The following is a 113,452-nucleotide window of genomic DNA, read 5'->3' as shown; positions in this document are numbered from 1 at the left end:
TGTATTGTTATAACTGGTAAGGGCACAAAGGCTTTTGCTGGCGGAGCAGACATTAAAGAGATGGCTGGCCGCGATTATGCGCAAAACTTAAAAGAAAATTTTATTACGTCTCATTGGGAACGCGTTGCGCAATGCCGTAAACCAACAATAGCTGCCGTTATGGGGTATGCATTGGGTGGTGGATGTGAGCTTGCGATGATGTGCGACATTATCGTGGCTGCGAGCAATGCGAAATTTGGACAACCTGAAATAAATCTTGCGCTATTGCCAGGAATTGGTGGGACGCAGCGCCTGACACGGTTTGTTGGTAAGTCGACAGCAATGGATATGTGTCTGACTGGCCGTATGTTGAATGCAGAGGAAGCACTCGCATCTGGATTGGTGGCTAGAGTAGCGCCTACGGATGAGCTTCAGGATTTAGCACAAGAAATGGCTAAGAATATTGCAAGCAAGTCTCGCATGGCTTCAATGTTGGTAAAAGAAGCAGTTAACACAGCATATGAATCGACGCTTTCTCAAGGGATTTCGTTTGAGCGTAAGTCGTTTCATGCGATTTTTGCCTTGGAAGACGCTGACGAAGGCATGGCTGCATTCATTGAAAACCGTCCTGCACGGTGGCATAACAAGTAAAATGGCGTTTGAACTGAAGGAATTTCGAGATTCTGAAGATTCATCGTTGACGAAAATATCTCCTGTTGGTATCTACCCCGCTTCTGAGTGGCCGTCCCATGTGTGAGATAGACTGCTCTAACCTAATTTTATGTTCGGAGACTGCACTATATGGCCAACACTAGTTCCGCCAAAAAGATGGTACGTAAGATCGAGCGGAAGACGGCTGTTAACAAGAATCGCCGTTCACGTATGCGTACTTTTATTCGTCGCGTAGAAGAAGCTATTGCGGGTGGCGATCAAGCTGCTGCACAAGCTGCGCTAAAAGCGGCACAGCCAGAAATCATGCGTGCTGTAGGTAAAGGTATCCTTCACCGCAACACAGGTTCACGTAAAGTGTCTCGTTTATCATCTCGCGTTAAGGCGATGGCATAAACATAAAGCCTTCGGGTTTAAGAATAAGAGGCAGGCTCATGTAGCTTGCCTTTATTTTTGCCCATTATATTGCTATTAGCAATATCCAGAGAATAAAGTGATTGTTTCTGTTGAAATGCGGAGAAATGGTCTTGTCAAAACATGGTAAATGAAGCAGCCGACTCGCAATGGAAGTCATCCGTGTGCTGTGTGTTTTTTTTCGTAAAAAAAGAGTCTTTTTTCGCTTGCGTTTTTCTCATTTTTTCTAGGTCTCTGGAATCACTTGTCTTTTTAAAATTAGTGCTGATTTGACAAAAAAAATGTTTTGGCGGGTGTGACCTAACCTGTGAATATCCGTTGACTAACAGGGTTAATTTTGATGATTATCTCCTCCTCAGAGAAAGTTTCTCCTTGCACTGCAGAAGGACGCCACACACCGCTTGTTCATGGGTGTGAACGAGAGTGGCGTATCTAAAATAACTGTGGGTAAGGAGGGCTATTTATAAAATAAGAATTTGGGGCTGTGGGTAAGATGGACAACCAAACACATAAAGAATCCATGTCGCTATTTGGTGACTTGGACATGCAAGCTGAAATACTTTCCGAAGGAGGACGTGGTCCTGTCATTTGGAGTGAAGTGCGCGCAAAATTGCGTGACTTATATGGTGCGAGTTCATTCGATAAATGGATGGCGTCTTTAGTCTTTGTGGCTGAAGTTGATGGCACTGTGACTTTGTCAACGGAATCAAGAATTGATCGCGAACGTATTGATCGTGATTATATGAGAAACATTACGGGTGTTTGGGCTGCGCTTGACCCTAAATCCCGTCCTGTAAATCTTATGGCAGATGCAGATCTGTGTGAAGATTTGAAAGCTTTAGCGAAAACTAATCGTGCAAATCAGAACAAAAAAGCGGTGTCTGTAAAGGCATCAGCAGAAAACACCAAAGTAGCAGACAAAAAAGAAAGTGTAGATTTTACGCAAGGCGTAGATCTAACACAGACTTTTGACACGCTTGTTGTCGGTGATAGCAATCAGCTTGCAGCAAATATTGCGCGTAAAGTCGCTTCTGGCATTGTTGGTCCTGTTTCTGTCGTGCTTTTTTATGGAGCGCATGGCGTTGGCAAGACGCATTTGTTGCGTGCGATCGAGCATGATTGCGCGGTGCAAACGAAAGCTAAATCAGCTGTATATATGAGTGCAGAAGATTTTATGCTGTCATTTGTTGAGGGTGTCCGTCAAAAAGATACAAGCGCTCAGCGTAATCGCATTAGAAATGCCGATATTGTTCTTTTGGATGATTTGCAGCTTATTACATCTCGTGCCGCGACCTTAAAAGAGTTCTTCCAACATCTTCGCGCGGTAACATCTAATGGTGGAAAAGTGGTTCTATCAGCAGATGCTGCACCGACACGTCTTGAGTGTTTAGATGATCGTATGCGTGACGATATTCAAGGCGGCGTGGTTGTTGAGGTTCATCGTCCTGAAATTGAGATGCGTGCTGAAATTATTCGTTCAAAAATTGCAATTATCAAAGAGGACTTCCCTGAGTTTTCTTTGGAAGATGCATGGATTGATATGATGGCGGAACGTTTAACCGCATCAGGGCGTGCACTTTACGGAGCAGTGCGAAATGTTTTTGCAGGAACTGTACTCGCGAATAAGCCTGTGACTGAAGCAGCTGTTGAAAATGCTATTCGTTTGATTGTTGGTGAGCGTCGCGCACCTAAGATTGATACGATTAAAGATGTTGTCGCAAAATACTATGGCGTGACAAAAGCTGATCTAGATTCTGCATCGCGTCGTCGTAATTTGGCGCAGCCGCGTCAGATTGCGATGTATTTTTGCCGTGAATTGACGACGTGTTCTTACCCGCTCATCGGATTCAATTTTGGGAAACGTGACCACACCACTGTGATATATGCTTGCCGTAAAGTGCAGGAGCGTATCGACCTTGAGAGTGAACTTGGGGATGAAATCGTGAAATTGCAGCGTCAAATTATGGATGACCCGCGCAATCAGCAATTCAATTAGAGTATTTTTTGGGCTGAATTGCATTTTAGGTGCGTATTTTTAAATCTTGACGCATCTAGAGGCTTCCCTCACACAAAAAACTAGATATGGTTTCGGCCCGTCCTTTCAAAGGCGGGCCGCATCCACATGAGTTCGCATATGATCGGAATTCTCTGATTATATAAAAGCCGTATCCAAAGCAGGTGACTGCATATGAAGCTGACAATCGACCGCGGTGCTTTGATGAAAGCACTTTCCCACGTTCAAAATGTTGTGGAGCGCCGCAACACAATTCCTATTTTGTCGAACGTGCTAATTGATGCAGAGGGCACGAGCCTGAGGTTGACTGCGACGGATTTGGATATGGAAGCATCCGATACGACGATCGCGCATATTGAAAAGCCAGGATCTGTGACTGCGCCAGCACAAACTTTGTTTGATGTTGTTCGCAAGCTGCCAGATGGATCGGATATTGGGTTGCTTTTGGACACTGAAACGCGTCGCTTGACGATCACATCTGGTCGCTCGCGTTTTGCGTTGCCGACTTTGCCAGCCGATGATTTTCAAACCATGTCTAAAGAAGAGGCTCCCAATTCTTTTGAGATTCCGGCCGCTGATTTTCGTCGTTTGATTGATAAAACTAAATTTGCAATCTCTACTGAAGAAACACGTTACTATCTGAATGGTGTATATATGCACGGAACAGAAGTTGGTGGCGCTGTGAAATTGCGTACAGTTGCAACCGATGGACACAGATTGGCGTTGGCTGAAGCAGATGCACCTAAAGGCGCTGAAACGCTTCCTGGCATTATTATCCCGCGCAAAGCAATTGCTGAAATTCGTCGTCTTTTAGATGATGCCGCGCAAGATAGTGATGTGAGTGTTTCGACATCTGAGTCCAAAATCGTCGTTAAAGTGGGTGATGCTGTTATCACGTCTAAATTGATTGATGGATCTTTCCCTGATTACTCTCGGGTTATTCCTCAATCCAACAGCAAGATTCTTGTTTTGAAGAATTCTGAGTTTAAAAGCGCTGTTGACCGTGTTGCGACTGTATCCGCTGAACGTTCGCGTTCTGTGAAGCTGACTTTAGAAAACGACAAGCTTGTTCTTCAGGTTTCAAATGCTGAAACAGGGCAGGGTGTTGAAGAGTTAGAAGCGCAATACAGTGATGAACCAATGGAAATTGGTTTCAACGCACGCTATTTGCTTGATGTGACGCAACAGATTGAAGGCGATGAAATTCGCTTTGAGCTAAATGACAGCGCATCTTCTGCGCGTGTGACTGATCTGGCTGATCAGGGTGCGCAATATGTGTTGATGCCATTGCGTGTTTGATTAGAACATACTGATGGTTGATGCCGTGTCAGATATTACCGATGAGGAGGCGTTTGTGTCTCCTCAAGGGCTGACGATACAGCGTCTGGCACTTCATAATTTCAGAAATCATGCTTCCACCGTCCTTGAGATGGATGCCAGACCTGTCTGTTTGTTTGGTGCAAATGGTGCTGGAAAAACAAACTTGCTTGAAGCGGTGTCTATGCTTGGCCCCGGTAAAGGGCTGAGAGCTGCATCTTTGCCTTCTCTTGTGCGCGTAGAGGCGGGGGAGAGTGTGGTTGGTGGTTGGGCTATATCGGCACGTATGGATGATGCGGGGCTGGATAGGCAGATATCTGTTGGTTTGGATGTTTCACCCGATGGGCGCACGAGACGTGTCGCAAAGCTAGATGATGCTCCTGTGAGCCAGACAAACTTAGCCGAACTTGTTCGTGTGGTATGGTTGACCCCGGCTATGGATCGCGTTTTCGCAGGACCAGCCGGCGACAGGCGTAAATTTTACGACCGGCAGGTGCTTGCACATGTCCCCGCGCATGGAAGTGCATCTGCCGCTTATGAGAAGGCCATGCGCGAACGAAATGCTCTTTTTGAGCAGGGGCGTATGGATGCATCTTGGTTGGATGCGCTGGAGGCGCGGTTAGCAGAGGCTGGAGCGGCAATTGCTGTTAATCGGGCAACGGCGCTCAAACGTATTCAGGCTGCAATAGATGCGCGTCCAGAGGGGCATTTCCCTAAGGCTGATTTATCAATTGCAGGTAAGTTTGAAGCAATGGCTTTGCAAGGTGATTCGCAAGCGGCTATTGAGGGGGCAATATCTGATTCGCTGAAGGTGGGTCGGGCGCGTGATTCTGTTGCTGGAAGGACACTTGCAGGTGTTCATCGCAGTGATTTGCAGGTTGTTCACCGTCCAAAACAACTTCCTGCGGCTCAGTGCTCGACAGGAGAGCAAAAAGCGCTCCTTATGGGAATGATACTAGCAAATGCAAAAGCACTTTTAGAGGGCGACTTTGCCCCCAATCCTTTGCTATTGTTAGATGAAGCTGCGGCACACCTTGATTCGGTTAGGCGGGCTGCTTTGTATGACGAATTGGCCGCGCTTGGCGGTCAGGCTTGGCTGACGGGAACAGACGCTGCCTTGTTTGATGCATTTGGTGATCGTGCGCAACGTTTTTGCGTCGAGAATGGCCAAGTGATCAAGGTTTGAACTGAGCGTCTAATTGCGTGCAGCTTTGCTGCGGAATGAATATTGATATGGGCGGAGGTCCTCGACATGACTGAACCAACACAGAACGCCGAATATGGTGCCGGATCGATTAAGGTCCTTAAAGGGCTTGAAGCTGTTCGTAAGCGTCCGGGTATGTATATCGGGGATACAGATGATGGGTCTGGTCTTCACCACATGATTTATGAGGTTGTGGATAATGCTATTGATGAAGCATTAGCTGGCCACGCTGATTATGTGACGGTGACACTTCATCCAGATGGATCTGCGTCAATTTCAGATAATGGTCGCGGTGTACCCGTTGATCTACACCCGACCGAAGGTATATCTGCCGCTGAGGTGATTATGACCCAGCTTCACGCGGGTGGTAAGTTTGACGATAACTCCTATAAAGTTTCTGGTGGATTGCACGGTGTGGGTGTGTCTGTTGTGAACGCTCTTTCTGAGTGGTTGCAATTGTCGATCAACCGTAATGGCAAACGATATTCTATGCGGTTTACGCATGGTGTCTCTGATGCGCCGCTTGAAATTGTTGGCGATGCTCCAATGCGTCCGGATGGCACGCGCCCTGAGACGGGAACAGAAGTGCGTTTCTTGCCATCAACAGACACGTTTACAATGGTGGAGTTTAAGCGGGAAACGCTTGAGCACCGTTTGCGTGAGCTTGCATTCTTGAACTCTGGCGTGAAAATCGTTTTCCGTGACGAGAGACCGGCAGAGCCTATTGAGACTATTCTTGAATATGAAGGCGGTGTTGTCGCATTTGTTGAGCACCTAGATAAATCACGCACGAAAATCTTACCGGAAGCTATTCAAGCGCGCGCTGAAAAAGACGGTATGACCGTTGATGCCGCGCTTCAGTGGAATGATGGATATCATGAGAATGTTCTGTGTTTTACAAATAATATCCCACAACGCGATGGTGGAACGCACCTAGCTGGTTTTCGAGCTGCTTTAACCCGTGTCATCAATAAATATGCGCAGGCGACGGGTGTGGCTAAAAAAGAGAAAGTCGACATTTCTGGTGATGATGCACGTGAGGGGCTGACTTGTGTGTTGTCGGTGAAGGTACCTGACCCGAAATTCTCCTCACAAACGAAAGACAAGCTTGTTTCTTCAGAAGTGCGGCCGATTGTTGATAATCTGATGACAGAGGCGCTTTCTACATGGTTTGAAGAAAACCCGAATGAAGCCAAAATCATCATGCAAAAAATTGTGCAAGCGGCCGCTGCGCGTGAGGCGATGCGTCGTGCGCGTGATTTGGCGCGTCGTAAGACTGCTTTGGATATTACATCCTTGCCGGGTAAGCTTGCTGACTGTCAGGAAAAAGACCCAGCTAAGTCTGAACTCTTCATCGTGGAGGGGGATTCAGCGGGTGGATCTGCAAAGCAGGGGCGTAACCGTGAAAACCAAGCTGTCTTACCTTTGCGTGGTAAGATTTTGAACGTTGAGCGTGCACGATTTGACCGTATGCTTGGGTCTGACCAAGTTGGGACACTTATCACGGCGCTTGGCGCGAGTATTGGTCGTCGTTCTGAAGAAAATCCCAATGAAGGTTTCCAGCCAGATAAGCTGCGTTATCATAAAATCATCATCATGACCGATGCGGATGTTGATGGTGCGCACATCAGGACGCTTTTGCTGACATTCTTCTACCGCCAAATGCCAGAACTCATTGAACGTGGTCATTTATTTATTGCCCAGCCGCCTTTGTATAAAGCAGAGAAAGGGCGGTCATCGCGTTATCTGAAAGATGATGCTGAGATGGATGCGTTCTTGATTGAAGAGGGGACATCCGGCGAGACGCTCATCTTGAGCACGGGTGAACAAATTGGTGGTGAGGATTTGCGTGAGCGTGTACGCGATGCCGCTGCATTTAAGCATACCTTATCAAGATTGGCACTTCGCGCGCCAGCCTTCATTCTTGAGCAAGCAGCTATCGCTGGCGCTATGGCTGAAGGTGCTGGAGATGCTGAGGCTAAATTGACGGCTGAACGTCTGAACATCCTTGCAGAAGAAGGTGAGAATACGTGGACAGCCAAATTTGAAAACGGTGGTTTGGTGCTTGAGCGTGAAGTGCGTAATGTCATGGAGCGCGCTGCATTGGATGCGACTTTACTGGCATTACCTGATGCAAAAAGACTTTCTGAGCGCGGGAAAGAAATGTCTTCTATATTCCGTGAATCCGGAAGACTTCGTCACGAGAAAGGTGGCGAAGTAGAAGTATTTGGCCCATTATCGCTTTTGAGCGCAGTATTGAAGTCGGGTGCTAAGGGTATTAAAATACAACGCTATAAAGGATTGGGGGAAATGAACCCCGATCAATTATGGGAAACAACACTCGATAGGAATGCGCGTTCTCTGCTTCAGGTTCGGGTTGAGCATGCTGATACAGCGGATGAAATGTTTACCAAACTAATGGGAGATGTGGTTGAGCCACGTCGTGAGTTTATCCAAGAAAATGCTCTAGAGGCTGAGGTGGACGTTTAGTTCAAGGGGTGTTGCTGCATTGTAGTGTGGCAACATTTGCACTTTGATGTATTTTTGAATATATTTTTGCACAAAAAGTGTTATTTTGCCCAAGGTAATTGGTTAAAGCCTACCCCGATTTGGCATATTGCCTGATTTGTAGCAAATTCAGTGTGCACAATATACAGTCACCTATCGGCTGGAATTGAGCAAAATTTGTTGCGTTACGGTGTAAACAAGGCCTGATTGTTGCAATTTTGTCTCATGCTGGGTGGAAAGGCCGTTATTTTGGCGTTGTTTCATCTAAATCAATTGACGATTTTGTGACAGTAGACTTGTTTAGTATGCAAGTTCGCGGGCCAGAGGTTTCAAATTGATTGGGCAAAATCATTATGGAAGGGCTCCGAACTGTTGTAATTCTCTAATTCGGGGGTCCGAATGAATATTAAGAACTTGAAGAGCAGCCTGGTTCGTACGACAATTTTGGCTGGTTTTGCGGGTCTAGTTGCTACTCCAGCTGTACTAGCTCAAGATGTCGTTGACGAAGCTGCAGAAGCTGGCGTGCAAGACACGATCGTCGTAACTGGTTCGCGTATTGCTAAGCAAGACTTCGTGTCCAACAGTCCTGTTGCTACGATTGGTGCTGAGCAATTTGACCTTACCGCGACAGTCAACACAGAAAGCTTGTTGAACACTCTTCCACAAGCTGTTCCTGGTTTTGACCGTTCATCAAACAACCCAGGTGGTGGTTATGCGACTGTGGACCTTCGTGGTCTTGGTTCAAACCGTTCATTGGTTCTAATCAATGGTAAGCGTGTTGTTCCAACAACAAGTACTGGTGTTGTTGACTTGAACACAATTCCTGCTGCTTTGATTGAGCAGGTTGAGGTTGTAACTGGTGGTGCTTCAGCTGTTTATGGTTCTGATGCGGTTGCTGGTGTTGTTAACTTTGTAATGAAAACTGACTTCGAAGGTATCGAAGTTGGTGCATCTGCTGAAATGACTGAAGAAGGTGATGCTGGAATTCAGACATTGTCTTTGACAGCAGGTACTGGTTTTGACGATGGCCGTGGTCACATTGTGACATCAATGAGCTACACAAACCGTGAGTCTCTTTTCCAAGGTGATCGTGACTTTGCACAGTTTGCAGCTTGGGATGATGGTGAAGGTGGATTTGTAAACGGTGGTTCTTCATACGTGCCACAAGGTTCAATCTTCGCAGACTTTTCTGACTCAGGTTTCCCAGGTGGAGTTTACTTCACTGAAGATGGTGGTCTTGCACCTTTCCGTACTGCACTAGACGGTTCTGGAAACGATTATTACAACTACGCACCTGTCAACTATATTCAACTTCCACAAGAACGTTTCACAGCTTATTCTGCTCTAGAATATGAAGTGAATGAGCATGCAACAGTTTATGGTAGTTTCAACTTTGCTTACAACAATGTTCCTCAACAACTTGCTGCTACGCCGGCATACCTTGGTGCGGAAATCTCTGTTGATGGTAACCCATTTTTGACAACTGAAGCTCAAGAAGCACTTTCTTTGGCTTTTGGTTATGACCGTGACGATGATGGAAATATCACAACTCCAAAAGATTCAGTTGTGGATACTGATGGAGACGGAATTTTTGATACTGTTAAAACGAACCTTCTTCGTCGCCGCATGCTGGAAGTTGGTGAGCGGTATTCAGATGATAAATTCTACTCAGCTCAGTTCCAAGTTGGTTTAAAAGGTGACATTAACGACAGTGTTTCCTATGATATCTTCCTTCAAGATGGTCGTGTTCTAAACTCAACATCTCAAATTGGTAACGTAAATCTTGACCGTTGGCAGAGTGCTCTTCTTCTGGCTGATGCAGATGGTGACGGTAATGTCGATGTTGGAGCTGATGGTCAGCCAACATGTGCTGATACATCTGATGGATGTGCGCCGATGAACCTATATGGTTTGGGCAACATTTCACCTGAAGCAGCTTCTTATGTTGCTACACGTGTAAACGCCGATGCGAACTACAACCAAACATTGTTCTCTGCGAACGTAACTGGTTCCAACATGGGTGCGCTTGCGCTTCCAGGTGGACCAATTGGTTGGTCTGTTGGTGCTGAATACCGTGAAGAAGAATTTAAATTCGATCCTTCACAAGACTTGGCAACTGGATCTATCTCTGGTTTCAATGGCGCGCCTCCTATCGAAGGTGGCTTTGATGTTTATGATTTCTATGGTGAGGTTTACTTACCATTTATTTCAGACATGCCGTTTGCTGAAATTGTAGCAATGGAACTTGCTTACCGTACATCAGACTACTCAACGAGTGGTAAAGTAGATTCCTACAAAATCTCTGGTGAGTGGGCTCCTGTTGAAGATTTCCGTTTCCGCGCATCTTTCAACACAGCTGTTCGTGCACCTAACATCTATGAATTGTTCGCCCCAGCGGGTGAAGGTTTCCCAGGTGCAAGTGACCCTTGTTCTTCGGATAACCCAAATGCAGCTTCTATCTCTGCATTATGTCAAGCAACAGGTGTTCCTGCAAACCAAGTTGGTTCAACTCTGATCCAACCGGCTTCAGGTCAGGTGCGCTCACTTTCTGGTGGTAATCCAGACTTGAAACCAGAAGAAGCTGAAACATTGACTGTAGGTTTTGTTTACGAGCCGTCCTTCATTGAAGGTCTTACAGTTTCTGTTGACTACTTCGACATTCAGATTGAAGACTCTATCGCTGCATTTGGTGGTGGAGCAAACAACATCATCAACACATGTTATAATGATGCAACTAAAGGTGGTTTGGGTTCAGTTTACTGTAATTCAATCGTACGTTATGAAGATGGTCTGATCGACTATGTTCTTGAACTCGCTGAGAACGTTGCGTCTGAGTCACTGAATGGTTTCGATATTCAAGCAAACTATGGTTTCGACATGCCGGGTACTTGGGGTGACATGAACCTTGCTTACCTTGGTACTGTGACACAAGAAGCTTCAACGCTTCCTGAGCCAGGTGGTACTGAAATCGAATGTGCAGGAGCTTTTGGTCTAACTTGTGGAAACCCACTTCCAGAATACAAGCACCGTTTCACTGCAACATGGGCAATTGATGCATTCACAACACAACTAATGTGGCGTCACATTGGTAGTGTTGAAGATGATGATGACACATCAGACTACTCTGTTGAAAAAATCGATGCATACAACTACTTCGATATTTCTACTTCTTGGTCAGTTAACGACTATCTGACTTTGACAGGTGGTATTGATAACTTGCTTGCTCAAGAGCCAGAGTACATTGGTGACAACCAAGAACAAGCAAACACTTACCCTGCAGTTTATGATGTGTACGGACGTACATTCTTCCTATCTGCAAAAGCTAGATTCTAAATTTAGAACTTAGTTTGAAGTAAAATAATTAAGGCCAGGGCTTATGCCTTGGCCTTTTTTTTGGCATTGCAATAGAGTTGCTGTGACTGAGAGGCTTGTGATTTAAGGTGATTTAGGATGAGTACAAAATTGAGTGTTCAGCAGCTACTTCATCAAGGAATGAGTTTATATAACCAAAAAGATTATCGGCGAGCATATGATGTTTTTAGCAAAGCGAAGAAACTAGCTCCGCAAAACTTTGACGCGGTTTACTTGTTGGCTGTGTGTCTAAATCAGTTGGGGCGGCTGGAAGATGCAAAAAAGCAATTTCTAAATGCAATTCAATTAAACCCAAGCCATGCTGAAGCAATAAATACACTTGGAAATGTATTGTCAAAACAGGGGAAACTGTTTTCAGCCATAAAAATGTATCGCAAGTCTGTAAAAGCAAATGTAAATTATCTCCCTGCTTTTTTGAACCTCGCGCAAAAACTCATAGTGGCGGGTCAGCATGCTGAAGCCCAGCAATATTTACGTCGTATATTGGAAGCGGAGCCGAATAACACATTAGCACTCATTGCTATGGCAGACGCTTATTTGGGATGTAATCAATTTGAAGATGCTTTAGAATATCTGTTAAGGGCTCAGGCAATTTCGCCTGAAAATGCATATATAGAATTTCGATTCATTCAAATATGTCTATCGCGTTGTGAGTTTGATGAAGTTGAGAAAAACCTGTCTGCTTACGAGAAAAAGCATGGTTTATCTGCGGAAGTCACACAGCTTAAAGCAAAGTATTATTTTGAAGCAGGCAAATATAATGAAGCACAAATATTCATTGGTAATTGTCTAAAAGCCTATGACGATCAGATTTTAATGGGGCTTCTTTTGAAGCTTGAAGGATTGAAATTACCAAGGCCAGAATTTATCAATTATGTATCAAAAGCGGTGGAAACTTATGAGAGCAAACCGGAGTATTTGCTTGTTGCTCTGGAGAGTTTGATAGATGTCGAAGCCTATGAACAAGCTAAAATGTTCTTTGAGAAACTTCCTAAAAGTATAACGCAGCAAGTTGAATTTTTGACTCTTGGGGCGGGTATTTATGAGAATTGGCCAGAGGGTTGGACTTTAGCATCTCGGCTTGCGCAACGTGCATTAGATCAACAACCCGAAAATGAAGTTATTGCTACCCGATTGGTTCGCGTGTTGCTGAAGACTGCTAAAGTGAAAAAAGCTTCTGAAATCGTCGATATTTGGCGAAAAAATTTGCCGAACAGTCAGTTTTGGCTGGCTTATGAAACGACTGTTTTGCGCGTTTTAGACACTGAAAAATATAAACAAATTTGCAACTACAATGAGATGGTTCAGGTATATGAACTTGAAACGCCAAAGGGGTATGCCTCTATGGAAAGTTTCAATGCTGATTTGGCGCAAGCTATCACGGATCTGCACACCTATGAGCAAACGCCGCTTGATCAATCGGTACGTTTGGGCACCCAGTCGCTTAGGTCTCTAGAATTTGAAAAAAGTCCAGTTATTCAAAAATATATTGAAGCACTGAAAGTGCCGATAATGGCTTATATCGAGCATTTAAAGCAATTTGATCATTTGCAATTAGGCGCGCGCATAACAGATGGTTTTAATATCCAAGGGTGTTGGTCTGTACGACTTTCTGCAGGAGGACGACATGTCAATCATATCCATCCTGATGGTTGGATCAGTTCTGCTTATTATGTGAAAACACCTAAAAAATCAGAAATTGAAAAAGATGGGTGGATTAAATTTGGAGAGCCGCCTTTCGTAATTGAGGGGGGAGACGGCGTAGAGAGGTGGATAAAACCAAAAGCAGGTCAACTTGTTTTGTTTCCGTCATATTTTTGGCATGGGGTGAGCCCTGTTATTTCTGATGAAATTCGCATAACAGCTCCTTTCGACTTAGTGCCGACTTTACCGGCGTGTAGCTTATAAATAGCTGATTTGAATTTCAGAACGGGTGTGATGTGACACAAATTTCAGTGACGACGTTTAATTGCGAAAATTTGATGATGCGGTGTGATTTTTCAGCGCAAACCATTCCCGACCTTGGAAACAAAATCACGTTGATTGATGATTCAGAAAAAGCCAATCAAATTGATGAGCTTTTTAATGTCTTATCTGAAGATGATCGCACTTTGACGGCGCAAGCCTTATCGGCTTCTCAGGCAGATATTTGCTGTTTGCAAGAAGTTGAAAACCTTGTCACTTTGACAGCATTTCACAATCGGTATCTACGGCGATGGCTTAAAAAAGGTTATTTTTACAGGGCGTTGGTAGAAGGCAATGATCAACGCGGTATTGATGTTGGGGTTTTGTCGCGCGTTAAAATCATACGCAAATTAAGCCATGCCGACAAAACCTACGCAGATTTAAACATTAAGCCGCCTTTGGGTTGCCATGAAAATGACCGCATTTTTCGCCGCGATTGTTTAGAGATAGAGGTTGAAAAAGAGGGTAAGTCACTCACGCTGTTTGTGTGTCATTTCAAATCCATGCATGGCGGTCGAACGGAGACGAAGCCTGTTCGAGAGGCTGAAGCGAAGGCGGTCCGTATACTCATCGAGCAGCGTTTTGCTGATCCTGAAGCAGAAAACTGGATCGCGCTGGGAGATTTCAATGATTATTTCGAGCTAGATGGTGCAACGCTTTTTGACCACGGATTAGGGCCTTTAATCAGAGATGGGTTTGCTATTGATGCAGGTGTCACTCTTGAGAAATCTCCGTTAAATCGCTGGACGCATTACTATAGTCATGGTGATGTTTATGGTGCACTGGACCATATATTTATGTCTCCTTCTCTTGCTGCACGTAACCAGGATGCAAGACTGAGGATTGTTAGGGCAGGGCAGCCATTGAGAGCAAATCGATATAAAGGGCACCGCTTTGGTGGTGTGGGGTGGATGCGTCCCAAATCTTCAGACCATTGCCCATTGTCCGTGACTCTTAGTATATAAACTGCCAAATTGATCCAAATGGGCGTGCAATGGATGTTATTTCAATTTAACTGATTGTTTTACATCTATTATTATAGTTCTTCATGAGCAGAAAATCTTTTTCTAAAGAGAATAAAATGACAAAAACCAAAGATGCAACAAAGTTTGAAATCCTGATAGAGCGCGCTGGTGAATATCAGGAGTTAGCCAAAGAAAACTATGATCGTGTGCGTCGTATTGCAAATGGAATACAGTCAGGTTTTTGCAAATATTTAGCTTCTACAGATGGGGTTTGTGTGCATTTAGTTCCTGCTCAAGGCCCGTTCCAACCGAAAGAATATGGGGATGCAGCATTTTCCATGCCTCCGCGCGGCTTCCGCCATATCGGACCAATTGCTTTTGGTTTGGCTGTGCGCGTGACACGGGGCACCGATTGGTTGAGGATGTCACTTATTTGTTCAAAAAAAGGTGACTTTTTCGAAGTTTCCATTGTAGATGGGGAATCTCACAAGTTTGATCTGCCGTTCACAGATGATGATCATCAAGAATTTTATCAAAAGCTGTTTGATCACATCGTGCATTGGTTAGATGAAAAGATAGAGCTTTATCGAGACGGTGATTATAGTTCGCGTAGTATCGGATTTGACTTTTCAGACGAGCATGTTGCGGGTGATGGATTAGCACCGGACATTATTGTCAACACTCCAGTTTCTTGATTTGCCGCCTGAGGGGCGTTTAATATATGCATGATAACTTAATCCTCGCCGTCGCCATTATCGGTGTGCTCGGTATTGGTGCGCAATGGCTAGCTTGGCGTCTTCAGGCACCTGCAATTGTCTTGATGAGTGTTGCCGGACTATTCGTCGGCCCGTTTTGGGCATGGATTTTCGGTGAACCCTTGCTAAATCCTTCCCAAGTCTTTGCATCGGGTGGAGAGGGAGCACATGGCGAGAAAACAAGTAGTCTTTTAGGTCCGATTGTTTCATTGGCCGTTGCAGTTATCTTGTTTGAAGGCGGATTGAATCTGCGTTTCCATGAATTGCGGGAAGCAGGTCGTGCGGTAATGCGATTGGTGTTTATCGGTACGCCTATTGCGTGGGGGCTAGGCACGCTTGCTGCCCACTATGCAGCAGGGCTTTCTTGGCCGGTGGCTATTTTGTTTGCCGGTATTCTGGTGGTGACTGGTCCCACAGTAATCATGCCATTATTGCGTCAGTCCAAATTGGGGGGGAAAGTTGGTTCCACCCTGAAATGGGAAGGTATCGTGAATGATCCTGTCGGTGCATTGCTGGCTGTGATTGTTTATGAAGCTCTGCGCGTTTTGAGCGCAGGTGAAAACCCCCTCTATGCTGCTGGGTGGATTTTCTTTACTGCAGTTATCGCTGGTGCTTTGGGGGTAGCTTTTGGATATGGTTTGGTCCACGCTTTCCGTCGCGGTTGGACGCCTGAATACCTTAAAGCCCCCATATTATTGTCGGCTGTTATTGCCTGTTATTCATTCGCTGAACTGATTGAACACGAAACCGGACTTGTCGCGGTCACAGTGTTTGGTATGGCGATGGCAAACGCCAAATTTGCAAGCTTACAAGAAGTTCGACGTTTCAAAGAGAATATCGCGGTATTGTTGATTTCAGGGGTGTTTGTCATCCTGACGGCAAATCTGAAACCAGAAGACATTGCTTCTGCGTTTAATTTCCCAACATTCGCTTTCTTATTCTGTATGCTATTTATTGTTCGCCCAATTTCAGCAGGTCTGACAACGCTTGGGGCATTGGAGCCCAAAGAATCAGCCTTGATCGGGTGGATAGCGCCTCGCGGTATTGTGGCTGTTGCTATCTCTGGCTTCTTTGCTGAAAGAATGGTGGCGGCAGGATACCCAGATGCAGAGCGTCTAACCACACTTGCTTTCGCGATGGCAATCACAACTGTTGTGTTACATGGGTTTACAATCAAACCGATTGCGAGCTGGTTGGGACTTATTCGAACAAAAAGACCGGGAACTTTGATTGTTGGTTCGACGCCTTGGAGTGTCGGGTTTGCCAAATGTTTGGGAGAAGCCGGTGCCGATGTGATATTGGCTGATTCCAATTATGGTCGATTGCGCGGTGCTCGTCAGGCGAATCTAGACCGGTATTATGGTGAAGTGATTTCTGAAGAAGCTGAATTGCAGCTAGACCACTCCAAATTTGACAGTGTCGTCGCAGTGTCTGCAATTGATCCTTATAACGCGCTAGTGTGTAGTCATTTCGGACCAGAGCTAGGGCGCAATCACGCCTTCCAATTGGCGACACAAGATATTGAGGACGACAACCCAAGAGCTATCAACCTATCTGCGCGTGGCCAGATTTTAGGTGGTAAGGGCCGTACATATGATGCGCTTATTCGTGATACCTATCGGGGCTGGACTTTCACCAAAACGACACTGACTGAAGGCTTTACGTTAGAAAACCTGAAAGCACGTCGGCCAGAGGCTGATTTGTTAGCTGAATTGCGTACAGATGGTAGTCTTGTTTTCCTTGGTCCTGATCGGTCCGCAAAAGGCGGCGCTGGTGTGACTATCATAAGCTTTGGCCCAGAGCGCACAGTGGAAGAGACTGAGAAAAAATCAGAGCCAGAAGAACAATCTAAAGAATCTGACGGAGATGCAGTGTTAGATGGTTCAAAGGCGCAATCTAAAAAGCGTAGTTTACTTGGTAAAGTAAAGAACCAAATCTCGCCTAATGATGGTCCGGCAGTTTAGTTAGCCAATAGCATGCAATGCGCGACCATGTGCGTTCAACCATTGTTTGGCTGGTTGAACGTCTGGAATGCATCGCGCCACATGTGCCCAGAATTTCGCCGAATGGTTCATCTCCAGAAGGTGTGCGCATTCATGGGCGGCGACATAATCTAGAACATACGGCGGCGCGCAAACGAGTCGCCATGAAAAATTGAGATTGTTTTTAGAAGAACAAGACCCCCATCTCGTGCGGGTGTCTTTTATTGAAATACTAGCAGGTTGAACGCCAAGTGTTTGCGCATGCACATTTACACGCCGTGTCAAATCTGCTCTTGCGGCTGCTTTGAGAAATCCAACCACTTTTGCCGGCGTAAGATCAGAGCGGCCGGGCACCATAAGTTTGGGTGGTGTGGTAGAATCATCAATGAAGACGGTACGGCCTTTTATGGCTGTTTGAATGAGGTGATTTTCTCCGCGCAGAGGCGCAAAATGCCCCACTTCCAATAATTGTTGATTTGGAAGTTCATTAAGGCGCTCACAAATCCAATCCACGCGTTCCTGTGCAAATTTTAATGTTGCTTTTTTGTATTTGGGGCCGGGTGAAATAGCGACTGCTTCTCGATTTTTAGAATCTATTTTCAATGAAATACGGCGCGCGCGGGAATTTATATCAAGACGAATCTCGATAGTTTGACCATTATTGGCCATAAGATTGACACGGTGTGTGGGCTTAGTATCCATGGTATGGGATTAACAGTCGTCCGTGGGTGGGCGCAAGCACGTATTGAGGAACAGATATGAGACATTTTATGATTGGTGCGAGTGCGATTGCGCTGTTGGCAGCCTGTGGTGCTGATGATGACCCAAAATCCAAATCCGTTGCAGCAGTTGAGAAATCTCTAGACTCTATGAAAATTGAAGAGGTCAAGCTGCCTAAGCTGGACTTTAAAGCCAAAGATTATGGTCAAACAGCCGAAGTTCTAGCGGCATTGAAACTCGATGGCGAAGCGAACAATCTGATCAGTTTTGCTGACAGTTCAACTGGCAAGGGTGGCGCTGTATTTAAAGACGTTTCCATCAAGCCCAAGGACGAAGATGGCCCTGCTTTGATTGCGAAGACAATGACTTTTGATGGCCTCAATATGACAGATGAAGGCCCGTCATTTGATCGTCTTGTCTTGGCGGATTTATCTCTTGCTGATGAAGAAGAGGGCGTGAACCTTTCTATTGGTGATATTTCTATCGTAGAGCCAAATGCAGCCGCATCGAAATTTTTCGCCGCTCTGATTCAAGGTGAAGAGCCTGAAGACATTGCGCCGTTCAGTGAATGGGCGTTTGATCGTCTCTCTTTAAGTAATCTTTCTGTTGTTGCGACCCCAGATGATGAAGAGGGGACTGTTTCAGCAACAATCGGCGAGCTTTCAATGGCATCCTTGGCTGATGCGATTGCCGGACAAACACTATTCTCAGATATCAAAATTGATTTTGACATTCCAGAAGCAGGCGATTTCCCGATTGTTGGTAGCTTAAACCTCGGCACAATGAGCCTTTCTAATTTGCAAACAGCTATTTTTGATGAATTTGCTGAAGCTGGCTCCGATCCAGAAAAATTAGCTGGTGTAAATTCAGCTATGATGAAGAATTACACCAGCCCGATTGATCAAGGCTTTGATCAAAGCATTGTAGAGGATCTTTCCTTAAGCGTATCTGGCCTAAGCTTTACTATGCCAAAATCAGCGACCAAAGTTGTGCGTAACAGCGATGGCGTGGCAACAGGTGTTGTGAGCCCTAAAACTGTTATGAAATTATCAGCTGATGCAGACGGTGGCCAACTTGGTGCGCAAGTGGCTCAGGCTTTGGCAATGATGGATTACTCTGATCTGGAAATGTCTATTGAAGCGAAAGCATCTTACGACCCTGAGACAGATGAAACACGCTACACTGACTATTCATTGGACTTTAAAGATGCCTTCGCTCTTTCTTTCAATGGTGGTGCTTATAATCTCTTAGAAGCCTTAAAAGGCATGGTGTCAGGTGATGGTGATAGCCCAGATATGGATGCTTTTAATAAAGTAAAATTATCTGATCTTGAAATCTCACTAGAAGATAAATCTATTCTGGATCGTGCATTTAAAGTTGCCGCAGACATGCAGGGCATGGAAGCTGCGCAAGTAAAAAGCATGGCAACAGGTATGTTGGCTATGGGCACTATGCAAGCAAGCCAGTCTGGTGCTGACATGGAATTGGTGAACCAAACAGTGAATGCTTTGACAGCCTTTATTGAAAATTCAGGAACTTTGACGATCAAGTTAGACCCTGAAGCACCTATTTCAGTTGGAGATTTTGAAGACCCAAGTAAGATGACTGTTGAAGCGCTTGGTTTCTCTGCTACAGCGAAATAAATCGCCTATATATAAATAGATAAGGGCCAGAAGCACATCATGCTTCTGGCCCTTTTTTTATATTTTCGTTTGGGTTTAATTTTAGTTGTCGGCTAGTTCAGTAATACATCCGGCCACATCTTTAGGTGCTGCTTCTGACGTAAAAAATGTCTTCAATTTCCAATCTTTATCCATGAGATAGAGAATAGAGAGATGGTCCATTGTATAGCCCATTGTGCTGTCGGGCGCGTCTATTCGTTTGTAACTGGTTTTAAATTCATCGGCTGCCGCTTTGATCGCTTCTGGCGTGCCAGTAAGTCCGATTAATTCGTCTGGAAACCCATTGCTTTCTACATATTGTGCCAGCGCTTCAGGTGTATCTTGTTCAGGGTCAACAGAAATAAGAAGAGTTCTAGGCTTTTCGACGTCTGCTGGCAGAAGGTCCATAGCGGCCCCAACTACGGATAATGTGAAGGGGCAAACATCGGGGCAATTTGTGAAGCCAAAATAGACTAGAGTTTCTTTGCCTTTGTAATCCTCTTGCGTCACTGGCGCGCCTGTATGATCAACCAGTGATATCGGACCACCAATATTTTCATAGGCTCGCGACGCGCAAGTGGATCCTCCACCTGACGAACCTGCGGAAGAACTATTATTGTTAGGCCCGCAAGCACTTACTAGCAAAGTGACCGCAAGGGCTGAAGTCAGAAGAGATTTTTTCATGGAGGCAATATGAAGCGTTTGCCTCCAGTAGCAATAGGCGTTTAAGTCACACTTGAGAAATTCGATTCTAAAACGACTGTGCATGCCATGACTCAAACAGATAATTCAGCAGCCAATGAACGTGCCAATGACATCACCCCATTAATTGACCTCGCGCCTGAGGGGCTAGCGGGGGTTGGATCTGTATTCGGGCGCACACGTGTCCGTACGCTTGTAAGCTTGCGTTGGATTGCTGTTGTCGGTCAGGTATTCGCTGTTTTATTTGTGTATTATGGCTTGGGATATGATCTGCCACTGTCAGGATGTCTAGCTGTTATTTCAGCATCAGCATGGGTGAATGTCGTTTTGACTGCGCTTCATCCTGCGCAACGTCTAGCCAGTCAAAAAGAAACGGCTCTTCAGTCCGCTTTTGATGTTGTCCAACTCACAACTTTGATTGGTCTAACCGGTGGATTGGATAATCCATTCTCTTTTATGATTGTTGCGCCGGTAACGGTTGCCGCTTCAAGGTTAAGGCCTGGATATGCTTTGCTGCTATTAGGTTTGGGGCTTGTGTGTCTGGGGATATTGTCTCTGATATCCGTGCCATTGCCATGGATAGAAGGGGAGACACTTAGTCTACCTTCAACCTATCGCTGGGGCTTGTTTGCAAGCGTGGCTATTGGGCTAACCTTTTTTGCTGTTTCATCTTGGCGAACAGGACGAGATGAGGCCCGCCTCGTGCGTGCGCTTGAAGCGGCGGAAGAAGTGTTGGCCAAAGAGCAGCGCTTGTCCGCGCTTGGTGCATTATCAGCTGCAACAGCGCATGAATTGGGAACACCATTAGCGACAATTCACTTAGTTGCCAAAGAGCTCCAACGTGCCACTGACGAGAAAAGCGAAACATATGAAGATGTTGCTTTGATTGCCGAGCAAGCAGAGCGTTGCCGCAATATCCTCCGCCAAATCTCAAGACGGGGAGAGGCGAGTGATGCGGCACATGCCAAACTACCGGTCTTAGCCCTGATCAAGGAAATATCCGATCCACATGCCGGCCTTGGCATTGATATTCAACTATCAAGTGAACCTCTTGAAGGCCATGTTGGTGAAACAATGTTTCCGCCAGAAATACGTAGGCGGCCTGAGATTATCCATGCGCTTGGTGCGTTTGTCGAAAATGCTGTCAGTTTTGCAGAAAAAGAAGTGCAAGTTGCCGCGCGTTGGTCAGAAGAAGAACTTCGCATTTATATTATTGATGATGGGCCGGGCTTTTCTTCAACAGTCTTACCAAAACTTGGTGAGCCATACTTGTCTCAGAGAGGCGAGAACCAGATTGGCGGCGGTATGGGACTTGGCTTCTTTATCGCGCGAACATTGCTGGAAAGAACGGGTGCACGCATGAAACCCTATAATCGCAGAGCACCTGCTAAAGGGGCGGTTGTCAGAATTTCATGGATGTTAAATACAATTCGAGCTGCACCTGGATGGTCAGAAGAATAAGATACGAAAATCAAGTGGTTGTCAGGGCTTGCATTGCTGTTCCAACGCTTTAGTTTAGAATCAAGTAAAATGCCCCTGATTGTATGGCTTGTGGAAAGTGCCTTAGCTCGGCAGGGGATACAGGAATGAACATAATGGACGCTGAATTCAAGCCAGATGAAGTAATTGCTGCTTTGGAAGATAAATCCCTATTGGTGCTGGATGATGATGCACCATTTCGAGGTCGGTTAGCGCGTGCTTTGACCCAACGTGGTTTTACGGTTTCTGCTTGCGGCACGGTGGCTGAGGCTAAAGACGTCGCGCGTTTAAATCCGCCAGCATTTGCTGTGTTGGATTTGCGGTTGGAAGATGGTTCTGGATTAGATGTTGTGCAGACACTTCATGAGCATAAAGAAGACGCCCGCGCTGTTATTCTGACGGGTTATGGCGCTATCGCAACGGCGGTCGCGGCGGTAAAAGCGGGTGCAGTGGATTATCTCTCAAAACCCGTTGATATTGATGATGTGATTAAAGCACTTCTGACAAAGGCTGGTAATAAACCTGAGCCGCCTGAAAACCCGATGTCAGCTGATCGTGTGCGCTGGGAACATATTCAACGCGTATATGAATTGTGTGATCACAACGTGTCTGAAACAGCTAGACGTCTGAATATGCATCGCAGGACTTTGCAGCGCATTTTAGCCAAGCGCGCACCGCGTTAAATTATCTTCATGAGACTGCCGTCGAATTGACATGATTTTAGGCCTATTTTTCTTTGTATCATTCAAAGGGAAGGGACTTATATCATGGGTAATATCAATCAAAACGACGGTAAAATATGCCTCTATAATTCGGCTGGCATAGACACTGGCGCGCTCAATTCAGAAACTGCAAATCTAGCCCTTGGCGGCGGGAATGCATCTGGAGACATTATTCTGCGCGACGAAGCTGGTCTTGATACAATTCACCTAGATGGTGGAGATGCAAATCTACGCCTTGGCGGTCATGGCCATAATGGTGATATCGGCATGTATTGCGATCAAGGCAATTTGCGTATGCATATTGATGGTGGTGCAGCTAACATTTTCATAGGTGGCAATGGCGCGGGAGGCGATATCGCTCTTAAAAGCCATGACAACCTAACGCGTCTCCATTTAGACGGTGCTCAAGGTAATATTACGTTGGGCGGTAATGGTTCCCAAGGGGATGTCATTGGTTTGAACGCGACAGGCGGTCAAACAGTTCATGTTGATGGCGGTAATGGCAATATCACATTGGGCGGAAACGGGTCTGAAGGAGATGTTACACTCCTTCACACTGAAGGTGGTCAGACAGTCCATATTGACGGTGGAAACGGAAATATCACTCTAGGTGGATCCGGTTCACAAGGTGATGTTGTTCTGCTTGGTGTTTCCGGTCTTCAGTCTGTCCATCTCGATGGTGGAAACGGGAATGGCGTATTTGGCGGCAATGGTGCCAGCGGTGATTTGGCTTTGCTTGATGCTGCAGGGAACACGATTATCCATCTTGACGCAAATGATGCGTGCATAAAAATCAATGGATCATATGTCGCGACCGCAGACCATGTTTTTCAGGCTGATTACGCGCTTCCAAATCTTGCTGATGTAGAAGGTTTCATCGCATCTCAAGGGCATTTGCCGGGTGTGCCATCCGCACAAGACATGCAAAGAGACGGCGTTGATTTAAACGCAATGAACGCAACTTTGCTTGCAAAGATCGAAGAGCTAACGCTTTACGTGATTGAGCAAGGTAAGCGCATTGAAGAGCTAGAAAGCAAGCTTGCAAATTAGTGCATATTAGCAGGGTTGAAAGGCGGCGAAATAGGTCGCCTTTCTAATCTTTAACGCGAGGCTTAGGTGGGTTTTCGGGAGTAGGGCGGCCCGGTTTTGGAAATAGATCCAATTGACGAGGATCAGGTTTACGCACACGCGGTTTTCGAACGCTCAAGCCAAAACGTTCGCGTCTTTTTTCTGGGCGCGTGAAATAGACATCATCTGTATTTTCTTCGGCTCGCGCCGCTTTTTCTGCGATGATCTTTTTATCTTCTGCCTCAGCCTCTTCGATGGAAATAACTTTCCAAAAAGTGATGGCAAAAACAGTGTTTTCATCTTTGTCTTCATAAACGTGCACAAAGCCCTGCGCACGCGCCTTATCTGCCTTATCAAGGGCGTCTTCTAATGCGTCTTTTTCTGGCTTCAACCATTCTGTGACAAGGCTAACACGGGCATTGGCAATGCTGTAAGCTTGCGCCTGCGTCGAGCAAAATTTATTGTCGTCTGAGAAGAGAGCAGAACGAGCGTCTTTAGCAAGCGGATAAGATAGTCCCATTTTGAACGGGATCTCCTGTGAATCGACATGGTGATGAGGTTCTATTTAGTCCCTCAGCGATTATTATGCCATAGGAGGAGTCAAACTCTGGTAAAGACGTTTTGCAGCAAGTCTTGCAAATTTCAACGTAATTGATTTTCGACGTGGTCCAGATAGCTTTTTACGAGCAGCTTCACGGATAATGGCACCTCCAAATGCATCTGCAATAATAAAACCTGTCTCGTCGGGTAGGCGCTGCGTTGGAAAATCCTGATCAACAGCAAAGAGAAAATAGTCACAATAGTCTTCATATTCAGGCCATTTCTCGTCAGAGGAGAAATCAGCTAGGCATGACTTCACCTCAATGATGAGAATTTCCCCTTTATGGTTAATGGCCAGAATATCTGCGCGTCTATTATTGGGCAAATTCACTTCGATTAAACCGTTCCAACCAAGATCATGAAGTAGTTTTAAAGTGCCGCTGAAAATAGCATCCGCGCGTTGCGTATTTCGATTGACATTAGGGCTGATTTCTCGGGTCATAAATGATTCTGATTCGTTCAATGTTAGTTCTGAAATTAACGGAACATTAACCATGACGCATTTTGAGGTCGTTGCCGGAACGTTCCGTAAACAAATATACTTATAATCGCGCTTTGGTCGATCCCGATTTCTATTTTTATGGTGGTCGTATATAGGTTACAGCTGCCGCAAGTAAAAAGTGGAGTGATTAATGTCGACAGTTGAAGAGAGTTGGGGATGCGCCCCCCATGGCGACACACTTTTAAAAATCGCGGATAAAGTACTGTCTCAAATGCGACCATTCTTTCCAGATGGTGTTGGACAGATAAATATTTTCATTGATGAATTACCAGATGAAGAAACTTTAGAGGCTCTATATCTGGATGACCCCTATGCGTTGTATGGGGCTTATTCGGGGATGACATCTGCACTAGAGCTACACGAAATTGAAGCCGATGCTCGGATATGGATTTACAGATTGCCTATTTTAAAACACTGGGTTGAGGCTGCTGATATTGCTTTAGAAACACTCATCGCCAACGTCTTTCTCAAAGAAATAGCATCACATTATCGCTGGGAAGATGTGATGTTTGAACATGTGATGGTATCGGCAAATATTCCTCAGATAATGTTCGAATAAGGGCTGCTTAATCGTCTTTTTTCAAATTGTTGATAACGGCGTCTACTAATCTATCAACATAGTTTTCGGGTAGGGGCGCACGCATCGCAACAACACGCTGCCAAACAGGCCCGAGAAGACTTTCAATCACAAAATCTATATCCCAATCTCGGCGAATTAGGTTTTTATTTGTGTGTTCGGCTAGAACAAATCTAACAGGTTTTCGGTAAGTCTCTGCGATCCAATTTCGAAAAATTTCATTGGCTTCATCACTATCGGCCGCTGCCAATATCACACCACGCCATTTGTGCGCACCATCGCCTAATCTAATGTCATTGATTAAGGGGGACATGAGTGCGGATAGGCGTTCTTTTAATGTTGTATTTGGGTCAGTGGATTTGGGTGTATTTTCTAAAGCTGATTGAACCACAAGACAGGCAGGTGTTGGCCACCACCGATATATTGTTTGCTTGGAAGCTTTTGCATTTTTGGCAACTCGGTCAACACTAAAATTGCGCCAACCATTGCTCGCGAGTTCTTCCAATGCGGCTGTTTGAACAGCTAATCTGGAAGCTTCGCTGCGTTTAGGCCCAGCACGGCGGGCAGTGGTTGTTTTTTTGCTTTTCGCAGTTGATTCAACCATTTTGGGTTTGACCTTTAAATCACTGATTCTTCTCGTGACCACATCTTCCAAGATTTTACAGGCAAAGGGAAGACAACAAGGGGATTTAATACTATTTGAATGAATTGAAGTCTGATTTATTGCTTGCGGCTGGTTGATAGAGATCTTCAAATGGATTGATGTTAGCTATGGTCTAAACCATCATTGTCGTTGATATTCAGACAAAGTGTAATCCTGTTTTATTATTAAATGGAGAAAACGACACGTGTGTGCTGCCCGTACTGCTGAACAAGACCGTCTACTGACGGGATATCGTCGCTTCCGTAATGGTCGCTATCAAGAAACTTCGCAAATATATAAGGATCTTGGCAGCTATCAGGATCCAGACATCATGATCATTTCATGTGCTGATAGTCGGGCTGATCCTGCTTTGATTTTTGATGCGGTTCCGGGTGAGTTTTTTATCGTCCGCAATGTGGCAGCGCTTGTTCCTCCCTATGATGATAGACCGGGTGGATATCACGGTGTTTCTGCCGCAGTAGAATTTGCGGTGACTGCGCTTAAGGTCAAACAGATTCTTGTGATGGGACATGCTGGATGTGGTGGTGTCAAAGCATCATTGTCTGCAGCAAAAGATAAACCAGTAGGAACATTTATCGCGCCTTGGGTAGAGATTGCCAATGAAGCGCGTGATAAAGTTCTGGCATGCGAACACAATGATACACCAGAAAAACGCGAGCTAGCGCTTGAGCATGGTGTGGTTGGTCAATCTATTAAAAACCTTCAAACCTTCCCTTTCGTGACTAAAGCAATGGAGGAGGGAGAGCTCGTTCTTGAAGGCGCATGGTTCTCAATTGCAGAAGGGAAACTGCTTTGGAGAAACTGGAGCACAGGTGAATTCTTTGAAGTCGATGCAAACGCATAAACTCTTCACTGACAACACAGATATGAGCCACTAATTACACACTGGCTTGAGAGAAAAGCGTTATATATAGCGCAAAACCTGCAGAGCTAAGCATGAGTAGCGCGGCAATTCGACTAAACCATTTTACAAATTCTTTGCTTTGAAAATTGCGAGAAAGCCGCTCTGCCGCCATTGCGTAAACCCCAAGTCCGAATAATTCAGTAATCGTAACTGTTGCGATGATTATGATGATTTGGGGCAGCAATGGCTTTTCTGCGCTAATATATGCTGGAAGTAATCCCCCAAAGAAGACCAGCGCACTTGGGTTGGCTAACTGCAATCCTATGCCTTTGACGTAAAGAACACGTCTGCGTGGGATGACCCGCGCAGCAAGCGTCATCGTCTCGCTATTTCTGATCATGTCCCACGCCAACCAAACGATGAATGCAACACCGGCAAGTTTGAGTACCAGGAAAAAATCAGGGAAGGTTTTTGCCAGTGCAGCAGCACCTGATACGGCCAAAGCAACCCATACAAGATTGGCTGTGGATACACCAATGCCGGCGATCATAGCAGGTGAAAAACCGTATTTTAGGGATGAAGATGTCACAAGCATAACGGCTGGACCGGGAGTTAATCCGCCAGAGAAAAAGAGTGCGACAAGAGCAAGCCAAATAGTAAAATCCATGGCGACATAGCCGCCATGGATTTCAAATAGTTTCAATAGCTTTTTGGAAAAAAATTATCCGATTAGACTAAAAAATCTTATTTTTTTGCGCGTTCGATCGCTTGAGTGATCAATTCTTCTGCTTTTTCACGATCGCCCCAACCTTTAATCTTAACCCATTTACCTGGCTCAAGGTCTTTATAGTGGGTGAAGAAGTGCTCAATACGTTGAGGTGTGATCTCAGGAAGGTCAGTATAATTATCTACATTGTTGTAGAAAGCTGTCATTTTTTGATGAGGAACAGCGAGAATCTTTTCGTCTTCTCCGCCATCATCTTCCATCATTAAAACACCCACTGGACGCACGCGAAGTACACAACCAGGAATAAGCGCACGTTGACCGATACACATCACGTCAATTGGGTCACCATCCAATGATAATGTGTGCGGTATGAAACCATAATTACATGGGTAACGCATTGGTGTGTAGAGATAACGGTCTACAAACATTGCTCCAGAGTCTTTGTCGATTTCATACTTAATAGGCTCACCACCTAAAGGTACTTCGATAACGACGTTGACATCTTTGGGAGCGTCTTTTCCTAAACTTACTTTATTCAGATTCATGATCCGAAATCCCCTATTTGTTTATTGTGGTATGCCCACCTTAGCCTATCTTGTATCAATAAGGCTATTCGACGAAAGGGAATGCAAGCTTTATGCTAACATTCCCCTTCTAAAATATGTAAATTCCGGAGTTTAGAGGTTTCTACCTGCTTTTTTATCCCGAGATGCCAATAAACGTAGACGAAGTGCATTCAATTTGATGAAGCCTTCCGCATCTTTTTGGTCATAGGCACCTGCATCATCTTCAAATGTCACATGTGCTTCGGAATACAATGAGTATGGGCTTGTACGCGCTAACAAGTGCACATGGCCTTTATAAAGCTTCAAGCGAACTTCACCTGTCACCATGCCTTGAGATGCATCGATTGCAGCTTGTAGCATTTCGCGCTCTGGTGACCACCAGAAACCATTATAGATCAGCTCGGCATAGCGGGGCATTAGCTCGTCTTTAAGGTGGGCTGCACCGCGATCTAGTGTGATTTGCTCAATACCACGGTGAGCGGCGAGAAGGATTGTTCCACCCGGTGTTTCATAGATACCGCGAGATTTCATACCCACGAAACGATTTTCCAAAAGGTCTAAACGGCCAATACCATGTTTGCGACCAAGCTCGTTAAGTTTGGTTAGCAAGCTAGCTGGTGAAAGTGTTTCGCCATTGATGGACACAGCGTCACCGCGTTCAAAACCAACTGTGATTTCTTCTGGCGTGTCAGGTGCTTCTTCTGGAGAAACTGTGCGTTGGAACACAAATTCAGGTGCCACTTCGCCCGGGTCTTCCAAAGCTTTACCTTCTGAAGATGTGTGCAACATGTTTGCATCAACAGAGAAGGGGGCTTCACCGCGTTTATCCATTGGTACAGGGATGCCATGCTTTTCAGCAAATTCTAGAAGGTGCGTACGTGATTTAAATTCCCAGTCACGCCAAGGTGCAATCACGCGGATATCTGGGTTTAGTGCGTAATATCCAAGTTCGAAACGAACCTGATCATTACCTTTACCTGTTGCTCCGTGACAAACAGCATCAGCACCGACCATTTCAGCGATTTCGATTTGACGCTTAGAAATCAATGGGCGCGCAATTGATGTTCCAAGCAGGTAGACACCTTCGTAAACAGTGTTTGCGCGAAACATTGGGAAAACATAATCGCGTACAAAATCTTCACGCAGATCATCAATGAAGATGTTTTCTTCTTTGATACCAAGTTGAAGTGCTTTGTCGCGTGCAGGTCCAAGTTCTTCGCCTTGTCCAAGGTCAGCTGTAAATGTCACAACTTCACAACCAAATTCAGTCTGAAGCCATTTCAGAATAATCGAAGTATCGAGTCCTCCCGAATATGCGAGGACGACTTTTTTCGGCGGATTAGTGACAAGGGACATGAAAGGTCAAACCTTTTGAGTATGTGGATAACTATTCTTTGGCGGCACAATAACGATGCGTGCAGCTTCTGCAACAGCGCTCTTAAGCTCTGTTGCGGCGAGCGCAAGGTTTAATTGTATTTTGCTATGGCTTTCATATCGAAACGGTTCAAAAAATCCATCGCTTGAGGAAAATTTTGTGTGTTTGGGAAACTTATGCGTCGTCCTTGGTAATATTTTGCGCCTGATTTTATCTTATAAGAAGTAAGTCTCGAACGTAGTCTTTTATGCTGCTTTTCAAAATAAGGTATGTGGCAGGCGTCTAAATCAATCCAGCTTTTAGACCCATATAAGGCGAAAGAAACACAATCACACCCTGAACCCAGCCTTATTTTCTATTCACCCTGAATTCATGGAAATGCACAAGAGCGATTAGCAGAGGCTAGTTGAAGCGGGATACGTCATGGCGAAGAATAACATAAATCCAGAAGACAATATTCATTTGCGTAAGATGAAACCTGCACTGATATTTGCGGTTTTATCAGTTTGCGCCGCAATCGCCATGTTTGCTTTTGGCCATATGTCGGCCCAGACTTCGAATTCGCAACGCAAACCATCTGCGGTCGATTATCCTACCTTTCAGGCAATGACAGATGAAGCACGGTCACATCGAGAACAGCGCCTAATTACCCTTGAAAACTTTCTAGAAATGGGTGCTGTTAGCGATACGATTATTTTAGATACGCGTTCAAAATCAGCGTTTGAAGACGGGCATATCAAAGGCGCTGTTCATTTAAATTTTTCCGATTTCACGGATGATAAGCTTGCGGAAATTATTCCTGATTTTGATACGAGAATACTTATCTACTGCAATAATAATTTCAGTGATGATGTAGCACCTGTGCCCAAAAAGATGGTGTCACTCGCACTTAATATTCCCACATTTATCAATCTGTACGGATATGGCTACACCAATATCTACGAGCTAGGGGAAGAGATCTCTTTAGATGATTTGGGTGATAATTGGATAACAAAATCAAACCACTAACGACACAGTATACATGAGGAGGCGGACGAATGATTACGAATACAAAGACTTCAAAAACACTATTTCAAAAATGTGTTTCCGGTTTTCTAGCAATCACAGCGATTTCTCTTTCAGCTTGTGCAAATGCAGAGATTGCGCCGGATCCAGATATTTCAAGAATTGAGGGGGATTCACCCATGCATGCTTATATATTACTCGACCGGACTGGTTCTATGTCGTCCATTTGGGATGAAGCGCTAAATTCGGTCAACACATATGCTGTCTCTCTTGGAACCAAGCAAGCGGGAGAGAAGGGCGATGTTGATGCCGATGTGACGCTCGCTGTATTTGATGCTCAAGATGGCTTGCAGTTTGATGTTTTGCGCAAAGGTGCATCCGCAAAAGAATGGAATGAAGTTAGCAATGATGAAGCATCGCCGCGTGGTATGACACCGCTCTTTGATGCCATCGGACGTATTGTAAGCATTGCTGAAACGGATAAACCTGAAAAAGCTGTTCTTGTGATCATGACAGATGGTCAGGAAAATTCGAGCCGTGAAATCACCAAACATGGCGCGAAAGCGGCATTGGACCGTGTACGCGAAAAAGGCTGGGAAGTTGTTTTTCTAGGGGCTGAGTTTGCCAATTTTGGAGACGCAGAAGCTGTTGGTCAAAGCTATAATAAAAGCATGGCTGTATCTAAAGGTAAGTTGGGCCAGACCATGGACCGTCTTGCTCAGAAATCACGTAGCTACGCCAAAGGTGAAGAAGCTGAGATTGAGTTTGATGCAGAAGATCGCGCCATTGCCGACGAAGAAGATGTGAAACAACGCAAAGGTCAATAATGTCTTTGTAGAATTCAATCTCCACGTTGATATGCCTGGGTGGTAGGCCATTTGGCAATCAGTGGGACGGGCCAACGTCGAGATTGGAGCCCCACCTCTTCATAACAGAAGAGGTGGGGTTTTTATTTAGTGTTTGAAGTGGCGCATACCTGTGAACACCATTGCAACGCCTGCTGCATCCGCTGCGGCGATCACTTCATCATCACGTACAGATCCACCCGGTTGGATGAATGATGTTGCACCAGCTTCAATCGCTAGAAGCAGACCATCTGCAAATGGGATAAAGGCCTCAGAGGCCGCGGCACAACCCTTTGTGCGTGGCTCATCCCATCCAGCTGCTTTTGCAGCATCTTGTGCTTTGATAGAAGCAAGACGAGCTGAATCAACACGGCTTACAAGCCCCATCCCAAGACCGGCTGTTGAGTCATCTTTTGCATAAACCATACAATTAGATTTGACGTGTTTTGCAACGCGCCATGCAAACAGCATGTCTTTCATCTCTTGTTCTGTTGGTGCACGTTTCGTGACAACTTTCAGATCAGACATTTCGATACGACCCGTGTCGCGCTCTTGCACAAGCATACCACCCGCAATACTGCGATAGTTGAGAGAAGCCTCTTTGGGGTCAGGCAAAGCATCAGTTATCAATAGGCGTAGGTTTTTCTTTTTAGAGAAAATTTCAACCGCCTCATCGCTTGCTCCCGGCGCAATGACAACTTCGGTGAAGACTTGTGTAATCGCCTCGGCCGTTTGCGCATCCAATGCACAATTTAGCGCAACAATACCGCCAAATGCCGATACTGGATCACAAGCAAGCGCGGCTTTATAGGCATCTAAAGCCGTATTCCCAACAGCTACACCGCATGGATTTGCGTGTTTTATTATCGCCACAGCAGGACGATCAGCAGGATCAAATTCAGCTACTAATTCATAGGCTGAATCAGTGTCATTCAAATTGTTGAAGGAAAGTTCCTTACCTTGAATTTGTTTGGCCGACAGAACACCGGGGCGTCCTTCTGGTGTGGCATATACAGCCGCTTTTTGGTGCGGGTTTTCACCATAGCGTAGTTTTTGTTTTAATTGGCCACCAAAGGCACGAATGGATGGTGCTTCAATTTCTTCGTCATTTGTCAGTGCTTCAGCTTCAATTTGTGCAACATACCAGTTTGAAATGGCTGCATCATAGGCGGCTGTGCGTGCATATGTTTTAGCAGAAAGGGCACGACGTGTTTTTAGTGTCGTTGCGCCTGCATTGGCTTCCATATCCAGAATAACTTTATCAACATCGGAGCCATCCGTACAAACAGCGACGAAATCTACGTTTTTTGCAGCAGCGCGCAGCATTGCTGGACCGCCAATGTCTATGTTTTCGATGCAATCTTCAAATGGCTTGCCCGCAGCAACAGTCGCTTCAAACGGGTAGAGGTTCACATAGAGAAGGTCGATCGCGCCTATATTGTGCTCTTTGGCTGCTTGCACGTGTGTGTCCAGATCTCTGCGGTATAACAGGCCGCCATGGACAACAGGATGGAGTGTTTTAACGCGGCCATCCATCATTTCAGGAAAGTTTGTTAGGTCGGAAACATCTTTAACCGGAAGACCTGCATCTGCAATCGCCTTGGACGTTCCGCCTGTAGAAACAAGTTCTACACCCAATTCAACCAATTTTTTAGCACGCTCAATTAGGCCTGTTTTGTCAGATACAGATATAAGGGCGCGACGAATGGGAGAAAGGTTTGCAGTCATATTTGGCTCCGGCCATGATGCCCTGCATAGATTGGTGAAAAGCTAAAACCCTAATGGGAATGCTGCTTGAATAGCACCAGAATTTATCGACAGGACTATTTAATTACGTGATAATTGGGGGCGATAGCACGTTGTGTGCGAACGGCCAACCATGAGTTATCTTTGATAGATAAAAATGGCTTTAGATATGTGAGTAGGCAGGTTTGAAATTATTCAGATCGTGAACGCTTTGCTGCACGTAAAGGCAATACATTACTTTGCTTTTCTTTGAGATAGTCCACGTTTTCTGTGCGGATGTAATCCACCGGATTTTGGGGTAGGTTTGCCGGTTTTGAGATAGCCAATTGCGGTGCTAAATCGGCGAGCAGGTTGAGCGAAATATTACGTTCCCGATTGCGAGCTGCTTCTATCATTGCGTCAAGTGTTGGTAAAATTGTATCTAGATTTTGATAGGAAGATTGCGCAGATAAAACGCCATCAACACCTGTTTCAGAAACTTCTTCTTTGGGATAAAAAACCGTTTCAGCAAGTTTCTCACCGGGCCGTAGTCCTGTGAAAACGATCTCTATATCTTTACCAGGGCGGTAACCTTTCAAGCGGATCATGCGTTCGGCAAGCTCAACGATTGAAACAGGTGGTCCCATATCTAATACATAAAGAAATGCTTCTTTGTGGGGTGATTTGCTAGATAATGCAGAAGCTTGAAGAACAAGGGAAGATGCTTCTTCCACACTCATGAAATAACGAGTCATTTCCGCATCTGTGATTGTGACAGGGCCACCTTCTTTGATTTGTCGCTCGAATAGGGGAGCCACCGATCCCGCCGATCCCAATACATTTCCAAATCTGACGATTGCGAAATTTGTTGTTGCTGCTTGTGGGGCTAGCGCCTGAATGAATAATTCGGCGGCCCGTTTAGAAGCGCCCATGACGTTTGAGGGTTGTACCGCTTTGTCTGTTGAAATGAATACAAAGTTTTTGACACCAAATTCAGCTGCATATGTTGCTGCTAATCGTGCGCCTTCTACATTCGTTAGAATGGCTTCATTTGGGTTGGTTTCCATTAAAGGAACATGTTTTAGCGCTGCTGCATGAAGAACAATGTCAGGTTTTGCCTTTTTCATGGCTGTTCTTAAGCGATTTGCTTCTTTAACATCACCAAGTAGGGCGCGTCTTTGTACATTTGGGAAGTGTTTTCCCATATACATGTCTATTTCATACAAATTGTATTCAGAATTATCGTAAAGGGTTATCTCTGACGGGCCGTAGCTTGCACATTGGCGCACTAATTCAGAACCAATTGTACCACCAGCACCTGTTACGAAAACACGCGCACCAGAAATCAACTTACTAACATTGATGCGATCTAGATTTTTTTCTGGGCGGGTTAAAAGGTCGGTTGGAGAAATTTCATCATGATTGAATTCTCCATCAGCTCTCAGACGTTGAACGGTTGCTTTGAATTTGGCGGAAACTTCCAAGACGGTGTCCATTGTTTCTCGCTCGAGCGTGCCTCCGATCATCGCAATCCAAGGTGGGGTGCCATATCGGGTTGTCATTATCGACATGCTTTCCTGTAATTTGGAAAGGTCTCCTAATACTTGAATACCGCAAATGGCCCGTCCCGTGTGATCCCCACTGGTTTCAATGATTGCAAGTGGGCGAATGGGTAAACCTTCGCTTGAATTATCTAAATCCCTGAGAGTAGAAGAAATTTTAGATGCTGTTCCAATGAGAATTGCAGCAGGTTTCTTTTCGTTCGGCGCACGAAATGCAGCCATGAACTGTCCTGTTGCTCTTGCGCGCGATGCAAGGCGTCCAGCAATCATAATTGTAATTAGAATAGGGACTTCAATAAAAATACTAGACCTGAAAAATCCTTCTAATCTGTTTGTGAGAAACATGATTGGAAGAAATATAAGGTTTGCCAGTAGAGCAGCTTGCACGATACGCCGAAGATCACTCGCGCTCGTATGGCGCCATACTTGGCGGTAAACGCCGGTGAATGTAAGCGACGCAACCATCGCAACAGCAAGTTCAACGGTGTAAAGTGCAGTTACAACGGGGTTTGGGGTCGTCCCTTGAAGGGCATTTCTAATATATATTGCCGAAATCATGGCAACAAATGCCGCTATGACATCATAGCATGTGCAAATAATGATGGCACGCCATGCTTGGCGCTGTCCGATGGTAAAGGCCCGAATAATGTCTTTGCGGGTCAAAAACTATACTCTCTTATGCAGTAACACTATTGATATCAGAGAACTCAATCACTTGAGGTGCGACTCAGTGCCCAACGTAACCTGTTTGGCGCAGTAGTGCCATCTCCAATTGGATTAACTTTACAATAAACGACCAGTTGTGCAGCTGGGAGGCGCACACCGCCCGCCGTGTAAACAGTTTTTTCAACATGCACTGTCTGCTCCGCTCTAAGTTTCCAAGTAATTCCGGTGTCTCCGATAAGTAGAAACACAGAATGTGTGTCTTCACCCTGTTCTACAGAAATTTGAGGGTGAAGCTGGAAACGCAATGCGCATGGGACATCTTCTTCCGGTGGTGTAGAAATTTCAGCTAGGGGTCGGTAGACAGAGTCTTCACCGGTTATTCGCGTCCCGTTTTTAGCTAAAAATAATCTGCGTCTATGCACGAGGCCGTGGCTTTGTCTCCAGCCTGAATGTTGTCCTTCCAGAAGAAATTGATCACCTTCTTCTAATCGTCGAGCAGATACATTTGGCGGGCCCAAAAGCTCCATTAGCCCGGTTGTTTCATTCTGTTTGAATATTCCTGAATTTTGATTATCCAAAACAAGTGTAGAAGAAGCAGCTGTCTGGCGGGCTGCAAATTTCCATGCAGGGTCAAGGTCGGAATATGCCCCCATGGAAGTGATGATTCGATGTGGACCATCGCAAACATGGATAGATAAACAAGATGCACTTGCTATTTCAGTGTTCTCACCGGTTTGAGAAGATCCTGTATCCATATACAGAGTCAGATCACCTGCTTGAATGCGTTGAAATCCAGTTTGTTGTGCAAAAGCAAATTTGCCGCCGCCTTCACCAAAAGGCGCAAGCGCGGTTGTCGCAAGTCCGTCCCATCCGTCTGAACTGGAGTTGGCAACAAGAAGACCTCCATCACCAAGCTGAAGAAATTTGAGCATGTTCTGCATGCGCATTTGTGCTTTTGAGAGAAAGGCGGGAGCTTCCTTGCCCATTCGCAGGAGGAAATCCTCAACAATGTTCAAATCAATGAGTGTTTCAGCAAGCCGAGAAGGGCTTCGCGTAACATGACCACCATCTTTTAGAAGTTGAAGACCTATTTCTTTTTCAAGATTTTCTAATCCAAGTTCCAGATAGGATTCGCTTTCGGGTAAGCAGATACCAGCCAATGTAAGGGCTAATGCGCAGCGAAAACGGCCTCGTAGAGAGTGTACATTTTCATAGCTCAAAGACAGATGGCGTGCTTGTCTGGCAAGACAGTCCAAAAGATTGGCTCTTGTTTCACTCGATACTGGTGCAATGACGACTGGCGCAGCAGACAGCCAGTTAATCACGCGATCAGCAGTCACATTTACGCGCCACGCCGTATCGTCCCATTTGCCAAACGCCTTAGCCCAGCTCACCGTTAAGCTACGGGCCAGTTTCTCGCCTGCTTCACCATTAGCTAAAAGATCACGTAGCCAGTGGAAGCGATGAATACGGTCTGCAAAATTGACACTCGGGAAAGGAGGGCCCCAAGGCGCGCGCGCTTCGGGAACCTCCAACTTTTCAGTCCCAAACCGCCATTGACCATTGATGATATTTTCACCGCGTTTAGCGCGCGCTGGATGGCCTGTTTTGGGGCTACCTAGCAGCGCGTTAAATGTCGCTGGATTTAATCGCATCCGATACATTGGCGATGATTTTATGGGAAGTCCGTCTTCGCCCGTAAACTCGGTCCATTCCGCCGCATCTTTCATATCTGCATATTGGCTAGGAATAGCGCGTGGCTTGGGAGTTTCAGTTGAATCTGTCGTGTGTTCGCTCACCTGTTCAGACTCTAACTGATCAGGATTAGAATCTTCCGCTGTTGTCTCGCTTGACAGCGCGTCGTGCGTTTGCGGGTCTTCCGACTGTTCGTTTTCTGGTGACATGTGTCGCCGGACTCCAATAATTTTGGTGCGGTTAGCCTCTTAAAGCTGAAATAGCATTTGCGTAATTTGCCGGCCCTTTTTTGAACACCGCTGATCCTGCGACGAGTGCGTTTGCACCAGCATTGATAACTTTTGAACAATTATCAGGCGTTACACCGCCATCAACTTCTAAAATAGTTTTTGTGCCCAATGCGTCAATGCGGTTGCGTATGTCTTCGATTTTACGCAATTGGTTGTCTATGAATGATTGCCCACCAAATCCGGGATTAACACTCATAATTAGCACAAGATCTAGTTCTTCAAGAACGTAATCAAGAGCGTTTGCAGGTGTTGAAGGGTTAAGAGCAGCACCGGCTTTTTTGCCAAGCTTGTGTATGGCTTGCACCGTGCGATGAAAATGCGGTCCTGCTTCTGGGTGGGCTGTAATGAGATCAGCGCCAGCATTCGCAAAAGCTTCCAAATAAGCATCAACCGGTGAAATCATCAGGTGCACATCAAATGGTTTGTCTGAGTGCGGCCTAAGTGCTTTTACGACATCAGGGCCAATTGTTATATTTGGAACAAAATGGCCATCCATCACATCAATATGAATCATATCGGCACCAGCAGTGTCGATTGCACGAACCTCTTCGCCGAGCTTAGCAAAGTCGGCTGCGAGAATGGAAGGGGATATCAAAATTTCAGACATAAATTCCGCCTATCAGCACCAGACAAAGGGCGCAAGCTCCTTGTCTGGATTAGGTTGCATTTATTATGTCGTTGGGCCTAGGTGAAAGTCTACTAAAAATAGATTTAGTATCCGATATTGGCGTGTTGAGGCACGACGCGCGCACGATTTCCGTATTCAATAAAGATTGGCGTTCCATTTGGCAGCGCCACATCACCGCCCTGCGTGATAGAAATGATCTCGTCATTTTTATCTAGGCGGATTTTATATTCAAAACCCAGCTGCTTGCCCGCTGATTTGTTGATTTGCTGACCAGCGATAGCGCCTCCAACGGCTCCAACAACACCGGCGATTGCTTTTTCATCATCACCGCCGCCAACTTGGCTTCCGGCAATTCCACCAATGACCGCACCAGTCGCTGCGCCAAGAAGGCCGTTATTGGATGCCGATATCTGCACAGCGCGAGAGGCGACGATCACGCCTTCATCTACACGAGAAATACGCCCAACTTCATCGCGGGAATAATCATTGGCACCTTGACTAGACGCACACCCTGTAATGGCTAGCGCCGTACCTGCCACCAAAGCAAACATCATGTTTTTTGCTGGATTGGTTTGTTTTAGGTTTTTCATAGACAGTGTCATGGCGGGCTCCAAACATGAAACAAGAATGCAAATCATATCGTCCTGTTTTACGGCAGATATGAGGCAAGCTGACAGTTTTATCTAAACAAAACTGTCATTCTATTCATGAATGGAAACTGAACTAAATTAGACCTTTTCAAGGCGCGCCATATAGAACACATCCGACGTGATGAGATCTTCGGGGTTTTCAATATCGAATTTGGGAAGGCTTAATAGTCCGCCAAAATCGTCAATCGCATGCTCATAGCCGGGCACTTCTTCAGGCGTAATGGGTTTACTTATCCATTTGCCACTATCAACGGCTTCTTTGACAACTTCAATCCCTTCAGCGGGAAGGGGCGTACATACACAATATAGCATTGTGCCGCCAGATTTCATCATGTCGTAGGCTGCTTGAACAAGTTTGATCTGAAGGCCGGAATATCTATCCAAACCTTTATCATTTCTTCTCCAAGCGCCTTCAGGGTGGCGCCTCAAAGTTCCCAATGCAGAACAAGGTGCATCCAAAAGCACAGCATCAAACGGTTCAGCAGGTCGCCAATGGCGTGCATCTGTCACTTGCGTTTTGGCTTTCAATCCTGTGCGTTCTAGGTTTTCGCGTACTTTTTCAATACGTTGTTCAGAAAGGTCTATGGCCGTAACCTTTGCACCCTTGCTAGCAAGTTGCATTGTTTTACCGCCGGGCGCAGCACATAAATCCCCAATTGATAATCCTTTGACATCGCCAAATAACTGCGCTGGCAGCGTTGCGGCAACATCTTGCACCCACCATTCGCCTTCAACATAACCTTCTAATTCTGTTAGGCTGGCACCTGTGGGTAGTCTAACTGAACCAGAGGGAAGGGCTGTGCCTTCTAGTTTTTGTGCCCAAGCTTCGGGATCTGATTTCACGGTCAGATCAATACGCGGCTCTAGCATTTGCATCATCGCGATGTTTTGCGTGGTTTCTTCGCCAAGCGCACTGGAAAAACGCTCTGATAGCCAATCTGGCCAGATGCGGCTGGCTGGTAGGCTTTCATAAGCTTCTGGTTCACGTCCGGCGCGGCGTAAAATAGCGTTCACCATACCGCCGCCTCGCGATGCTGGTTTCCATTGGCGTGCTGCTTCTACTGTCGCATCAACTGCCGCATAAGAAGGTGCTTTTAAAACCCATAATTGGGCACAACCAACGCGCAATAAAGACAATACAGCGGGGTCTATTTTCTCTAATGGTCGGTCCAGATAGGTTTCAAGAGCATCATCAATGCGGCCAAAAGCGCGTAAGGCGGCTGAGGCAATTGCGCGTGCAAAGCCGCGATCTGGTCCTTCTAATTCGTCGAAGAATTTTGAACTTGCTAGCGCCTCATCCATGTCTGCGCCTTCATGCACGATACGCATGAGAATATCCGCAGCAGCGCGTCGGCTCTGCCAACCGTTTTGAGGCAGCTTTCCACCTGTACGTTTGGTGGAATTGTCCTGAGGCTTTGAACGTGGGTTTTTACCAGAACGAGATCTGGTGCGTTCGCCTGAAGAGTTTTGGCTGTTTGGTCCAGAACGGCGATTAGGCCCACGTGGTGAACGCGGGCCTTTACCTGATGAAGTATCGTTCACTTAGTAACGCGTTTCAGGTTTAGCGGTTGAACTAATGTTATTATCTTCAGCCTGACGACGTAAACGCGCAATGCGTTTCTCTGTTGCCGGGTGGGATGAACGGTGTGTGCGTTTAGATGCGTGCAATGGATCGACCACGTAGATATGAGCTGTCGCAGGGTTCTTCTCAGCGATAGGGTTGAGAAGAGATACGGTATTGCGGTCTATCTTTTCCAGAGCGGCGGCAAGATCAAGGGGTTTTCCACAAATTTTTGCACCATCACGGTCTGCAGCGTGTTCGCGAGACTTAGAAGCAAAGATTAAAGCGACAGTTCTTGAGATGAATCGTGATGAAATGGCAGATAGGCCAATTGGCGCAAATATGATCCATGTGAGACGGTTTAACAGACCTGAAACAGCCGATGCTATGCCCATGGATAAGCTGTCGCCTCGTTTCACATGCGCGAGCTCGTGTGCGATTACTGCGCGTGTTTCGGCGCGGCTAAGGGTCATTAACAAACCATTTGTTACAGCGATGGACGCGTGAAGTGCATCACGGCCAACTGCAAAAGCATTTGGTTGGTGAGCGTCCATGATAAACAGACGCGGACATATCATGCCGGCGTTAAAAGATAGGTCACGACATTCTTTAACGAATGAACGCACCATTGGAGAGGGGTGGTTTTCATCTACTTCTTGAGCTTTGTGGGCACGCAAGACAAGACTGTCAGCTTTCCAAAAAACAGCAATGTGGAAAAGCAAAGCAATAGCCGTTGCTATAACTGCGCCCTGATTGCCATAGATTGCCCAGCCAATCCCCGCAAAAATAGCATGGATGAAGAACATAAATAAGGTTGCGCGCAAATAGCTCACGGGTCAGCTCCAAAGAGATGAAGGTACAGATATTCGTACCTTTGGGTTGAATTTGATTGGTCTTATTAAGTTGTCACTCATGAAGGTTAATGAATTCCAACTTTAAAAAGCGCTGGACTAAAAAAAAATAGAAATTATCTAGTTTGCATGACCCAAAATAACGAAAATGACTCAAATTCTGAAATTCAAGCCAATTCAGAGGATTTAAACCCGACAATTCCCGGCGCTGCACCGGGGAAAGTTTTGACCGATGCTGCCAAACGCGCATTGGAAGAGGCTGCCATTCGACGTGAAGCTGAAATGGCCGAAACAGCCAAGAAAAAATTGGTTGAAGAGTGGAATGGTCCTGCTGGTGAAGAACCAACGCGTTATGGCGATTGGGAGCGTAAAGGAATCACTTACGACTTCTAATTTGCTAACTTGAATAAAGGCGAATGCAGTTATGAATATTCCCGCCAGAGGCGCGAGTGATTGCGTCAGCTTGATAGTTCGAGTTAACCTCTCATTAATTGTTGAAATTAGTGAGCGTATTATGATGAAATCATTTCTCGGTTCAGGTGTTGTTTTGGTTGCTGCGTTTGCAGGACTAACACCCATAGCTTTCGCTGATGGAAGCAATACACCGACAATTCATACGCCGGCTCCAGCGCCTTTGAACGTGCAATCATATTCGTCGTCTTCACCGACTATTCACTACGCGAATCCAAGTGCGGCTGGAACTAAGATATATTCGTCATCATGTGCCAACTCAGATAATGAAGTTTGTTCAGGAACATTTGTTTCAACTGGGCGTGTTGTGTTGTCAGGTGAGGCTCCAGCTTATGTCGAATCTGTTGCGCCAATCATTCACCGCGGACAACACATGACTTCGACACCTGTGACACAAAAAGTCATCACACATTCGCAAAAACTTCAGCACCAAAACTGCAATTGTTGCGCAAATTGTCAGCACACATCACACGGTTCTCAGCAAATTTACATGGATGGAAATTTCACTGGCGGTGTCGGTGCAGGTGTTTCTAGTAATTGGGGCGGCGGACATGGCGGCTTTTTAAGTGTTCAAAGTCCTATGGTGCGCTCGCGTAATTCTGTGACGTATCACCCATATTCATCCTATATTCCACGCCACCGCACATATCGCGTCAACAAGCGTCGCGGCTAAAATTATCGCCTGAATTTAACGGTGACGCGCTTTCATTAGGTGCATGGTTAGTTGTTCGGGAAGTATTTTGTTTAATATATACAGTGTCTTATTGATGGACCCTGGAATGCAGACAGGATTGGATCTCTGTCCTGCTTTAAAGGTTGCCTTGGCGACATCTTCCGAAGATTGCCAGAGATATTTGGGCAGTGCTTCAAGTTTGCCTCTTTGGCCATTCACATCGTGAAATTCCGAATAGGTCAGACCCGGACATACCGCAACTATATGCAAGCCATACTTTTGGTTTTCCATGTACAAAGATTGCGAAAACTTGATCAAAGCAGCTTTACTTGCAGCATATAGAGTATGCCCCCGACCAGCTGGTGCAAAGCCTGCCATTGAGGCGATATTTATGATGCTCCCATGACCTCTTTTTCGCATTGCTGGAAGCAAAGCATGTGCTAATTCACAGGGTGTATTGAGCATTAATTGCAAGAAAGACGCTTGTTCCTGCCAGCTCGTATTTGTAAATTCTGGGGCTAATCCAAAGCCTGCATTATTCACTAATATTTCTATATCTCTTTGAATAGTTTGAAGATATTGTACAATTTGTTGCGTGCTGTCAGGTCGAGATAAGTCCACGCAATGAATGTATATTGAGATACCGTGTGCCGTTGAAAGTTCCTCAGCCAGTTGTTCTAACTTTTCTTTGCGGCGCGCAACGAGAATAACATCATAATTATTCGCAGCGTATTCCCGCGCAATTGCTTCGCCAATGCCCGCTGAAGCTCCTGTAATCAATGCAAGTGGTCGTTGCTGCTTCGCTAACATCTTATGAGTCCTGTGCATTTAAGGTATTGAATTTGGATCAGCCTTAGTGACAATGATCCCCTCAAAAGAAAAGGGGTAGGGCATTGAAAACTCTAAAGATAGCTGGGTTAATCCTTGGAACAATTTTGATCGCTTATTTGTCTGCATGGGCGCTTCAAGACGATAAGAGCAAGCCGCCAAGTTTCAAACCTAAAATGTCCGACCACAATGGAACGCCGCCCGGCAAACATTGAAGCTGACAAAAATGATAGTGTTTTATCTCAATTGAACACAGTATTCCTGTTAACGGATTACGGTAGTCAGGGTAAGACTATTTATCTTTATTTGGTTTTTGCGGTGAGGAGTGTCTCCATGGAACAGATTCTAGAAATGCTTAATAAGGTCTTTGGTGAAGGTGGAGACCTTGCAGGTATTGCTTCTGCTGCGGGATTGGGAGGCGGCGCGACTAGTGCTGCTGCCGTGGTTGCTTTTCGTGGCATGGTCATGAAATTCATCGTGCGAATTGTGACGACAGCTGCTTTCACTGGTATTGGCTTTTTGGTATTGCTCAATCAGTTAGGATTTGAAATCGTACCAAAGGAAGACCTGCAAATTTCTCAAAATGGAAATGCGAAATCTCCTTTGTACTCTGAATGGGTTGGTATTGAAGGCATGTCTACTCAAGTTGAAAATAGGCTGCAGAAAGCCGAACGCGAAGGTAAGCGTGTTATCGTGTTGGGGCGTCGTTCTAAAAATGACGAAAACGATAATTCCTAGGCGATATCAAAGCTCAGATTAAGCGTCGGTCGGGTCTAGTGGCCAAACCAAGCAGGATATAAGGACAAAACTAGCAGCACGGCTGCTGTAATGTTGAAAACACGCGTCTTGAGTGGGCTGTTTAAGAATTGACGAATTTTTGTACCTGCGATGGTCCAAATACTGATGCTGGGCAGGCTTACGATCCCAAATACAGCGCATATGACCAAGACGCTTAAGAATGGTGCATCCTGCACAGAGTAAGCCGCCATCGCCGTTGTGCCCATTGTCCAAGCCTTGGGATTAACCCATTGAAACAATGATGCTTGCATGAAGGTGAGGGGCGCTGAACCTAAAGCATTTTCATCTGATGCTGATTGTAGAGGCTTTGCGTTGGCAATTTTCCAAGCAAAAAACAAAAGATAGAGCGTGCTGACGATTTTTAGAATTGTAAATGATTGAGGAAATGCCTCAAATACACGCACTAATCCGATCCCGACTAGAAAAAGCATGAAGATGAAACCAAGTCCAACACCTAACATGTGCGGGATCGTGCGACGGAAACCGAAATTGGCTCCCGATGCCATGAGCATGAGATTGTTAGGACCAGGTGTTATGGATGCCACACCACCAAAGGCAAAAAGTGCAAGGATAATTTGATAAGTCATGAAGGTGCAATAATAATCACTTTTTAGAGCAATATGCGTTTACAATTAATGATAAAAAATGACCAGATGAATGGTTAAATATTGCAAGAACTATATCGTGATGGGAATGGTGAATGCTTTAAGTGGTCGAGAAAATATTCGTCCAGCTGATCTTTGAAACGATAATATGATGACCAGCTGGAGAAGATTATTTCATCGGTTTAGTGTTCATGTCCGTGGATTTTAAAATAAAGCGTCTTATAAGCTTCTATTTTGGTGCCCAGGATATCTGCTTTTTCCATGTCTGAACTTTGTTTTGTTTTCATGGCGGCAACGATGATTGAATGTGCTAGCTCTAAAGATTGAACATATTCCTCGTTTTTAGCTGCATCAGCCGGCGCTTTAATGCGTTGCGCTAAAAAATAAGTTGCAATTTCATTTTGAATTTTTTGTGCGTGGTTTTCTTTATTTATCACCCAGCGGACTGTGTCATGTGTGGTTTTTGATTCAGAAATACCCTCAATGGAACGTTTGATCGTCTTAACGTGAAGGGCGAGTTCATCAAATTTGGCTTCGTCATCATAAATTCCACAAGGAATTTCACAATGTGCCATTGCAGGGGCGGCCATGGAAAAAGTTGAAATTCCAAGAGCTAAAGCTGTGAATAGAGTGCGAGTCGGTTGTTTCATGGGGTGCCTCGTCGTGATGTGGATATGAAAAGTCTTGTCACATATTTGAGAGACATTCTCAACATGTTTAAATATGATCACTAAAATTGTGATCGTTTAGGCCGATATCGTCCTGTAATTGGCCAGTTAAATAGCACGCTTTCCAATTGCGGGCCTGCACCTATATTGTGAACAATAAGAGGTGTGCCATCGCGTGCCTTTTGGTCTGTGACGATGCCTATGTGTGGCATCCATCCACGGCCATGGCCACTTAAGTTCCACGCGACGATATCGCCTGCTTGATAATCAGATGGGTTTTCAGAAGGCGACAGGCGCATTCCATGGCGTGATAGATAGGCTTCTATGTTCGGCACGCGGCGATGGTCAATATTGCGATCTGTGCGCTTTAGCCCCCATCGTTGAGGGTAGGCATCAAAATTGGCTTTCATGTCTTCATGGATAAGCTTTTGCAGATCTATGTCGAGCGTTCTGAGGGCACGTATAACGACATCTGCGCAGACACCTTTATCTGGTGCTACGTCTCCATTGGGATAATCAAGCCGTGCATAAGCGGGATCATAAGTCACTGAATGGTGTGTGCGTTCTATAGCGGAGCTCGAAAGGCGTTTGCCAAATTCGATATCGCTTACTTGCGCAAAACTTGAAGACGCAAAAGCCAGCGGTAAAATTGTAGCGAAGAGGGGGGCTGGATATCTCATGTGTATATCAGATAACTAAAACTTGGCTGATATGGGGCGAGAATAGGCATGTGCTGTCACGAAAAAGCCCCACCAGAATGAACGGGTGGGGCTTAAAACTTCGTCGCTATTGTAAAGCTTATGCTTTGCCGCGGTTCCGTTTACGGTCGTTCGGGTCTAGCCAGACTTTACGAAGACGGATGCTTTCTGGTGTGACTTCAACCAATTCGTCATCTTGGATGTAAGCAAGTGATTTTTCTAAAGTCATTTGAAGAGGTGTGGTCAAACGAACAGCTTCATCTGTACCAGATGAACGCATGTTTGTGAGTTTCTTACCTTTAAGACAGTTCACTTCAAGGTCGTTATCGCGTGTGTGCTCACCGATGATCATACCTTCGTAAACTTTCACACCAGCACCGATCATCATCGGACCACGGTCTTCTAGGTTCCAAAGTGCGAATGCAACAGCTTCACCAGTACCGTTAGAGATCAACACACCTGTGTGACGACCAGTGATAGCACCTTTGTGAGGAGCGTAATCATGGAAAATACGGTTCATAGTTGCTGTACCGCGTGTGTCACCTAGCAATTCGCCTTGGTAACCAATCAAACCACGTGATGGTGCGTAGAATACCAAACGTGTACGGCCAACACCTGATGGGCGCATGTCGATCATCTCAGCTTTGCGCTCATTCATTTTTTGAACAACGATACCTGAGTGCTCTTCGTCCACATCGATCACAACTTCTTCGATAGGCTCAAGCTTGTTGCCGTTTTCGTCTTCTTTGAAAACAACTTTCGGACGAGAAACACCAAGCTCGAAGCCTTCGCGGCGCATTGTTTCAATCAATACAGAAAGTAGAAGCTCACCACGTCCTGATACTTCGAAAGCATCACCTTCAGCAGCGCGCGCTACTTGCAGAGCAACGTTACCTTCAGCTTCTTTTTCCAAGCGATCCCAAATCATACGGGAGGTTACTTTTGTACCCTCGGTTCCGGCAAATGGTGAGTCATTCACACGGAATGTCATTGTGATTGTTGGCGGGTCAATCGGTTGAGCTTGCATGGCTTCGGTCACTGCAGGGTCACACAAAGTGTCTGCAACAGTGGCTTTCGTCATTCCTGTTAGAGATACGATATCTCCGGCAACACCTTCATCAACAGGGGAACGCTCTAGTCCGCGGAAAGCGAGAACTTTGGAAACGCGGAATTGTTCGATCAAAGTACCATCGCGAGACAATGCTTTGAGCGTTTGGTTTGGTTTAACCGAACCTGAAGCAACACGTCCAGTTAGAACACGACCAAGGAAATTATCAGAAGAGATTGTTGTGGCTAGAAGGCGGAATGGGCCTTCTTCTGTAACTGGCTCAGGAACATGCTCGATGACCATGTCAAACAGAGCAGCCATATCTTCTGTTGGGTTGTTGTAGTCTGTGCCCATCCAGCCGGCTTTGGCAGATCCGTATAGCACTTTAAAGTCAAGTTGTTCGTCTGTTGCATCGAGGTTTGCGAATAGATCGAAAACTTCGTCAATCACTTCATCAGGGCGGCGCTCTGGTTTGTCGATTTTGTTGACAGCAACGATTGGTTTTAGACCAAGTTTAAGCGCTTTAGATACAACGAATTTAGTCTGAGGCATTGGGCCTTCAGCAGCATCAACAAGAACAATACATCCATCTACCATGTGAAGGATACGTTCCACTTCACCACCAAAGTCTGCGTGTCCTGGTGTGTCAACAATGTTGATGCGAGTGTTTTTCCAAACAACAGATGTGTTTTTTGCTAGAATTGTGATCCCACGTTCACGTTCTTGGTCGTTTGAGTCCATCATCCGTTCAGATGTGGCTTGGTTTTCACGGAAAACACCGGACTGTTTCAAAAGACAGTCAACAAGTGTTGTTTTACCGTGGTCAACGTGAGCGATAATAGCGATGTTGCGCATCGAAGTGGTTTGTTCGGCGGTCATGTGGCATCTTCCGGGGAGATATAAATACTTTGACGCTGCAGAGCCTTTCCGCAACATCGTTTGGGCGCGACATACAGCAAAGAAACACGTTTGGCGACCCCTGACTGTTTATCCTGTGTAAGACGGGCAGCAATTCATGTTTGAATTTGAAGCGAGTACACTGCTTTTAGACGATCAAATGTAATATACTTCATCTTTTGCAAGGCGTTTTACTTTTAACGTATTAGTAATTCAAATATAGTTAAATTAACCATGGTGCATTGTAGTCCTTTACATAAACTGAGTTGGTACTTCCATTGTTGATATCTATAAAAAGCAAAATACTGAGTGTTGTTGCACTTTCTCTTTGCGGTATGGCGGTTTGCGTTTTTTCACTAAGCTGGCGCAGCTATCACAAGAGTGAGCAGGGAATACATAATCAACTGGAGAGCATTGTTCAGGCTTCCAATACTATTATCCAGTCTGAATATGATTTGTTCCAGGACGGCTCAATCACTGAAGCCGTCGCCAAGGAAAATGCACTTAGAAGTATTGCGGCACTTAGATATGGTGGCAGTGAATATGTTTTCATCCTTGATGAAGATGTAAATATGTTGATGCATCCAATCAAACCCAAATTAAACAATACTTCGGTTAAAAACTCTCAGGATCCGACAGGTAAATTCTTGTTCCGTGAAATGGTTGAAGTCGCCATGAACGGTGGTGGAATTGTTGAGTATATGTGGCCGCGCCCGGGCGACGAAGAGCCCGTACAAAAGGCGTCTTACCTAGACGTGTTTGAGCCGTGGGGATTTGTCATCGGTACAGGTGTTTACATTGATGATTTGAAGTCGGTTCTAATGAACACATTGATTGAAGGCTTTATTATTCTTCTTGCTTTTGGTGGCATTACTGGTCTGGTCGCTATGCGAACCGCAAACTCTGTTGTTCGCCCCATGCTAAGGCTAGCGGATACTATGAAAGAATTAACGCTTGGAAATACGTCCATTGCTGTTGAGGGTACAGAACGCAAGGACGAGATAGGTCCGATGGCTGTCGCGGTTACAGCTTTTAGAGATGGGCTTGCGGAGCGTGCGGTATTGGAAAAAGCAAATAAAGAAGCTGAATCTTCTAATTTATTGCGTCAAAACAAAATAGAAAAATTAATTGAAGTCTTTAAGGGTAAATCTGCAGACGTTCTTTCACAAATGGAAGCCAATATCCATTCGTTGAAATCTTCTTCTGATGGACTTCAAGGGTATGCTCAGGAAACTGATGCGCAATCTGCGCGGGCTTCTGCCGTCTCGCACGAAACATCTTCTAATGTCCAAACTGTTGCTGCTGCAGCTGAAGAATTGTCTGCGTCTGTGTCTGAAATTATGCAGAATGTACACAATAATAATGGAACGATCTCCGAAACAGCAAACATGACTTCTAAAGCAAATGAAAAGGTGAAGGAGCTCGCAAATGCTGTGTCTAAGATCAGTGATGTTGTTAGTTTGATTGCTGATATTGCTGAACAAACGAACCTATTGGCCCTAAATGCGACGATCGAAGCTGCAAGAGCTGGGGATTCTGGAAAGGGTTTTGCCGTCGTTGCATCTGAAGTTAAACAATTGGCTGATCAAACAGCGCGGGCTACGGATGAAATTTCAAACCAGATTTCTATGGTTCAAGGTTCAACGAAAGAAACTGTCGTCTCCATTGAAAATATCACTCAATCAATGGAAGAGGTTTCAAACATTATGTCCGCTATCGCAGCCGCTGTTGAAGAGCAGGGCGCTGCTACGAATGAAATTAGTCGAAATGCGCAATTTGCAGCTACAGGTACATTAGAGGTTTCAGAAAACACTCAGAATGTGACAAAAACAGCCAAAGATACAACTTCGTCAGCACTTGAAGTTGGACATGCAGCCGATGATTTAGCAATGCGCGCTGAAGAAATGAAAGTGCAAGTTGAGCAATTTTTAAGCGGCGTCGCGGCGGCCTAATTCGCTCGATAGACTTAGATTAAGGAAAGCAGTTTTTCTTCCAGTTTTTTTGATTGTGTTTGAAGGTTGAAATTCTGCTCGGCGTGTACTTTCCCTTTCCGTCCCATCGCTAACGCGTTTTCTGGTGATGCCAGTAGGAGAGTCAGTTTCCTTGCAAATTCTACATGATCATTTTCATCAACCAAGAAACCGGTTTCATTGTCGATAATGCATTCTGGTATTCCAGCATGACGCGTCGCTATCACTGCGCAAGCGGCTAGCTGAGCTTCTATGCAAACCATTGGCAGTCCCTCGGCGTCTCCTGAGGCGGCCCGTTTAGATGGAATACAAACAATAGACGTTTCGGCAAAATGTTTTGGCATGTCATCTGCGGGAATCCAGCCGGGAAGTTCTGCATCGATATTAGCTGCTTTGAGTGTCTCGGCGAGGTGTGCTTTGAGCGCACCTTCTCCAAGCAACCGAACTGTCCAACCCTCCAACTGATCAGAAACCAAGGCGAGCGCTTTTATGAGGGTGTCTATGCCTTTTTTTTCAATCCAGCGGCCGGCAAATAGAATAATTTTCTTCTTGTCGCCTGCATAAAAACGATCTGGATCAGCTGTATTACGGTGAACATTCATTTTACTTGCCGGGCAGCCTTTTGCTTTTAATTCTCGGCCAATAAATTCGGAGCAAGGCAGTATAAGTGCGGCGTCATTCCATAATTGTTGTCGACGACGATTATAGACACGAAACAAACTATTCTTAGTATTTGAATGCTTAGTTGCATCTCCACCATGGTAGGTGACAACTAGCGGAATATCCAAAGCCTTGGCTAGAGGAAGTGCATAGGCACCAGATTTGCCAAAATGGGCATGAATTAGAACTGGTTTTTCTTTCTTAAGGCGCGCTAATAGTTTTTTAGAAATAATCCCAAATTGCTTGAAGCCGGTTTCACCTGCTAGGCCGTGATAGTCTCCAAGTGTAATGAAATCAGTATTTTCGGGTGCTGGGCCACGTAATTCATGGCCGATATAGACCGGTTTGAGGTTTGAAAAGCTTGTATAGGCACGATGAATGAAACTTTCTGAAGGAGAAAACAGCTTGTCTGCAAAGACCAGAAAGTTGGCTGGGGCGTCAGGCATCACAGTGTTCTATCCGCAAAAGTAATAGGGCAGCTTTAAAGGCGCATAAGTGGTAAAGCGCAAATTGAATATATATGTCCAGCGGGAGTTGCGCTAAAAATATAGAATGAAAGTGTGGTTTTGTTGCCATATTTTCAATTCAGCCTAATTAAGGCGGGTTGCTTTGAAAGGCGCTACGGCGTAGCGTCCGGCTCGATTTTCAGGAGTTATATAGATATGAGCGCGTCCTACCGTCTCTTTGGCGCGGAAACTTCCGCTTTCTCAATCAAGCTAAGAAGCTACATGCGCTATAAAGGCCTTGAGCATGAATGGCTTGTGCGTACATCTGAGAATGAAGAAACGCTCAAAGAAGTTGCAAGGTTTGCAACATTGCCCGTGCTTGTGACAGCGAATGGTTTTGCTGTACACGACACGACACCGACAATTGAAGCTCTTGAAGCTGATAGTCCTAACCCTGAAGCGATCCCAGAAGACTTATCATGCGCTTTTTTAGCGGCAGTCCTTGAAGATTATGCTGACCTTTGGCTTTCCAAAGCAGTGATGCAGTATCGCTGGGGACGAAAGAAAGATCAAAAGGAAGCTGCGATACGTGCTTTTGATGAGTATTTCGTTTCAGAGAAACCTGAAAACCGCAAAGAGATGCTTCAGGATTCAATCGAACGCATGATGGATATGTTTCCAAGCATGGGATTGAATAAGGAAATGGGCGGCGTTGTGGAGAAGAGTTTCAAACGTTTCGTGAAGCTTCTGAATGTGCACCTTGAGAAGCACTTGTTTATATTCGGCGGTCGGCCGTCCATTGCTGATTTTGGACTCGCTGCTCAATTGGGACAATTGTTGAAAGATCCAACACCTGCGAAAATTATTGAAAAAGAAGGTCCTTTCGTAAAAGCTTGGTGTGAGTTCATGGATGACCCAAAGCCAAATGGTCCATTTGAGCCATTGGCCGATTTGACTGAAACGCTAGCTCCTTTGTTTTCTAAAGAACTTGCCATTACGTTTCTGCCTTGGGCGGCGGCAAACCTTGAAGCATCTTTATCGCGTCAAGAAGAAGTGACTGTTGTTCTTGGCAAAGAAGCTGTGACACATGCACCATTGCGTTCAGCTGCACGCTCTTTCAAAGATGTGCGTCGTAAGTTTTCTACGCGTGACGATGAAGAAGCATTGATGTCATTTGTTGAAGCTGTGGGTGTTGGAGAGTTTTTGCGTCGTCCAGAACGACCAAAACGTGATGACGATGGTAAAGGGCGCAATCATCGCCGTGGACGCCGAAGAGGTGCACGCAATAAACGCGAGAATGATACGACAGAAAGTGAAGCAGTCGTAGCAGCTGGGATTGTTGCGGTTGAGAATGAAGCTGATATTTCGGCTAAATCCGTAACTGAAGCGGAAACTAGTCCCGATAATTCCAATCAGCAAGAAACACCTATAGTTTCGTCTGAAGAGGCCAAAGTACAGGAAGCTGCTGATCAAGTTGAAAAAGCTGAACCGGCTGATTCTGATATGACTGAAAAGACTGAGGCGAACGAAAACACCTCTGTTGAGGCATCTCCTTCCATTGATGCGGGTTTAGCAGAAAAATCGAGTTCTGCTGTTTCGCAAGAAGATGGCGTTGCGTCGGATGATAATGAAAATCAAGCCACAAAAGACTAGATATTTAAGCGCATAGGGTGGGGTGATTGATGTTCGAAGTTTTATTGGGGGCACCGATCACGTTGGCGCTAATTGCGGCGAATGTGGCATTTTCATTGATCGGTTTTTCAAACGAGAAATTTTTTCGTGCGAATTATTTATTGGTTGGTGACATTGTCCAGAAGCACCAATGGTATCGGGTTTTAACATCAGGCTTTCTGCATGTGTCGCCGGGGCATTTATTGCTTAATATGCTGACGCTCTTCTTTTTTGGCCCGTATTTAGAAATAAAACTGCTGGGGCCGACAGGATATTTGCTGGTTTATTTTGTATCGCTCATTGCTGGTGGAGCGTGGGCTGTATTGGAAAATTATAGACGGCTTGATTATTCTGCGGTTGGAGCATCTGGTGCAGTTTCGGGTGCATTGATCTCATTCTGCATGTTTGAACCATTCTCATTGATTTATTTGTTTATGATTATTCCCATTCCGGCCATCGTATTTGGAGTAGCATTCATCTCATATTCTGCTTTTGCTTCTGGGAATGAAGACTCTAAAATCGGACATGAAGCACATCTCGGTGGTGCTATTGCTGGACTTCTTGTTACGGTTTGTCTGCATCCGGGCATTCTCAATAGTTTGATTTCTCAGGTATTGAGTTTGGTATCCAGCGTTTAAAAGCCTTATTTAAAAACAAAAAGCGATACTGCTCTGATCTCGGGAGGGGAGAGAGATCGGCAGTATCGCTTACCTGAATCGGGGGATCATTCAGGGATTTAAAAGACGGACGAAATATCTAATCCATCTTTAAGTCTTGTTCTGGTGAGAGCGCTCTATTACGCGACACCGATTTTTGTTGTTTCAGCAGTGGCTTGACCGTCAATCGCTTCTGGTTGCGCCTTAGATGTCCCGCTGCCAATTGCTATCTTGCGGGGCTTCATAGCTTCTGGAAGCTCACGAATAAGGTCTATACGCAGCATACCGTGCTTCAAATCGGCTTGGGTCACGATAACGTGATCGGCAACCTGAAAGCGACGGACAAAGCCGCGTTCGGCGATTCCGCGATGGAGGAAGTTACGCTCATTTGCATCTGATGAACTGTCTGGCCCTGCCTTTTTGCCGACAACGGTCAGTTGGCCTTCTTTGATTTCTATTTCTAGATCATCTTCAGAAAAACCAGCGACAGCAATTTCAATTGCAAATGCATTTTCGTCTAATTGTTCAATGTTATAAGGGGGATAGCCCTGTGCACCATCTAGTCGCTGTGCGGTATTTATTAGGTTTGCCATGCGGTCAAATCCAACCATTGTGCGGTATAGTGGTGTTAAATCAATCGTGCTCATAATCTGTCCTTCTTCAGCAACAGGCGCGATCCGGGTGTCGATTGTTCCGGTTCACAGTTTCAAATTCCAAGCATCACGCAACAAATGTTCATCGCTTTGCTTGAGAGACCCGTCATCGGCGTCTCTGGATTAAAGTTAGGAATGAAGATTAGGGTGTTCAAGGGCAACAAAATAGATAATGTCCAAATTATTGATTTTAGGTGGAGGGAAATACCCATGAAAACAACTCAAATTTTGATGGCAGGAGCCGCAGTATTTGCACTCGTTGCATGTGAGCCAGAAACATCAACACCTACAAATGAGGATGTAAAATCAGCATCCGAAACTGTAGAAACAACTGAAGTTGAAGCCGAAAAAAGTGCAATTGAGCTTGCTTTGGAGGGTGACTGGCGCGTTGCTCCAGAGCGTGATGTTTGGCGCCATCCTGCTGAGACATTAGAGTTCTTTGGTGTTGAAAACAGTGACACTGTCGTTGAAATTTGGCCCGGCGGTGGCTGGTACACATCTGTTTTAGGGCCATACCTAAAATCAGGTGGCGGAAAATTGATTGCGGCTTCTTTTGATCCAGCATCTTCTGATTATGCAAAAAATGGTATCGAGAAATACACAGAAGCGTTCTTGTCAAAACCAGAAATTTACGGCGATATCGAGCTTACAGTTGCATCTAAAGAATCTGATGGGTTGGGTGTTGAAGGAACAGCCGATGTGGTTCTGACATTTAGAAATGTTCACAATTGGATGGGTGGATCTTATGCCGACAAAATGTTTGCAGATTCTTTTAGAGCTTTAAAGCCTGGTGGAATATTGGGTGTCGTTGAGCACCGTTTGCCAACAGCTGCAGAACAAGACCCTTCTGGTAGCGGTGGATATGTTCAGGAGTCTTTGGTGCGTCAAATGGCTGAAGAAGCAGGGTTTGAATTTGTGGCAAGTTCTGAAATCAATGCAAATCCTGCGGATACGGCTGACCACCCATTTGGTGTTTGGACTTTGCCGCCTGTAAATCGTTCTGCACCACGTGGAGAAGAGCCGGCGGCAGATTTCGATAGCGCAAAATACGCAGCGATTGGTGAATCTGACCGTATGACATTGAAATTTATGAAGCCAGAAGCTGAATAAAAACAAGTTAAAAAAACTAACGTGGCATCCCTTCTCACAATGCAGAAGGGGTGCCATTCTATTTTCATTGTCTGGTAATGCTATTAAGGTGGGACTTAGCTTTAAGTTATCTATGATAAAAGGGGTGTCGGAGATGAAACGTTTTATTGCTTTGAGTGCGCTTTTTCTAAGTGTATTTACGTTTGCCTGTAGTGCGCCACCTGAGGATTCCTACCCGAGTGAAACTCAAGAAGATTTTCCACCACCACCTCCGCCTCCTCCTCCTCCTGTTCTGCCTGAACCTGATGAAGATATGGGGATGGAAGCAAGTTCCGATGACGAGGTTGCATTGGATGAGGTTGCTTCCCTTGAGGTCGTTACTGATTTTTTAAGAGCAGACGAGGGCTTTTTGCCAAAAGAAGGCGAGCTTCCCGTTGGTTTGGTGTTGTTTGATAAAAGTGAAGAGCTGAAAAATGCTGTGTTGTGTGATGCTTACACGAAAGAGTTAAGGACACATGCCGAGGCTAAAGCAGATGCACCGGATCAGGATTTTTTTGTGACTTACTGGTTGCTCAAAGATGAACCAGGCAATTTTTCAAGCTGTGATGCACTGCGAGATGCTTATGATTATGAGCGAGCAGAAAAAATAAAGTCCGATTATGGATTGGAAGATACCAAAGGACCTGTTTTCCTAGCTGTGGATGCAAATGGGGATAGTGTGTTCTTGGACTTAAGTGATGCAGATATGGCAGCGACGAGGGCGGCTGTGGATCAGTGGCTAATTCTTGCGCTTGAGAGTTCAGACGATACTGAAGAGATGGTGAATGAAGAAGCGTTTGCCGAAGCTGAGGTTGGGCAGGTTACACAGTCTAGGTTTTCGTTGGCATCCTTTTCCGTAAAGGTGAAATCAAAATTGTTAACTATGGAAACGACAGATTTACTGGAAGAAACGCAAGTCAAAGACCGCAAATTGTTTGCTTACAATGATCCAGATACTGGTTATCGCTTAGGTTCTACCCTGCGATTTTAAAAATGGGGGTTTCCCTTTACCCAAGGAAATCAGCTAAAGAGAATATGGGGAGTCGCAATTGCTGTTTTATCGTGGCAATTGTAGCAAAACACTATCAATAGCCTCGATATGAGGAAGGATTTACGACATGGATTTGAACGAAATTACTGCGAAGATTGCCGGTGTTGTTTCTTCAGGAACAGATTTTGACAACACAGTGAAATTTGACTTTGGTGACATTGGAAAATTGTTCATCGATGGTGCTCAGAATGCTGTCACCAATGAAGATGGTGAGGCTGATGCCACTATTTCTGTTGATTTTGAAGATTTCAAAAAACTTGCTCAGGGTCAAATGGATCCAATGATGGCTTTCATGCAAGGTAAATTGAAAGTTGCTGGTGACATGAGTGTTGCTATGAAACTTCAAGGTCTATTTTCAAGCATGAGCTAGTCTACTGATTTTGATCAGAATTAGAGTGCATTCTTTTCGCCATATATGTTGAGAATGCACTCATATTATATGGGTTTTGCTTAAATTGCGCGTGGTTTTGATGGGGATAGTTTTTGATGAATGAATATGTCCTGATACCGGATAATCCTGCGCCAGAATCGATTGAGATTTTCTATTTTAGAGATGATCAAAACCGTCAAATGCGTGGAATGTTCGCGCATGCTAGTTCTAAATATGCTTCGCCGCGTGGAACAATTATTATCAGTCCTGGGCGTACTGAATTCATCGAAAAATATTTTGAACTTGCTAGGGACATGCAAGAGCGTGGGTTTTGCGTTGTTGCTTTTGATTGGCCTGGGCAAGGGTTATCTTATCGCATGCTCAAAGATCCCTTAGCGGGACATATCGATGATTTTAATACATATATTCAAGCTTTTCGCCGTGGTCTAAATGCGATTGATCACAAACTTTATGGAGCAAGAGTTGTATTGGCGCATTCTATGGGCGGAGCTATCGCCCTAGAAGCAATACGGCAACAAGTACTTGATGTTGAAGCTGCTGCTTTTTGTGCGCCAATGTGGGGGCTTAAAATAGCGAAAATTCTGCATCCGCTTGTGCCCATAATGTGCAAAATCGGGAGATCTGAAAAACTTGTCCATAAGCATGATCTCGATGAGAAATTTGAAGGCAATATCATTACCAATTATGAAAAACGTTGGAAGGTCCAACAAGACCTAATCAAAGCAAACTCAAAATTGGCATTGGGTGCAATTACTTGGGGCTGGGTGAATGAGGCGCTGAAGGTATCTAAGACTTTAGCTCAGCCCAAGGCATTAGATCATATCAATATCCCAATACTCATTGCATCGGCATTGGAAGAAGCACTCGTGGACAATCATTCTCACGCCTTACTGGCAAGTCGTTTGAAGAGCGCTCAGCATATCAAAGTTGCTGGGGCAAAGCATGAAATCCTAATGGAAACAGATAGTCGTCGGGATCAGTTTATGACCGCTTTTGATAAAATGCTGGATCGTGCTGGGATATAACTAGTTACAATCAAGTGCTTTTGCAGAACGGCGCAGTGAAATAAGTGCTTCGTCCAGAATATTTTGATTTGCAGCAGCTACAATCTGTCCGCCGAGCTGCGCTGGTCTTCCGCACCAGTCTGTGACAACACCGCCCGCGTTTTCGATGACGGGGATGAGAGCTGCAACATCATATGATTGTAGGCCAGCTTCTGCGACCATGTCCATTGTGCCGGCGGCAACACGCGCATATGCGTATGCATCTAGCCCATAGCGGGTGAGTTTTGCTGTTGCACGTAAATGTTCAAAGGCACCGCGTTCGGGATGAGTAAAAATGAAATAATCGGTCGTTGCGAGTATGGCGTCGGTCAATTTGGGACAGTTTCGTGTTTTTAAACTGTGTTTTTTACCTTCATTATCAATCATATATGATCCAGAAGGTGTGCCGACATAGCGCTCTTTCAGATAGGATTGATCGATAATGCCGATGACCGATTTTTCTTCTCTCACTAGTCCTATGAGCGTTGTCCAGACGGGAAGGCCAGACATGAATGCGCGTGTGCCATCAATGGGATCAAGATACCAAGTCCAGCCTGAAGTACCGGCTTTATAGCCATATTCTTCGCCCATAATGGCGTCATCAGGGCGTTCTTTATCTATGATGTCACGAATAGCTTGTTCGGCTGCTTTGTCAGCAATTGTTACCGGATCAAAACCAGATGTCGCTTTATTGTCAGCGACTGATCCTTCACCTCTAAAAAAAGGTAGAATGGTCTTGCCTGCAGCGTCGGCCAGTTTCTCGGCGAAAGCTGTGAGTTCTAGTAATTCTTGTGCATTGCTCATACGAGCAAGATGCCGAGAGCTGCTATATTTTGCAAGCGGAAAGTCGACCACTGTGTGAACAGTGTCGATAAATTGGCAGTGTTGTGATCAATGAATATCGACTCTGTGAAGGGGTAGTGTGTGTCTACCCCTTAGTCAGAGTGTGTTTCGTGACGCTTTTATGCGGCACCTTGATCTTTGTTGTCTTCTTCAAGTGCTTTTGCAAGATCAAGAAGGCGACGACGTGGGCGTTCGCTCAAACGATAATAGGCACGAACAAGTTCAAGTGTTTCTTTTTGAGAAAGAATGTCACCTGACAATGTGTCATTGCCGTCATTTGCTGGTGCTTGTTTTCCATCTGGCGCTAGTCCATCAAAGAAATAGCTGACATTAACTGTCAAAGCATTTGCAAGGTCGAAAAGACGACTGGCTGTTATGCGGTTTGCGCCACATTCGTATTTTTGAATTTGTTGGAAACGTACACCAATCTCAGAGGCTAGGTCTTGTTGGGTCATCCCTAGAAGACGGCGTCTGCGACGAAGGCGCTTTCCTACATAAATATCTACATCTGTTGCCATTGTTACACTCCGACCTTGTTGGCACGCTTGGCACCGTACCAATTGAATACCTGTCGGGGGGTACTGAGCAATCTATGGGCCAAATGCAGGAAATCGGCGAAGATTTTTTAAATGGGGCTTATTTTAACCATGCTTGATATGGATCGAGACCGAATCTGCTTAAACGGAGTGCAGTAAAATCTCGAATGCAAGCGAAACGGGCGGATGCTTAGAAAAATGTCATTACACGTTTTGAAAAATTGCGAAACACAATTGATTGGGGTTTAAAGGTCTTGCTGGCGTTCGCGCCGCATTCGTTCTGATTTTCAGAACGTTTCCTCCCTATTAAAACTTTCGGGCTGTGCGTTTGCATAGCCCTTTTTTTATTGCGTACCTCTATTGCGATTGCGGGATTGGTATATTTTTAGGGGTTTTGGGAGCGATTTGCTTTGCCCAAATATTTAATTCTTTAAAAATTGAATTTATGTCGGATTTCAGATTTTTAGCATTTTCTGACAATAAGACATTTTGTTCGTCCAAATAGAGCTTTCGATTTATTTCTATTTGCAAAGCATGGCGCTGCTTTTCAGGGCGGCCCTGTGATTGGGTGATAAATCCACCTGCATAGGGACGATTTCTGGCAACACTGTATCCGTGTGAAGTGAAAGCGTCTTCCACTTTTTGAGTCAGTTCAGCAGAGCATGATCCGCCAAAGCGATCGCCAAGAACGATATCCGGGAAATTTCCGCCTATTTCGCTTTGAGACGGCATTGAGTGGCAATCGATCAAGAATGACACACCAAAATGTTTGCGGGTGGTGTCTATCAGAGCATCAAGGGCTTTGTGATAAGGTAGGTATATTGTTCTAATACGCTTTTTTACCTCATCTGGGGTAAGTTTACGCCCATATATAGTTTTTCCTGAAAATGCTATTCGCGGAATACACCCTAAACCTGCTTGAACACGCGGTGTTCTATTGGGGCGGGGTGATTTCATGGGTGGATCTATAAGGTGAGCGTCCAATTCATTGGAGGCTCGGTTAAGGTCCAGACATGCACGACCTACAAGTGCGCGCAGCAGGGGAGCCCCTATTGCTGGAATATCATCAAATAATACATCGACATAGGCATCTTCCACGCGGCGGAGGTCCAGAGGGGTGGCAATACACGCACTAAAAAACGCACGCGGATAACATCTGCCCGAATGCGGTGAGGCAAAGACGAGCGGGCTTGTATGCGATTCTGGGTAAGATATGGAAAAACTCTCTTGCGAGTCGTCAAGAATGTGGCGGCAGGTTAGATCCTGAGCCTGTGTTGATTTATCTTCAGAAGAGGGAATGTGACCATGCATTCCAATGGTATAATCCGTGACGCAAGGTGAATGCAATCAATGAAATAAAGGAAGTTGCACTTGATTGTTCATTGGAACTTTACTCAATTATGGGAAGTTTGCTATTATTGCGAACAAGCGGTGTGGTGAGACAGGACATTATGGCTAAAATTATTCTTGCGGAAGACGACAACAGTCTGCGCGGTTTTCTTGTGAATGCGCTTAAAAAGGCAGGTCACACAGTTCGTGATTATGATGATGGTGAATCAGCGCTTGAAGCACTTCAGGAAGAAGTGTTTGATCTGCTTCTGACTGACATTGTTATGCCTGGTCTTGATGGGATCGAGCTGGCGCGCAAAGGTGCAGAACTTGATCCAGCAATGAAGATTGTTTTCATTACTGGCTTTGCGGCTGTTGCGCTTTCAAACGGTAGCCCGACACCAGCAGGGGCGAAAGTGCTTTCTAAACCTTTCCACTTAAGAGAATTGGTCGATGAAGTAGAACGCGTTATGGCTGCCTAAGCTTCGTCAATAGTGTTAAGATCGCCGCCGAGTGGGACTTGGCGGCTTTTTTGTATTTGCTTCTTGGCTTGGCTAAAGCCTTAAACCGTGTTCCAAGGTGGTTATGTCTTCAGAAAATTACGATATTATTGTCCTTGGCGCAGGTGCGGCGGGGCTTTTTAGTGCCATTGAGGCGGGAAAACGCGGTCGATCAGTCTGCGTGATTGATCATGCCAAGAAACCAGCTGAGAAAGTGCGTATCTCGGGTGGTGGACGTTGTAATTTTACAAATGTGAACACGCATCCCTCCCGCTTCATTTCGCAAAATCCGCATTTTTGTAAGTCAGCGCTGAAGCAATATACGCAACATGATTTTATTGCGCGCGTGGATCAGCAGGGCATCAAATATCACGAGAAAACTTTGGGCCAATTGTTTTGCGATGATAGTGCGACTGAAATTATTCAAATGTTGTTGGATGATTGTGCGGCTAATAATGTCGAGATCAGGTTGAGTACTGAAATTATAGGTGTTTCTAAACGTGATACCGAATTTTTGGTGCAGACAAGTATAGGCAATATGCATTGTGAGTCACTTATCGTGGCAACGGGCGGGCTTTCTATTCCTAAAATGGGAGCGACACCTTTTGCTTATGAATTAGCAAAACAATTTGGCCTCAACATTATTGATCCACGTCCGGGACTCGTGCCTTTTATGTTTGGCGGAGAATTATTGGCAGAAATGTCGGAATTGTCTGGTGTGTCTGTGCGTGCGCGCATTGATACTGGGGAGATTGCCTTTGATGAAGCCATGCTCTTCACGCATAGAGGTTTATCAGGACCGGCCGCACTGCAAGCGTCGTCTTATTGGCTTCCCGGCAATGAAATTGAAGTCAATCTGGCGCAACGTGTTGATGCTTTGGCTGCTTTGAAAAAAGGACGCGAAGAAGCACCGAAAAAGAAATTGGCAAGTGTGTTGGAAACATTTTTACCATCTCGTCTGGCCCAATCAATTGCTGAACAGACATATGCTAGCTTTCGGATGGCTGATCTTTCCAACGCGAAATTGGAAGAGATTGCAAAGCGTATTTCAGCTTGGCGGTTAAAACCTGTTGGCACGGAAGGTTATCGTACCGCTGAGGTGACGATTGGCGGTATTGATACCAATGATCTGTCGTCAAAAACGATGGAAGCTAAAAATGTAGCGGGATTATTCTTTATTGGTGAAGCCGTTGATGTCACAGGGTGGCTTGGTGGATATAATTTCCAATGGGCGTGGTCATCTGGCTATGTGGCAGGGCAAAATGCCTAAACCAGATTGAGATCAAACTGGTTTAGTGAGCGCGTTCTAAATGTGCAGATAATGATTCAATGCGACTGGCCGCATCAGATAATGCTTTTGCTGCGCGCGCTTCTATTGCTGTTATCCGTTCATCAAGTGATTTAACACCCGCATCCATTTCTGCATCGTCCAATTCATCAAGAAGAGATAGAGCGGCAGCTAGGAATAGTCTTTCTACGCCGATCTCTCCCATGACTTCAGCTAATCCGATGACACGTTTATCCAGACGTTCACCAAGTTTGGTTAAACGTGCTTCCTGTCCTTCTTCACAAGAAACGATGTAGCGCTTCTTATTGATTATTAATTCTGCTTTGCTCATCTTTTCACCCCAAAAAGACACGGGTTTTGATTAATGTCTGTACTTCCCACAATGTCAGACTTTGCCCAATGCCTCTCTTACTTCTTTTATTGCTGCTCCTAAAGCGCTAGAGGCTTCATCGGCGAGCTGTTGTAATTCTTTTTCTCTTGCGCGTGCGCTATCAAGATCCATGGCCAAACGTGCACGGTCGCGTCTCAAAGCTTCGGCTTCTCTTTCGGCGGGACGGGCAGCTTCTAGGCGTTCGAGCATACGGTCTACGCTTCCCGTCAAAGAGGTGACGGCATTGTTCAGGCGTAATTCAGCCTGTCCCAGAATATCTCGGACGGGTGCTTGCTCGCTTTTTTTATCGTTATCTTGCTGATCCATATTAACTATTTTGCTTCACTAAACACTTGGATGCAATCAATTTTTGCAATGGCCATTTGTCGAGGTCTGATCGGAAGGGTCTTGACGTAATTTATAATGCGTTTAACTCAGCTAAAAACAATTCAGGGAAGCCATTATGAGTTCATCAACAGTTGCAAATCGGGATATGGCGAATGCCATACGCGCACTCTCTACAGACGCTATTGAAAAAGCGGGAATTGGGCATCTTGGATTGCCTTTGGGGATGGCAGATGCTGCGACTGTATTGTTTGCTCAGTTTCTAAAATTTGACCCGACAGCACCTAAATGGGCCGACCGCGACCGCTTTGTTTTGTCTGCTGGTCACGGGTCTATGCTCATCTATTCTTTGTTGCATTTAACGGGTTACCCATCCGTATCAATGGAAGATATCAAGCAGTTCCGTCAATTAGGGTCTAAGACACCTGGGCACCCTGAAAATTTCATTACTGAAGGCGTTGAGACAACAACAGGTCCATTGGGGCAGGGGATTGCCACAGCTGTTGGGATGGCGATTGCCGAACGCAATATGAATGCGCGCTATGGTGATGAGCTTGTTGACCATTACACCTATGTGATTGCGGGTGATGGTTGCTTGATGGAAGGTATCTCTCAAGAAGCTTTGACACTTGCTGGCCATTTGGGGCTTGGCAAGTTGATTGTACTTTTCGATGACAATGCCGTGACGATTGATGGCGGTACTGATGTAGCTGATTCAACAAAACAAACAGCGCGTTTTGCCTCTTCTGGATGGCAGGTCGATGCCGTTGACGGTCATGACCCAGAGGCCGTTGCTGAAGCCATAGAGCGCGCAAAAGCAAACACAGACAAGCCAAGCTTGATTGCTTGTAAAACTACAATTGGTTTTGGTGCGCCAACATTTGCCGGACAAGGTAAAGCGCACGGTGGTCCATACCCAGCAGATGAAACTGCGGCACTGCGTGAAAACCTTGGTTTACCAAGTGAGCGTTTTACGGTTGTGCCTGAAGTGCTGGATGCATGGCGTGCTGCGGGTGCGCGTTCTGTGGATGTACGCAAGGCGTGGGAAGCACGTTTGAATGCATTAGATAATGCATCTGAATTTACACGCGCAATGGCAGGCAAGCTTCCTGAAGGCGTAGAAGCTGCGGCGAATGCTCACAAAAAAGAAGTTGCTGAAGGCCAAGCGACAAAAGCAACGCGCCAATGGTCTGGTGCTGCGCTTGAAGTGCTGACAGGTGCTATTCCTGAGATGATCGGTGGATCGGCAGACCTGACTGGTTCAAACAACACGAAAACATCTCACACAACGGCTTTGAACAGTGATGACTGGGCTGGGCGTTATATGCATTATGGTGTGCGTGAACACGCAATGGCGGCTGCGATGAATGGTATGGCACAGCATGGCGGTGTTATCCCTTATTCTGGGACATTCCTCGCATTTGCTGATTATTCTCGTGGTGCGATACGTTTGGGTGCTTTGATGGGTGCGCGCGTTATTCACGTCATGACGCATGATTCAATCGGTCTGGGTGAAGATGGACCAACACACCAACCAGTGGAGCACGTGGCTTCTTTGCGTGCGATGCCGAACATACACGTTATGCGCCCATGTGATGGTGTGGAAACGATGGAAGCGTGGCAAGTGGCATTGAGCCGTGAAAACGGACCTTCTGTTTTGGCTTTAACGCGTCAAGGTGTTGTGCCGGCACGTAAAGATCACACGGATGAAAACTTGGTGGCAAAAGGCGCTTACATTTTATCTGAAGCCAAGGGTGAAGCTCAAGTTGTTTTGATTGCGACTGGATCTGAAGTTGGTCTTGCACTGGAAGCTCAAGAGAAGCTCGCAGCTCAGGACATTGGCGCACGGGTTGTGTCCATGCCATGTATGGAATTATTCCTAGAGCAATCTGACGCATACCAAGCTGAAGTTCTTGGCAGTAACTTACCTAAAGTTGGCGTCGAGGCCGGCGTGCGTTTTGGTTGGGATAGCGTGATAGGATCAGATGGTGAGTTTGTTGGTATGAATGGATTTGGGGCGTCTGCGCCTGCAAAAGATCTGTTCAATCACTTTAACATCACGTCTGATGCCGTTGTGGATGCCGCATTAAAGCAAATCTAATTGACTGACTAATATTGATAAAACTTCGCTACGGGGCCATGTATTCCGTAGCGACACTCACAGGGACTAAAAAGGGAATATAAAGATGGCTGTACGTATAGCAATTAACGGCTTTGGCCGTATCGGACGTTTGGTATTGCGTTCTATTATTGAAAACAACCGCACTGATGTTGAAGTTGTGTCTATCAACGACCTCGGTCCGGTTGAAACAAACGCACACCTTCTAAAATATGACTCTGTTCACGGTACACTTCAGGCGGATGTGTCTGTTGATGGTGATAACATCATTGTAAACGGTAAAGCGATCAAAGTAACAGCTATTCGTGACCCTAAAGAACTTCCACACGCGGAAAACAAAGTTGATATCGCGATGGAATGTACTGGTTTCTTCGCCTCAAAAGAAAAAGCGTCTGCCCACCTTGAAGCAGGTGCAAAACGCGTTCTTGTGTCTGCACCAGCAACGAATGCTGATAAAACAATCGTTTATGGTGTGAACCACGGTACATTGACCGCTGATGACATGGTTGTTTCTAACGCGTCATGTACGACTAACTGTCTATCTCCAGTTGCTAAAGTGTTGAATGACACGATTGGTATCGAAAAAGGTATCATGACAACAATTCACTCATACACTGGTGACCAGCCGACACTCGACCGTATGCACAATGACCTTTATCGCGCACGTGCCGCGGCATTGTCTATGATCCCGACATCAACAGGTGCTGCTAAAGCCGTTGGTTTGGTTCTTCCTGAGTTGAACGGAAAGCTTGATGGTTTTTCTCTACGTGTTCCAACTCCAAACGTGTCTGTCGTTGATTTGAAATTCGTTGCAAAACGCGACACAACAATCGAAGAAATCAACGCTGCTGTTAAAGAAGCTGCTGAAGGTTCTTTGAAAGGTGTGCTAGGTTACACTGAAGTGAAACATGTATCTTCTGACTTTAACCACGACCCACACTCATCAATTTTCCACGCTGACCAAACTAAGGTTATGGATGGAAACTTTGTGTCTGTTCTAGCTTGGTATGACAATGAGTGGGGCTTCTCAACTCGTATGTCTGACACTGCAGTAGAGCTTGCAAAATTTATTTAATAACAACTGACTAAAGAGTATAGTATATGGATTGGGGATCGCTCTATCGAGATTTGATAACGCTGTTTGTGGTTATTGACCCTATTGGAACGATCCCCATTTTTATTGCAGTTACCGCAGGTATGGCACCTGAAAACCGCCCTAAAGTGGCGCTTATCGGTGTGTTGATCGCCGCAATCGTGCTCTACACGTTTTTGATACTTGGGCAGCTGGTTTTTGAAGCGCTTGGGTTGGCGTTAGGATCTTTTCAGATTGCAGGCGGGATAATTCTGTTTTTGTTTGCACTGCAAATGATATTTGGGCCTTCAAAACCCGAAGAAGAACTCAATCAAGCAAAATCAATAAGCCAAAGCGCGGTCTTTCCTTTGGCTATGCCATCTATTGCATCGCCGGGTGCAATTATGACTGTGATTATTCTTACCGATAATCATGGGCATTCCGTTTTGGAACAAACCGCTACCGCAGGGCTGTTGCTGGGTGTGCTTGTGTTCACTTTTGTGCTGCTTCTTCTTGCTAATCCAATACTAAAATTAATCGGGACTTCTGGAGCTAGTGTCATAAGTCGTGTAATGGGAATGATATTGTCCACTGTTGCAGTAGACGCCATTCTAAACGGTTTTGCTGTCCTGAATGTCATAGATTTAAACCATTAGGAGAAAGTCATGTCGAATTTTCGAACAATAGACACGATTGCCAATGAACTAGACGGCAAAACAGCCTTGGTTCGTGTTGATTTTAACGTACCTATGAATGATGCCGGCGAAGTGACAGATGACACACGTCTGCGCGCCGCAATGCCGACAATTAAATTTCTCATCGATAAAGGCGCAAAAGTAGCGCTCTTGGCACACTTTGGTCGCCCAAAAGGTAAAGTGGTTCCAGAGATGAGCCTTGGGCCAGTTGTTCCTGCTATTGAGGCTGTGTTGGGTAAGTCTATTACGTTTGCAACTGCATGCGTAGGCCCAGTTGCGCAACAAGCAATTGATCTTGCTGGTAAAGGCGATGTTATTCTTCTTGAAAATACACGTTTTGAAGCAGGCGAAGAGAAAAATGATACTTCTCTTGCAGAAGAAATGTCCAAGCTTGGTGATATATTCGTCAATGACGCATTTTCTGCGGCGCACCGTGCACATGTCACAACGGAGGGGATAACTAAATTTCTTCCTGCATATGCTGGACGGTCTATGGAAGCAGAGCTGAAATCACTTGATGCAGCGCTTGGGACACCTGTTCGTCCTGTTGTGGCTGTGGTTGGCGGCGCGAAAGTATCTTCTAAAATCGACTTGCTCAAAAACCTTGTGTCCAAAGTAGATACTTTGGCAATTGGCGGCGGTATGGCGAATACATTCCTGTTTGCAGATGGGATAAATGTAGGAAAATCTCTGTGTGAGTCAGAACTAACTGGCACTGTTGCAGAAATTAAAGCAGCTGCTGAAAAGTCCGGCTGTAAGATTTTGCTTCCAACAGATGTTGTGTGTGCCAAAGAATTTAAAGCATTTGCACCGTCGCGTATTTGTGACGCAAATGATGTGGCTGATGATGAGATGATCCTTGATGCAGGTCCTATCGCAGCAGCAGCACTTGTCGATGAAATGTCTAAATCTAAGACAGTTGTCTGGAATGGTCCGCTTGGTGCGTTTGAACTTGAGCCATTTGATGAAGCGACAGTGGCAGCTGCAAAAGGTGCTGGTGATCTCGCAAAATCTGGTAAGATTACTGCGGTTGCAGGCGGTGGAGACACTGTTGCAGCGCTTAATCATGCAGGTGCGGCTGAGGATTTCACCTTTATTTCTACAGCTGGCGGTGCCTTCCTAGAGTGGATGGAAGGTAAAATTTTGCCAGGTGTTGAAGCGCTACGTGCCTAAAAACGTAACAAAACTGACGTTATAGATGCATATAATGTTAGAAGATGAAATGGCGGCACGAAATCTGCTAGGGTTTCGTGCAACCGCAATAAAGCAATAATCGCGAAAACGCGAATGCAAATGGGACAAAATAGAATGACTAACAAAGAAATGGCGCACCAAGCGGCAACCAAAATTGGATTCGTAGCTGCTCTGGACCAATCAGGTGGTTCAACGCCTAAAGCTCTTAAAGCTTATGGTGTAGAAGAGAACGAATATTCCAATGATGATGAAATGTTTGCGCTTGTTCATGAAATGCGTACTCGCATCATTAAATCACCAGCTTTCAATGGCGAAAAAGTTATCGGTGCTATTTTGTTTGAGCGCACGATGGATGGCCAAATTGATGGCATGCCAACAGCAAAATATCTTTGGGAAAAGCGCGGCGTTGTTCCATTCTTGAAAATTGATAAAGGTCTTGCAGACGAAAAAGACGGTGTTCAGTTGATGAAGCCAAACCCAGGTTTGGATGCTTTGCTTGAGCGTGCTGTTGCCAATGGTGTTTATGGTACGAAAATGCGCTCTGTTGTGAATGCAGCTAATGAAGCTGGTATCGCGGCTGTTGTTGCTCAGCAGTTTGAAGTTGGTAAGCAGATTTTGTCACATGGTTTAATGCCGATCATTGAACCAGAAGTGACAATCACAATTGCTGACAAAGCCGAAGCTGAAGCTATTCTTCGCACTGAGATCACAAAACAGCTAGATGCGCTGCCAGACGATTTGCAGGTTATGTTGAAGCTGTCACTTCCAAGCGAAGCAAACTTCTACAAGCCATTGATCGATCACCCACGCGTGCAACGTGTTGTGGCGCTTTCTGGTGGTTATTCACGAGAAGACGCGAATGCAAAGCTTGCATCTAACACAGGCATGATTGCGAGTTTCTCGCGTGCGACGCTTGAAGGTCTTTCAGCCAAGCAAAGTGATGATGAGTTTGATGCAACGCTTTCAGCAACAATCGATTGCATTTGTGAAGCTTCTAAAGCTGGCTAAATCAGTCGCATTTCCATATTGATTGGACAATTTATTTTACCCGCTCCTTAGATATAGGGGCGGGTTTTTATTTTAAAGCGGGACAATATGCGGCTTGGTCAATTTTCTGATGCAAAAACCATAAAAGGCTGACATATAGATTTAGTTACCAAAGCTCTTTGCCTTAATAAGATTAAATGATGAACCAAGAATGCCGCCTATACTTGATCACGCCTCCTGTTATTGAGGATGTGGAAGCTTTTGCACGTGATTGTGAGCAAGCCTTGGATGGGGGAGATGTTGCGTGTCTTCAGATCCGCTTGAAAACGCGTGAAGGTGTTGCTGCAAGTGATGCACATATAGAAGCAGTTGCGAAACGTATACTTCCAATGGCGCAGGCCAAAGATGTGGCTGTATTGATCAATGACCGTCCAGATCTTGCGAAGAAGTTTGGCGCAGATGGTGTGCATATTGGGCAAGATGATGTGACTTTGAAAGACGCGCGTCAGATTGTTGGTGATGATGCTATTGTTGGGGTGACGTGTCATGATAGCCGTCACTTGGGGATGGAAGCAGGTGAGGCGGGGGCTGATTATGTTGCTTTTGGTGCATTCTATCCCACACAAACCAAAGACCCTAAAGCCAAGGCTGAATTGGAAACATTGACTTGGTGGCAACAATTTATTGAAGTTCCCTGCGTTGCGATTGGTGGTATTACGGTTGAAAATGCAAAACCTTTGATTGATGCGGGGGCTGATTTTCTTGCTGTTTCATCGGGCGTCTGGAACTATGCTGACGGACCTAAAGCAGCGGTTGAAGCTTTTAACGTTTTGATGCAGTCAAAGGGTTGAAAATGTCGGACATTTCCGGCAAATTCTGACCTAGATAGCTGATTTTTCTATAATTAACCAAATAATTTAAACGTCGAGCGAATTTTATTGGCTCGATTGGACCGCGTTTGAGAGGTAGCATGATGACTGAGATCGATGCACGACAACGGTTGAAGTTTTTAGTTGGTGGCGTAAGTCTTCTAGCGCTTGGAAGTTGTAGTGGTGGAGGGGGAGGTTCATCGCCTACGCCCACGCCAACATCCACCTCGACGCCAATTGATTATGAACCCACATCTGGATTGTTGCGCAACACATATAGGAATAATTTTAAAATCGGTTCGGCGGCACTAACGCCTCAGATTGATGCAAATGATCCGATAGTCGATCTGCTTAAAAGCCAATTCAATTCTATGATGGCGGAATATGAGATGAAGGCGGATGTCATCTCGCCCTCTGAAGGGGTTTACGATTTTTCAGCTGGTGACAAATTGGTTGCATTCGCTGAGGCCAATGGTTTTGAATTACATGGCCATACGCTTCTCTGGCATTCATCGACACCTGATTATTTCTTTTTAGGCTCCAAAGATGAAATCAAAACGAAACTTCAAAATTATGTGACTGAGGTCGTGACGCATTTTAAAGGTAAGGTGCATTCTTGGCATGTGGTCAATGAAGTAGTCTCAGACAGTGCAAGCGAAACAACTGCGCCATATAGAAATTCTGATTGGTATCAGGCTGTTGGTAGTGCTGAATATATTGATTGGGCATTTGAAGCTGCTCATGCTGCGGACCCAGATGCATTACTTTTTATCAATGAGTACAATACAGAATTTGAAGATAAAAGAGGCCGGTTGATTGAGATAGTCGAAGACCTGCTAGACCGGAACATACCGATTCATGGTGTCGGCCACCAGTGCCATTTAGATTATAGAGATGCCGCATCTTCGGTATTAAGTGCAATTGATGCAGTTGATGATCTTTTTGCTGGACTCGTCAATCACATTACGGAAATGGATATGTCGGTATATGGAGATCCTGGTTCTTGTTGGCAAAATGAAACGGGGTGTGATGCTGATTTTGGTGCGAATGTGCCCGCAGAGCGATTAAAGCTTCAGGCGCAAATCTTCAGAGACCTTTTCAATGGCCTAATATTGCGACCGAGCGTAGAAAACGTTTCATTTTGGGGAGTTTCCGATGCCCATTCATGGCTCAATGAGAGGCCGACTGAGCGCACCAATTACCCTTTATTGTTTGATCGTAATTACAAAGCTAAACCGGCCTTTAGAGCAATAACTGATAGCAATTACGTGATATAGTTTGTTCGTTCTTAGTTGCTCATTTGTGATGGAAATTTAAAAGGGGTGGGTTTGATTGTTGGGTGTAGAATTTGTAAAATCGCCTTGAAATTGAGCTACAATGGCTTGTTACCTTGATAATTTGCTCTGACTAGGATAGACGCCCCGTCTGGTATTTTACTTTGTGATCTCCACACACATCGCAAAGACTGCTCTTAGGAAATCAAAAATGTCGCGTCCTTCACCCACCGTATCGATAATGATTGAAGCTGCTCAGGCGGCTGGCCGTAAATTATTGCGTGATTTTGGCGAAGTGGAACAGCTTCAGATTTCTAAAAAAGGACCGGCAGATTTTGTTTCTGCTGCTGACAGAAAAGCCGAAGAGATATGTTTTGATCGCTTATCCAAGAAGCGTCCGGGCTATGGCTTTTTGATGGAAGAGGGCGGCATTGTAGAGGGATCTGATAAATCACACCGTTTTATTGTTGACCCGTTAGATGGCACAACAAATTTCCTTCATGGTATCCCGCATTTCGCCGTATCAATCGGGCTTGAGCGCGATGGTGAATTGCGTGCAGGTGTTGTGCATGATGTGATCCGCAATGAAATTTTCTGGGCAGAGACAGGTGAAGGTGCTTGGTTAGAAAATAGACGTCTACGTGTATCTAATCGCCGTAAACTTGGCGAAAGCGTTCTTGCCACAGGCATTCCCTTTATGGGGCGTGGTGATCACCCGGAGTTTTTGAAAGAACTTAACATCTTAATGGGTGAAGTTGCTGGTATTCGCCGTTTTGGTGCAGCTTCGCTTGATTTGGCTTATGTCGCTGCTGGTCGCTTTGATGGTTTCTGGGAAAGAGGGTTGGCACCATGGGATGTGGCGGCGGGAATTGTTCTAGTTCGCGAAGCTGGCGGTGTCGTCAATGGCCTTGGCGGTAAGGAACCGCTAAATGATGGGGATCTCGTTTGCGGGAATTCTACACTGGTTGCCAAAATGACAGATCGTATTGAAGGTCGCGTGAAGCCCAAGTCTTCTGATACATTTTAGTTTGATTTAAGGGCCAGATATTTTCTGGCCTTTTTGTTTCCATGCTCTTATTTCGGCATAAGCGGCAGATCAGTGTCGCCAACATCAATGCCGATTGGCTTGAGCATTTGTGTAATTTGGCCACGATGATGGGTTTGGTGATTGAACAAGTGTGTGATGCATAGCCAGAAGGGTTTAGTGATTAAATCACCACCCCATGCGGGTTTCCAACTCAGATCACCTGATACTTGGTTTTCTTCAAGTGTGTTGGACCATTTTATGATGTATGCTGCCATTTTGAAATGTTCATCACGCAGGGTTTGAAAATCGTCAAATAAGTCGACGCCCATTTGCCCGTCCTGGATTGGATAAGTTTTACCAGTAAACCTGTTCATCCAACGAATGTCAGCCCAGAGGAGATGGTTCAGAGTTGAATGAATGGATTTAAAAAAAGCACCACGATCCTTTTTCAGCTCTTCAATCGTTAGGTCTTTTATGGCGGTATAGATTTTGGTTGTCATCCATTGATTATAGAGGGCAAGTTGCTGGTAATTTCTGGTCAAATTCATGCGTGATATTCCATCTGGAGGACGAGTTGAATTTTGTTTCTCTCAACATAATTGATTAATGAGCTGTTCAGATTGAAGGTTCAGAATATAATCACATTCTGTGCGTTTTGCTAAATTGAATAAAAAGATGGTTTCACCTCAATTCTGACTCGATTGGTCGCAAAGTGCAGCTTGCAATATAGGTCTGTCAATTTGGCAAAGGTTCAAAATGTCGTCATTCTTAGGTCGTATGAATCAAGTCGTTTCTATATTTTTTGCGCTTGGAGTTTTCTTCTCAGGTATTCAAGCGCTCGCGCAGGAATCTAGTGCTTATCATTTCGATGAGGAACCAAATATAAGTGCGCCTTCTTTAGCGCCGCCAGCGCCCGCGCCGGTGCTTGACCTTGCCTATATTGATCAACGTGCTGAAAAATTAATGCAAGAAGACCAGATGATCGGTTTTGCCCTAGCTGTTGTTGAGAAGGGCGAAATTTCATTTGTAAAAGGATATGGGAAAACCTATCCGGGTGGTCCTGCAGTTGATAAAGACACGGTTTTTCGTTGGGCATCCTTGTCTAAAGGCATGGCAGGTACACTTGCTGGTGTTTTGAATAAAAATGGAGCGTTAGATTTAAAAGCGCCAATATCTGATTTTCATACGTCTTTGCGATTACCCAAAAACGGCCTCTCGACGTTAAAAGTAGAGGACATACTTTCGCATCAGTTGGGGATTGTTCCTAATGCCTATGATACGCGGCTAGAGGATGGCATTGATCCGAAAATCATACGCAAAGATCTAGGTAAACTGACCAATATTTGTACGCCAGGTGAGTGTCATTCATATCAGAATGTTGCCTTTGACACGATTTCAGAAGTGATGGCAGAAGCAACTGGTAAAGATTATAAGGACTTGGTGACAGAATATATTTTTGCACCCCTTAATATGCGTTCAGCTAGCCTAACGAAAGATGATCTAAAACGTACAGGTAACTGGGCGCGGCCATTTGGATATTCGTCTGGAATTTCTATGATGCGTCCGGTCGAGCTAAATGACAATTATTATAAAGTTCCTGCGGCAGGCGGTATGAACTCATCTATTGAAGATTTAGCGCAATATATGCGCGCCCAAATGGGTTTGGTGCCCGAAGTCCTGCCAGAAGATGTTTTGCAAGAGATACACACACCGCGTACACCAACGTGGAAAGAACGTAATCGCATGCGGCGCAAATCTTCGCATGTCACACATGCTGATTATGCTCTAGGGTGGCGTGTTTATGATTATGCGGGTCATAAATTGATTGGACATCGCGGAGCTGTGAGAGGTTATCGTGCCATGATCTTGTTTGATCCAGTATTGGATACAGGGATTGTTGCTATGTGGAATTCAACGTCTAGCAAACCTGTCGGTCTCCAATTTGAGTTGATGGATATGGCTTATGGTTTTGAGCGAACCAAATGGATGCAGCTCACTTCCGATGAAAGTGAGCCGATCAGACATGGTGGTGATTAGCTTCAGCTAGGTGCCTGAAAATTGAAGTTCGGCCAGATGGGCATAAATGCCGCCTTGCTTGACGAGACTTTCATGATCGCCTTCTTCCGCCACACTTCCTTGATCCATCACAATGATACGATCTGCTCTGCGCACTGTTGCCAAACGGTGTGCGATAACAAGCGTTGTACGGTCGTCTGATGCGCGATCTAGGGCAGACTGTACCAAGCGCTCGTTTTCGGCATCCAGCGCGCTTGTAGCTTCATCTAGCAGCATAACAGGAGCGTTTCGTACGAGTGCGCGTGCAATAGCGACCCGTTGGCGCTCTCCACCCGATAAATTCTTGCCGCGTCCGCCCAATTCAGCATCGAGTCCTTGTTTCGTCTGAAGGAATTGCCAAGCTTCTGACGCTTTAAGGGCGTTGATAATGTCTTCATCTGAAGCTTCTGGGAATGCAAAGCGCATATTGTCGGCTGCTGACCCTGAAAACAAAGCTGCTTCTTGTGGGACATATCCAAATTGAGCGCGCCATTCTTGTGGTGTGACGGCGCGTGCATCCATTCCATCAAGCAAGACTGCGCCGGCATTAGGATCATAGAAACGCAATAGCAAACGAAACACAGTGGATTTACCCGCACCAGATGGTCCGACAAGCGCAACTGTTTCACCTGCTTTGATATTGAGATCGAAACCATTCAGTGCCGAGCGTTGTGAATCTGTCGGATAGGAAAAGGATACATTGTCGAAACGCACAGCACCAGTAACAGGGGATGGTAGATTAAGAGGCTTTTCAGGCGCGCGGATGTCAGGATCTTCATTGAGGATTTCTGAACACCGCTGAATAGCACCGGAGGTTCGCATGGCCGCATTGAAAACATCAGCCAGCATGCCAAAACCGGAAACACCTGATAGGGCATACATCGCAAACTGGGCCAACTCTCCAGACGTCATTCGGCCTGCAAGCACTTCCTGAATGGCCAGCCATGCCATGAAGGCGATACCAGTAAATAATCCGAAGATAATTGAACCTGACATAAGCGTTTGCGCGCCAATGCGGCGACGGGCAGCGATGAATGCAGTTTCACATGCTTGGCGGAAACGGCTGGCGCGTGTGGCTTCTTGTCCATACGCTTGAACCAGTTCAATTGCTTCAAGGCTCTCAGAAGCTTCTCCTGCGGCATCAGCAATACGGTCTTGAACAGCAGTAGAGAGTTTACGCACACGCGTACCGATCACGAACATGGGTATCATAATGAGCGGCACTGCGATGAACATAACACCGGTTAAGCGCCAGTTCAGGATGAACATCATGATTAGCGCACCTGTGAGGGAAAGCGCATTGCGTAAAAAGATTGAAGCGGAAGAACCAAGAAAACTTTCAATTAAAGTGACATCGGCAGTTAGACGAGAGACAGCTTCACCTGATCGCAGGCTGGAATAATAACCAGATGAGAGGTTGATGAGTTTTTGGTACACATCTGATCGTAAATCGGCGGCGGCACGTTCACCTAGCAATGACATGAAATAAAAGCGCGCTGAGGTGATGAGTGTCATGAGGATGACCACACCGATAAAGGTTTTGAAGCCGTTATTGATAGCTGGGATGTCGTTATTGGCGAGGCCATTGTCGACGATGCCGCGCAATACAACAGGCAAATAGAGCGTGATACCCACACCAGCAAGAAGCAGAAGTAGAGCAGGCCAGAAAATAACACCTCTTCCAGCAACATATGGCCATAACTGAAAGAGAGGACGTAGTTTCTTGCTGCGTGGTCTATCGGGTAGGGCAGCTGATCCACGTTTCTGTGTGCCAGCTTTGCGATCAATATCGGCTTGTGTTTGGTGTTCTGTCATATTTTATTCTGCTCTAAAACCCAGTTAGGGGTTGATAAATGTCTCTATATCCGGTAAGCGCGCTGCTTCGATTTTAAAAACTAAGACCAAGGCGTTTAAGGGCCACGTACCGATGAAACAAGACGTACATCCGGACTATCACTTCATCACTGTCAAGATGACAGATGGAACTTCTTACAAAACTCGTTCAACAATGGGTAAAGAAGGCGATACTCTTCAGTTGGATATTGACCCTAAGACACACCCAGCTTGGACTGGTGGAAACCAGCACATGATGGACCGTGCAGGTCGTGTATCTCGCTTTAACGACAAATTCTCTGGCTTTATGAAAAAGAAATAAGGTGTTGCACCTGATTTTCTAGACTGTTCATTCAGTTGTCAGAAAAACAATAAAAAACCCGCTTCAGATTTTGAAGCGGGTTTTTTTGTGTTTCAGTTTATATTTAACATTATTTTACATTGCGCCAGATCGCGAGAGGATCAAAAGCACCGCTTTCAGCTATGTCTTGCAGGCGCTGTAATTGATTGCCGACAGGGTTTTCAGTTGGTGTTTCTTCGACGGCAAATAATGTTTCATCTAGTCGCCATACACGCTCATAAAGAGCTCGTGAGCGCACAACAAGATCTTGGAGCATTTCAGGTAAATGCTCTACTGCTGTGAGTTGACGTAATTCTCCCGGCGCGGACAAACGAAATTTGTCTTCACCTGCTTCATCAGATGTCATATCGCCTTCACGGACGGCGCGTTGCACAACAAGCCAGCTTGCCGATTGCATTAAGCGCGTTGTGACTTCCATGCTTTCAGCAGCGTACACAAGGGCTTTTTCACGATCCAATTGACGGCTTTGCTGGCGGCCTGGTCCATCAAGATATGCGGCAGCTTCTTCAACAAGTGCCATGCCCTCTTTGAAAAGACGGTCAAACACTTCAGATGAAGCGAATTCGGTTACGCGATTTTTCCAGCCGTCTCCGACTAATGAAACAGATTTCATTTAGACACCCAATAATTTTGGACCTTGGATTATTTTGTAGCGCATACTTGTTGATTGTACACTGCCTAAGGTCAGGACCATAATTCTATATAGCATGAAGAGTCTTATTTAAGTCTCTACATGATGTTTTAATATGCAGGAGAGAGTCCAGTTTATAACGATTTGAGGCGGCTTTATTGGCCAAATATGGCATCGGCGGCGTTTTTAACGGACTTTTTCTTGATAATTTCTGCTTCGCAGCGAGCAATTTCTTCTTTTAGCGTTTCAATTTGGGATGCCAGTTCTTCTAGAGACATATCCTCGAGTGCGCGTGGTGGTTTAATGCGTGGTTCTTCTTCAAACATGATATTACCTCAACTCTCCAGAGAAACAGGCATTTAGAATATCCTCTTTGGGCACTATCGTGAAGCTTGGTGCGACGCTAATCTGCTTTGCAAAGCACAAAAGAGGGATATGTTATGGTTCAGGACAGCACAGCCAATCAAATGATGAAGGCCATCATTGTTAAGGACGATAAATCCTTGTCATGGGAAGAAGTGGTCAAACCGTCTCCTAAAGCTAAAGAAGTGCTCATAAAAGTTGTGGCGGCAGGGTTAAACCGCGCCGATATCCTTCAAAGACGTGGCATGTATCCACCTCCTGAAGGGGCACCGGATATTATGGGGCTTGAAGTCTCGGGTTATGTTGAAGCTGTTGGTGAGGGTGTTGATGATTGGCAATTAGGCCAAGAAGTATGTGCATTATTGCCTGCTGGTGGATATGCTGAATATGCCATTGCACATCATGGAAGTGTTATGCCTGTTCCTGAGGGCGTGTCTTTACAAGAAGCCGCGTTACTCCCCGAGGCAGTTCTGACTGTGTGGGCGAATGTCTATGATATAGCAGTTTTACACCCTGGTGAGACCTTGTTCATTCAAGGAGGTGCATCGGGGATTGGCACGACAGCTATTCAAATGGCCAAAGCTATGGGTGCGAATGTCTATGTGACGGCAGGCAGCGATGAAAAATGTAAAGCCTGCATTGAGTTGGGAGCAGATGGGGCATTTAACTACAAAACAACTGATTTTGAAGAAGAGCTAAAGGCTGTTGGCGGTGCTGACGTTATTTTAGACATGGTAGGCGGTGATTACTTGCCTAAACATATCAATGCATTGAATTTTGGAGGAAGGTTGGTTCACATAGCTGTTCAAGGCGGCCTTAAAGGAGAGGTGAATATCCTTAAAGTCATGATGAAGCAGTTAAATATTACTGGTTCAACTTTAAGGGGGCGCAATGATGTAGCGAAGATGCATTTAGCTAATATGGCCGTTGAAGAAGTTTGGCCGTGGGTGGCGAGCGGGCAGGTGAGGCCGATTGTTGATTCAAGTTTTGCTATGCAGAAGGCTGAAAAAGCACATGACCGCATGACGAGTGGTGAGCATATCGGGAAAATCATGTTGACGCTGTAAAAGCAGATTGTCGAAAATGTTCTGCTTTGGGAATTCACAAATCCGCTAAATATGCGTATACTGATTGCAACTAACGTTTTGTCTCACACTAGGTGAGATCAAATCGCCCGGCCCAAGTGCCGGGCGAAATTGTTTTTGGAGGCGACTAATGGCCAATATTCTTATGCCTAAAGCGACAGCCGTTTGGCTTGTTGACAACACTGCACTGACATTTGAGCAGATCGCTGACTTCTGTGAACTGCACCGTCTGGAAGTAAAAGGTATTGCAGATGGTGAAGTAGCTGAGCACATGCGCGGTGTGGACCCTGTGTCTCGTGGGGAGCTAACGCGTGATGAGATTTCTCGCGGCGAAGCAGATGAAAAATACGAATTGAAACCAGCATCGTCCAAGTTTGATAAGGTTGTTGCTCCACCAAAGCGCAAGGGCGCACGTTATACGCCGGTTTCTCGCCGTAGTGACCGTCCAGACGCGATCACATGGTTTATTCGTCACCACCCAGAAATTTCAGATGCTCAGATTTCTAAAATTATTGGTACGACAAAAAATACGATTGAAGCTATTCGGACGAAATCACACTGGAATTCTGAAAACCTAAAACCTGTTGATCCTGTGACGCTTGGTCTATGTTCTCAACTCGAACTTGATGCGTTGGTTGCTAAAGCTTCAGCCAAACGTCAGAAAATGGAAGAAAACCGTGAAATCGGCTCCGTTGGAGCAGGTATTGATATGCTGAGAACAAATGAAGAGGGTGGATTAGAAACTTCTGATCCATTCGCTGATTTTGGTGCGGAAGCGAAACGCAAGTCTGACCAGAATGAACCAAATGCAGATGACGTGTTTGCGAATTTTGGAAAATCTTCTGAGGAAGACAAAGACTAAAACAATATAATGGTTTCAATGTAAAAAGGGCGAATAGATTTCCATATCTGTTCGCCTTTTTTATTGGCGCTGCTTGCTTAGTCTGCGGTGCGGTCTAAGTCATAAATGCCATTTAGCATGGAGCGGCCACCGTCTAGAATTATAGACTGACCTGTCATGTTCGCGCCGCCTTCTCCGGCTAGAAAGAGTGCGGCAGCTGAGATTTCTTCTGCATAAGAATGGCGTCCAAGCGGAGTGCGCTTTTTAAGCCAAGGTTCTTCATTCTCTGCACGCGGCCTAACGGCGATGATGGCGTTTGTGCGGATGCGCAGAGCCGCCAGATCAATCGTGGTTGCCTTGGCTGCTGCCAGTGCCATCGATTGTGCGACGTGTTGAGAATAGGTGCCGGGATCTCCATAGAGTGCGCCTAAACCAAAAACTTGAATGAAGCTAGGATTGGCTGTTTTTGCTTCTGTTGGCTCCATGTCTTCCATTTGCCGAACCATCTGATCGCTAAAAAGCCGGATCGCTGCAGAAATAGAACGCGCTGGCGCTATTATTTTCTCTTCAAATTCATCTAGTTTTGTGTCTGAGAAGCGTTTGGCGGCAGGCAATTTAGGGATGTGACATACCGCATCTACGCGCCCAAATGTGCTCATTGCTCCTGATAGGATATTGTTTAATCCCATATTTGTTGAGATGCATGAAGGCGCTAGTGTGTCTACTTTGTCCTTTAGATCATCTTTGATCGCCGCAAGAGCTTTAGCATCTGTATCGGCTAGAAATACATTCCAACCATCTTTTGTAAAAGCATTCGCACAATGCTCACCAATGCGTTTGGCTCCACCGATTATAACAAGTGTTTTGGGGGAGGCGACCATTCGGGAAAACTCCGTCATTTATTGAGTTCAAACAAATAAAGGGATTGGACATAAAATCCAACCCTAAAATTTGAACGATGCGGCCTGTAACATTCTGATGTTATTCAGGTTTCGAAATTGAATGTTGAAGAATGGCTATTTTCTGTCTTCATCAGTTTGAGATGCCGAAGTATCTTCTGCTTCTGCTTCTGCTTCTGCTTCTGCTTCTGCTGTTTCTGTCACTTCAACAATTTCAGCTTCGGGAGAAATGGACTCAACTTCACCGTCAACTTCATCAGTTTCGTCAGCTGAATTTACTTCTTCCCATTCTTCATCTTCTGGCCCCCAGAGAGATTCGTTCAGAAGAGTAATGCGCTCGTTTAGGCTGTGTTGTGCAGCTAAGCCTTCGCTTAGAAGACGTACAATCATCCATATGGCTAATGGTATCGCGAGTGCAGCAGCAGCAACGAGTAGTGCTGTAAACGGGCGCCACTTAAACAAGTGCCCTATCGCGTGGAGCATACCCATTGCGGATAATGCTGCGAGGCACACTGTCAGGAGTGTGTTGGCCGATTTTAACATCCCTGGGGACAGCAATTGCTCAGGGTCGATTGGTCCACGCATATTTACAGCCTTTCATGTCATCTGTTTGGAGTTTGTATAGTCGCTTAAGATGAAGAGAGAGCAAATACGAAGCCAATAATTAGATAATAAAAACCTATTTCTCCAATTGGGCGATTACTGTCCGAGGGATTGTGAGGGGGAGACGAGAATTTACGCAGATTTTAGCGAAATAATCTCGTCTTTAATTCGCAATTTTTTCTGCTTTAGATCAAGCATTTCCTGATCAGTTGTTGAGGGGTGTTTTCGTTTGTCTTCGAGTACCGTTTCGAGACGTTTATGACGTTCACTCAGTTCACGGATACGTGCGTCTGTGCTCATTCAAACCTCCTACTATATGGTCCGATAAGTTAAGCATAGAGTTTTTAATGAGTCATCACCTTTGAGTTTAAAAAGATTTCACTTGTTGTTTCATTATCTACACGCACTCATAATTCAATCGTGATTGAAACATGGGTCGTACTTGGTATGCTTCTCATGATAAAATGCTCCAAAATTTTATTATATTTAGCGTTCGGCCGAATGCTAAATCGGCGAAGTTTTCAGGATTTTTCAATGACAAAAACCTTCACGCTGGATGGAAATAAAATAACAGATATTGCCTCTTTTTATGATGAGGTGAATCATGTCTTTATGAGTGAAGAAGATTGGGACATAGGGCAAAGTCTGGATGCGCTAAATGATCTATTCTATGGGAGTTTTGGTGCTATTAAGGGGCGTGAAAAGATCAAGCTTATCTGGACAAATGTAGAGCAAAGCAAGCAGCGATTGGGGATGGAGACAACAAGAAATTTATACCAAGAAAAATTAAAGCAACCTGAGCTGTTTAATATCACGTTGATCAAGAAAAATTTAGCAGATTTGGAGGCTGGAGAAGGAGGACTTACTTATTTTGATATTGTTCTGGAGATAGTTGCCAATCATACCAATATTGAGCTGGTATTTGATTGGAAATTTTCAGTATAAGTTGCATATTTGCTTTTTGTATTTAGGCTTTTAAACGCTTTGCGATCATCAAGGTCTTGTGATTTTATGAGTACGGGAGAGTTTGAACTATGGATTATGCAGACGGAAAAGATACGAAAAATTCTGCTATTTCAGTAGCGGAGCGGATGACCAAAATTGAATCTGAAATTGAGCTGATTGATACGCGCATAGAGGTTCTTATTGTACAAGGTGGAGCTGATTTAGAGGTGGCTTCTTTAAAGAGAAAAAAGCAAATTCTGAAAGAAGAATATATCAGATTAAAAGGAGATACTCTTCCAGATATTATCGCCTAATTGGCGAATTTTTCTTTTAGGCTGATTTTTTTTCTAGCCTGCTTCAGAGGTCGCTTTTGCCTTTCGGCGTAGTTTTGCGGCATACATTGCTTCATCAGATCTTGCGATTTGGATTTCAGCTGTTTCATCATGTTCCAATGTTGTGACCCCGAATGACGCATCAATACTAAGAAGTTTACCTTCATGTTGGATCGAGATGTTTCTAATTTCGTCAGCCAATTGCGCGGCTTTTTCACGTGCAGAGCTAGGTTTTACGCTCGTAAGCACTGCAATAAATTCGTCTCCGCCTAGGCGACCTAACAGGTCGGATTCACGCGTTTGCTGGATGAGTACTTCCGCAACAGCGAGTAGAATTTTATCTCCAGCGGCATGTCCATGCGTGTCATTAATTGATTTAAAGCCATCTAAATCGAAGTAAATGACGCTGGCATCCAAACCATAGCGTCTTGCAAAGGCTATCAATCTTGAAAGTTCGCGGACGAATGCACGACGGTTGAAAAGAGGGACCAAGGCATCATGATCTGCCATGCTTTCCGCGTTTTCGAGTGATTTTAGAAGTGACTTGTTTTTAGTTCGTAGCTCACTAATTTCGCCGGTCATTGCGGCAATAGCTGCGCGTACTGTTGGCGTCAGTTCAGCCTCGGAAATTCCAAAAAGCTCAGATGCTTTTTCAACTCCGATATCGCCATTTTCAACGATATATCGTGTTTTTCCGTCTGCATTACGGTTTGCAGAGAAGATTGAGAGAAATTTCATTACCATTCCACAAGTCTTGCCATGGTTAATGAATACCCTTTGTCAGTTAGCGTGTGGTTAACAACATAATTTAAAAATTAACTTTTTGCTAACACTCTCTCCAATTAGGTGAAAAAGAAACAAACTATGCAAGGGGGTGTTTGCAATTATGTTTAATAAACACTTCAATCAGTTTACATCACTTGTCGTAGAGCGATCTATGCCTATACTGCCGCGCTTCCAAGATTCCATGTACATGCGATGCGCGTTGGTTTCTTTCTAAACAGTTCGTCTTGTGGGAGGCCTTTTCATGACCGCTGATAAAGCATTGTCAAATTCTGATCAGCCTTTGGTTGGTGTGGTTATGGGAAGTCGTTCCGATTGGCCGACTATGAAGCTTGCATCCGACTATTTGACGCGCATGGGTGTGCCGCATGAAACGAAGATAGTTTCAGCGCACCGTACGCCTGAGCGCTTGATTGAATACGCAAAAACAGCACAAGATCGTGGTTTGAAAGTTATTATTGCGGGGGCAGGCGGTGCTGCGCATCTGCCAGGTATGCTCGCATCGATGACGATTGTTCCAGTGTTGGGTGTTCCTGTCCAGTCACGTGCATTATCAGGTGTTGATAGTTTGTATTCTATTGTGCAAATGCCAAAAGGTATTCCGGTCGGTACATTGGCGATAGGTGATGCAGGGGCGGCAAATGCAGGCTTGTTAGCAGCAAGTATAATTGCTGGTCATGATGCTGAAGTCGCCGCGAAACTCACAGCTTTTAGAGAAGCGCAAACTGAAGCTGTTGTTGAGACAGTTGAAGATTAAAATACTAGCCATAGAGTAGGTTTGGTTCGTGAACAAAATAGCACCTGGCGGCGTTGTTGGAATTTTAGGCGGTGGCCAATTAGGGCGCATGTTGTCCATGGCGGCTGCACGCATGGGGCTGGATGTCATTATTTTTGCTCCAGAATCAGATAGTTGCGCATCTCGTGTCAGTGCTGATGTGATTGTTGCAGAATATGATGATGAAGCAAGTTTGGTGCAATTTGCGAAACGTTGTGATGTCATCACGTTTGAGTTTGAGAATATTCCAGCATCTACTTTGGACATTATAGAGAAGGCGGGAACACAGGTTTTTCCAAAGTCCAATGCGCTCGGATGTTCGCAGGACCGGTTGAAAGAAAAGGAATTTTTGACTTCGATTGGAATTCCACCAGCACCATTTTCCCGTGTCGAAGGCCCTGAAGATATTCTGCCGGCTTTGAAAAAGCTGGGAGGCAAAGGTGTGTTGAAGGGGCGTAGCGAAGGCTATGATGGTAAAGGGCAGGCACGTGTGGATGAAAGCTCTGACCCAGAAGCGGCGTGGGATAAGATTGGCAAAGTGCCAGCTGTTTTAGAGGCTTTTATCGCATTTGAGCGTGAAATTTCTGTGCTTGTGGCACGAGGGCAAGATGGTCAGATTGCTATTTTTGATACGCCTGAAAATGATCATGCTGGTGGTATTTTAAAATCCTCAACTTTGCCTGCAAATATATCAGACGCGACCCGGAAGGCAGCAAAAGAATTGGGTCAAAAACTCGCAGAACAACTTGAATATGTTGGAATAATTGCACTTGAACTGTTTGTGATGCCGGATGGAAGTTTGCTTGCAAATGAGTTTGCGCCGCGTGTTCACAATACGGGCCATTGGACAGAAGAAGCATGTTTGATTGGGCAGTTTGAGCAACACATGCGCGCAGTCTGTGGTTGGCCTTTGGCGTCACCTGAGCGCTTCGTTGATATACGCATGGATAACTTGCTTGGTGATCGTGATATTGCTAGCTGGGAAACATTAGCCCAAAATGGCTCTGCACCCCGTATTTATGCCAAACGCGGTGGCGGTGAGGGGCGTAAACTTGGGCACAGCAATAAAATTTTAAGCTAGTTTTTATCCGTCAAACTTGGCCGCTAAATTCTTATACATATAAGTTGTGGCGTCGAAACGGTTTTCAATTGGATGTCTAGAGAAACCGGGTAAAATGCCTGCAATTTCAAATCCAAGAGATAGATATAATGGTTCAGCTTTGCTGCCTTTGACTGTATCTAGAGTAATCAGTTGGCGTTTAAGTTCTCGTGCTTTATCCTCAATTTGCGCCATGAGTTTGCGGGCAATTCCCCGACGACGAAAATCTGGGTGAACAATCAGTTTAGAGACTTCGCACCTGTGGTTTTGATTGGGCGGCATAGAATAATCTAGTTGCACACTGCCGGCCAGATTATCCCCTTCGAATGCGGCCCATAAAGTGCGTTCTTGTTTCTCAATGGATGATTGGATTTTGTTTTTCCAATAGTTTTTTGCATCATCGAAACTGAATGGCACAATGAAATTGACACTCGCTCCATCATGAACATTGGCGTGTAAAATTGTGCAAAGTTTATCGATATACTGATCAATATCTGTCGAAGTTAGTTCGACAATTTGAGGGGTTTTCATAGGAAAGTCTCTATATAATGACGAGAATGTATTGAGCTGTTGCGTCGCTATTGGCTTTAAAATGTGAGCTGCCTGTGAGTTGGTAGCGAAGGCAGTCGCCCGTTTTTAGTGAATATTTGGCATTGTCCACTGTGACCTGTAATTGGCCCGCTTGCATAATAAGATGATGTTCAAGACCCCGACGAGGAGGTTTATCATATGAGATGCTTGCACCTGCAATGAGCTCACATTCGATGACTTCGCCAGATAAATTGGTTGAGGGCGGTGAGACTGATTTTCGCTTGAAGCTGTAATCGGCATCATACCATATTTTTTGTTCGCCGCGAGGAATGAGGGCGCTGAACTGGGTTTCAACCATTGCCATTAGGCGCGACATGGTCAGGCCATAGGCGGGGCATAATTTTCCTAAAACATGGGCTGTGGGGCTAACTTCTCCTTTTTCGAGGCGGAAAAGCGTTCCTCTGCTGATTCCAGAGATTTCGGCGAGCTGATCAAGGGACCAATTTTGCTCAGCGCGTAGCTCTTTCAGCCTTTGGGCGAGGTCTGCATCCGTAAAACTCGGCGAATTATCAGGTATTGTTGCTGCATTTCTCATATATGGAATAATGTTCCATATCTGGGAAATGTCAATCTGATGTTTTTATCCTATTTGCCCAATGGTCCAGTTTTGGGGAGATGATTGAGCAATTCCAAAGGGTTGGGAAATTTATCAGTCACTTGCTTGACCTTGGCTTTGGCTTTTTCAAATTGCATTACATTTTCAATGCGATCATCTAAATAGTCCCATGCATTGTCATTTTCGTCTTCTTCCAGCGCAAGCCAGTTTGAAAGCGTTGTGGCAATGACGCCAGATAAAACCATTCTTTTTGAATACCAGTTTGCATCGGTGGATTTATCATTGAGTGCTGCCCAAATGGTATCGGCGGCATTCCAAACTAATTTAGGGCCTAAACCTGCACGCCAAGGCGCAGCAATTGCGTGAGATGCACGACGGGCAGATTCTTTGTTATCCTTCAAAAATTCGATGCGGGTGCGAACACCAAGTGCAATGCGCTCTCTTATTTTAAGTTTGGAAAGGTCTGTGGATTTGAGAATATTTGCTGTGTGAAGATCTGCCCGGTCTGCCCATGCCTTTAAAAGGGTTGTAATGCCTTCTGGGGCAGCAAGAATGATCTCACCTTGACTGAGTTGGAGCTTCTTAGCGGCGCTTTTAAGTGTCTCGTCATTCCATCCATCAAAAGCGGCATCTTCAATTACAGCATTGAGTAATGCTTCCAGATTCCGCTTAGAAGGCGGGATTTGATCAGATTCATTGGATTTTTTGGCATTCATGGTGTAGACTCAGGTCAAGTAAAGGTAGGCAGGCACGATTCTTTGTGCTAGATCCGCCGCTTCGGGCTGTATAAGTCCAATCAGTTTAGCAAAGTTTGATGCATTTGACGCCCCCTAAAAGGCGCGACACATGTGTTTATTGGTTTTTAAATCGGGAGATTGAACAATCGTTCAGATCGTAGTCCGCGACAACAATGTCGATCAGGCATTGAAAGCGCTAAAAAAGAAAATGCAACGCGAAGGCCTTTTTCGTGAGATGAAGCGCCGCAACCACTTTGAAAAGCCTTCTGAGAAGAAAGCACGTGAAAAAGCTGAAGCCGTTCGTCGCGCTCGTAAGCTTGCACGTAAACGCGCACAGCGCGAAGGTCTTCTTAAAGCTAGATAAGATGGTGTTGCCAAGCACCTTCATTTGAATTTGGTGCTTGAACCCAATTATATTGCATTTGATCATACCCGATTGATCATTCAAACTGCATATAGCCGCTCGGTTCGCCGTAGCGGCTTTTGCTGTTTTCTAGGGGTAAGTCATGTATATTGATAAAAATGCTGCTTTTGTTGTGCTGGATGTTCAAAAAGCAATAGATTTACCTGTTTGGGGTGTCCGCAATAATCCTGATGCAGAAGCGAAAATGAGCCATTTGCTTCGTGCATGGAGGCAAACATCTCGTCCAGTTTTCCACGTTCGTCATGATTCAAATGAAGTTGGGTCTGGATACCGGCCTGATAGCCCGACACATGCTTTTAAAGAAGATGTTTTGCCCTTAGCTGGCGAAACCATTATCGGCAAAAATACACATAGTGCGTTTGTAGGCACTGGTTTTGATGTGATGCTACGATCGCAAGGTATTGAACAAGTGTTTCTGTGCGGCGTCAAAACCAATAATTCAATTGAAACAAGTGTGCGCCATGGCGCGAACCTTGGCTTGAATATTTTACTTATCGAAGATGCCTGCTTTACGCACAATCAAACTGATTGGAATGGCGTGGAGAGGAGCGCCGAAGAGGTGCACGCGATGTCGCTTGCAAATCTAGCGGGTGAATATTGCCAGATTGTGAGCGCTCAATTGGTGTTGGACAGTCTTTTATAACTTTGATTTACCCATGGTTTTCTTTTTAAAGAAGCTAACAATCTCTTTCACACCGAATCCATTAACTGCACCGGCGCGATAAACCCGAATTGAGCACCATAAAGCAATGGAAGTGGATACTAGCATTAATGCGAGATGACCTAGGACTTCTATAAGAGGTGGCTCTAATGGGGCGCGTAATATCATCAAAAATGGCGTGAGGGGCGGCACCCAGCTCATAATGAAGACAAAGCCTGAAGCGGGATTTTGCAAAGCCATAATGATGATGAATAAGGGCGTTGTCAGCAACAGAATAAGCGGTGTTGCAAGCGCTTGAGCCTCTTGGATAGTGTCGCACATTGCGCCGAGGGCAAGAAAGACTGCGCCATACAGAAGGTATCCAGCTAGAAAGCCTGCTAAAGCGGGCAATATGAGTGCTGGGTCTAGTGCAGCTTGCGCAAATTCCCACGCGGCTGGGCTGATGGCTTGATCTGCGTATAGGGCTGCCCATGTCGCCATTAACATCCACGCACATAGAAGAGTGGCGGATAACATAAGCACGCCTAATAATTTGCCCGAGAGTAAGTCTGTGACGCTGACGCTTGTAAGTAGGCTATCGAAAATTTTGTTCGAGCGCTCTTCTATCGTGCCGGTCAGTAGAAAATTCACCACCGAAAATATCAAAAGCCATAACGCAATTGCTATGCTGGTCGCCGCGACAAAGGGCGCGCGATCGGTGAGTGTGACTTCGCTGCTTTGGTTCTCATTGGGTTCAAGTGAGCCCGGTTTGCGCACGAATAGAGAGGGGATATCTGCGTCTGCATTTCTAATTTCAGTGGGCGTGACGCCAACGCTTTTAAACAATTCTAGTCTAGCTAGGTATTTGAGTGCGCCTGTAACGGCTTGTTTTAATTCTGAATTTACAATATCTGGTGAGATGTAATCAACACTGGCAATATTGCCGATTTGGTCGCGATTGACGATGATGGCGGCAAACAATGTGTGTCTTCCAACAGGGCCGTTAAATGTCTGACCTGATGTCAGAATTTTTTCCACCTCTTCAACTGATTTATTAGGTAGTTTGATAGGATGAAAATTAATCGGGGAGGCTTTTAAATGCAGGGGCGCGTCGGCCTTGTCTAATGCTTCTTGGGGAGAAGAGCCTTCCGCATAAGCTTTTTCAAAGACGTTGATTATTCTGCGTTTTTCCGCTGGAGATGTCGTGGATAGGGATTGGCGGAGCATCATTTTAGTATCGCTGCTTTGCCAGCTTTCAAACTGCCAATCCAATGCTTCTTGCAGGCTATCTTGGGTGTCGACCACGGCATAATAGCGTGCGGGTTGAGCTTTCATGATCATGCCGGGCACAAGCACACCCACTGCCAGACCAAGTGGTGTCAGAATAAGGCCAAGCCAGAATCCCAATGCAGAGACATAGCCAAGATATTCGCGTCTTGCGACAAGCCAGATTGAGCGGATCATTAGTGGTTTTCCTCAGTCTCGGCAGGGCTTTCATCTTCACCAACAAGGGAGACGAAAACGTCGCGTAATTTGGCGCGGTGCGGTGTGAATGAGGTGATAGGTGCACCTGCATTGATCGCTGCGCGTAACACGTCTTGAGCGCGTTCACCGTGTGAAAGGTCTATGCGCCAGTGTTTTCCGGTCTCATCTTCCTTATCATATGAAGAAGTGAAGCCTGATTTTTCCAACGCAGCATGAAGGTCAAAATTACCTTCTGTGCTGATATCGGCTGTTTCAGGGATCAGGCTCATGGCTTCATCTATAGTGCCGTCAAAACGTTTTTGGCCTTTGCCGATAATGACTAAGCGGTCGCAAAGACGCTCTGCGTGTTCCATGACGTGAGTTGAAAAAATAATCGTTGCACCGCGTGCATGCTCTTCACGGATGAGTAATTCAAGGTCTTGTTGATTGACGGGATCAAGCCCAGAAAAAGGTTCATCAAGAATAATCAAGTCGGGTTTGTGCACAAGTGTGGATAGGATTTGGACTTTTTGGGCCATACCTTTGGAAAGGTCGGATATTTTTGTCTTTAGGTGATCGCCAAGGCCAAAACGTTGTAGCATTTCGTCTGCACGGGAAAGGGAGGTTTTGCGATCTAGCCCTTTTAAGCGTCCATAATAGGAAATGATCGCACGTGTTGTCATTTTCCGGTATAGGCCGCGTTCTTCAGGTAAAAAGCCAACGCGTCTAAGATTTTTCAGATTGGGTTTTTCACCAAAAAGCAATGCCTCTCCGCTATCTGGAGAGAGAACGCCAAGAGCGATACGCAGGCTTGTGGACTTGCCGGCTCCATTTGGGCCAAGAAACCCCAATATTTGCCCTTTGGGAGCGCTGAAGGACATATCTTTTACCGCAGCTTTTCCCTTGAAAAACTTGCTTGTTGCGCGAAGTTCAAGTGGTGACTGGGCGTTTATATTTGGGGCGTTCATAAAAAATCCAGAATTACTTAACGCGTGTGATTGGACTTCACACGCGCCAAGATCACCTAACACATAAAATCATTCAAGGCTGAACGCTTTGATAAAAATTTTAATTAGCCGACGTTTAGATCTTCTTCCTCATCATCGCGTACGCGCAGATCATATTCGCGCACTTTGCGATACAAGGTTGAGCGACCAATCCCAAGGCGTCTAGCCACTTGTGACATGTGCCCTGAATATAGATCAATTGCGTATTGGATTAGGTCGCGTTCAACACTTTCTAGGGGGCGTAATTCACCATTGTCATCGACAATGGAGACAGGACCGCCAAGTGGGCTGTTGAGCTGTGTCGCTGTTGTGGCTGCATCCGATATGCTTGCACCATTATTTGGTGTTTTTAATATCTCGTAATTTGGTGTAAGGCCAGAAATATGAGGGAAATCAACAGGCTGTAATTCGTCGCCTTCTGACAATATCATTGCGCGGAAGATTGAGTTTTCCAGCTGGCGTACGTTTCCAGGCCAGTCATGCGCTGCAATCATGCCCATTGTTTCCAAGGACGCACCTGTAATTGACATGCCTTCTTGTGCGTTGAAGCGGCGAATAAAGTGATCAACCAATGCCGGTAGGTCTTCTTTGCGATCGCGCAGAGACGGCATTTCGATTGGGAATACATTCAAGCGGTAATACAGATCTTCACGGAAGCGGCCTTCTGAGACAGCTTGCGCGAGATCTCTATTGGTCGCTGAGATAATCCGAACGTCCACTTTGGTTGGTTTGCGTGAACCAACGGCGTCGACTTCACCTTCTTGCAATACGCGAAGGAGTTTGACCTGCATATCAAGGGGAAGTTCACCCACTTCATCTAGAAAGAGTGTGCCGCCATCTGCTTCGGCGAATTTACCTAGTTTTTTCTCATGTGCACCCGTGAATGCTCCTTTTTCGTGACCAAAAAGGATGGATTCAACAAGGTTTTCTGGGATGGCTCCACAGTTCACGGTGATAAATGGTTTGCCTGCGCGTTCAGATGCACTTTGGATGCATTGAGACGCAACTTCTTTACCAACACCGCTTTCCCCAGTGATGAGGATAGGGATGTTCGATTTGGCTGCACGTTGTCCCAAACGAACGACTTGGCGCATTAGCGGTGCACCTGCGATCATGTCGTCAAAGCCTAAAGTGCCTTCAGATTTCTTGGAGAGACGTTTGACTTCACCGCGAAGGTCCGAGACCTTTAAAGCGTTGCGAAGCGAAACGACAATACGTTCTGGAGAAGCGGGTTTGACGAAGAAATCGACCGCTCCTGCGCGCATAGCTTGAACAACTGTATCAATACCGCCAGATGCAGTGAGCACGATAACGGGTAGGTCTGGGCGACGCTCTAAAAGACGCTCAAGTGTTTCCATACCGGAAAGACCGGGCATAATTAGATCAAGCAAAACAACAGAAATACCATTTTTAGCATCTGATGCTTCTTCTAGTGCAAGGTCTCCACTTTCGACCAGACGCGCTCGAAATCCTTGGCGTTCAACAGCCGCTTGCATTAATCGGCGTTGGGTAGGATCATCATCAACAATAAGAACAGTTTTCGCCATTATCTTAACCATCATTTAAGCGGCCGAAACAACGCGACCTCGTTTTCATGGTTCAACTTGGCACGAACTTATGAAATCGTGCTTAAATACTATGATGCAATTTTAAAGGACTGCACTAAAATGGCGCCAGATTGGCTCAAAATGAACCGAGATAAGCTGGGAGGATGGGGAAATAGCCTTTACCATAGTCCAGCTGACAAGAAATTGCTCAAAGACAAAAAACGTTTGCAAGCAATGGTCAAGGTTATGGTGAGCGATCGTTTGGCCGATAAACCTCATTTGTATAGTGAGATGGAACAAGCTAACGCGTTGATGCGAAAGATCCGGCTCTTCTTGCATATGTATTTGTCGTTAACGACAGATTTGCGAAGTGATATGGAAGTTGAAGCGTTATCTATACTTAACGATTTAAATACAGAACGTACGCAATTGCAGGCATTATCCATATGGTCTGTCTCAAATTCCACAGACGCCCCCGCCAAATGGAAGTCGTCTCAACGTAGGCAAGGCGTGTCCGTTATGCCTTGGCGTGCGGCTGTGAGTTATTCCGAGCAGGCACAATTTGCTTTTGATCATCATTGGGTATCTCAATATCGTTATGATAAATCCATTCACGATATGGCGCGCCGTTATGGTGGGCTTGCACAATTAGGGGCAGGTTTGCGCAATCGCGACAGGGAGATTCGCATTGCTGCGGCAGACCAAATGGGCGAATGGCTAAAAGAGGTTGGCTCGAAGGGGGAAGACTTATTTCGCGCACACGCTCGTCTTGCTAAGAAGAAGAGATTTAATTTTGCTGCAATAGATGCATCTGAAAAAACGCTAGAAATAGCGCGTCGCGTCGCGCTGGAGCGGGCACCTCAGCTTACGGAAAAATACCTAAAATCAAAAGCGGTTCAATCAAAAGCGAGTGGCGAATTGATCTTCTGGCATGATCGCTATGCGGGTATTGATGACAGTCGGGAAACCAAAGCGTGGCGTGATACAAAACAAGATGTATTACGAAATTTATCAAGCTTGGGCGAAGAGGTGAATAAAGCCGCGCGCAGATTGGTGGAGTCCAATAATTTGATTCAGCCGCGTGGAAGAGGCGGCGGTTTTACAACGCCTGTTCTATATGGCCGGAAAGGAAAGGTCGAGGCTGGCCCTTTTGTGTATGCGCCTTTTGATGGGTCTGCGGAAAGTGAACGTACTTTAGCGCATGAGCTTGGCCATGCTGTGCATGCTTATTTATCTGCTCCCTCAGGGGCGATGCAAAGTGACGCGGGGTGGGCGGTAGCAGAAACCATTGCACTTCTATTTGAGCATGTGAATCTGAGTGATGATAATAATGGTATATCTGACCAAGATTTTGCGATGTTGGTTCATCAGCCTGCAATTGCGATGTTTGAGCGTGAATTGGGGATTGCAACACAGGATATGTCGGCCGATGCGGTTTGGATTCATGCATTGAGAGCCCATTACGGTCCTGATATTTCTTTGAAAGGCTATGCGCCATTTTGGAGGCGGCATTCTTCCAGTTTATCTGCGCCGGGATACCCAATGGCATATTTGCTAGGCTGGGCATTGGCTGGATATGCTGCCAAGAGAATTGAGAGCGCTTCTGATAAAATGCAGCGGCCAATGCTGCGTATTTTAAAAGCAGGTGGAAATATCGGTTATGATGAGGCGGCGTCGCTTTTGGGTATTCGCAATATAAGTGAATTGATACACGGTGCTTTTGATCGCGCTTTGGATAGATTGGGCTCACAGTCTGCGTACGCCTTACCAAGCATTGAAACTGATCCTGATTTTAACATGGAAAAATTAGAGAGTCGGGGGCGCTGAATCTATGCTCAACTAGGTTCAGTTGATCTAGAAATTGTCAGTCTTTTAGGCGGAGACGCACTTATATAGCTAAATTTCCATTTCACATTTGTCTCTGATGAAAAAGAATTTGACGCTGAAGCTTAGAATAAAGTGCAGCTCGTTGATGTGCTTTCTTGTAGCTATAGAAAAAGCGATATCATGCCGTTTTCCGAACAAGTGGAACATATAATACAGAAAGTCACTGAATTGCCTTTGGGAGTGGGGCTAAGTTTGGCGATGCTAATAGCCTTTGTCGGGTTGTTTGCTTTTCGGTGGGTATTGATTTTTATTCTGTCACGTTTGTTGCCTGCACCGGAGGGGCGTCGCCGCAATTTAATTCTAACTGCTATAAAGGGCCCACTAACGATCGCACTCTTTGCCTTGCTCGTTGTTCTTTTGGGCGCGTTACTGTCTGAATATGAAGTCGGAAGCGATCGCATTCATGGATTGACGTCAGTCGTTGCGAATGTGTTTCTCATACTGGCGGTGATTTTGTTTGCGGATAAAATTTCTCAAACAACGATTGAAAGATATTCGAAAAGCTCTTCCTTGCTCAATAATAGCCGTGACCTTGTCAAAGGCGTTTCTCGTATCTTTGTATTGGTTATCGGTGTTCTTATTGGGCTTAGCACTTTGGGAATTTCGATCACGCCTATAGTTGCATCCATGGGGATTGGATCACTTGCTATTGCGCTGGCGCTTCAGCCCACTTTGGAAAGTTTCTTCTCTGGCTTTCAGCTTGTGGCAGATAAAATCGTACGGGTTGGTGATTACATCGAATTAGAGACAGGTGAACAGGGGTTTGTGGAGAAGGTTGGATGGCGGTCGACTTGGATAAAAATGTTGCCCAACAATTTCATAATTATTCCCAATTCTAAATTATCCAATTCCAAGCTGATCAACTATTATTATCCATCGCCAGAGTTATCGGTGCCGGTGGAAGTTGGTGTGCATTATGATTCCGATTTGGACCATGTCGAGCGAGTGACGTTGGAAGTGGCACGCCATGTTTTGAAAACACATAAATGGGGTGTTTCTGATTATGAGACATTTGTGGTGTTTCACACCTTTGATAGCTCTAGCATCAATTTTACGGTTATGTTGCGGGCCAAAGAGTATTTCAATCGCTTCTTTGTGAAATCTGAATTCATCAAACTTCTTCATAAACGATACGCAAAAGAGGGAATTACAATCCCATATCCAATTCGCGCGATTAATACGATGCAGGAACATCCCTCTGAAAGGCAAGATTGATTTTGCCAACGTGCGACCTTTGGGACAGCTTATATATAGATACAGCGCTGGACCTTTTGCGTTGTTGAGGATATTTCAAGAATTCGTGTTCTAAGTGTCTATCGACTAGGCTTGGAGTACAAAAAAATAATTTTGTGAAGATTGCGGCTTTAGTGGCATATTTTTGTCTTATCACTACGATTTATACCGTAGATATGAGGATGATTTTCTGCTTGTCTCAAAAATTCACGGTAGCTATCTAAACGTTGAACGAAAAAGGTGAAACTAATGAGCGAGACAGGCGAGTACGTACGCGGTCAGATGGATGTCAAATCACAAACAGCAACCTATTCAGGTTTCTTGAAAGTGACTGCTTGGACATCTCTACTTCTGACATTGATACTCGGGTATGCGACTTTCACACTGACCATGGGCGTCCACTGGATGGTAGCCATGGCACTTTTCGCCATTGTCGGTGTTATCGGCGGAATGGTGATGGGTCTAGGAGGCGGTTTCCTCCTTGCAGTTGGTGGTTTGGTATTTTTGGGCTTATTTGTCCAAGTCATGGTCTCTCTCGGCGGTGCCTTAATGTAAGACACACAGGACTGCCATGAAAATAGCCGTTCCCATGGAGCGGCGCGAAAAGGAACTTCGCGTTGCCGCCACTCCGGAAACTGTCAAGAAATTGATTGCTGCCGGACACGAAGTAAAAATTGAAAAGGGTGCTGGGATAAATTCTGGTATTCTTGACGATGAATTTGTTAGTTCAGGTGCACAAATCGCCGCTGATATGAAGTCGACCCTTGAAGGATCTGACTTGGTATTGAAGGTGAGGGCACCTCTAGACGATGAGAAGTCCTATTTCTCTAACGGTCAATCTTTGATTGCTTTGTTGGAGCCTCATGGCGCTGTTGAAGAAGCAAATGCATACGCACAGGCGGGTATTACTGCCTTTGCTATGGAATTTGTGCCGCGTATTTCGCGTGCACAATCTATGGATGCGCTGTCTTCTCAAGCAAACCTTGCTGGATATCGTGCTGTGCTTGAAGCATCTCACTTGTATGGCCGCGCCATGCCGATGATGATGACGGCTGCAGGCACGGTTGCACCCGCAAAAGTGTTTGTTATGGGGGTTGGTGTTGCTGGTCTTCAGGCGATCGCGACTGCGCGTCGCTTGGGTGCTATCGTATCTGCGACAGATGTGCGTCCTGCTACCAAAGAACAAGTTGCTTCTCTGGGTGCCAAATTCATCGCGGTTGAAGATGACGAGTTTAAAGCTGCTGAAACAGCTGGTGGGTATGCCAAGCAAATGTCTGCAGAGTATCAGGCCAAACAAAGAGAGCTTGTTGCCAACCATATTTCCAAACAGGATATTGTGATTACCACAGCGCTTATTCCAGGGCGTGAAGCGCCGGAATTGGTGACCGAAGATATGGTCAAATCCATGCGCGCAGGATCTGTGATAATTGATCTTGCTGCGGCGCAAGGTGGGAATTGCAAATTGTCCCGGCCAGATGAAGTCGTTGAGGTTCATGATGTTAAAATCTATGGCCCGACAAACCTTCCTGCATCTATCGCAGCTGATGCTTCTGCATTGTATGCGAAGAATTTATTGAACTTTATTGCTCTTATTTCGGGGCCAGATGGTGCTTTGATTCCCAATTGGGATGACGAGGTCGTTACGTCATCTGCTCTAACTAAAGACGGAAAAGTTGTTCATCCATCCCTCGTGCCGGAACCGGCCTAAAACAAGAAAATTTCTCGAAATGCTGCAACGCAACACGAATCGTGTTTTGCGGTATGGTGAGAAAAGAAAGGATAATTATGTCTACGATTAAGCCTGCATCCCTTGTGAGTGGTCTGGTTTTTATGGCTCTCATATTTTCGCCTGCAGCTTTGGCGCAAACTGGCAATGACGCGATCAATCCATTGATCTTTAGACTTGCAGTTTTCGTGCTGGCTGCATTCATTGGATATTACGTGGTTTGGGCAGTAACGCCTGCATTGCACACGCCCTTGATGTCAGTGACTAACGCTATTTCTGCTGTTGTGGTTGTTGGTGCAATTGTCGCCGCTGCGGCATCTTCGCTTGGTACAAGTGATCCAGAAATTGTACAAAAAGTCTGGACAGCAAAATGGTTGGGTGCAGGTGCGGTTGCGCTTGCATGTGTCAATATCTTTGGGGGCTTTATGGTCACCAATAGAATGCTTGCCATGTATAAGAAAAAAGAACGTCCCGCAGCTGAAAAATCTGCAAGTTCTTCAAGTAACTAACACTCACAGAAAGGAATATCATTATGTCTACGGTTGATATCTCAGCCCTTTTATATCTTGTCTGTGCGGTGTTGTTTATCTTCTCCATTCGCGGACTATCCAGCCCGGAAACGGCGCGTCAGGGTAACAAGATCGGTATTTTTGGAATGGCGCTCGCAGCAGCGACAACGCTCTTTCTTATCAAAGACAATCTAGATGGTGTCACTTTCGGCTTGATTGCTGGTGGTGTTGCTATTGGTGGAGGCGTGGGGGCTGTTCTAGCTACACGTGCGCCCATGACATCCATGCCGCAAATGGTGGGTATGTTTAATGCGCTTGGGGGCTTGGCGTCTTTATTGGTCGCACTTGCTGCTTTTTATGCGCCGGCTTCATTTGGGTTGATTGGTGAAAATGGCGTTATGGGGCCACGATCCCTTGTGGAAATGTCGCTTTCAGCGCTTATCGGGGCGATAACTTTTTCTGGGTCTGTTATTGCGGCTCTTAAACTAAATGGTTCGCTTCCGGGTGGTCCAGTATTGTTGCCATTACGTCATTGGTTGAACTTAGCAATCGTGGCTGGACTGGTTGCGTTGACTGTTATGTTGGCGGTCTCACCCGTCGCGCAGGCAGGTAATGGGTATTTGCTTCTTGCGATTGCTGCATTGGCTTTGATTGCAGGTATTACACTTGTATTGCCAATTGGTGGTGCGGACATGCCGGTTGTTATTTCTATGCTGAATTCATATTCAGGATGGGCAGCAGCGGCACTTGGTTTCACGCTTTCAAACTTTGCTTTGATTGTTGTAGGGGCCATTGTTGGTGCTTCAGGTGCGATCCTATCTTATATCATGTGTAAAGCGATGAACCGTTCCTTTATATCTGTGATTGCAGGTGGATTTGGCGGCGATGATGCGGATACGTCTGCTCGCGCTGATAATTCCGACAAGCCGGTCAAAATTGGATCTGCTGATGATGCGGCCTTTATTTTGAAGAATGCATCTAAAGTTATCATCGTGCCGGGATATGGTATGGCGGTGGCGCAAGCTCAACACGCACTTAAAGAAATGGCAGATAGTCTGAAAGAGGCGGGTGTTGATGTATCTTACGCTATTCACCCTGTTGCTGGGCGCATGCCGGGTCACATGAATGTGCTCCTTGCAGAAGCGCAAGTGCCATATGATGAAATCTACGAAATGGATGACATTAACTCTTCGTTCAAACAGGCTGATGTTGCGTTTGTGATTGGTGCAAACGATGTCACTAATCCTGGCGCGAAGGATGATCCAGCATCACCTATCTATGGTATGCCTGTTCTTGAGGTTTGGAATGCGGGAACCACTATGTTTATCAAGCGCTCTTTGGCGTCTGGATACGCAGGGGTTCAAAATGATCTATTCTACCGCGAAAACACAATGATGTTGCTCGATGATGCCAAAAAGATGGTCGAGAATATCGTCAAAGCACTTTAATATAAGTGTATTTAACTGTCCTGAATGGACTGCGAAGTGTGCTTGTTTAAGCATTGATTTATGGCCTGATTGAGCGTGTTCTCATTCAGGTCATCTTTCAATAAGAAACACGAAATGTGTTTATCTCCAGATGATTCTTCATCAAGTTTGATCTCTTCTCCACTCATAAGCAAAATAGGGCCAGTCCAATTTGCTTTAATTAGAATATTAACTGATTCAATGTAATTGAGATGCGGTGGAATTCGGTTGTCTAGGACAATCAGATCATACGATTGATTTTTTAAGTGCTGAGTAGCAATGTGCAATGAGGTTGCATTCTCCACAAAATAGCTATTGAAGTGTGTACGTAGAAGATATGCCGAGAATATTTTTGCAAATACAGCATGATCATCGATAAGCAAGATAGCAGGTGTTTTGGGGGCGGTTCGTCTCATAATGTGGAGTCTTTTGTGGCGACTATGACAGCGAAGCAAATGGGATTGTGACTTAAGCAATGACGGGTTCTGAAACAGATTTCAAGTCTAGACAGCAGTTCGAACTCGATCGATTTGACGAGTTATGGAAGGCTGCATATCTAGTCGTAGAAGATCCACAATCTACAGTAGTTAATAGGTCTGATGAATTCGTAAAAGGTCTATTGAAACTAGCATACAGCATATTTCAGGTTGAGATGATAGGTCTTCGGTGCGCGCAAACCGGAGATGAATTTATACTTCATCAAGGCGCGTTTAAAAAACACCAACGTGATCCGGCCATCGGGAATGCATATTGGTCTGAGTTTAACAATAAGCCAGAAGGGTGCATTCTTTCTGATTTTAAGGAAAAACGCTCAGCCAACAATGAAATTTTGCTTAATATTTCGCAGAAGGCCAACTATTTTGCCTGTTTCCCACTCAAAGCATATGGAGATGTGGAGGCACATTTTTTTCTAGCGCATTCCTCAGAAATACAATTTAAAGAAGCTGAAATATTTCAAATTAAATCAATTATTGATCTCTTGGAAAACATGGTGTCGACATGTCCAGAGGTCTTGAATTCAGAAAAATTTGCTTTGGTGCGCATGGAAATGGCGCGTTTGAAAGCGATTGTAGAAAGCATATCTGGCGAAGTATTCATTCTCGATACAACCCAAAGGGGGGTAATTGTCGCAAATGCTTTGGTATGTAAAAAACTTGGATATACGCGTCAGGAATTAAAGAGTTTAACATTTTTGGAGCTATGTTCCATCGGTCCTGACGAGTTGGATAGACATATTTCCCTGCTAGATTCCCATGATGGGCAAAAAATTACTTTTGAAACGGCCTTTATTCGGAAAGATCATTCTATTTATCCAGTGAATGTTGAGCTGACACTGGATAAAAATGGTCAAAAGCCAGTTTTAGTTATTTTTGCTCAAGATGTTTCTGAACACCAAAATTATCCAACTCAATTGGAGGTGATGAGTGCACATCATCGTTCGGCTCTAGCAGCGAATATGGAGATGGGATTTTGCGTAGATGTTGTGTTTTCACCAATTGGAGAATTTGAAGACTTAATCGTCAAATACGCCGATTTGGGGCGATATGCATTTCCTGGTTTTTCTGAGCTCGATATGATGGGACAGAGAGTGTTAGCAACCTTCCCTGATGTCGGAAAGACTGGGTTGGTGGAGAAGATTTTACCGGCGCTAGATATGGATGAATTGCTGGTATTTGATCACCACTATATTTCCCCCAATTTTGAAGAATGGTTTCGTGTTTCAGTGTTGAAGGATGGTGAGAAGTCTTTGCAAATTGGTTTGCGTGGGATTTCTGATAAGAAGCGCCGCGAACGGGCTTTAATGGAACTATATGAACTTTCGGCTGATTTGGATATTTCGACAGATGAATATTTGAAGAAAATGCTTCTCGCCGGACGAACTGCGCTGGGAATGGAGTATGCTTTCGTTTGTGCTATTGAGGGTGACAATGTTCGAATGGAGTGCAGTAGCAAAGATAATGATTGTGCGCATGAGCTAACATATTTTCCATTTGAAAAGACTATTTTATCTAGAATCTGGCCTCTGGATAAGGCTGTTTTTCTATCAGATATAGATTTGGTGTCGAATTTGTATGAAGGCGAAGACATATCTGTCCGCGCTTACGCTGCGGCACCAATATTTGTGCAAGGTGATGTGGTCTCTTTTGTATCTTTTATATCAGAGCAGGCAAATAAAACCGAATATGATGAGTTTCAGATTGGGATAATTTCAGTCATCGCCCGCATGATTTCTCAACGGAAAACGTTAGATCTTGCGCGTGAGGAACTTGAAAAAAGCCGTGATGAATTGCAGCTGATTTTTGACAATGTGCCGACTTCTATCTGGAGAAAAGATAGAAATCACAGGTATCTGAAGGTCAATAAATCAGCCGCTGATCTGGTCGGCATGTCAGTGAAGGATATTGTTGGCCTACGGCCGCAAGATGTTTTTGTGAATTTTGATGAGAAGGCATGCCTTGCACTGGACGAACAAGTCCTTGCGACAGGAAAAGCAATGCTTGGTGTTGAAGTTGAGGGAGGTCTGGGGCCAGATACTTGGGAAAGTATTGATATTATTCCGGTCTTGGGCGAAGGCGTTGAGAATGAGGGCTGGTTGATTATAAGTACTGACATCACCAGACAAAAACATGCAGAGATGAAGCTTGCTGTTGTGGTCGATGAATTAGAAGCAGCAAATAAAAATCTTGAACAATTTAATACTGTCGTTTCTCATGATTTGAAAGCGCCCTTGCGTCATATGAGAATGCTGTCCGAGCTGTTGTCATTAAGTGTTCAGCCCGATAGTGAGGCCGCAGAATATGCTGCGTTGATCCAAGAAAATGCAGTCCATGGTCAAGCCATGGTGGATTCTTTGAATGCATTATCGCGCGTATCTAGAAGTGAGCTGAAGCGAGTGCCAACTGATCTGCGTAAGACCATTTCTATGATAGAGGCCTTGTTAAGCGACGAGCTGGAGGAAGTGGGGGGTAGGATTGTGGTCAATCCGCTACCTTCTATTGATGTTGACGCAGAGTTGGTCTTGAATTTATTTCAGAATCTCATTGAAAATTCGATGAAATATCGCTCGGACGCATCGCCTGTTATCACAATTGGGGTGGATACGGAATCCAAAGTACCTGTGTTCTTTGTGCAGGACAATGGATTGGGGATTAAGCCGGATTATAGTCAGGAAATCTTTCAGATATTTACACGCGTACATGAATCCGCTTCTCCACCAAAGGGAGATGGTGTTGGTCTATCCATTTGCCGCAGAATTATTGAACGTCATGGCGGTAAGATTTGGTTGGATGAAGATTATACTGGCGGCGCACGGTTTAAATTTACCTTTGCAGCTTCCTGATATTTGAGTTCTGTTTAAAATAGATCGCGCGAATATAGGCGTAAATATTAAGACTGTGCTTTTCCGCCTTGGATAACCTTAAAGGGAAGCGGTTTCGCTGTTTCTGAGGTTGAGGGGGCATCATTTGTCGCCCGCTTATTTTCCTCGGTGTGAGTGCTAGCCAGATATAAGGTTGGTGAGCTTGGTTGGGGCGGCATTTTCGGCGCGTTGATGTTTGTTTCAATGTCATCATTGATGTCGCGGCCACGTGGTGAAAAATTATTGGTTTTAGTTTTTGAATCTGATTTCAGTTTGGGTTTAAAGCTGGAACGTTTCATTCCGCCGTTTTTCTTGCGCGCTTTCTTGTCAATTTCACGCACGATATGCGTTTGGCGTGCGGAGAGTGCGCTGTCCAGATTGCCTTTTTCGGGATCATTAAAAGCTGAGCCAAAGGTTTCTAGGCGTTCTTCTACGCCCTCGAAAAACTCTTTTTCCCAATCTGTAAGGCCGGGGCCATCCTCAGATTCGGCGCGCGATTTGGCTTTGCGCAGCTTACGCAAAGCCTTTTTCGTTTTTTTATCATCGATATCGCGAGCCATAATAACTCATAATCTAATAGAGGTATTAGATTTCGCCAAGGGCTGCCAGATATGTGCCGAGGACCAATTCTTCCTCTTCACGTTTATCGGGATCTTGTTTGCGGTGTTTGATGACTTCTTTCATCGCTTTGGGGTCAAATCCAAAGGCCTTTGCTTCAGCAAAAACTTCTTTGATTTGTTCCGCGATTTCTTTTTTTTCGATTTCAAGTCGTTCAACTTTTTCGATTGTCTGGCGTAGTTTGTCCCGCGTCGTAGGGTCCATAGAGCCCATTGCGCCAACAACGTTGTCTTCTTCGTCCATTCTAATTCCTCAAGACAAATTCCAAGAAAGAAAGGCGGACACTAGCGTGTCTCGCGCAGAGGTCCAGCTCTCATTTGAGTAGATTTGCAAGTTTTGCATACACTTTACTGGGGAATGTTGAAAAAAGAATCAGATTGCCAAAATACTAGAGCGCTCGACCTTCGATTAATGGTTCTAATCGGGCGACTGATTGTTTTGCGTGGCGTGAGTGAGGGAAAAGTTTTAGCACTTGTCGGTAAGCGTTTAACGCGGCTTCTCTATGTTCGACGGCTTCAAAAATTGCGGCCAATCCCAGCCATGCTTCAAAGTGGCGTGGCTCTAACTCTAGCGCCTGTTCAAAATCAAGGATCGCCTGATCGTATTTTCCATCAAGATAAAAAACGACGCCGCGACGATACCAAGCTTCAGCAATATCAGGTTCGATAAGAATAACGCGGTCAAACATATCTCTTGCGAGGGCGAGATTGTCTTGACTGTGAGCATCTATGCCTCGTTCCATCAAAATATCGACTGTTGGACCACCTGAGTTGAGCCAAGCGGCAATAATATCTTCGTAGAGATAGTTTGCTTCATGTTCGGTTTTGGCTACGGCCAGCTTATCAAGCAGTTTTTGGGCGGGGCCAATAGGGGAGTCTGCTAGACCACTCAATGGCAGAGAGATCCATAATACAAGTGTACAAAAGAGTGATTTGGCGAGTCTCATAATGTTATATGGGCAAAGCTTGAAGGCAGAAGCAAGGCGTAGTTTTAAAAGTGAGCCCTAGTGCAATGACTATTTTGTAAGAATGCCGGTTTTTTCAAGGTCTTGGCGCATAGTTTGCGCATCCGTGAATAAGAAAGAGGTGATGCCTGCACGTTTGGCTGCATCAATATTATCTTGGCGATCATCAAAGAAAATAATGCTGGATGGTATAGGTGAGCCCAAGCGTTTTAGTGTGAGTTCATAAATGCGTGGGTCTGGTTTGACCATTTTCTCAACGCCGGAAATAATAACATCTTTAAACGCTTGAAGCACAGGGAATGCTTGAGCTGTTTCTTCCCATTTTTCAGCCGGAAAATTTGTCAGGGCATAAATAGGCGTAGATTGTTCTATAAGTTCTTGAATAATTTCAGGAACGCCGTGGACATATCCGTGAAACATTTCAAGCCAACCGGTTCGCCATGCACGGATAAGTTCTGCTTTGTCAGGATGAGCTTCTATCAGACGTGCAGCATTTTCTTGCATGTCCACACCACGGTCGTGATGTGTGTGCCATTCAAGCGTACAAACCTCGCGGTAGAAGCGTTCAGCTTCTTCCTGCGAGGCGAGTAATTGCCGATAAAGGCGTGTTGGATCCCAGTCCACAACAACATTTCCCAGATCGAAGAGAACAATCTGGTCTGTCATGAACTAAACTCCTAAAACAGGAAAAGGCTTAGCCTTGCTTCGCTTTAAAGCGAGGGTCTGTTTTGTTGATCACGTAGACGCGACCTTTACGGCGCACGACTTTACAGTCTTTGTGACGGTTCTTAAGAGACTTAAGAGAGCTTCTAACTTTCATCGTTCTTCTAGCTTTCTGCGGCCCCGTTTACAGAGCGGCCGTGAGCGTTGGTAGCAAAAATTTGAGCGCGGTACATACGCGCTCTATCTAGGATCTGTCAACGATGATTCAGCATGAGTATGAAAATTTTGGAGCTTACTGACGAAAATAGTGGAAAAATAACATAATCGTCATGCAAGAAATGATGGATAGGCTTTAAAAACAGGGTTAATGCTAGGGATAAACCGCAGTTTAGTAGGATAGGGGATTTTGATGCCACATGTGATAAAATGGCTAAGTACAACGGGTATAATGCTTGTTGCACTAAGTGCGTGTGCAGCTGATCAATTGCCGCGCCCAGAAACCTATCCGGGTGTGCCAACACCACAGGCACCAAGCCCTGAACCGACCCCAACACCCACTCCGACACCAACAGCTCCAACCGATGTGGAGGTGCCATTATTTGTGCCTTCGGGTGTTGTTGAGTTTGATGCGTGGCGCGTGAGGTTTGCTCAAGAAGCAGCAAATTCTGGTCGTGATGTAGAAATTGTTCACAGCGTTTTGCAAAGTGTCGTGCCGTTAGAATTGGTGAAAGCTGCGGCAATTGGTGATGATCAAGCCGAGTTTGTTAAACCGATATGGGATTATGTCGCATCCGCGACGCACCCAAATCGTGTGTCTTTTGGTAAAGAAAAGCTGGCAGAGACTGTTGGTCTTTTCGACACTATTGAGGTTCAATATACACCGCCACGCGAGATACTTGCCGCAGTTTGGGGTATGGAAACCAGCTATGGGCGTATATTGGGAAGTAGTGATGCCGTACGTCAATTGGCGACGCTTGCCTACACAGGGCGACGTACAGCCTTTGGAGAGGCGCAGTTAATTTCAGTCTTTAAGCTTCTCGAGCAAGGCATTGTTTCAAGAGAGCAATTAAAGCAAGCAAGCTGGGCAGGGGCCTTTGGTCAAACCCAATTTATGCCGTCCACTTTCTTGGCGCATGGGCGCGATGGGGATGGAGACGGGAAGAAGGACGTTTGGAACTCGCGTTCAGATGCGCTTGCCTCGGCAGCCAATTATTTGGAAGCGTCTGGTTGGAAACGTGGTGAGCCTTGGGCGTTGGAGGTGTCTTTACCGGATAACCCAAATTATGCGCTGGCTGATGGTACAAAGCGTAAAGTTCAGATCTGGCAGGCGCTTGGCTTTAAGATTGAAGGTGGGCGCACAGCAAGCCCAAACCTTGAAGCGGAATTATTTATTCCAGCTGGATCATATGGCCCAGCGTTTTTGTTGTTTGATAATTTCTATGTCATCAAGACGTATAACAATGCCGATAGTTATGCCCTATCTATAGGCTTATTGGCGGATAAATTGGCAGGACGACCTGATCTGGTGAAAGCTTGGCCAACGCATATTACGATGCTGACAAAGTCTCAGGTGGAAGAATTGCAAGCTGCCCTTAATTCAATGGGATATGATGCAGGCCCAGTGGATGGATTGGCGGGACGTGGCACGCGTGCAGCTTTGCAGAGATTCCAGAAAGACCGTAATTTATTAGCCGATGGTTTCCCAACGATGGAGATGTTGGCGAGCGTGAAAGCGGCAGCCGCTGGATAGTCGGCAATAAAAACGCGCCGCGAATCACAGGGGGCGCGTTTAGCTATTTTCGTTTTCTATCCCTAGATTAGCTCGTTGGGTTTTTGGGTTGGCATCCGCCAGGAAATTGAGTGGCGTGAGCGACTTCCCAATTGACGCAAGCTAAATTGAGTTGACCCCAGACAACGCCCCATTCTTCACCGTAATTGCTGTGTGCTTTTCCGGCTTTGGAGACGATCGGGTCTTCTGGAGCAGTCGAATAGATAATGCCATCCAGACATTTGAGATATGACTTGGCATTGTCCATATAGCTTTCACCTTGCTGGTGAATATTTTTAAATTCTGTCAAAGATAATTGAGCGACATTTTCAGGCACATTGATTTCAGCCGGCTTCTCACAGCTGCCAACAGCGGCCAAAGCAGGTGCGGTAAGGCTTGCTGTAAATAGTGAGATGATAAACATTTTTTTCATCAGGTGGCTCCTAATTTCGTCGTCCAACCAAAAGCGTGATCTGTCATTTATCCGTTGATAACGGAAGCTTGTGGCATTTTCTAGGTCGTAGAGCAGTGGAGGGTGGATAATGACACAATTCTAATATTGGCGAATGCTGAGTTTGACCGTGTTGTTTGAATAATCTGTAAAAATGAGATGAAGCAAATCCTAATGTAAACTGTCTGTTTTTTTGAATGCTCACACCTAACATTAAGGATAATCAGTCATAAAGAGATCTAATTAAGTTGAATCTTTTGGTGGATATCTTTTATGTTTCAGATCATAGGCCTACTCGTTGTGTTCGGCATGGTCTTCGGTGGGTTTGCGCTTGCCGGTGGTCATTTCGACGTGATCATTAAGGCGGCCCCGTTCGAGATGATGATGATTGGTGGTGCCGGTGTTGGTTCCTTTCTAATCTCAAACTCGATGGGAACAATCAAAGGTGCGATGGGTGGTTTTGGTAAAGCTCTGTCGGGTCCAAAGTGGAAAGCCAAAGATTATCAGGATCTTTTAACGCTGCTCTTTGTGTTGACCAAGACGATGAAAACCAAGGGGGTTGTGGCGATTGAGCCTCATATTGAAAACCCCAAAGATTCAAGCATATTTCAAAATTATCCCAAGATCCTGAAGGATCATTTCGCTTGTGATCTTATCTGTGACACGCTGCGCATGATGACGATGAATATGGATGATCCGCATCAGGTGGAAGATGCTATCGAAAAACAGATTGAGAAACATCATAGTGAGGCGCATGGCGCGGCACATGCTGTTCAAAACCTCGCCGATGCATTTCCGGCTTTGGGTATTGTTGCGGCGGTGCTTGGTATTATTAAAACAATGGGTGCGATCTCTCAGCCACCTGAATATTTGGGTAAATTGATTGGTTCTGCGCTTGTGGGGACATTCCTCGGTATCTTTATCGCTTATGGTATTGTGGGCCCGTTTGCGGCGCGTATGGGCGAGGTGTTGGATGAAGAAGGTCAGTTCTACAAGATCATCAAGGATGTGCTAGTCTCTCACCTACACGGTAATGCGGCTCAGATTTCAGTTGAGCTAGGGCGTGGATCTGTTCCGACATCATGTCAGCCTTCATTCACTCAAATGGAAGAAGCTCTAAACGCTGCGCCTCAGATTTAATTCTGCATTTATAAAAAATTGTATGCGCCGTCTCGCCAGTTGGGTTGAGGCGGCGTATTCGTGTTTGCATGTCAGAAAATATGTTCAAATCAAAACGTCTTCCGCCTCGACCCGAATTATATTGGCAAGAGGATGGAGTTCCGCGTGATCAGATCAATGATGATGTGTATTTTAGCGTATCTAATGGGTTGGAAGAAACACGCGAGGTTTTTTTTAGAGGGTGTGGATTAGTTGATCGCTGGCAAGCCATGAGGGCGGGGATAAGTGCATCAAATACCTTCACAATTGGAGAGCTGGGATTTGGCACGGGGCTAAATATTGCGGCGCTGCGTCAGCTGTGGCGAGAGCATCGTCCCAATCCGCAGGCAAGGCTGGAAGTGATCAGTTTTGAAGGGCGCTTAATGCGGGTTGAGGATGCAAAAACTGCGCTTTCAGTGTGGCCAGAGTTAGCATCTGATGTGCAAACACTGCTGAGTTTGTGGCCAGTTCGTGCGAAGGGAGTGCAGAGACTCTGTCTAGATTTTGGTATGTCACTGTTGATTGTTCAAGATGAGATTGAACCGGCGTTAAAAAATACAGCTTTTAAAGCCGATGCCTGGTTTTTGGATGGATTTTCGCCAGCAAAAAATCCAGAAATGTGGTCTTCAGAGGTGATGGCGCAAATTGCCCTACATTCAGCGCCTGAATGTGTTGTTGGCACCTATACCGTGGCGGGACATGTTAGAAGGGCACTCGCTGCGGGTGGTTTTGAGGTTTCCAAACAGCCCGGATTTGGCACGAAACGCGAAAGAATGCAGGCAATTTATCCAACACTGCCCAAGCCTGAGATATATTGTGATCCATTGCTGCTGAACACCGAACGAGCGTGTCCTGCTAGCGTGATTGTGATTGGGGCCGGAATTATGGGGGCATGCATGGCGCAGGCTTTCCATGAACGCGGCTGTGATGTGACGGTTTTGGATAAGGGGGAAGGTATAGAAGAAGGCGCGAGCGCAAATCCGCTTGGTTTGGTTGCACCAAGACTGGATGGCGCAGATACGCCGCAAGCAAGGCTTTTGATTGATGCCTATCTTGCTGCCATTGCCTTTTACAAGACGCAAAATATTGGCGCATGGCCTGTGGATACGGCGCATTTTTCAAGTTCGAATGAAGAGATTGGGCGACATGCGAAGATAAAAGATGATCCGCCATTGGATACTGATTTACTTGGTGTTTTGGAAGATGAGGGCAGGCAGATGGGTCTGAATTATCTTTCTTCTATGGCGGTTTCACCTGTGGATGTGCGGTCGCAATTGCTCAAAGATATCAATGTTGTCTGGAATACGAAAATCACCTCGATTGGTGCGGTAGATGGCGCACAACGATGTGTGACGGCGATACGTGATGGGCAGGTCTTTGAATATGAGGCGGATCTTGTTGTCATCGCGGCAGGCATGGGGATAGCTGATCTTGCGGGCGGCGAGGGGCTGCCATTGCGCGGACGCGGCGGCCAATTGGAATATGCGCAATATGATGGCCCTGACTTTGCGCGGTCAAAGGGGCATTATGTTGTGGGTGCGAATGGTAAAATCGTATTTGGGGCCACCTATCAAGATAGTGATGGGAAAGCGCCAGAAGCGAGTGATGCCGCGCGGGCGGAGAATATGCTTGCGCTGGATGTGTTGGCACCAGAACTCAAAGAAAAAATTCTCTCTGGGAAGGTCCAATCTGCAACGGCTGTGCGCGCGGCAACGCCGGATCAATTGCCTTTTGCGGGGCGATTGCCGGAATTTGCAGCCTATCGAGCGCATTATGGTGAGGATCTGCGGACAGGAAGAGCCTTGAAACCTATAGATGGGCAAGGTTTCAAGGCGCTTTATCAGCGGGGTATGTATGCAGCGGGGGGCTTAGGGTCGCGCGGGCTGACATGGGCACCATTTCTGGCGCAGATAATCGTCGCCGATGCATTTGGGGGGCCAGTTCCAACTGGGGCTGACAGTCGAGAACTCATTGCACCGGCGCGGTTTTTTATGCGTCAATTGAAGCGTGAAAAACCGAAAAAAGATTAGGTGTGTGTCATAAATTATCTTAGGCGTAATTTGGCTGTTTTGATATTTCATCAAAGCGGCGTTTGAGGTGCTCGTTTTCGTCTGTGGCTAGACGTTCCAGCGTTTCAATTCTTGTGAGGGCGATATCCAGTTTTTCAGTAAGTTCTTTGAACTGACCTTCCGTGACGCGGCTTCCTGCGGTGACTTTGGCCTCAAAATAGATTGTGACGCCGCAAGTCACGAATATGATGACGGCTAACAGCAGAAAAAATACATAAATATCCATAACATTTGCCTGTTTGAAATAGAGTGAGTGCTTATATTGTATTCACTAAAGGTTGCGAAATTCTCGTTTGAGGTCTTGGTCGCTATCGAGGGCCAAGCGCTCAAGTGTTTCAACGCGGGTAATGGTTTTGTCTAATTTGCTGACGATTTCGGCAAACTCTGCGTCGCTAATCTTGCTTCCGGACTTGCCTTTATTTTCAAAATAGGAGGTGACAATTCCTGTGCCGCAACCAATGGCAACGATAATGACGACAAATACAAATACATCCATAATTTGGGCTTTCTCTTAATAACGGTCTGTGTCTACGGATTTACGGACATTGGAAACGTCGCTTTTTAAGGTTTGGAACTCACGTTTAAGCTCGCGGTCTTCGTCGGTCACAATGGTTTCCAGCGCTGTTAGTCTGGCTGTAATGCGGTCGAGCTGGTCGTTCATTTTGAAAAGCAATTCGTCTGTTTGAGCAGTGTTTTCGTTTGCCTTCCGCATATCTTTTTTGTTTGCATTGTTTTTGCTTTGGATTGATGCCTTGATCAGGCTGGTCAACATCACTAGCGCCACGATGCAGACGACCATTACTTGTCCGCCTTCCATTTTTCTGTCTCCTCTTTCTTGTTGTCGTTTGCAATTTAGCAGAAAATTCGATGTCTAGCGTAAAATCTTCAAGCTAGTTGCGTCTGCGTATTTTTTCCAATTGATATCGAGAAGAGGGCATTGCGGCGGGCATTGTTCCTGATTGATTTCAAGTGCTTTGCCTGTTTGTGCGTCTGCTTGGAAGTATTTCACTTCTAAGCCGGCGGTTCGAACGCTGATTTCACCATTCTGAGATGCGATTGTCAGGGCGATTAAACCAGTTGTCAGTAGGCTTGTTGCCGCTATGACGCGTGTTGAGAATTGCAGTGCCATTTTATTTTCCCTCTTCTGCTTCTCGCTGCGCTACCGGACCATTATATTTTTTGGGAGGTCCGATAATACAGCTCGATTTTTGCTAACTTTTTTCTAGATCACGAAATTGTCTGCGTAGGCGCCATTCATCTGATGTGACGGCTTTTTCTACACCCTGCATCCGGTCTTCTAGGTCCATGAATTTGTATCTGATGTTAGACAGTGTAACTTTCGGGCGGTCAGATACGCCCTGCCAAAAAGACTCTTCGTCCTTTGTCATATTGTGCATTGTGCGACGCTTGGGTGTGACAGCCCATGTGATGAGATATCCGGCAAAAACAACACCGGAAAATACACCTGTAATCATAGATACAACGGCTGCGATACGAACCAATAACGGGTCCCATCCCATGCGCTCGGCGATACCGGCACAAACACCACCAATCATGCGGTCATTTGTCGGGCGGTAAAATCTCTTAGGATTTTTATAGTTTGAATACTCGTCCATCTTAAAATTCTTTCTATTCTGAATTGATCGTATTAACCGTCGAGGTCGCGAAAATCGCTTCTGGGGCGGCGAGGGGCTTTTTCAGGCCCCTCTGGTTCGATCAGCTTTTCTATTGTTTCGATGCGGCGCTCCATTGTGCGGGCGGAACGCCATAAATCTTCCAGCATTCTCTCGTCATCTGCTGAGAGGCCTTTATTGCTGCGCCACATTGTAAAGTAATGCATGCACATGCCGGGGAAGATCACGAATATCGACAGGATTGCGATAATCGGGATGAGGATATCTTCGTCCATTAGTTATCCGATCCTGATTTCTTGCGCGCTTTCATGGCGGCTAATTCCAATTCGACACTTTCTGAGGCCTCAAGGTCTGCAAATTCACTTTCAAGTGTTTTGCTTTTGAGGTCGTATGTGTCGGCATAAGCTTCTAATTCATCGACTTTGCGCTCAACTGCTGCGTAGCGGTGCAATGCGTCATCAACTTTTGAATCATCAATGCGTGAGCGAACTTTGATGCGTTCTTCAGCTGCTTGGCGGCGGACCATCAAAGCGCGGTGCTTGGTTTTAGCTTCTTCAAGTTTGGCTTGAAGTTTGCCAAGATCATCCTGACGTTTTGCGGCGGCATCATCGACTGCAGCAAGGGCTGATTTGCGGCTTTCGATTTCGCGTTCGGCGCGTTGTTTCGCTGAGAGAGCGCCACGTGCAAGGTCTTCGCGGTCTTTTTCGATTGCGAGTTCTGCTTTTGCAGACCAGTCATCGCGGACAATTTGAAGTTCACGCATTTCGCGTTGAAGTTCTTTTTTGTCTGCCATTGTGCGGGCTGCGGCTGTGCGGACTTCTACAAGTGTGTCTTCCATTTCTTGAATGATTAGACGTGCGATTTTCTCAGGGTCTTCAGCCTTGTCGAGCATGGCGTTCAGATTTGAGTTTATGATGTCTCCAAAGCGAGAAAAAATTCCCATTGTTCGGTATCCTTTAGGGTCAGTGATTAAAAGAGAATGCGTGCGATGATCACGCCTGCAATGAAGAAACCCCAGTTTTCAATTGGGCGAGACTTAAGCCAGTTGCCCAACCGGTTAAGTGTGTCTTCGGTCGAGGACTTTGAGTGATCTGTATTGTCGTACATGCATTTATTCTCCGTTGTTGGCGGCCCCTTTGTCGCCGTGTATGCCAAGTAATTTGCAAACACCGTGCCAGTTTTAAATTAATTTTATTAGTATTTGATTTTGCTGTATTTTTTAGTTTTACGGCAAGATTCGCGTTAATAAAAATGTATAAAAAGTACGAAAAATAAATGTAGAAAAAATACAAATATAGTATATAATATGCATTATGATCGGATCAGCACCAGAATTAATCGGGCAATCACAAGCGTGGTTGGAGAGTTTAGAGCGCGTTTCACTTGCGGCTCCTATTGAGCGGCCTTTGCTAGTCGTAGGCGAGCGTGGAACGGGTAAAGAGCTTATTGCAGAGCGTGTGCATTTCTTATCCAAACGGTGGGATGGGCCGTTTGTGAAGGTCAATTGCGCGGCTTTGTCTGAGGATTTGCTAGACTCTGAATTATTCGGTCATGAGCAGGGCGCTTTTACGGGGGCGACTAAGCGCCGGTTGGGACGATTTGAGCAGGCCGATAAAGGCACGCTTTTTCTCGATGAGATCGCAACGGCGAGTATGGAAGTGCAGGAAAAGCTGTTGCGTGTGATTGAGTATGGAGAATTTCAACGCTTGGGCGGCGAGGAAGTTTTGCATTGTGATGTGCGCGTGGTTGGCGCGACGAATGTTGATTTGCCATCGCGCGCAAATGATGGAAGGTTTCGTGCTGACCTTCTCGATCGTTTGGCATTTGATGTGATTACGTTGGCCCCCTTGCGGGCGCGCGGTGAAGATATTGCGGAGCTGGCTGAGTATTTCGGAAACAAGATGGCGCGCGAACTTGGATTTGTTTTTCCGGGGTTTTCGCGCGGCGCAATTGCTGCCTTTAAAGCGCATGACTGGCCGGGGAATGTGCGCGAATTGAAGAATGCATCCGAGCGCGCCGTGTATCGTGACCTTGCGATGCGCGCGCCGCATGAGATAGATGTGCCGGTTAATCTCAATATGGATGCGCTTGATCCATTTGCATCAGGGTTTAGACCCGCCGTGGAGCTTGGCGGTGAGGGACAAAATAAGCAGCAACAAATTCCGACCGAGGAAATTGATTATCTTGGAGAAGCGCTGGAGCATCATAATTCGCATGCGCCGATTGATTTTGAAAAACAGACAGCGGCTTTTGAGCAAAGGCTGATTGATGATGCTTTTGCAGCGTGTGGCGGCCACCAGAAAAACACGGCAGAGCATCTTGGTCTGTCTTATAATCAGTTTCGCGGATTATTGCGCAAATATGGTTATCAGAAAAATTCAACTCGAAGTGCCGACAAAGAACAGCCCAGCAAGGGCGCAAAGGGCAATGATCGCGTGCCATTTGAGTCAATAATGCCGAAAAATGATAAGCCGCGTCCAGGAATGTAGCCTTGATTTGGCTTTCGTGCGTGCAATTGAAAATCAGGGCTAGCCCTGAGCCATTGTTTGGGCGTAAATTTCCAACATGGTTAATGTTCGTATGTCTTCGCAATTTTAAGCAGGTGAATTTATGTCTACAGCGCGTCCACTTACATATATGTGTGATGATATAGATCCTGAGCTGATGGTTGAGTTTTTAAACTGGCTGCGCCGGTTTGAGGTGCGAACAGAAGAGATAGACGAAAGTTCTCTGCATTTTCCACCT

General features: G+C 45.5%; 118 protein-coding genes (2 of these 118 only partly in view). 62 read left to right on the top strand and 56 right to left on the bottom strand.

Features of this window, described 5'->3' with window-relative positions; genetic code table 11:
• The 11 genes from HBAL_RS15285 to HBAL_RS15235 all read left to right on the top strand — a co-directional run.
• Window positions 1-630, top strand: the 3' portion of a protein-coding gene (locus tag HBAL_RS15285; protein WP_015828858.1) for an enoyl-CoA hydratase-related protein. The gene continues 156 nt to the left of window position 1, outside the view; 630 of the gene's 786 nt are visible here — the last part of the coding sequence; the start codon falls outside the window, past its left edge; the stop codon is at window positions 628-630.
• Between the two features lie 150 nt (window positions 631-780).
• Window positions 781-1,044 (top strand): 30S ribosomal protein S20, encoded by a 264-nt coding sequence (gene rpsT / locus HBAL_RS15280; protein WP_015828857.1) that lies wholly within the window; start codon window positions 781-783, stop codon window positions 1,042-1,044.
• Window positions 1,045-1,555: 511 nt separating this feature from the next.
• Window positions 1,556-3,058 (top strand): chromosomal replication initiator protein DnaA, encoded by a 1,503-nt coding sequence (gene dnaA, locus HBAL_RS15275; RefSeq protein WP_015828856.1) that lies wholly within the window; start codon window positions 1,556-1,558, stop codon window positions 3,056-3,058.
• A 192-nt stretch (window positions 3,059-3,250) separates the two neighbouring features.
• Window positions 3,251-4,375, top strand: coding sequence for a DNA polymerase III subunit beta (gene dnaN / locus HBAL_RS15270; protein WP_015828855.1), 1,125 nt, complete (start codon window positions 3,251-3,253; stop codon window positions 4,373-4,375).
• Between the two features lie 13 nt (window positions 4,376-4,388).
• The gene (gene recF / locus HBAL_RS15265) at window positions 4,389-5,579 is read left to right on the top strand and encodes a DNA replication/repair protein RecF (RefSeq protein WP_015828854.1); all 1,191 of its coding nucleotides are present in this window, start codon (window positions 4,389-4,391) and stop codon (window positions 5,577-5,579) included.
• Window positions 5,580-5,645: 66 nt separating this feature from the next.
• A complete protein-coding gene (gene gyrB / locus HBAL_RS15260) occupies window positions 5,646-8,087 on the top strand; it encodes a DNA topoisomerase (ATP-hydrolyzing) subunit B (RefSeq protein ID WP_015828853.1) in 2,442 nt (813 codons plus the stop codon).
• Between the two features lie 417 nt (window positions 8,088-8,504).
• Window positions 8,505-11,438, top strand: a complete 2,934-nt coding sequence (locus tag HBAL_RS15255; protein ID WP_015828852.1) for a TonB-dependent receptor plug domain-containing protein — start codon at window positions 8,505-8,507, stop codon at window positions 11,436-11,438.
• Window positions 11,439-11,555: 117 nt separating this feature from the next.
• Window positions 11,556-13,385 carry a tetratricopeptide repeat protein gene (locus HBAL_RS15250; protein WP_015828851.1) on the top strand — a complete coding sequence of 610 codons (1,830 nt, stop codon included), beginning with the start codon at window positions 11,556-11,558 and terminating at the stop codon, window positions 13,383-13,385.
• A 32-nt stretch (window positions 13,386-13,417) separates the two neighbouring features.
• A complete protein-coding gene (locus HBAL_RS15245; protein ID WP_149037437.1) occupies window positions 13,418-14,407 on the top strand; it encodes an endonuclease/exonuclease/phosphatase family protein in 990 nt (329 codons plus the stop codon).
• Window positions 14,408-14,523: 116 nt separating this feature from the next.
• Window positions 14,524-15,102: a hypothetical protein gene (locus HBAL_RS15240; protein ID WP_015828849.1), complete on the top strand. Its 579-nt coding sequence runs from the start codon at window positions 14,524-14,526 to the stop codon at window positions 15,100-15,102.
• 26 nt (window positions 15,103-15,128) lie between these two features.
• On the top strand, window positions 15,129-17,126 hold the full coding sequence (locus HBAL_RS15235) for a cation:proton antiporter (RefSeq protein WP_015828848.1): 1,998 nt from the start codon (window positions 15,129-15,131) through the stop codon (window positions 17,124-17,126).
• Here HBAL_RS15235 and HBAL_RS15230 read toward each other — a convergent pair whose 3' ends face one another.
• Window positions 17,127-17,846 carry a M48 family metallopeptidase gene (locus HBAL_RS15230; RefSeq protein ID WP_015828847.1) on the bottom strand — a complete coding sequence of 240 codons (720 nt, stop codon included), beginning with the start codon at window positions 17,844-17,846 and terminating at the stop codon, window positions 17,127-17,129. It abuts the gene before it with no gap.
• Window positions 17,847-17,902: 56 nt separating this feature from the next.
• On the opposite strand from HBAL_RS15230, the gene HBAL_RS15225 reads away from it, so the two are divergent.
• Window positions 17,903-19,507 carry a hypothetical protein gene (locus tag HBAL_RS15225; RefSeq protein WP_015828846.1) on the top strand — a complete coding sequence of 535 codons (1,605 nt, stop codon included), beginning with the start codon at window positions 17,903-17,905 and terminating at the stop codon, window positions 19,505-19,507.
• A gap of 81 nt (window positions 19,508-19,588) precedes the next feature.
• Here HBAL_RS15225 and HBAL_RS15220 read toward each other — a convergent pair whose 3' ends face one another.
• Window positions 19,589-20,209, bottom strand: a complete 621-nt coding sequence (locus HBAL_RS15220; RefSeq protein WP_041301700.1) for an SCO family protein — start codon at window positions 20,207-20,209, stop codon at window positions 19,589-19,591.
• Window positions 20,210-20,296: 87 nt separating this feature from the next.
• Between HBAL_RS15220 and HBAL_RS15215 the strand changes: the two genes are divergently transcribed.
• From HBAL_RS15215 to HBAL_RS15205, 3 genes are all read left to right on the top strand, one after another.
• Window positions 20,297-21,688 carry an ActS/PrrB/RegB family redox-sensitive histidine kinase gene (locus tag HBAL_RS15215; RefSeq protein ID WP_015828844.1) on the top strand — a complete coding sequence of 464 codons (1,392 nt, stop codon included), beginning with the start codon at window positions 20,297-20,299 and terminating at the stop codon, window positions 21,686-21,688.
• Between the two features lie 134 nt (window positions 21,689-21,822).
• Complete coding sequence (locus tag HBAL_RS15210) at window positions 21,823-22,389, top strand: ActR/PrrA/RegA family redox response regulator transcription factor (protein WP_015828843.1); 567 nt, start codon at window positions 21,823-21,825, stop codon at window positions 22,387-22,389.
• Window positions 22,390-22,473: 84 nt separating this feature from the next.
• Window positions 22,474-23,478, top strand: coding sequence for an autotransporter outer membrane beta-barrel domain-containing protein (locus tag HBAL_RS15205; protein ID WP_015828842.1), 1,005 nt, complete (start codon window positions 22,474-22,476; stop codon window positions 23,476-23,478).
• 43 nt (window positions 23,479-23,521) lie between these two features.
• On the opposite strand, the gene HBAL_RS15200 is transcribed toward HBAL_RS15205, so the two are convergent.
• Together HBAL_RS15200 and HBAL_RS15195 are read right to left on the bottom strand one after the other, a co-directional pair.
• Complete coding sequence (locus HBAL_RS15200) at window positions 23,522-24,016, bottom strand: hypothetical protein (protein ID WP_015828841.1); 495 nt, start codon at window positions 24,014-24,016, stop codon at window positions 23,522-23,524.
• 63 nt (window positions 24,017-24,079) lie between these two features.
• Window positions 24,080-24,538 (bottom strand): MmcB family DNA repair protein, encoded by a 459-nt coding sequence (locus HBAL_RS15195; protein WP_233356702.1) that lies wholly within the window; start codon window positions 24,536-24,538, stop codon window positions 24,080-24,082.
• Window positions 24,539-24,728: 190 nt separating this feature from the next.
• Here HBAL_RS15195 and HBAL_RS15190 point away from each other — a divergent pair, with 190 nt between their 5' ends.
• Window positions 24,729-25,157, top strand: a complete 429-nt coding sequence (locus HBAL_RS15190) for a metallopeptidase family protein (protein WP_015828839.1) — start codon at window positions 24,729-24,731, stop codon at window positions 25,155-25,157.
• A gap of 7 nt (window positions 25,158-25,164) precedes the next feature.
• On the opposite strand, the gene HBAL_RS15185 is transcribed toward HBAL_RS15190, so the two are convergent.
• Window positions 25,165-25,779 (bottom strand): TetR/AcrR family transcriptional regulator, encoded by a 615-nt coding sequence (locus HBAL_RS15185; protein ID WP_015828838.1) that lies wholly within the window; start codon window positions 25,777-25,779, stop codon window positions 25,165-25,167.
• A gap of 244 nt (window positions 25,780-26,023) precedes the next feature.
• Here HBAL_RS15185 and HBAL_RS15180 point away from each other — a divergent pair, with 244 nt between their 5' ends.
• A complete protein-coding gene (locus HBAL_RS15180; protein ID WP_015828837.1) occupies window positions 26,024-26,683 on the top strand; it encodes a carbonic anhydrase in 660 nt (219 codons plus the stop codon).
• 34 nt (window positions 26,684-26,717) lie between these two features.
• Here the strand turns inward: HBAL_RS15180 and HBAL_RS15175 are convergent, their stop codons facing one another.
• From HBAL_RS15175 to HBAL_RS15165, 3 genes are all read right to left on the bottom strand, one after another.
• Window positions 26,718-27,350 carry a LysE family translocator gene (locus tag HBAL_RS15175; protein WP_015828836.1) on the bottom strand — a complete coding sequence of 211 codons (633 nt, stop codon included), beginning with the start codon at window positions 27,348-27,350 and terminating at the stop codon, window positions 26,718-26,720.
• A 77-nt stretch (window positions 27,351-27,427) separates the two neighbouring features.
• Window positions 27,428-27,955 (bottom strand): inorganic diphosphatase, encoded by a 528-nt coding sequence (ppa, locus tag HBAL_RS15170; RefSeq protein WP_015828835.1) that lies wholly within the window; start codon window positions 27,953-27,955, stop codon window positions 27,428-27,430.
• 132 nt (window positions 27,956-28,087) lie between these two features.
• Window positions 28,088-29,332, bottom strand: a complete 1,245-nt coding sequence (locus tag HBAL_RS15165) for an argininosuccinate synthase (RefSeq protein WP_015828834.1) — start codon at window positions 29,330-29,332, stop codon at window positions 28,088-28,090.
• A gap of 442 nt (window positions 29,333-29,774) precedes the next feature.
• On the opposite strand from HBAL_RS15165, the gene HBAL_RS15155 reads away from it, so the two are divergent.
• Together HBAL_RS15155 and HBAL_RS15150 are read left to right on the top strand one after the other, a co-directional pair.
• Window positions 29,775-30,359 carry a rhodanese-like domain-containing protein gene (locus HBAL_RS15155; RefSeq protein WP_015828833.1) on the top strand — a complete coding sequence of 195 codons (585 nt, stop codon included), beginning with the start codon at window positions 29,775-29,777 and terminating at the stop codon, window positions 30,357-30,359.
• A gap of 29 nt (window positions 30,360-30,388) precedes the next feature.
• Entirely contained in the window at window positions 30,389-31,183 is a 795-nt protein-coding gene (locus HBAL_RS15150) for a vWA domain-containing protein (protein WP_015828832.1), read from the top strand.
• Between the two features lie 126 nt (window positions 31,184-31,309).
• On the opposite strand, the gene purH is transcribed toward HBAL_RS15150, so the two are convergent.
• The 7 genes from purH to HBAL_RS15115 form a co-directional block, all read right to left on the bottom strand.
• A complete protein-coding gene (gene purH, locus HBAL_RS15145; RefSeq protein WP_015828831.1) occupies window positions 31,310-32,929 on the bottom strand; it encodes a bifunctional phosphoribosylaminoimidazolecarboxamide formyltransferase/IMP cyclohydrolase in 1,620 nt (539 codons plus the stop codon).
• A gap of 209 nt (window positions 32,930-33,138) precedes the next feature.
• The gene (locus HBAL_RS15140; RefSeq protein WP_015828830.1) at window positions 33,139-35,151 is read right to left on the bottom strand and encodes a UDP-N-acetylglucosamine 4,6-dehydratase family protein; all 2,013 of its coding nucleotides are present in this window, start codon (window positions 35,149-35,151) and stop codon (window positions 33,139-33,141) included.
• A gap of 44 nt (window positions 35,152-35,195) precedes the next feature.
• The gene (locus HBAL_RS15135) at window positions 35,196-37,058 is read right to left on the bottom strand and encodes a heparinase II/III family protein (protein ID WP_015828829.1); all 1,863 of its coding nucleotides are present in this window, start codon (window positions 37,056-37,058) and stop codon (window positions 35,196-35,198) included.
• A gap of 31 nt (window positions 37,059-37,089) precedes the next feature.
• The gene (rpe, locus tag HBAL_RS15130; protein ID WP_015828828.1) at window positions 37,090-37,746 is read right to left on the bottom strand and encodes a ribulose-phosphate 3-epimerase; all 657 of its coding nucleotides are present in this window, start codon (window positions 37,744-37,746) and stop codon (window positions 37,090-37,092) included.
• 104 nt (window positions 37,747-37,850) lie between these two features.
• Window positions 37,851-38,369, bottom strand: coding sequence for an outer membrane lipoprotein (locus HBAL_RS15125; RefSeq protein WP_015828827.1), 519 nt, complete (start codon window positions 38,367-38,369; stop codon window positions 37,851-37,853).
• Between the two features lie 126 nt (window positions 38,370-38,495).
• Complete coding sequence (locus tag HBAL_RS15120) at window positions 38,496-39,959, bottom strand: RsmB/NOP family class I SAM-dependent RNA methyltransferase (RefSeq protein ID WP_015828826.1); 1,464 nt, start codon at window positions 39,957-39,959, stop codon at window positions 38,496-38,498.
• Complete coding sequence (locus HBAL_RS15115) at window positions 39,960-40,811, bottom strand: M48 family metalloprotease (RefSeq protein WP_015828825.1); 852 nt, start codon at window positions 40,809-40,811, stop codon at window positions 39,960-39,962. It lies immediately after the preceding gene.
• 147 nt (window positions 40,812-40,958) lie between these two features.
• Here HBAL_RS15115 and HBAL_RS15110 point away from each other — a divergent pair, with 147 nt between their 5' ends.
• Complete coding sequence (locus HBAL_RS15110; protein ID WP_015828824.1) at window positions 40,959-41,222, top strand: DUF1674 domain-containing protein; 264 nt, start codon at window positions 40,959-40,961, stop codon at window positions 41,220-41,222.
• A 121-nt stretch (window positions 41,223-41,343) separates the two neighbouring features.
• The gene (locus HBAL_RS15105; protein ID WP_149037436.1) at window positions 41,344-41,973 is read left to right on the top strand and encodes a hypothetical protein; all 630 of its coding nucleotides are present in this window, start codon (window positions 41,344-41,346) and stop codon (window positions 41,971-41,973) included.
• A 15-nt stretch (window positions 41,974-41,988) separates the two neighbouring features.
• Here the strand turns inward: HBAL_RS15105 and HBAL_RS15100 are convergent, their stop codons facing one another.
• Entirely contained in the window at window positions 41,989-42,783 is a 795-nt protein-coding gene (locus HBAL_RS15100) for an SDR family NAD(P)-dependent oxidoreductase (RefSeq protein WP_015828822.1), read from the bottom strand.
• 83 nt (window positions 42,784-42,866) lie between these two features.
• Between HBAL_RS15100 and HBAL_RS16795 the strand changes: the two genes are divergently transcribed.
• A complete protein-coding gene (locus HBAL_RS16795; RefSeq protein WP_159098047.1) occupies window positions 42,867-43,016 on the top strand; it encodes a hypothetical protein in 150 nt (49 codons plus the stop codon).
• A gap of 118 nt (window positions 43,017-43,134) precedes the next feature.
• Window positions 43,135-43,539, top strand: a complete 405-nt coding sequence (locus HBAL_RS15095) for a hypothetical protein (RefSeq protein WP_041302495.1) — start codon at window positions 43,135-43,137, stop codon at window positions 43,537-43,539.
• A 35-nt stretch (window positions 43,540-43,574) separates the two neighbouring features.
• On the opposite strand, the gene HBAL_RS15090 is transcribed toward HBAL_RS15095, so the two are convergent.
• From HBAL_RS15090 to typA, 4 genes are all read right to left on the bottom strand, one after another.
• Window positions 43,575-44,186: a LysE family translocator gene (locus HBAL_RS15090; protein ID WP_015828820.1), complete on the bottom strand. Its 612-nt coding sequence runs from the start codon at window positions 44,184-44,186 to the stop codon at window positions 43,575-43,577.
• 200 nt (window positions 44,187-44,386) lie between these two features.
• Window positions 44,387-44,854 carry a superoxide dismutase [Ni] gene (locus HBAL_RS15085; RefSeq protein WP_015828819.1) on the bottom strand — a complete coding sequence of 156 codons (468 nt, stop codon included), beginning with the start codon at window positions 44,852-44,854 and terminating at the stop codon, window positions 44,387-44,389.
• 80 nt (window positions 44,855-44,934) lie between these two features.
• A complete protein-coding gene (locus HBAL_RS15080; protein WP_015828818.1) occupies window positions 44,935-45,552 on the bottom strand; it encodes a DUF1287 domain-containing protein in 618 nt (205 codons plus the stop codon).
• Between the two features lie 118 nt (window positions 45,553-45,670).
• A complete protein-coding gene (gene typA / locus HBAL_RS15075; protein WP_015828817.1) occupies window positions 45,671-47,497 on the bottom strand; it encodes a translational GTPase TypA in 1,827 nt (608 codons plus the stop codon).
• 296 nt (window positions 47,498-47,793) lie between these two features.
• Between typA and HBAL_RS15070 the strand changes: the two genes are divergently transcribed.
• Window positions 47,794-49,467, top strand: a complete 1,674-nt coding sequence (locus HBAL_RS15070) for a methyl-accepting chemotaxis protein (protein ID WP_149037435.1) — start codon at window positions 47,794-47,796, stop codon at window positions 49,465-49,467.
• A gap of 14 nt (window positions 49,468-49,481) precedes the next feature.
• Here HBAL_RS15070 and HBAL_RS15065 read toward each other — a convergent pair whose 3' ends face one another.
• Window positions 49,482-50,591 carry a glycosyltransferase gene (locus HBAL_RS15065; protein ID WP_015828815.1) on the bottom strand — a complete coding sequence of 370 codons (1,110 nt, stop codon included), beginning with the start codon at window positions 50,589-50,591 and terminating at the stop codon, window positions 49,482-49,484.
• A gap of 216 nt (window positions 50,592-50,807) precedes the next feature.
• Here HBAL_RS15065 and HBAL_RS15060 point away from each other — a divergent pair, with 216 nt between their 5' ends.
• Both HBAL_RS15060 and HBAL_RS15055 read left to right on the top strand, forming a co-directional pair.
• Window positions 50,808-52,244, top strand: a complete 1,437-nt coding sequence (locus HBAL_RS15060; RefSeq protein ID WP_015828814.1) for a glutathione S-transferase family protein — start codon at window positions 50,808-50,810, stop codon at window positions 52,242-52,244.
• A 29-nt stretch (window positions 52,245-52,273) separates the two neighbouring features.
• A complete protein-coding gene (locus HBAL_RS15055) occupies window positions 52,274-52,900 on the top strand; it encodes a rhomboid family intramembrane serine protease (protein ID WP_015828813.1) in 627 nt (208 codons plus the stop codon).
• A gap of 158 nt (window positions 52,901-53,058) precedes the next feature.
• Here HBAL_RS15055 and HBAL_RS15050 read toward each other — a convergent pair whose 3' ends face one another.
• Window positions 53,059-53,565 (bottom strand): Hsp20 family protein, encoded by a 507-nt coding sequence (locus tag HBAL_RS15050; RefSeq protein WP_015828812.1) that lies wholly within the window; start codon window positions 53,563-53,565, stop codon window positions 53,059-53,061.
• Between the two features lie 216 nt (window positions 53,566-53,781).
• On the opposite strand from HBAL_RS15050, the gene HBAL_RS15045 reads away from it, so the two are divergent.
• From HBAL_RS15045 to HBAL_RS15030, 4 genes are all read left to right on the top strand, one after another.
• Entirely contained in the window at window positions 53,782-54,681 is a 900-nt protein-coding gene (locus tag HBAL_RS15045; RefSeq protein WP_015828811.1) for a class I SAM-dependent methyltransferase, read from the top strand.
• A 133-nt stretch (window positions 54,682-54,814) separates the two neighbouring features.
• A complete protein-coding gene (locus HBAL_RS15040; RefSeq protein ID WP_015828810.1) occupies window positions 54,815-55,690 on the top strand; it encodes a hypothetical protein in 876 nt (291 codons plus the stop codon).
• Between the two features lie 127 nt (window positions 55,691-55,817).
• The gene (locus HBAL_RS15035) at window positions 55,818-56,120 is read left to right on the top strand and encodes an SCP2 sterol-binding domain-containing protein (protein WP_015828809.1); all 303 of its coding nucleotides are present in this window, start codon (window positions 55,818-55,820) and stop codon (window positions 56,118-56,120) included.
• A gap of 116 nt (window positions 56,121-56,236) precedes the next feature.
• Window positions 56,237-57,166, top strand: a complete 930-nt coding sequence (locus tag HBAL_RS15030; RefSeq protein ID WP_015828808.1) for an alpha/beta fold hydrolase — start codon at window positions 56,237-56,239, stop codon at window positions 57,164-57,166.
• Here HBAL_RS15030 and hisN read toward each other — a convergent pair whose 3' ends face one another.
• The 3 genes from hisN to HBAL_RS15015 form a co-directional block, all read right to left on the bottom strand.
• On the bottom strand, window positions 57,167-57,988 hold the full coding sequence (gene hisN, locus HBAL_RS15025) for a histidinol-phosphatase (RefSeq protein WP_015828807.1): 822 nt from the start codon (window positions 57,986-57,988) through the stop codon (window positions 57,167-57,169).
• A 158-nt stretch (window positions 57,989-58,146) separates the two neighbouring features.
• The gene (locus tag HBAL_RS15020) at window positions 58,147-58,545 is read right to left on the bottom strand and encodes a helix-turn-helix transcriptional regulator (RefSeq protein WP_015828806.1); all 399 of its coding nucleotides are present in this window, start codon (window positions 58,543-58,545) and stop codon (window positions 58,147-58,149) included.
• Between the two features lie 375 nt (window positions 58,546-58,920).
• Window positions 58,921-59,874: an N-formylglutamate amidohydrolase gene (locus HBAL_RS15015; RefSeq protein WP_015828805.1), complete on the bottom strand. Its 954-nt coding sequence runs from the start codon at window positions 59,872-59,874 to the stop codon at window positions 58,921-58,923.
• A gap of 137 nt (window positions 59,875-60,011) precedes the next feature.
• Between HBAL_RS15015 and cpdR the strand changes: the two genes are divergently transcribed.
• Window positions 60,012-60,374, top strand: a complete 363-nt coding sequence (cpdR, locus tag HBAL_RS15010; protein ID WP_407635713.1) for a cell cycle two-component system response regulator CpdR — start codon at window positions 60,012-60,014, stop codon at window positions 60,372-60,374.
• A gap of 103 nt (window positions 60,375-60,477) precedes the next feature.
• A complete protein-coding gene (locus HBAL_RS15005) occupies window positions 60,478-61,662 on the top strand; it encodes a BaiN/RdsA family NAD(P)/FAD-dependent oxidoreductase (RefSeq protein WP_015828803.1) in 1,185 nt (394 codons plus the stop codon).
• A gap of 22 nt (window positions 61,663-61,684) precedes the next feature.
• On the opposite strand, the gene zapA is transcribed toward HBAL_RS15005, so the two are convergent.
• Together zapA and HBAL_RS14995 are read right to left on the bottom strand one after the other, a co-directional pair.
• On the bottom strand, window positions 61,685-62,011 hold the full coding sequence (gene zapA, locus HBAL_RS15000) for a cell division protein ZapA (RefSeq protein WP_015828802.1): 327 nt from the start codon (window positions 62,009-62,011) through the stop codon (window positions 61,685-61,687).
• Window positions 62,012-62,065: 54 nt separating this feature from the next.
• Window positions 62,066-62,377 (bottom strand): DUF4164 domain-containing protein, encoded by a 312-nt coding sequence (locus HBAL_RS14995; protein WP_015828801.1) that lies wholly within the window; start codon window positions 62,375-62,377, stop codon window positions 62,066-62,068.
• Between the two features lie 136 nt (window positions 62,378-62,513).
• Here HBAL_RS14995 and tkt point away from each other — a divergent pair, with 136 nt between their 5' ends.
• The 8 genes from tkt (at window position 62,514) to HBAL_RS14955 (ending at window position 71,632) form a co-directional block, all read left to right on the top strand.
• The gene (tkt, locus tag HBAL_RS14990; protein ID WP_015828800.1) at window positions 62,514-64,496 is read left to right on the top strand and encodes a transketolase; all 1,983 of its coding nucleotides are present in this window, start codon (window positions 62,514-62,516) and stop codon (window positions 64,494-64,496) included.
• Between the two features lie 85 nt (window positions 64,497-64,581).
• Window positions 64,582-65,589 (top strand): type I glyceraldehyde-3-phosphate dehydrogenase, encoded by a 1,008-nt coding sequence (gap, locus tag HBAL_RS14985; protein WP_015828799.1) that lies wholly within the window; start codon window positions 64,582-64,584, stop codon window positions 65,587-65,589.
• Between the two features lie 26 nt (window positions 65,590-65,615).
• Window positions 65,616-66,242, top strand: a complete 627-nt coding sequence (locus HBAL_RS14980; RefSeq protein WP_015828798.1) for a MarC family protein — start codon at window positions 65,616-65,618, stop codon at window positions 66,240-66,242.
• Between the two features lie 9 nt (window positions 66,243-66,251).
• A complete protein-coding gene (locus HBAL_RS14975) occupies window positions 66,252-67,454 on the top strand; it encodes a phosphoglycerate kinase (RefSeq protein ID WP_015828797.1) in 1,203 nt (400 codons plus the stop codon).
• Between the two features lie 135 nt (window positions 67,455-67,589).
• On the top strand, window positions 67,590-68,483 hold the full coding sequence (locus tag HBAL_RS14970; protein ID WP_015828796.1) for a fructose bisphosphate aldolase: 894 nt from the start codon (window positions 67,590-67,592) through the stop codon (window positions 68,481-68,483).
• A 176-nt stretch (window positions 68,484-68,659) separates the two neighbouring features.
• Complete coding sequence (gene thiE / locus HBAL_RS14965; protein ID WP_015828795.1) at window positions 68,660-69,313, top strand: thiamine phosphate synthase; 654 nt, start codon at window positions 68,660-68,662, stop codon at window positions 69,311-69,313.
• A 119-nt stretch (window positions 69,314-69,432) separates the two neighbouring features.
• Window positions 69,433-70,608 carry an endo-1,4-beta-xylanase gene (locus HBAL_RS14960; RefSeq protein ID WP_233356701.1) on the top strand — a complete coding sequence of 392 codons (1,176 nt, stop codon included), beginning with the start codon at window positions 69,433-69,435 and terminating at the stop codon, window positions 70,606-70,608.
• Window positions 70,609-70,816: 208 nt separating this feature from the next.
• Window positions 70,817-71,632, top strand: a complete 816-nt coding sequence (locus HBAL_RS14955; protein WP_015828793.1) for an inositol monophosphatase family protein — start codon at window positions 70,817-70,819, stop codon at window positions 71,630-71,632.
• 47 nt (window positions 71,633-71,679) lie between these two features.
• On the opposite strand, the gene HBAL_RS14950 is transcribed toward HBAL_RS14955, so the two are convergent.
• Window positions 71,680-72,180, bottom strand: a complete 501-nt coding sequence (locus HBAL_RS14950) for a DinB family protein (RefSeq protein ID WP_015828792.1) — start codon at window positions 72,178-72,180, stop codon at window positions 71,680-71,682.
• A 208-nt stretch (window positions 72,181-72,388) separates the two neighbouring features.
• Here HBAL_RS14950 and HBAL_RS14945 point away from each other — a divergent pair, with 208 nt between their 5' ends.
• Window positions 72,389-73,669 carry a serine hydrolase domain-containing protein gene (locus tag HBAL_RS14945; protein WP_015828791.1) on the top strand — a complete coding sequence of 427 codons (1,281 nt, stop codon included), beginning with the start codon at window positions 72,389-72,391 and terminating at the stop codon, window positions 73,667-73,669.
• Window positions 73,670-73,675: 6 nt separating this feature from the next.
• On the opposite strand, the gene HBAL_RS14940 is transcribed toward HBAL_RS14945, so the two are convergent.
• Complete coding sequence (locus tag HBAL_RS14940; RefSeq protein WP_015828790.1) at window positions 73,676-75,502, bottom strand: ABC transporter transmembrane domain-containing protein; 1,827 nt, start codon at window positions 75,500-75,502, stop codon at window positions 73,676-73,678.
• A gap of 112 nt (window positions 75,503-75,614) precedes the next feature.
• On the opposite strand from HBAL_RS14940, the gene rpmE reads away from it, so the two are divergent.
• Window positions 75,615-75,842, top strand: coding sequence for a 50S ribosomal protein L31 (rpmE, locus tag HBAL_RS14935; protein ID WP_015828789.1), 228 nt, complete (start codon window positions 75,615-75,617; stop codon window positions 75,840-75,842).
• Between the two features lie 109 nt (window positions 75,843-75,951).
• Here rpmE and rcdA read toward each other — a convergent pair whose 3' ends face one another.
• Both rcdA and HBAL_RS16655 read right to left on the bottom strand, forming a co-directional pair.
• Window positions 75,952-76,494, bottom strand: coding sequence for a protease adaptor protein RcdA (gene rcdA, locus HBAL_RS14930; RefSeq protein ID WP_015828788.1), 543 nt, complete (start codon window positions 76,492-76,494; stop codon window positions 75,952-75,954).
• Between the two features lie 173 nt (window positions 76,495-76,667).
• Complete coding sequence (locus tag HBAL_RS16655) at window positions 76,668-76,838, bottom strand: DUF1192 domain-containing protein (RefSeq protein ID WP_015828787.1); 171 nt, start codon at window positions 76,836-76,838, stop codon at window positions 76,668-76,670.
• 114 nt (window positions 76,839-76,952) lie between these two features.
• Here HBAL_RS16655 and HBAL_RS14925 point away from each other — a divergent pair, with 114 nt between their 5' ends.
• Both HBAL_RS14925 and HBAL_RS14920 read left to right on the top strand, forming a co-directional pair.
• On the top strand, window positions 76,953-77,942 hold the full coding sequence (locus HBAL_RS14925; protein ID WP_015828786.1) for an NAD(P)H-quinone oxidoreductase: 990 nt from the start codon (window positions 76,953-76,955) through the stop codon (window positions 77,940-77,942).
• Between the two features lie 148 nt (window positions 77,943-78,090).
• Complete coding sequence (locus HBAL_RS14920) at window positions 78,091-78,822, top strand: DUF1013 domain-containing protein (RefSeq protein ID WP_015828785.1); 732 nt, start codon at window positions 78,091-78,093, stop codon at window positions 78,820-78,822.
• A 77-nt stretch (window positions 78,823-78,899) separates the two neighbouring features.
• Here the strand turns inward: HBAL_RS14920 and HBAL_RS14915 are convergent, their stop codons facing one another.
• The 3 genes from HBAL_RS14915 to HBAL_RS14905 form a co-directional block, all read right to left on the bottom strand.
• Window positions 78,900-79,700 carry an SDR family NAD(P)-dependent oxidoreductase gene (locus HBAL_RS14915; RefSeq protein ID WP_233356700.1) on the bottom strand — a complete coding sequence of 267 codons (801 nt, stop codon included), beginning with the start codon at window positions 79,698-79,700 and terminating at the stop codon, window positions 78,900-78,902.
• A gap of 117 nt (window positions 79,701-79,817) precedes the next feature.
• Window positions 79,818-80,285 carry a hypothetical protein gene (locus tag HBAL_RS14910; protein WP_015828783.1) on the bottom strand — a complete coding sequence of 156 codons (468 nt, stop codon included), beginning with the start codon at window positions 80,283-80,285 and terminating at the stop codon, window positions 79,818-79,820.
• Between the two features lie 150 nt (window positions 80,286-80,435).
• Window positions 80,436-80,603: a YdcH family protein gene (locus HBAL_RS14905; protein WP_015828782.1), complete on the bottom strand. Its 168-nt coding sequence runs from the start codon at window positions 80,601-80,603 to the stop codon at window positions 80,436-80,438.
• A gap of 234 nt (window positions 80,604-80,837) precedes the next feature.
• On the opposite strand from HBAL_RS14905, the gene HBAL_RS14900 reads away from it, so the two are divergent.
• Entirely contained in the window at window positions 80,838-81,248 is a 411-nt protein-coding gene (locus HBAL_RS14900; protein WP_015828781.1) for a barstar family protein, read from the top strand.
• An 89-nt stretch (window positions 81,249-81,337) separates the two neighbouring features.
• Window positions 81,338-81,562 carry a hypothetical protein gene (locus HBAL_RS14895; protein WP_015828780.1) on the top strand — a complete coding sequence of 75 codons (225 nt, stop codon included), beginning with the start codon at window positions 81,338-81,340 and terminating at the stop codon, window positions 81,560-81,562.
• Window positions 81,563-81,595: 33 nt separating this feature from the next.
• Here the strand turns inward: HBAL_RS14895 and HBAL_RS14890 are convergent, their stop codons facing one another.
• Complete coding sequence (locus HBAL_RS14890) at window positions 81,596-82,318, bottom strand: GGDEF domain-containing protein (protein WP_015828779.1); 723 nt, start codon at window positions 82,316-82,318, stop codon at window positions 81,596-81,598.
• Between the two features lie 289 nt (window positions 82,319-82,607).
• On the opposite strand from HBAL_RS14890, the gene purE reads away from it, so the two are divergent.
• Window positions 82,608-83,120, top strand: a complete 513-nt coding sequence (gene purE, locus HBAL_RS14885; protein WP_015828778.1) for a 5-(carboxyamino)imidazole ribonucleotide mutase — start codon at window positions 82,608-82,610, stop codon at window positions 83,118-83,120.
• Between the two features lie 28 nt (window positions 83,121-83,148).
• A complete protein-coding gene (locus HBAL_RS14880) occupies window positions 83,149-84,219 on the top strand; it encodes a 5-(carboxyamino)imidazole ribonucleotide synthase (RefSeq protein ID WP_015828777.1) in 1,071 nt (356 codons plus the stop codon).
• Between the two features lie 3 nt (window positions 84,220-84,222).
• Here HBAL_RS14880 and HBAL_RS14875 read toward each other — a convergent pair whose 3' ends face one another.
• The 3 genes from HBAL_RS14875 to HBAL_RS14865 are packed head-to-tail and all read right to left on the bottom strand — an operon-like array spanning window position 84,223 to window position 86,100.
• Window positions 84,223-84,768 carry a GNAT family N-acetyltransferase gene (locus HBAL_RS14875; RefSeq protein ID WP_015828776.1) on the bottom strand — a complete coding sequence of 182 codons (546 nt, stop codon included), beginning with the start codon at window positions 84,766-84,768 and terminating at the stop codon, window positions 84,223-84,225.
• Between the two features lie 10 nt (window positions 84,769-84,778).
• On the bottom strand, window positions 84,779-85,363 hold the full coding sequence (locus tag HBAL_RS14870) for a helix-turn-helix domain-containing protein (protein ID WP_015828775.1): 585 nt from the start codon (window positions 85,361-85,363) through the stop codon (window positions 84,779-84,781).
• Between the two features lie 50 nt (window positions 85,364-85,413).
• Entirely contained in the window at window positions 85,414-86,100 is a 687-nt protein-coding gene (locus HBAL_RS14865) for a COQ9 family protein (protein WP_015828774.1), read from the bottom strand.
• A 166-nt stretch (window positions 86,101-86,266) separates the two neighbouring features.
• On the opposite strand from HBAL_RS14865, the gene rpsU reads away from it, so the two are divergent.
• Complete coding sequence (rpsU, locus tag HBAL_RS16650; protein ID WP_026296786.1) at window positions 86,267-86,485, top strand: 30S ribosomal protein S21; 219 nt, start codon at window positions 86,267-86,269, stop codon at window positions 86,483-86,485.
• 142 nt (window positions 86,486-86,627) lie between these two features.
• Window positions 86,628-87,188 carry a cysteine hydrolase family protein gene (locus tag HBAL_RS14855; RefSeq protein ID WP_015828773.1) on the top strand — a complete coding sequence of 187 codons (561 nt, stop codon included), beginning with the start codon at window positions 86,628-86,630 and terminating at the stop codon, window positions 87,186-87,188.
• Here the strand turns inward: HBAL_RS14855 and HBAL_RS14850 are convergent.
• The 3 genes from HBAL_RS14850 to HBAL_RS14840 form a co-directional block, all read right to left on the bottom strand.
• Window positions 87,183-88,649, bottom strand: a complete 1,467-nt coding sequence (locus HBAL_RS14850) for an ABC transporter permease (protein WP_015828772.1) — start codon at window positions 88,647-88,649, stop codon at window positions 87,183-87,185. The genes HBAL_RS14855 and HBAL_RS14850 overlap by 6 nt on opposite strands.
• The gene (locus HBAL_RS14845; RefSeq protein WP_015828771.1) at window positions 88,649-89,617 is read right to left on the bottom strand and encodes an ABC transporter ATP-binding protein; all 969 of its coding nucleotides are present in this window, start codon (window positions 89,615-89,617) and stop codon (window positions 88,649-88,651) included. Before HBAL_RS14845 ends, HBAL_RS14850 begins: the two co-directional genes overlap by 1 nt.
• A gap of 104 nt (window positions 89,618-89,721) precedes the next feature.
• Window positions 89,722-91,203 (bottom strand): sigma-54-dependent transcriptional regulator, encoded by a 1,482-nt coding sequence (locus HBAL_RS14840; protein WP_041302482.1) that lies wholly within the window; start codon window positions 91,201-91,203, stop codon window positions 89,722-89,724.
• Between the two features lie 120 nt (window positions 91,204-91,323).
• On the opposite strand from HBAL_RS14840, the gene HBAL_RS14835 reads away from it, so the two are divergent.
• The 6 genes from HBAL_RS14835 to HBAL_RS14810 all read left to right on the top strand — a co-directional run bounded on the left by HBAL_RS14835 (window position 91,324) and on the right by HBAL_RS14810 (window position 98,006).
• Window positions 91,324-93,030, top strand: coding sequence for a peptidase M3 (locus tag HBAL_RS14835; protein ID WP_015828769.1), 1,707 nt, complete (start codon window positions 91,324-91,326; stop codon window positions 93,028-93,030).
• 180 nt (window positions 93,031-93,210) lie between these two features.
• Window positions 93,211-94,305 (top strand): mechanosensitive ion channel family protein, encoded by a 1,095-nt coding sequence (locus HBAL_RS14830; protein ID WP_015828768.1) that lies wholly within the window; start codon window positions 93,211-93,213, stop codon window positions 94,303-94,305.
• 267 nt (window positions 94,306-94,572) lie between these two features.
• On the top strand, window positions 94,573-94,878 hold the full coding sequence (locus HBAL_RS14825) for an aa3-type cytochrome c oxidase subunit IV (RefSeq protein WP_015828767.1): 306 nt from the start codon (window positions 94,573-94,575) through the stop codon (window positions 94,876-94,878).
• 16 nt (window positions 94,879-94,894) lie between these two features.
• Complete coding sequence (locus HBAL_RS14820; protein ID WP_015828766.1) at window positions 94,895-96,031, top strand: Re/Si-specific NAD(P)(+) transhydrogenase subunit alpha; 1,137 nt, start codon at window positions 94,895-94,897, stop codon at window positions 96,029-96,031.
• A gap of 77 nt (window positions 96,032-96,108) precedes the next feature.
• Window positions 96,109-96,558, top strand: a complete 450-nt coding sequence (locus HBAL_RS14815; protein ID WP_015828765.1) for an NAD(P) transhydrogenase subunit alpha — start codon at window positions 96,109-96,111, stop codon at window positions 96,556-96,558.
• Window positions 96,559-96,581: 23 nt separating this feature from the next.
• Window positions 96,582-98,006, top strand: coding sequence for an NAD(P)(+) transhydrogenase (Re/Si-specific) subunit beta (locus tag HBAL_RS14810; protein ID WP_015828764.1), 1,425 nt, complete (start codon window positions 96,582-96,584; stop codon window positions 98,004-98,006).
• 11 nt (window positions 98,007-98,017) lie between these two features.
• Here the strand turns inward: HBAL_RS14810 and HBAL_RS14805 are convergent, their stop codons facing one another.
• Window positions 98,018-98,440, bottom strand: coding sequence for a response regulator (locus HBAL_RS14805; protein WP_015828763.1), 423 nt, complete (start codon window positions 98,438-98,440; stop codon window positions 98,018-98,020).
• Between the two features lie 59 nt (window positions 98,441-98,499).
• Between HBAL_RS14805 and HBAL_RS14800 the strand changes: the two genes are divergently transcribed.
• Complete coding sequence (locus HBAL_RS14800) at window positions 98,500-101,364, top strand: PAS domain-containing sensor histidine kinase (RefSeq protein ID WP_015828762.1); 2,865 nt, start codon at window positions 98,500-98,502, stop codon at window positions 101,362-101,364.
• A 47-nt stretch (window positions 101,365-101,411) separates the two neighbouring features.
• Here the strand turns inward: HBAL_RS14800 and HBAL_RS16495 are convergent, their stop codons facing one another.
• From HBAL_RS16495 to ykgO, 5 genes are all read right to left on the bottom strand, one after another.
• Window positions 101,412-101,942, bottom strand: a complete 531-nt coding sequence (locus HBAL_RS16495) for a hypothetical protein (protein ID WP_015828761.1) — start codon at window positions 101,940-101,942, stop codon at window positions 101,412-101,414.
• Between the two features lie 25 nt (window positions 101,943-101,967).
• Entirely contained in the window at window positions 101,968-102,243 is a 276-nt protein-coding gene (locus tag HBAL_RS14790; RefSeq protein ID WP_015828760.1) for a DUF2312 domain-containing protein, read from the bottom strand.
• A 145-nt stretch (window positions 102,244-102,388) separates the two neighbouring features.
• Window positions 102,389-102,892, bottom strand: coding sequence for a tetratricopeptide repeat protein (locus HBAL_RS14785; protein WP_041302474.1), 504 nt, complete (start codon window positions 102,890-102,892; stop codon window positions 102,389-102,391).
• 123 nt (window positions 102,893-103,015) lie between these two features.
• Window positions 103,016-103,630, bottom strand: a complete 615-nt coding sequence (locus tag HBAL_RS14780; RefSeq protein ID WP_015828758.1) for an HAD family hydrolase — start codon at window positions 103,628-103,630, stop codon at window positions 103,016-103,018.
• 28 nt (window positions 103,631-103,658) lie between these two features.
• Entirely contained in the window at window positions 103,659-103,784 is a 126-nt protein-coding gene (gene ykgO / locus HBAL_RS16645) for a type B 50S ribosomal protein L36 (protein ID WP_015828757.1), read from the bottom strand.
• Between the two features lie 252 nt (window positions 103,785-104,036).
• Here ykgO and HBAL_RS14775 point away from each other — a divergent pair, with 252 nt between their 5' ends.
• Window positions 104,037-105,377, top strand: a complete 1,341-nt coding sequence (locus tag HBAL_RS14775) for a lytic murein transglycosylase (RefSeq protein ID WP_015828756.1) — start codon at window positions 104,037-104,039, stop codon at window positions 105,375-105,377.
• A 67-nt stretch (window positions 105,378-105,444) separates the two neighbouring features.
• Here HBAL_RS14775 and HBAL_RS14770 read toward each other — a convergent pair whose 3' ends face one another.
• Complete coding sequence (locus tag HBAL_RS14770) at window positions 105,445-105,828, bottom strand: hypothetical protein (protein ID WP_015828755.1); 384 nt, start codon at window positions 105,826-105,828, stop codon at window positions 105,445-105,447.
• Window positions 105,829-106,119: 291 nt separating this feature from the next.
• Between HBAL_RS14770 and motA the strand changes: the two genes are divergently transcribed.
• Both motA and mnmC read left to right on the top strand, forming a co-directional pair.
• Window positions 106,120-106,986, top strand: coding sequence for a flagellar motor stator protein MotA (gene motA / locus HBAL_RS14765; protein WP_015828754.1), 867 nt, complete (start codon window positions 106,120-106,122; stop codon window positions 106,984-106,986).
• A 68-nt stretch (window positions 106,987-107,054) separates the two neighbouring features.
• Window positions 107,055-109,034 (top strand): FAD-dependent 5-carboxymethylaminomethyl-2-thiouridine(34) oxidoreductase MnmC, encoded by a 1,980-nt coding sequence (gene mnmC / locus HBAL_RS14760; RefSeq protein WP_015828753.1) that lies wholly within the window; start codon window positions 107,055-107,057, stop codon window positions 109,032-109,034.
• Between the two features lie 19 nt (window positions 109,035-109,053).
• Here mnmC and HBAL_RS14755 read toward each other — a convergent pair whose 3' ends face one another.
• The 8 genes from HBAL_RS14755 to HBAL_RS16840 form a co-directional block, all read right to left on the bottom strand.
• On the bottom strand, window positions 109,054-109,299 hold the full coding sequence (locus HBAL_RS14755) for a hypothetical protein (protein WP_015828752.1): 246 nt from the start codon (window positions 109,297-109,299) through the stop codon (window positions 109,054-109,056).
• A 45-nt stretch (window positions 109,300-109,344) separates the two neighbouring features.
• Window positions 109,345-109,569: a hypothetical protein gene (locus HBAL_RS14750; RefSeq protein ID WP_015828751.1), complete on the bottom strand. Its 225-nt coding sequence runs from the start codon at window positions 109,567-109,569 to the stop codon at window positions 109,345-109,347.
• Window positions 109,570-109,584: 15 nt separating this feature from the next.
• Window positions 109,585-109,890, bottom strand: a complete 306-nt coding sequence (locus HBAL_RS14745; RefSeq protein WP_015828750.1) for a hypothetical protein — start codon at window positions 109,888-109,890, stop codon at window positions 109,585-109,587.
• Window positions 109,891-109,944: 54 nt separating this feature from the next.
• Window positions 109,945-110,202: a hypothetical protein gene (locus HBAL_RS14740; protein WP_015828749.1), complete on the bottom strand. Its 258-nt coding sequence runs from the start codon at window positions 110,200-110,202 to the stop codon at window positions 109,945-109,947.
• 82 nt (window positions 110,203-110,284) lie between these two features.
• Complete coding sequence (gene pspC, locus HBAL_RS14735; protein ID WP_015828748.1) at window positions 110,285-110,689, bottom strand: envelope stress response membrane protein PspC; 405 nt, start codon at window positions 110,687-110,689, stop codon at window positions 110,285-110,287.
• A 32-nt stretch (window positions 110,690-110,721) separates the two neighbouring features.
• The gene (gene pspB, locus HBAL_RS14730) at window positions 110,722-110,982 is read right to left on the bottom strand and encodes an envelope stress response membrane protein PspB (RefSeq protein WP_015828747.1); all 261 of its coding nucleotides are present in this window, start codon (window positions 110,980-110,982) and stop codon (window positions 110,722-110,724) included.
• Window positions 110,982-111,650 carry a phage shock protein PspA gene (gene pspA / locus HBAL_RS14725; RefSeq protein WP_015828746.1) on the bottom strand — a complete coding sequence of 223 codons (669 nt, stop codon included), beginning with the start codon at window positions 111,648-111,650 and terminating at the stop codon, window positions 110,982-110,984. The genes pspB and pspA overlap by 1 nt, the downstream gene beginning before the upstream one ends.
• A 26-nt stretch (window positions 111,651-111,676) precedes the next feature.
• Window positions 111,677-111,814 carry a hypothetical protein gene (locus tag HBAL_RS16840; protein WP_015828745.1) on the bottom strand — a complete coding sequence of 46 codons (138 nt, stop codon included), beginning with the start codon at window positions 111,812-111,814 and terminating at the stop codon, window positions 111,677-111,679.
• Window positions 111,815-112,020: 206 nt separating this feature from the next.
• Between HBAL_RS16840 and pspF the strand changes: the two genes are divergently transcribed.
• Window positions 112,021-113,196 (top strand): phage shock protein operon transcriptional activator, encoded by a 1,176-nt coding sequence (pspF, locus tag HBAL_RS14720; protein ID WP_015828744.1) that lies wholly within the window; start codon window positions 112,021-112,023, stop codon window positions 113,194-113,196.
• 121 nt (window positions 113,197-113,317) lie between these two features.
• Window positions 113,318-113,452: the start of an MORN repeat-containing protein gene (locus HBAL_RS14715; protein WP_015828743.1), read on the top strand. 900 nt of this gene lie beyond the right edge of the window; only the first 135 of its 1,035 coding nucleotides appear in the window; the start codon lies at window positions 113,318-113,320; the stop codon falls past the right edge of the window.

Source organism: Hirschia baltica ATCC 49814, from assembly GCF_000023785.1.
In the GTDB taxonomy this organism is placed as follows: Bacteria; Pseudomonadota; Alphaproteobacteria; order Caulobacterales; family Hyphomonadaceae; genus Hirschia; species Hirschia baltica.
The sequence above is the reverse complement of the archived record's forward strand: the minus strand, read 5'-3'. Positions and strand labels throughout refer to the sequence as shown.

Coding starts and splice junctions, on each gene's coding strand:
- rpsT (WP_015828857.1), top strand. CDS start 781: ATGGCCAACACTAGTTCCGCCAAAAAGATGGTACGTAAGATCGAGCGG.
- dnaA (WP_015828856.1), top strand. CDS start 1,556: ATGGACAACCAAACACATAAAGAATCCATGTCGCTATTTGGTGACTTG.
- dnaN (WP_015828855.1), top strand. CDS start 3,251: ATGAAGCTGACAATCGACCGCGGTGCTTTGATGAAAGCACTTTCCCAC.
- recF (WP_015828854.1), top strand. CDS start 4,389: ATGGTTGATGCCGTGTCAGATATTACCGATGAGGAGGCGTTTGTGTCT.
- gyrB (WP_015828853.1), top strand. CDS start 5,646: ATGACTGAACCAACACAGAACGCCGAATATGGTGCCGGATCGATTAAG.
- HBAL_RS15255 (WP_015828852.1), top strand. CDS start 8,505: ATGAATATTAAGAACTTGAAGAGCAGCCTGGTTCGTACGACAATTTTG.
- HBAL_RS15250 (WP_015828851.1), top strand. CDS start 11,556: ATGAGTACAAAATTGAGTGTTCAGCAGCTACTTCATCAAGGAATGAGT.
- HBAL_RS15240 (WP_015828849.1), top strand. CDS start 14,524: ATGACAAAAACCAAAGATGCAACAAAGTTTGAAATCCTGATAGAGCGC.
- HBAL_RS15235 (WP_015828848.1), top strand. CDS start 15,129: ATGCATGATAACTTAATCCTCGCCGTCGCCATTATCGGTGTGCTCGGT.
- HBAL_RS15230 (WP_015828847.1), bottom strand. CDS start 17,846: ATGGATACTAAGCCCACACACCGTGTCAATCTTATGGCCAATAATGGT.
- HBAL_RS15225 (WP_015828846.1), top strand. CDS start 17,903: ATGAGACATTTTATGATTGGTGCGAGTGCGATTGCGCTGTTGGCAGCC.
- HBAL_RS15220 (WP_041301700.1), bottom strand. CDS start 20,209: ATGAAAAAATCTCTTCTGACTTCAGCCCTTGCGGTCACTTTGCTAGTA.
- HBAL_RS15215 (WP_015828844.1), top strand. CDS start 20,297: ATGACTCAAACAGATAATTCAGCAGCCAATGAACGTGCCAATGACATC.
- HBAL_RS15210 (WP_015828843.1), top strand. CDS start 21,823: ATGGACGCTGAATTCAAGCCAGATGAAGTAATTGCTGCTTTGGAAGAT.
- HBAL_RS15205 (WP_015828842.1), top strand. CDS start 22,474: ATGGGTAATATCAATCAAAACGACGGTAAAATATGCCTCTATAATTCG.
- HBAL_RS15200 (WP_015828841.1), bottom strand. CDS start 24,016: ATGGGACTATCTTATCCGCTTGCTAAAGACGCTCGTTCTGCTCTCTTC.
- HBAL_RS15195 (WP_233356702.1), bottom strand. CDS start 24,538: ATGACCCGAGAAATCAGCCCTAATGTCAATCGAAATACGCAACGCGCG.
- HBAL_RS15190 (WP_015828839.1), top strand. CDS start 24,729: ATGTCGACAGTTGAAGAGAGTTGGGGATGCGCCCCCCATGGCGACACA.
- HBAL_RS15185 (WP_015828838.1), bottom strand. CDS start 25,779: ATGGTTGAATCAACTGCGAAAAGCAAAAAAACAACCACTGCCCGCCGT.
- HBAL_RS15175 (WP_015828836.1), bottom strand. CDS start 27,350: ATGGATTTTACTATTTGGCTTGCTCTTGTCGCACTCTTTTTCTCTGGC.
- ppa (WP_015828835.1), bottom strand. CDS start 27,955: ATGAATCTGAATAAAGTAAGTTTAGGAAAAGACGCTCCCAAAGATGTC.
- HBAL_RS15165 (WP_015828834.1), bottom strand. CDS start 29,332: ATGTCCCTTGTCACTAATCCGCCGAAAAAAGTCGTCCTCGCATATTCG.
- HBAL_RS15155 (WP_015828833.1), top strand. CDS start 29,775: ATGGCGAAGAATAACATAAATCCAGAAGACAATATTCATTTGCGTAAG.
- HBAL_RS15150 (WP_015828832.1), top strand. CDS start 30,389: ATGATTACGAATACAAAGACTTCAAAAACACTATTTCAAAAATGTGTT.
- purH (WP_015828831.1), bottom strand. CDS start 32,929: ATGACTGCAAACCTTTCTCCCATTCGTCGCGCCCTTATATCTGTATCT.
- HBAL_RS15135 (WP_015828829.1), bottom strand. CDS start 37,058: ATGTCACCAGAAAACGAACAGTCGGAAGACCCGCAAACGCACGACGCG.
- rpe (WP_015828828.1), bottom strand. CDS start 37,746: ATGTCTGAAATTTTGATATCCCCTTCCATTCTCGCAGCCGACTTTGCT.
- HBAL_RS15125 (WP_015828827.1), bottom strand. CDS start 38,369: ATGACACTGTCTATGAAAAACCTAAAACAAACCAATCCAGCAAAAAAC.
- HBAL_RS15110 (WP_015828824.1), top strand. CDS start 40,959: ATGACCCAAAATAACGAAAATGACTCAAATTCTGAAATTCAAGCCAAT.
- HBAL_RS15105 (WP_149037436.1), top strand. CDS start 41,344: ATGATGAAATCATTTCTCGGTTCAGGTGTTGTTTTGGTTGCTGCGTTT.
- HBAL_RS15100 (WP_015828822.1), bottom strand. CDS start 42,783: ATGTTAGCGAAGCAGCAACGACCACTTGCATTGATTACAGGAGCTTCA.
- HBAL_RS15095 (WP_041302495.1), top strand. CDS start 43,135: ATGGAACAGATTCTAGAAATGCTTAATAAGGTCTTTGGTGAAGGTGGA.
- HBAL_RS15090 (WP_015828820.1), bottom strand. CDS start 44,186: ATGACTTATCAAATTATCCTTGCACTTTTTGCCTTTGGTGGTGTGGCA.
- HBAL_RS15085 (WP_015828819.1), bottom strand. CDS start 44,854: ATGAAACAACCGACTCGCACTCTATTCACAGCTTTAGCTCTTGGAATT.
- HBAL_RS15080 (WP_015828818.1), bottom strand. CDS start 45,552: ATGAGATATCCAGCCCCCCTCTTCGCTACAATTTTACCGCTGGCTTTT.
- typA (WP_015828817.1), bottom strand. CDS start 47,497: ATGACCGCCGAACAAACCACTTCGATGCGCAACATCGCTATTATCGCT.
- HBAL_RS15065 (WP_015828815.1), bottom strand. CDS start 50,591: ATGCCTGACGCCCCAGCCAACTTTCTGGTCTTTGCAGACAAGCTGTTT.
- HBAL_RS15060 (WP_015828814.1), top strand. CDS start 50,808: ATGAGCGCGTCCTACCGTCTCTTTGGCGCGGAAACTTCCGCTTTCTCA.
- HBAL_RS15055 (WP_015828813.1), top strand. CDS start 52,274: ATGTTCGAAGTTTTATTGGGGGCACCGATCACGTTGGCGCTAATTGCG.
- HBAL_RS15050 (WP_015828812.1), bottom strand. CDS start 53,565: ATGAGCACGATTGATTTAACACCACTATACCGCACAATGGTTGGATTT.
- HBAL_RS15045 (WP_015828811.1), top strand. CDS start 53,782: ATGAAAACAACTCAAATTTTGATGGCAGGAGCCGCAGTATTTGCACTC.
- HBAL_RS15040 (WP_015828810.1), top strand. CDS start 54,815: ATGAAACGTTTTATTGCTTTGAGTGCGCTTTTTCTAAGTGTATTTACG.
- HBAL_RS15035 (WP_015828809.1), top strand. CDS start 55,818: ATGGATTTGAACGAAATTACTGCGAAGATTGCCGGTGTTGTTTCTTCA.
- HBAL_RS15030 (WP_015828808.1), top strand. CDS start 56,237: ATGAATGAATATGTCCTGATACCGGATAATCCTGCGCCAGAATCGATT.
- hisN (WP_015828807.1), bottom strand. CDS start 57,988: ATGAGCAATGCACAAGAATTACTAGAACTCACAGCTTTCGCCGAGAAA.
- HBAL_RS15020 (WP_015828806.1), bottom strand. CDS start 58,545: ATGGCAACAGATGTAGATATTTATGTAGGAAAGCGCCTTCGTCGCAGA.
- HBAL_RS15015 (WP_015828805.1), bottom strand. CDS start 59,874: ATGCATGGTCACATTCCCTCTTCTGAAGATAAATCAACACAGGCTCAG.
- HBAL_RS15005 (WP_015828803.1), top strand. CDS start 60,478: ATGTCTTCAGAAAATTACGATATTATTGTCCTTGGCGCAGGTGCGGCG.
- zapA (WP_015828802.1), bottom strand. CDS start 62,011: ATGAGCAAAGCAGAATTAATAATCAATAAGAAGCGCTACATCGTTTCT.
- HBAL_RS14995 (WP_015828801.1), bottom strand. CDS start 62,377: ATGGATCAGCAAGATAACGATAAAAAAAGCGAGCAAGCACCCGTCCGA.
- tkt (WP_015828800.1), top strand. CDS start 62,514: ATGAGTTCATCAACAGTTGCAAATCGGGATATGGCGAATGCCATACGC.
- gap (WP_015828799.1), top strand. CDS start 64,582: ATGGCTGTACGTATAGCAATTAACGGCTTTGGCCGTATCGGACGTTTG.
- HBAL_RS14980 (WP_015828798.1), top strand. CDS start 65,616: ATGGATTGGGGATCGCTCTATCGAGATTTGATAACGCTGTTTGTGGTT.
- HBAL_RS14975 (WP_015828797.1), top strand. CDS start 66,252: ATGTCGAATTTTCGAACAATAGACACGATTGCCAATGAACTAGACGGC.
- HBAL_RS14970 (WP_015828796.1), top strand. CDS start 67,590: ATGACTAACAAAGAAATGGCGCACCAAGCGGCAACCAAAATTGGATTC.
- thiE (WP_015828795.1), top strand. CDS start 68,660: ATGATGAACCAAGAATGCCGCCTATACTTGATCACGCCTCCTGTTATT.
- HBAL_RS14960 (WP_233356701.1), top strand. CDS start 69,433: ATGATGACTGAGATCGATGCACGACAACGGTTGAAGTTTTTAGTTGGT.
- HBAL_RS14955 (WP_015828793.1), top strand. CDS start 70,817: ATGTCGCGTCCTTCACCCACCGTATCGATAATGATTGAAGCTGCTCAG.
- HBAL_RS14950 (WP_015828792.1), bottom strand. CDS start 72,180: ATGAATTTGACCAGAAATTACCAGCAACTTGCCCTCTATAATCAATGG.
- HBAL_RS14945 (WP_015828791.1), top strand. CDS start 72,389: ATGTCGTCATTCTTAGGTCGTATGAATCAAGTCGTTTCTATATTTTTT.
- HBAL_RS14940 (WP_015828790.1), bottom strand. CDS start 75,502: ATGACAGAACACCAAACACAAGCCGATATTGATCGCAAAGCTGGCACA.
- rpmE (WP_015828789.1), top strand. CDS start 75,615: ATGAAACAAGACGTACATCCGGACTATCACTTCATCACTGTCAAGATG.
- rcdA (WP_015828788.1), bottom strand. CDS start 76,494: ATGAAATCTGTTTCATTAGTCGGAGACGGCTGGAAAAATCGCGTAACC.
- HBAL_RS16655 (WP_015828787.1), bottom strand. CDS start 76,838: ATGTTTGAAGAAGAACCACGCATTAAACCACCACGCGCACTCGAGGAT.
- HBAL_RS14925 (WP_015828786.1), top strand. CDS start 76,953: ATGGTTCAGGACAGCACAGCCAATCAAATGATGAAGGCCATCATTGTT.
- HBAL_RS14920 (WP_015828785.1), top strand. CDS start 78,091: ATGGCCAATATTCTTATGCCTAAAGCGACAGCCGTTTGGCTTGTTGAC.
- HBAL_RS14915 (WP_233356700.1), bottom strand. CDS start 79,700: ATGACGGAGTTTTCCCGAATGGTCGCCTCCCCCAAAACACTTGTTATA.
- HBAL_RS14910 (WP_015828783.1), bottom strand. CDS start 80,285: ATGCGTGGACCAATCGACCCTGAGCAATTGCTGTCCCCAGGGATGTTA.
- HBAL_RS14905 (WP_015828782.1), bottom strand. CDS start 80,603: ATGAGCACAGACGCACGTATCCGTGAACTGAGTGAACGTCATAAACGT.
- HBAL_RS14900 (WP_015828781.1), top strand. CDS start 80,838: ATGACAAAAACCTTCACGCTGGATGGAAATAAAATAACAGATATTGCC.
- HBAL_RS14895 (WP_015828780.1), top strand. CDS start 81,338: ATGGATTATGCAGACGGAAAAGATACGAAAAATTCTGCTATTTCAGTA.
- HBAL_RS14890 (WP_015828779.1), bottom strand. CDS start 82,318: ATGAAATTTCTCTCAATCTTCTCTGCAAACCGTAATGCAGACGGAAAA.
- purE (WP_015828778.1), top strand. CDS start 82,608: ATGACCGCTGATAAAGCATTGTCAAATTCTGATCAGCCTTTGGTTGGT.
- HBAL_RS14875 (WP_015828776.1), bottom strand. CDS start 84,768: ATGAAAACCCCTCAAATTGTCGAACTAACTTCGACAGATATTGATCAG.
- HBAL_RS14870 (WP_015828775.1), bottom strand. CDS start 85,363: ATGAGAAATGCAGCAACAATACCTGATAATTCGCCGAGTTTTACGGAT.
- HBAL_RS14865 (WP_015828774.1), bottom strand. CDS start 86,100: ATGAATGCCAAAAAATCCAATGAATCTGATCAAATCCCGCCTTCTAAG.
- HBAL_RS14855 (WP_015828773.1), top strand. CDS start 86,628: ATGTATATTGATAAAAATGCTGCTTTTGTTGTGCTGGATGTTCAAAAA.
- HBAL_RS14850 (WP_015828772.1), bottom strand. CDS start 88,649: ATGATCCGCTCAATCTGGCTTGTCGCAAGACGCGAATATCTTGGCTAT.
- HBAL_RS14845 (WP_015828771.1), bottom strand. CDS start 89,617: ATGAACGCCCCAAATATAAACGCCCAGTCACCACTTGAACTTCGCGCA.
- HBAL_RS14840 (WP_041302482.1), bottom strand. CDS start 91,203: ATGGCGAAAACTGTTCTTATTGTTGATGATGATCCTACCCAACGCCGA.
- HBAL_RS14835 (WP_015828769.1), top strand. CDS start 91,324: ATGGCGCCAGATTGGCTCAAAATGAACCGAGATAAGCTGGGAGGATGG.
- HBAL_RS14830 (WP_015828768.1), top strand. CDS start 93,211: ATGCCGTTTTCCGAACAAGTGGAACATATAATACAGAAAGTCACTGAA.
- HBAL_RS14825 (WP_015828767.1), top strand. CDS start 94,573: ATGAGCGAGACAGGCGAGTACGTACGCGGTCAGATGGATGTCAAATCA.
- HBAL_RS14820 (WP_015828766.1), top strand. CDS start 94,895: ATGAAAATAGCCGTTCCCATGGAGCGGCGCGAAAAGGAACTTCGCGTT.
- HBAL_RS14815 (WP_015828765.1), top strand. CDS start 96,109: ATGTCTACGATTAAGCCTGCATCCCTTGTGAGTGGTCTGGTTTTTATG.
- HBAL_RS14810 (WP_015828764.1), top strand. CDS start 96,582: ATGTCTACGGTTGATATCTCAGCCCTTTTATATCTTGTCTGTGCGGTG.
- HBAL_RS14805 (WP_015828763.1), bottom strand. CDS start 98,440: ATGAGACGAACCGCCCCCAAAACACCTGCTATCTTGCTTATCGATGAT.
- HBAL_RS14800 (WP_015828762.1), top strand. CDS start 98,500: ATGACGGGTTCTGAAACAGATTTCAAGTCTAGACAGCAGTTCGAACTC.
- HBAL_RS16495 (WP_015828761.1), bottom strand. CDS start 101,942: ATGGCTCGCGATATCGATGATAAAAAAACGAAAAAGGCTTTGCGTAAG.
- HBAL_RS14790 (WP_015828760.1), bottom strand. CDS start 102,243: ATGGACGAAGAAGACAACGTTGTTGGCGCAATGGGCTCTATGGACCCT.
- HBAL_RS14780 (WP_015828758.1), bottom strand. CDS start 103,630: ATGACAGACCAGATTGTTCTCTTCGATCTGGGAAATGTTGTTGTGGAC.
- ykgO (WP_015828757.1), bottom strand. CDS start 103,784: ATGAAAGTTAGAAGCTCTCTTAAGTCTCTTAAGAACCGTCACAAAGAC.
- HBAL_RS14775 (WP_015828756.1), top strand. CDS start 104,037: ATGCCACATGTGATAAAATGGCTAAGTACAACGGGTATAATGCTTGTT.
- HBAL_RS14770 (WP_015828755.1), bottom strand. CDS start 105,828: ATGAAAAAAATGTTTATCATCTCACTATTTACAGCAAGCCTTACCGCA.
- motA (WP_015828754.1), top strand. CDS start 106,120: ATGTTTCAGATCATAGGCCTACTCGTTGTGTTCGGCATGGTCTTCGGT.
- mnmC (WP_015828753.1), top strand. CDS start 107,055: ATGTCAGAAAATATGTTCAAATCAAAACGTCTTCCGCCTCGACCCGAA.
- HBAL_RS14755 (WP_015828752.1), bottom strand. CDS start 109,299: ATGGATATTTATGTATTTTTTCTGCTGTTAGCCGTCATCATATTCGTG.
- HBAL_RS14750 (WP_015828751.1), bottom strand. CDS start 109,569: ATGGATGTATTTGTATTTGTCGTCATTATCGTTGCCATTGGTTGCGGC.
- HBAL_RS14745 (WP_015828750.1), bottom strand. CDS start 109,890: ATGGAAGGCGGACAAGTAATGGTCGTCTGCATCGTGGCGCTAGTGATG.
- HBAL_RS14740 (WP_015828749.1), bottom strand. CDS start 110,202: ATGGCACTGCAATTCTCAACACGCGTCATAGCGGCAACAAGCCTACTG.
- pspC (WP_015828748.1), bottom strand. CDS start 110,689: ATGGACGAGTATTCAAACTATAAAAATCCTAAGAGATTTTACCGCCCG.
- pspB (WP_015828747.1), bottom strand. CDS start 110,982: ATGGACGAAGATATCCTCATCCCGATTATCGCAATCCTGTCGATATTC.
- pspA (WP_015828746.1), bottom strand. CDS start 111,650: ATGGGAATTTTTTCTCGCTTTGGAGACATCATAAACTCAAATCTGAAC.
- HBAL_RS16840 (WP_015828745.1), bottom strand. CDS start 111,814: ATGTACGACAATACAGATCACTCAAAGTCCTCGACCGAAGACACACTT.
- pspF (WP_015828744.1), top strand. CDS start 112,021: ATGATCGGATCAGCACCAGAATTAATCGGGCAATCACAAGCGTGGTTG.